Genomic DNA, 113,232 nt, shown 5'->3' with positions numbered 1-113,232 from the left:
GCTGGCACCCGAAGCCTGGCTGAGCCTGCTGCCCGCCGTGCTTGCGATCTCGCTGGTGGGTTTTGTGGATAGCTTCTCGATTGCCCAATCCCTGGCGCTCAAGCGCCGCGAGCAAGTCGACCCCGACCGCGAGCTGCTTGCACTGGGTGCGGCCAATGTGGCGGCCGGTGTGAGCGGGGGCTTTCCGGTATCGGCCAGTTTTGGCCGTTCGGCCGCCAACGAGCTGGCCGGCGCGCGTACCCAGCTGGCGGGTGTGCTGGCGGCCATTTGGGTGATCTTCCTGCTGCTTGCATTTACCCGGCTGTTTGCCAGCGTTCCGCTGGCGATACTGGCTGCAACCATTGTCACTGCTGTCAGCCAGATGATCGACTTAAGTCTGCTGCGTCTGGCGTGGCGCTACGACCGGCGTGACGCGGCAGTCTATCTGGCCACATTGGTAGCTGTGTTGGTGCTGGGCGTGGTGGATGCAATTCTGGTTGGTGTGGGCCTCTCGCTTGCGCTGTTCATCTGGCGCACCAGCCAGCCCCACCTTGCCGTGTTGGGCCGCGTGCCGGGTACCGAGCATTACCGCAACGTACAGCGTTACGCAGTGGAAACCACGCCCGCCGTGCTGGTGCTGCGCATTGATGAGAGCCTCTACTTCGCCAATTGCCGCTTTGTGCAGACGCGCATCATCGCGCTCTTGCGAGAGCAACCGCAGACGCAATCGCTGCTGCTGGTCTTGTCGGCGGTGAACGCGATTGATGTATCGGCCCTGCAAAGCCTGCGGCAGCTCAATACCGCGCTGCAGGAGCAAGGCGTGCGCCTGCATCTGGCAGAGGTGAAAGGCCCGGTGATGGACCAGGTTCGCCAGAGTGGCTTCATCAACGAGTTGTCCGGCTGTATCCATTTATCGACCCATGCGGCCATGCAGCATCTGCTGGTCGGTAATGCCGAGGACTACGTGATCTAGCCCACAACGCTGCCGAACGCGGCAAGGGCTTGATGCAGAACAAGAAATGTTTGACCCGCTGTGGTCATGATGCACCTGATGCCGCAATCCGTCCGGCGCAGCCGGATGCCGATTCCCTGCAGTGCCCTGGAACAGGAGAGACGCAAGGTGGATGCAACAGGTCTGGACAAACACGCGGCCAATCACGCGCCGCTCACCCCGCTCGATTTCATTGCCCGCGTCGCAGCGGTTTACCCCCGGCGCGAGGCCATTGTGCATGGCGCGCTCCGGCAGGATTGGGCCACCACTTATGCGCGCTGCCGGCAACTGGCCTCGGCGCTGATCAAAGCGGGCATCGCCAAGGGCGATACGGTGGCGGCCATGCTGCCCAATATCCCCGCCATGGTGGAAGCGCATTTCGGTGTGCCGATGGCGGGTGCGGTGCTCAATACGCTTAATACCCGGCTCGATGCCGAAGCGCTGGCTTTCATGCTCGATCATGGCGAGGCCAAGGTGATACTGGTCGACCGCGAATTCGCCCCCGTCATCCGCATGGCGCTGGTGCGCTGCAATGCCAAGCCACTGGTGATCGACGTGGATGACCCCGAATTCACCGGTGCCGGTAACCGCATCGGCAGCACCGATTACGAATCCTTCCTCGCCACCGGCGATGCCGCATTCAACTGGCAGCCGCCGGCTGACGAGTGGGATGCGATCTGCCTCAACTACACCTCGGGCACCACTGGCAACCCCAAGGGTGTGGTCTATTCGCACCGTGGCGCGCAGCTGGCGGCAGTGAGCAATATCCTCGAATGGGACATGCCCAAGCACCCCGTCTACCTGTGGACGCTGCCGTTGTTCCACTGCAATGGCTGGACGTTCCCGTGGACCATCGCCGCGCGGGCGGGCGTGAATGTGTGCCTGCGCAAGGTCGATGCCGCGCTGATCTTCAAGCTGATCCGCGACGAGCAAGTCACCCATTACTGCGGTGCACCCATCGTCCACAACCTGCTGATCAATGCGCCCAAGGAACTACGTGCCGGCATCAACCACCCGGTCAAGGCCATGGTGGCGGGTGCGGCACCACCCGCAGCGATGATCGAGGGCATGAGCGAGCTGGGTTTCGATATCACCCATGTCTACGGCCTGACCGAGGTCTACGGCCCCGCCGCTGTCTGCGCCAAACAAGCAGCCTGGTCGGACCTGCCGCTGGGCGAGCAGGCACGGCTGAACGCACGCCAGGGCGTGCGCTACCACCTGGAACAGGGTATGACGGTGATGGACCCGGCCACCATGCAGCCCGTACCGGCCGATGGCGAAACCATGGGCGAGATCATGTTCCGCGGCAACATCACCATGCGCGGTTACCTCAAGAACCCCAAGGCCACTGCCGAATCCTTTGCCGGCGGCTGGTTCCACTCGGGTGACCTGGCCGTGCTGGACCCCGATGGCTACGTGAAGATCAAGGATCGCAGCAAAGACATCATCATCTCCGGCGGGGAAAACATCTCCAGCATCGAGGTGGAAGACGCGCTCTACCGCCATCCCGCCGTGCTGGTGGCCGCTGTGGTGGCCAAGCCCGACGAAAAGTGGGGCGAAACCCCCTGCGCATTCATCGAGCTGCGAGCGGGTGCTACGGCCACGGCCGAAGAAATCATTGCGCATTGCAAGGCGCAACTGGCCGGCTTCAAGGTGCCGCGCCATGTGGTGTTTGGCGAACTGCCCAAAACCTCCACCGGCAAGATCCAGAAGTTCGAACTGCGCAAGCGCGTGGATGAAGCGTGAGCGTGTTGCTACCCGCTGTTAACCCAAGGAGCACCATCATGAAAGTGAATGTCGGTAATGTGGATCGCGCACTGCGTGTCGGGGCCGGCTTGGTATTGATTGGCCTGGCTGCCAGCGGCGCGGTCGGCCCTTGGGGCTATCTGGGCGTGGTGCCCTTGCTGACAGGCTCTTTCCGTTTCTGCCCGGCGTATCCCTTGCTGGGTATCAATACCTGCGGCATGAAGAAGGACTGAGCAGCCTATCCAGCTGATGCTGCCCCGAGATATTTGGCTATTGCTGCCATGAAAACAATCAATTTCAACTATTGATTGAGAATGCTTAGCATCCATCCAAGCATTCAACGGAGCTCAGCATCATGGCCAAGACCATCACCTTCGCAGTTGTGCATTTCGGCGTCGCCTTCAGCGTGGGTTACGCGCTGACCGGCAGTGTGGCCATCAGCAGTGCGATGGCCATGGTGGAGCCGGCGGTCAACACGGTGGCCTACTACTTTCACGAGAAGGCTTGGATGCGCTGGGGTAAGCGGGCGGCAACGGAGCGCCCCGCGCATCATCATTACGGGCATGCCGGATAAGTGCCCCGAGATGTTCCTCGGTCTTGCAATGCGCCTGCTGTTCGGTTCACAAGCGAGTGATGCTATCATTGATAGCATAAAGTCGTATGGAGGATCTGAACATGGCGACACTACTGGTTCGGGGCGTGGACGACGCCTTGGTTAGGGCGCTCAAGGAACGCGCTACCGTCCACGGGCGCAGCGCCGAGGCAGAACATCGGGCAATCTTGACGGAGCTGCTTCAGCGGCCAAAGCGGCGTAGTTTTGCCGAAGTATTGGCGAGTATGCCGAACGCCGGCTTGGACGAAGACTTTGTACGCGTAGAAGACGCTGGTGAGACCGCGCGTGTATTTGATTGACACCAATATCATCAGCGAGGCACGCAAGGGCGCCTCGGCCAACGCAGGTATACAAGCATTCTTTCGCAAGGCCGTTGAAGACGGTGAGAGCGTGTATCTCTCTGCAATCACGCTTGGCGAGTTGCGTCGGGGTGTGGAGCTTGTCCGCCACCGTGGCGATGATGAACAGGCCAATCGCCTGGATGCCTGGCTAACTGTCGTGGCGGACGAATACCGCGACAACATCTTGCCGGTCGATCATGAAGTCGCTCAAGTATGGGGACGGCTTTGCGTCCCGCACCACGAAAATGCGCTGGACAAGTTGATTGCCGCTACTGCACTGATCCACGATCTGACGTTAGTCACCCGTAATGTTGATGACTTCAAGGGAACAGGCGCGAGATTGCTCAATCCCTTCCGTTGACTGTCAGCTTCTTTGTTGGGAAAAGGCTGAGTCAGATTTATATCTGACACATGTAAATATTTGTTTTGTCAGTGCAAAATTCAAGACTTGACCCCAATTTTACTCACGATAGGAAAACTAGTTTTTAGATAAAATCTTTTTAATCCTGTAGGCGGAAATAACTCCAGATACGGTAATTAGTATGGTCATTAATAGAATTTTTCCCCTCCATGGCATCCGAGATGGAGGGCCCTCTGCTTGCATTTTACTCATTCTTGTAAAGTGGTTTGCATAATTGGAATTTAAACTTATGTCTTCTCCACTCCCGCCCTTGAATGGTCCAATCTTATACTGAGTAACGCCCCAGTAAGAATGAACCCAAACTCTTGCTTGAGAACCCGTGGCCTCCACATCAACTACATTGAAGTATTCAGTCAACCCGGAAACCTCGAAATTAATTTCCCTTGTCGAATCTTTACTGAGAATAAAATACCTTCTCCCGTGCCCGTGCGCTGAGTTGGTTTTTACTACTTTTAATATGCCCTCGACAAGTTGACAATCTCCAAGCCCTGGGATGTCCGTATACTTCACAATAATAAAAGCTCTCAAGCTCCAAGCCGATAGCGCAATTAACAGTACATTGAAAATAACAATCACAGCCACACTCGAGGCTCGGTGCTTCATTGTTTACGCTCCCGCTGTTTATTTTCTCAGTTTGTGACGCAGTGGGGCCTAAAGGATAAATTTGGGGGCAGGCCTTGAACCTTGCATCTTCGTCCACCGATCGATAAAGATTCACCCTAAGCTCAAGCCGAATAAATCGCTCCCAATACCCTAGGTCCGGCCGCACCGGTCACCCCCGGTAAGTTACCCGATTGCCTCAGCAGACACTGACGCGCCAGCCAGGCAAACGCCAACGCTTCCACCCAGTCCGCCTCCACCCCCAACACCGCCGTCGTAGCGACGCTACGTGGTGCCAGCTCGGCCGCCAGTGCCCGCATCAAAGCCCCATTGCGCGCACCGCCGCCGCACACATAGGCCGCTTCGGCGGCAGGGGCATGCTGACGGATTTGGTCGGCGATGGTGCGTGCGGTAAACGCCAGCAGCGTGGCCTGTATATCGGCGGCGGCTACTTCGCCGCTACGGGCCAGGCATCGCTCCAACCAATCGGCATGGAACAGATCGCGGCCCGTGCTCTTGGGTGGCGGCACGGCCAGCCACGGTTCGGCCAGCAGGGTGTCCAGCAGGGCTGGGATGACCTTGCCACTGGCGGCCCAGCGACCATCGGCGTCGTAATGCAGGCCTTGGTGCCGGTGTATCCAGCCATCCATCAACACATTGCCGGGGCCGGTATCCCAGCCGCGTACGGGACCACCGGGTGGCAGATCGGTGATGTTGCCGATGCCGCCGATATTGATGATGACGCGGTGTTGCGCGCTGCCGAAGATGCCCTGATGAAATGCGGGCACCAGCGGTGCGCCTTGGCCGCCGGCGGCGATATCTCTGCTACGGAAATCGGCCACGACCGCAATACCGCACAGCTCGGCCAGCCGCGCTGCGTTGCCGATTTGCAGCGTGTAGCCGCGCTCGGGACGATGGCGAATGGTCTGGCCGTGCATGCCCACGGCGGCGACTTGGTCGGGCGATACACCGGCTTGTGCCAGTACCGTGCGGACGGCTTCGGCATAGATGGTTGCCAGCGCATTGGCAGCGCGGGCGGTGCGGTCGAGTTCGTTATCGGTCGGGGCTTGCAGGGCCAGGAGTTCGGCGCGCAAATCGGCAGGGAAGGGCAGCAGGCAAGTTGCCAGCAAGTCCGGTTGCGGGCCGGCAAAATCGACGAGGGCGGCGTCTACGCCATCCAGGCTGGTGCCGGACATCAGGCCGATATAGAGATGGGAGGCGGGCATGGCAGTGACGATCGGTTTGCGGGATAAGCGACTCTAGCGCAGCTGGCAGGGCGATGGACAATGCCTTTTCGCCAACCGTCATGCCATGGCGGTGACGGGCAGCGGACAGGCAGATTGCGATAGAATCGGGCGCTTCGATTGTTCACGCACCGCCAGTGAGTCTCCCCATGTACCAGAACCCCTTGCTCCAGGACCTGCAAGCCCGAGGCCTGATCGCCCAGACGACCGACGCCGCCGCGCTCGACGAGATGCTGTCGAAGGAGCAAGTAACGCTGTATTGCGGCTTCGACCCCACGGCCGACAGCCTGCATATCGGCAGCCTGGTGCCGATTCTGGTGCTCAAGCGCTTCCAGCAAGCGGGCCACAAGCCCATTGCCTTGGTAGGTGGTGCCACCGGCATGATTGGCGACCCGAGCTTCAAGGCCAATGAGCGCAAGCTCAATACGCCCGATGTGATTGAAAGCTGGGTGGGCAAGATCCGCAAACAGGTCGAGCCCTTCCTGAGCTTTGAGGGCACCAATGGCGCGGTCATGGCCAATAACTACGACTGGTTCGGCGGCATGGGCGCGCTCGAATTCCTGCGCGACATCGGCAAGCACTTCTCGGTGAATGCCATGATCAAGAAGGAATCGGTGCAGCAGCGCATCAACCGCGACGATCAGGGCATTTCGTACACCGAGTTTTCCTACAGCCTGCTGCAAGGCTACGACTTCACCGAACTGAACAAACGCCACGCCTGCCGCTTGCAGATTGGCGGTTCCGACCAGTGGGGCAATATCACCGCCGGTACGGACCTGACGCGCCGGCTGAACCAGCAACAGGTGTTCGGCCTGACCATGCCGCTGGTGACCAAGGCCGACGGCACCAAGTTCGGCAAGACCGAATCCGGCACGATCTGGCTGGATGCCAAGAAGACATCGCCGTACGCCTTCTACCAGTTCTGGCTCAACACGGCCGATGCCGATGTGTACAAATTCCTGCGCTATTTCAGCTTTTTGAGTGTGGCCGAGATTGATCGCATTGAAGCTGAGGACAAAGTCCGCGAAGGCCGGCCCGATGCGCAACGTGTGCTCGCCGAGCAAGTGACGGCGCTGGTGCACGGCGAAGCCGCCGTCGAAGCCGCCAAGCGTATTTCGCAAAGCCTGTTCAGCGACAGCCTCGACAGCCTGACCGAAGATGATTTTGAACAACTGGCACTCGACGGCGTACCCGGCGTGGTGCTGGCGCGCGATGTCAGTGGTTTGATTGACGCGCTGGTGGCTGCCAATCTGGCCAAGTCCAAGAGCGAGGCGCGCACGTTCATCCAGAGCGGTGCGGTCAGCATCAATGGCAAGAAGGTGGACGCGCTGGACCATGCTTTCAGCGATGCCGAGCGCCTGTTTGGCCGCTACACGCTGCTCAAGCGTGGCAAGAAGCTGTATGGCTTGATCAGCTGGGCTTGATCCGGCAGCAACAAAAAAAGGTGAGCTGTGGCTCACCTTTTTTTGTTGCTTGGCACTGCCTCAGGGCTTGGGTGATACCGGCGCGCCGGCGGGCCAGCTGCTATCGCCAATGCGCTCCAGATTCATCTCGAAAAACTGTACCGGATCACGGCCCGGCATGATGCGCTCGCCGACTTCGCGCCACTGTTTGCCCTTGATTGTGGCGGTGTAGCGTATCGTCATCGGCCCGGCCGGGATTTCCCAGCTGAAGCCGGTATCCGAGGGCTTGATGGTGAAGTCCCCAGTCTGCCCTTGGGCGTGGGAGCGCATGCTGTAGGTTTGCGTGGCGGGGTTGTAGCTGATCACGGCAAACGCATTGAACGCTGTCGTGCCCTCTGCCGTGTAGCCACGCCCCTCCACCAGCCGGATCGTTCCGTCCAGCAGGGTACCGACACGTTCGGTCTGCGTCAGCGTGTGCTTCTCGCCATTGGGCAGCAACGTCCAGGCGGTGCCACGCCACTCGCCGTCCATGACGGCGAGGCGGCTTTGTGCTTCGCGCTGTGCCGGCAGGGTCTTGGCGGGGTCGGGTCGGCCATTGGCCAGTGCAGTAGTGCCGATCAGGGAGAGACTGATCAGGCAGGCGGCGATGCGCAGCATGGGAGGGTCCTCTTGGGGATATCGATGAGGTTTCAGACTAGCTCACCCGTTTGCGCGCATCTCAGCAATGCGACGGACAGACCGCGCAGGGCGTGAATCGATCTGGCGAGGGTGCCAATGGCACGCTTGCTTGCCCAAAGCCGTCGTCTTACACCAAGATGACGCTCGTCGGCGCAACCGCGTCAGCCCTATGGTTCCGGAGAGGCATGCCAATGGCGATGTTCAATCGTGCCGTGTTGATCTTGCTGATCACGCTGACGGCCGTGTTGGCCCTGCCGACACAGGCGTCTACTGTGCCGCCCGATACCGTACGCCTGCACTTCCACCGGGATGATCCCGATTACAACGGCTGGGGTCTGCACCTGTGGGGTGATGCGCTGAATCTGCCGCGCCAGTCGACCTGGTCTGAGCCCTATCCGCCTTCTGGCTCGGATAGTTTCGGGGTGTACTTTGATATCCCCCTGCAGCCCGGCGCGCGCTCCTTCGGCTTTGTGCTGCACCGGGGTGAGCAGAAAAATGCGCCGTTCGATCAGTATTGGTATCAGGAGCGGCACGGCAACCAGATCTGGTTGCTGGAAGGTAATGCCACGCTGTTTACGGCCAGGCCGCAGGTGCGCGAGCAAGTGGTCCGCTCCATGGAGCAGGGCGTACTGGATCGCGTCCCGGTCTGGGTCTGGTCGCTGCTGGGTGCACTGGCCGCCGTGTTGGTCATCGGCCACCGCATGCAGCGCCGTGCAGAGCAGGCCGAGGCGCGTTTGCAGGAGCAGGCGGCCCTGCTGGCACAGGCGCGGGGCGAGTTGGCCAACCAGATCGAGGTATTCCATACCAACGAGCAGCGACTGCGCCAGCTGAGCGGCCGCGATGAACTCACCGGTTTGCCGACGCGCGCCAGCCTGCAACAGGCGCTGGCCAATATGCAATCGCGTGCCCGGCGGCACGAAGGCAAGGTGGCGCTGATTTTCATTGATCTTGATAACTTCAAGACCATCAATGACACGGAAGGCCACGCGGCAGGCGATGCCGTGCTCAAGGCGGTGGCGAGCCGGTTTACCCAGATCATGCGCGAGAGCGATGTGGTGGCGCGCATGGGTGGCGATGAGTTCGTGATTGTGGCCGAAGAGGTGGTGGATGAGCGCGATGTAGCGGCAGTCGCGCGCAAGCTCATCAAGGCAGCGTGTACCCCGGTCGAACACGAAGGCCGTCTGCATCAGGTGGGCGCCAGTGTGGGGATCGCCATTTATCCGACCGACAGTGCCGATGGCGCCACGCTGCTCAAACAGGCGGACACGGCCATGTACGCGGCCAAAGGCAGTGGCAAGGGTCAGTTCCGCTTCTTCAGTGAGGCCGCCAACCTGTTCTGTGCCAAGGAAACCGATCTGGATGAGCGCATGGCCGGGGCATTGGCGCGTCAGGAAATGGCGCTGGAATTGCTGCCCATCATGGCGCCCGGCGCGGCGCACCCGCATGCCTTCGAGGCCTTTCTGCGCTGGCGTCAGGCGGATGGTAGCCATTTGCCCGCCCGTGAGTTTATCGAGATCGCCGAGATCAATGGTCGCATCGTGGAGCTGGGGCACTGGTTGATCCACCATGCCTGCGCTCTGGCCGGGCAATGGTACCGGGAAGCGGGGGATGCGGCGCCGCGCATCGCGATCAATTTATCCCTGAGCCAGTTGCACGATAAGGATCTGCTGGCCGTGATCCATCGAGCTTTGCTCAAGCATGCGGTTGCTGCTGAACGGCTGGTACTGGAAATCACCAGCGCCGCACTCCATGCCGAAGGCCAGGCTCAGATCAATCTGCGCAGCCTGCAGGCCATCGGCGTGGGCCTGGCCCTGGACAAAGCTGATCCGGCTGCGCTGGCTTTGGCGGATATTGCCGATGCTCAGTGGTGCTGGCTGAAGCTCGACACCCGCCCCTTGCTGGGCCATGACGCCGAGCGTCATGCGCGGTTATGGCAGACCGCCCTGGCTGCGGCGCAGCGGCGGGAGATGGCGGTGGTGGCTACGCTGGTGGAGTCGGTCAGTCTCAAGGAGGCCGCGCTGGTGCAAGGCTGCTCCTTGCTTGAGGGCTACGCTATTGCCAAGGGCCAGTTGCTTGAGCCCGATCAGACGGATTCCCTGGTCTGATCGGCTGTCTGGCGGTGCGATCAGGGCGGCGTGGTGAGGTAGAGGAGGCTGCTGATTAGGCCGATGTTCATTACCACACAGAGACCGAACACCCAGAGAAACGGCTGTTTACGCGTTTTGTGGCGAAACAATGCCTGGGCCAGCAAAGCACCGGGCCAGCCACCGGCCAGACTTATTCCCTGTAACCACCGTTCCGGCACGCGTGCGCCACCGGCTTGGGCGGCGGCTTTGTCGATGCCATAAAGCAGCAGGCTGGCTGCGCTGCTCACGGCGGCGAGCATGGCGAGCCAATTGGGTAGCGTACCGCTTTGCCACAGCATGAAGCCAGCCATCACTGCGGCGAAGCTGAGGATAAGCCGCACGCCGCTCATTCGTTTTGGGCGTCCAGTTGGGCAATCCAAGCGGCAGCGTCCGCGAGCTGCTGATCGCTGAATACGGCAATGCCCGCCGCGCGCAATTGCGCCGTCGTGACGCCGGGTTCGTCAACACGGGTACCGCTAAAGTGTCCGTCATAGCTATGGGCCACCCCGCACGAGGGGCTGTTTTCCTTGAGGATGGCCACCTGCACCCCACGCTGCTGTGCCAGAGCCAATGCCGCCTGGGCTCCGCGCACGAAAGCGGGGCTCACATCATCGCCCAGCCGTGTGATGACATGTGCCTTGCCCGCCAATACGGCATGCCCGCCCGCACCGCCGGTAATTTCGGCGGCGGGTCTAGGGACGGGCAAGCCACCCGCCAGCTCAGGACAGATCGGTATCAGGCGACCGGCTGTCGCCCATTGCGCCAGCAGGCTTGTATCGCAAGCTGCCGCACGCCCGTCATAGCGGACGGGTTGGCCGATCAGGCAGGCGCTGATGAGGATGGGGCTGGCTGGAGTCATACCGCTTCTGTTCGATGCACCGTGGAGGCCCGGTCTGGCAAGGGGATCACGTACTGGCGATGGCTGGGTCAGCCGCCCGGCACGGGCTGGACCTGTACCAGTCGGGCGAGCTTGGCTGCATAGCGTATCCGGTCTGCGCCGGTTTCGGCATTTGCCTGGGCTTTGCTCATATGGCTGCGGGCCAGGCTCAAACGGCCCAGATGGTAGTACGCCAGGGCCAGCCCGAGATGGGTTTCATGGTAATCCGGGTCGCGCTGCAACTCACGCTGAAAGTGGCTGATGGCCTCGGTGTACTGCTGGTTGGCCAAGGCGGTCTGGCCTTGCATCAGTGATTTGAACGGGGTGTCTTTGTCCAGCCGTGCCAGACGAGCCTCGATGCTTGCTGCCTCTGCCGTCTTGCCTTGCTTGTTCAGCACCAGCAGCAGGTTGGACAGCACCGTAGGGTCATCTGCGTGTCGCTGTAGCAAGCTGGCGTAAAGGCGCTCTGCCGCATCCATCAATCCGTGGCGGTTATAGATCACGCCCAGGGTGTTGTAGCTCGCTTCAAAGCCGGGGTCCTGACGGATGGCCTCGCGGGCATGCCAGTACGCCTCGTTGGTCCGGCCTGCCACCATCAGCTCGGCGGCCCGGTTGTTGTAGAACATGGCGAGTATCCGCGATTCCGGGATGTCGTCCCGATTCCGCTCGCCGCGCAAGTCCTGAGGGGTGAAATCCACGGTGAGCGCCGGATCCAGTGCGAAGCGCGATGTCCGCACGAGATCGGTGTATCCGATGGTGACGTTGACGTGGCCAATCCTGAACAAGGTGTTCTGGGTGCGGCTCCAGGTGCCTCTTGCGATATGGACCTCATGGTATATCACCGGTAGTCCCACCTGCTTGGCCAGCGCCGCGGTCATGACGGCGAGCGAGAGACAATTGCCGGCACCTTCTGCGAAGGTCTCGGCTGCACCGCGTGTCTGCGCGGCGTCGTAGTTGATACGCAGGTTGCCCTGGCGATAGAGCGCATCCATGAGTGCGCGTGCCGGCCCCTTTTTTTGCGCGCCCACACGCAGCTCGGTATCGACAAACCGCTGCATGGCCGCACTTGGCTCGAACAAGGACGCTGCCGAGGGCACGGCTGCCGGGGTGAAGTGGGCATCCTGAAACAGGATTTCCCTGGGAATGTCGGGTGGTCGGTGGGAGGCACAGGCGCTTAACAGCAAAAGCAGGGCCAGACTCATCAGGGCCCGCAGCGGTAGGCGATTCAGATGGATGAGGGAAAAGACCGGCGCCTGCATGGTGGGTGCTCCCCGGTTGGCGGCTCGCTAGGGGCGGAATAGATAGCCAGCTGCCAGCTTGGGTAGACTGTCAGCGATCATCCCGATAAGGCTTGCACGACCTGTATCCATGCCATTGCAGACCCTACAGCTGCTTTGAGCCTGATTGCCTGGCGGCGTTCCCGAGCACATCGACGAGTGTCGGACATCTGCAGCAAGACCGGCGGGGAAGGGCATGTCAGGCAGTACGCAAGTACCTGCCTGATTGATAGCCCGTGTTGCCGCCCGCCGCAATCAGGCCGGGGACTTCCCGACGGCTGGCTTGAGTTCGCTGAGAATCACCGCCACCACTACCAGCGCCCCACCCAGCCCGGCGCGGATGGTGAGCGATTCGCTGAGCAGCACCCAGCCGAACAGCGCCGCAAACACGGGTTCCATGGCGTAGATCACGGCGGCTTTATCGGCCGATACGCTGCGTTGTGCCCAGGCTTGCAACATCAGCATGCCGGCGGTGGCGATCAGGCCCAGGTACACAATGATCCACCACTGCGGCATCAACCGTTCGGGCAGCGTACCCAGCGCGGTGCCGCCATCAAACGCGGCCTTGCCGAGCACCCACAGCACACCGAATACCGCCATGAAGATGATCTGCGTGGCTGCGAGCTGCCGCGCCTCGTGCTTGCCCGCACGTTGCGAGAGCACGATCGTGTACAGCGCATAAGCCAGCGCGCAGATCACGGTGGCACCATCGCCCAGCCAGTTGCCGCCACCTTCCCAGGACATCAGCCCGATACCTGCACAGGCCAAGGCCGCTGCCCCCAGCATCACCGCCGAAATCCGCCCGCCGAACAAGAGGCCCAGGAAGGGCACCATCAGCACATTCAGGCTGGTGAGAAAAGCGCTGCGGTTTGACGAAATATGTTCCAGACCAAAGGCTTGTGCCACATAGGAAGTCAGCGCCAGCGCGCCCAGCAGCGCACCATCACGCCAGGTTTCGCGGCGCGCCTTGAGCACGAAGGGCAGCATGACCATGGCGGCCACCACAAAGCGCGCAGCCGACATCTCCACGCCACTGAGCGTGGCAGAGGCCGATTTAAGCAGCGGGAAAGTCGTCCCCCAGACCAGGGTGACGAACAGCAGGACAGCGACAGCGTAGTTCACGAGCGGGCCACCAGAAGTAAAACGGGCAAGGCTGCGCATTCTACGCTGCCTTGCCCGCCAACAAGCTGGCGACGGATCAATACCCGGCCGCTTGCCCGTCCTTGCGCGATTCGCTGGCGGCGGCCCATGCGCCGTTAGGCAAACGCATGATGGCCTGGTAACCACCGTAACCACCCAGGTCGTAGCTGATCTTGTGCCGCTTTTGCAGCAACTGCTGGATGCTGCGATAGGGGAAGCCGGTTTCCAGACTCACCGTGCCGCCATCGCTCACGGTACCGCCCGTGGGTTGCTGCGGGCTGTCCCAGTAAATGCGTGGCGCATCGCCTGCCTCCTGCAGGTTCATGCCGAAGTCGATCAGGTTCATCACGATCTGCGTGTGGCCCTGTGGCTGCATATCTCCCCCCATCAGGCCAAAGCTGACCCAAGGCTGGCCGTCTTTGCTGATGAAGGCGGGAATGATGGTCTGGAACGGGCGTTTGCCGGGCGCGTACACGTTGGCATGGCCTTCATCGAGCGCAAACAGCTGGCCGCGATCTTGCAGGATGAAGCCGAGGTCCTCGGGCGCCATGCCGCTGCCCATACCGCGGAAATTGCTCTGGATCAGCGAGACCATATTGCCCTCGGCATCGGCCGTGGTCAGGTAGATGGTGTCGCTTTGCTTGAGGATCACATCGCCGGCGTTCACGGTTTGCATGGCGCGCGCGTCGTCGATCAGCTTGCGACGGTCGGCGGCATACTCGTCGCTGAGCAGCTGCTTGAGCGGCGTCTTGAAGAAGTCCTGATCGGCGTAGTAACGCGCGCGGTCGGCAAAGGCCAGTTTGGTGGCTTCGACAAAGCGGTGGATATGCGTCGTGCTGCCAAAGTCGCCGGGCTTGAAGTCGTAGCCCTCCAGGATATTGAGTGCCTGCAGGGCGGCAATACCCTGCGTATTGGGCGGCAGCTCCCACACATCGTAGCCACGGTAGTTCACCGAGACCGGCTCCACCCATTCGCTCTTGTGCGCGGCCAGATCGGCCTCGCTCAGGTAACCGCCATTGCGCTTCATGTAAGCCGCGATCTTGCGGGCAATCTCACCTTTGTAGAAGGCATCGCGGCCGCCTTTGGCGAGGGCCTCGTAGGTGTTGGCCAGATTCGGGTTGGTCCACATCTGCCCCTTTGCCGGACCTACGCCATCGCGTGTGAACTGCTCGCGGATGCCGGGATACTTGATCAGCGTCTGCACATTGCGGCGCCAGTAATAGCTGATCACATCGCTGACCGGAAAGCCCTCGCGCGCATAGCGGATGGTGGGGGCGAGTATCTGGTCCATCGGCAGCTTGCCAAAGCGCTGATGCAGCGAGAACCAGCCATCCACCGTGCCGGGTACGCTGACCGGCAGCGGGCCGAACGGCGGAATCGCCGTCAGCTTCTGCTTGGCCAACTCCACCTTGAGCTGCTTGAGACTCAGGCTCTGCGGCGAGCGGCCGCTGCCGTTCAGGCCGTAGAGCTTCTGGGTCTTGGCGTCCCACACAATCGCATAAAGGTCGCCGCCAATCCCGCAACCCACCGGTTCCATCAGCCCCAGCGCCGCGTTGGCCGCAATCGCGGCATCAATCGCATTGCCGCCCTGTTTCATCACATCCAGCGCAATCTGGGTGGCCAGCGGCTGGCTGGTGGCAGCGACCGCATGCGGGGCGATGACTTCAGAGCGGGTAGCAAAGGGCAGGTCGGTGATGCGGTCGGCGGCTTGGGTCGCGCCGGTGGCGAGCAGGCTCAGTGCGATCAGGGTAGGGCGCAGCATGGCGGTTCTCCGGTTGGGATCAGCTGGAGTGTAGCCAGTGGCCGTGCGTCTGCGGGTTATATACAGGATGTAGAAGCGAGGAAGCCCGGCACACAGGGTATGTGCCGGGCTTCGAGTAATGTATTTGCTACCAGCTTGCCAAGCTGCGTCAGCCAACTAGGGTGCATTAAGCCCCGCCTATTGCACCCTGCAGTACTCTGACTACGTGGAGACTCTTACCAAGGCACATCCGTCGCGTTGCCAGCCAGGGTTGCTGCCAATGGTGCCGGTGCAGGCGCGCTGACTTCACCCAACTCTCCCCCCAACGATTCAATCACCGCCGCCAGCAGACCGCGGCCCTCGGCCACCATCAGCGTGAGGCTGGCGTCGAACATGGCGCCGGCGTCTTCTGTGTCGGCTTCCTTTAGCTGATCTTGCAGCAGATCAAGGAAGTTGATGCGCTTGAGCTGCAGCTTGTCGGTCAGCATCAAAGAGATGCGGTCGTCCCAGCTCAGTGCCAGTTGGGTGACGAGCTTGCCGTTTTCCAGATGCAGCTTCACTTCTTCGGCATTCAGATCATGGCGGCGGCAAGTGACTTGTGCGCCGCCTTCACCCGGTGCCTTGAGCACGCAGTCGGCATCGAGCGTGAAGTTGGCGGGGGGGCTGTGTTCAAGCCAGGTGCTCATGGCCGTGACCGGGTCGAGCTGGGTTTGCGGCAGCTTGGTGGGCAGGGTGCCCAGCGTTTCGCGCAGGAACTGCACTAGCAGCTCTGCTTTGGCGGGCGTGGCGCTATCGACCCAGATCCAGCGCTCTACCGGGTCAATCAGCGCGCGCACCACGCGCGAGCGGCTGAAAGCGCGGGGTAGCAGTTCTTCGGCGATGCGTTCGCGGATTTCCTTGGCTTCCTTCTTGCCGATCTTGCGCAGTTCCTTGTCTTCGATTTCGGCAATGCGCTCTTCAGCGGCTTCCTTGACCACGCTCGATGGCAGCAGCTTTTCTTCGGTTTTGAGCGCGATCAGGTAGGCGCCCTGGCTCGGGTAAACCAGCAGATCGGGCGCATGGCTGGCGGGGGGAATCCAGCCAGCGGCGAGGCGATCACTCTTGCCGGCCGGTACGAAGGCACGCTTGGCGAGTTCGGCGTCGAGCTTGTCCAAGGGGAGGGCGGCGGTATCGGTAATGCGGAAAGCGAGCAGATTCTTGAACCACATGGTCGGGCACTCGGTGAGGCGGTAGAGGGCGGCGATTGTAGTCCATCAGGCTGCTGCCTTGCGGGCGCTATCCGCAAATTTTGCCTGAACGACAAACGGGTTAATTTTGATAACCGTTCTCATTTATGTGAGAATCGGGATTGTTCTGTTCCTCATCATTCCGGAGTCCCGTCGATGAAGTTCCGCCCTTTGCTGATTGCTGCTGCCTTTGCCGCTGCCATGCCTGCCATGGCTGAGGAAGTGACCGTGTATTCCGCCCGGATCGAACAGCTGATCAAGCCGCTGTTTGATGCCTACACCAAGGAAACCGGCGTGCAGGTCAAGTTCGTGACCGACAAGGAAGGTCCGCTGATGGAACGCCTGAAGGCCGAAGGCGCCAACACGCCGGCCGATGTGTTGTTGACAGTGGATGCGGGCAACCTGTGGCAGGCCGAGAATCTGGGTCTGCTCAAGGCGGTGAAGTCGCCTGCGCTGGAAGCCAATGTGCCGGCGCATCTGCGTGACCCAGAAGGCAACTGGTACGGGCTGTCGATCCGGGCGCGTACCATGTTCTACAACACGGCCAAGCTCAAGCCGGCCCAGCTGTCTACCTACGAAGATCTGGCCGATCCGAAGTGGAAGGGCAAGCTGTGCCTACGCACCAGCAAGAAGGTCTACAACCAGTCGCTGGTCGCCACCATGATTGCCCGTATGGGCGAACCCAAGACTGAGCAAATCGTGCGTGGCTGGGTGGCCAATCTGGCAACGGACCCCTTCGCCGATGACACCATGCTGCTGAAGGCCATTGCGGCAGGGCAGTGTGAAGTGGGGCTGGCCAATACCTATTACTTCGGCCGCCTGATCGAGAAAGAGCCAACGCTGCCGCTGGCCGTGTTCTGGCCCAACCAGAAAACCAATGGTGTGCATGTGAACATCTCGGGCGCCGGGGTGACCCGCCATGCCAAGAATGAGAAGGGCGCCATCAAGCTGCTGGAGTGGTTGTCGAGCGAGAAGGCGCAGAACCTCTACGCGGACAAGAATCTGGAATACCCGGTTAATCCCAAGGTCAAGCCGGACGCTACGGTGGCCGCCTGGGGCAGCTTCAAGCACGACTACGTGAACGTGGCCAAGGCGGGCGAATTGCAAGCGGCGGCAGTGAAACTGATGGATCGCGCGGGTTATCGTTGAGCCGGATCGAGTGTAGGTACCTGGGCGCACGAGTTGGCCCTGGCATTGCAGCGGGTAGCGATGTTTGCCCGGCTTGATAACGCAGACGCGTACAAGAACGATTCTTGATCCATCTCAGTTAGAATCAGGGCCGGTGGCCGCATCATTGCGGTTGCCGGCCTTTTGCATTCCATGACCATCGCCATCTCTACCCAGCCCCTAGCTCCCCGCCTGTTCCAGTTGCGACGTTGGCTCGACGAGCGCCTGCTCGCCTGTGTGATTGGGGCCATTACGCTGGTGCCCTTGGCGGTGGTGCTGGCCAGCTTGCTGCATCCGCAAGGCGAGGTATGGGCGCATCTGGCGGAGTTTGTGCTGCCACAGATACTGCTGAATACCGCTTGGTTGGTGGCGGGCGTCGCCGCGGGCACGCTGGCCCTGGGGGTTTCGCTGGCTTGGCTGACGGCGGTGTATGACTTCCCCGGTCGGCGCTATTTTGCCTGGCTGTTGGCGCTGCCGCTGGCCATGCCGGCCTATGTGCTGGCCTTTGTGCAGATCGGCCTTTATGACTTCACTGGTCCGCTGCAGGGTTGGTTGCGCGAGGTGTTGGGCAGCTCAAACTGGGTGCCACCCATCCGCTCGCGCGGTGGCGTGATCCTGACCCTGACGCTGGCCCTGTATCCCTACGTGTATCTGCTGGCCCGCAATGCCTTTCTGACCCAGGGCCGCAAAGCGCTGGAGGCAGCTGCGTCGCTGGGCTTGAGCCGGCGCCAGGGCTTCTGGCGCGTAGCGCTGCCGATGGCCCGCCCCTGGATCGCGGGCGGACTGGGTCTGGCTCTGATGGAATGCCTGGCCGATTTCGGCACCGTGGCCATGTTCAACTACGACACCTTTACTACCGCCATCTACAAAGCCTGGTTCGGGCTGTTCAACCTGACCGCCGCATCACAGCTGGCGTCCCTGCTGTTGCTAGCGGTGCTGGTGCTGGCCCTGGTGGAGCAGCATATCCGCGGTGACAAGCGCTATGCGACCACCCGTAGTGATCGGGCCAAACCGCAGCCACTGACGGGTGTGCGCGCCATACTGGCTGTGTTGGCCTGTCTGGCCGTACTGGCTGTTGCATTTGCGGTGCCGCTGGGGCAGTTGCTGTGGTGGGCGAGTTCGGTCGCGGCCGAGCAACTGGATGCGCGTTACTTCGGATTTGTCGGGCGCTCCTTGTTGCTCTCGGCAGGTTCCTCGCTGGTCGTGGTGCTGGGGGCCTTGGCACTGGCTTATTCCGTGCGGCGCTGGGCGGGCTGGCCGGGCAGGGTCGTGGCGCGACTGGCGACGCTGGGTTATGCCATACCGGGCACCGTGCTGGCGGTGGGGGTATTCATTCCCACGGTCTGGTTCGACCAACAGCTGCTGGGTCTGCTCAAGTCGGTTGGCTGGACTGGCAGCAACACCGCCCTCCTGCAAGGTACCCTGTTTGCCATGGTGCTGGCCTATATGGCGCGCTTCATGGCGGTGGCATTCGAGCCCGTGCAGGCGGCCATGCAACGCATTACGCGTAGTCAGGAGGAAGCCGCGGCATCAATGGGTTTGGGGCGCCGTGCCGTGCTCGCACGGATTCATTTGCCCCTGCTGCGCGGCGGGCTGTTTACGGCCGCGCTCATGGTGTTTGTGGATGTGATGAAGGAAATGCCCATTACCCTGATGACCCGCCCGTTCGGCTGGGACACGCTGGCCGTGCGGGTGTTCGAGATGACCAGCGAAGGCCAGTGGGACATGGCAGCCCTGCCTGCCGTTGCCATTGTGCTGGCCGGATTGGTGCCGGTGGTGTTGCTGGCGCGTGAAACAGAAAGGACATCGTGAGCGACTTCCTGCTCAGACTCGATTCGGTGGGCGTGAGCTATGGCGGACGCCAGGGGCGCGACCACGCCGTGCTCAAAGGCTTGTCACTGGCGCTGGCCGAGGGTGAGATTGGCTGCCTGCTGGGCCCGTCTGGCTGTGGCAAGACTACGGCTTTGCGCGCCATTGCAGGTTTTGAACCGATCCGCGAGGGGGCAATCCACCTCAATGGCGATACGATTGCCACGCCCGCACACCAGTGGCCACCGCAGCAACGCGGTATCGGCATGGTGTTCCAGGACTACGCGCTGTTTCCCCATCTGAGCGTGGCGGGCAATGTGGCGTTCGGCCTGCATGGCTGGGATAAGCCGCGCCGCGCCGCCCGGGTTGCCGAACTGCTGGAGATTGTGGGATTGGCCGGCCATGCCGATGACTATGTCCATGCCCTCTCGGGTGGGCAGCAGCAGCGCGTCGCCTTGGCTCGGGCCCTGGCCCCGTCGCCCCGGCTGTTGCTGCTGGACGAGCCGTTCTCGAACCTTGATGTGGAACTGCGTGAGCGCTTATCGCAGGAAGTGCGCGACATCCTGAAGGCTCAGGGAATGACCGCACTGCTGGTTACCCACGATCAGCACGAAGCCTTCGCACTGGCGGACCGTATCGGCGTACTCAAGGATGGCCAGCTCCGCCAATGGGATACTGCCTATGCGCTGTATCACCAGCCGACGGATCGTTTTGTGGCCGATTTCATTGGCGAAGGTGCCTTCCTGCCCGGCACGGTGGTGGCGCCCGGTGAAATCGAGTTCGAACTCGGCAAGCGCGCCTGCCTGACTACCGCCGGCTGTGGCGTGGGCGATGCCATCAATGTCCTGCTCAGGCCGGACGACATCATCCATGATGATGCGTCGCCACTGCATGCCACCGTGGTCAAGAAAGCCTTCCGTGGCGCCCAGTTTCTCTACACGCTGGCACTGCCATCGGGCAATACCTTGCTGAGCCTGGTACCCAGTCACCACGACCATGCCATCGGTGAGGGTATTGGTATCCGCGTCGAAATCGATCACGTGATCGCTTTTCCCTGATACGCAGCATACCGTCACAAGTAAAAACGCCGCCGTGGCAGTACGGCGGCGTTTTCATTTGCGAGCAATGGTGAGCAGATTAGCTGCCGCTCTCCATCTGCGACTGCAGGTAGTTCTGGTAGCCGATGCGCTCAATCAAGCCCAACTGGGTCTCGATCCAGTCGATGTGTTCCTCTTCGCTTTCAAGGATGTGCTCGAATAGTTCGCGGCTGACAAAATCGTGCACCTTCTCGCAATGCACGATGGCTTCCTTGAGCGGCGGCAGGGCTTCGTGTTCGAGCTTCAGGTCGCACTCCAGTGCCTCCTTTACATCCTCACCGATGTAGATCTTGCCAAGCTCCTGCAGATTGGGCAGCCCTTCGAGGAACAGGATGCGCTCGATCAGCATGTCGGCATGCTTCATTTCGTCGATGGATTCGTGATACTCGTGCTCGTTGAGCGCCTTGAAGCCCCAGTTCTTGAACATGCGGGCATGCAGGAAATACTGGTTGATTGCCGTCAGCTCGTTCTTGAGCGCCGCGTTCAGATATGCGATGACCTTTTTGTCGCCCTTCATGATCACTCCTTGCCGGATGGACCCGCGGACCCTGGCCCGCAACCCGTTCAGGTTAGGCTTGGGCAATCTCGCTGGCAAGTTGTCGGACGGGAATGCAGATCAAGCTGCGACGAGCGTAAAGCTAGGGAAGCGATTGCTTGCCTGCTCATGCTGGGTGGCCTGCAGTATTGCCTTGGCATCCGGTGCGCACTTGCCGCAACAGCCCGCCACGCCCAGTTCAAGACGGAGTTCGCGCATGCTGCCGCAGCCGCTTTGCACGGCTTGGCGGATTTGCTTGTCGGTAACGGCGTTGCAGATGCAGATGTACATGCTTAGTAATCTAATGAGAATCTTTATCGAATAATAAGGATTCTCATTAATAAGTGCAAGCGACTGATTTATTGGCGTATCAGTACGGAGAGGACAAAACAAAACGCCCGCTTGGCGCGGGCGTTGGTGGGAGCGATGCAGAGCCTCAGCCGGCACGCAATATGGCGTTGGGGCTGGTTTCCAGCCAACGCTTGATCCGGTTGGCATCGCCGATCCGGGTCAACTTGCCTGCGGAGTCCAGCAACACGATCACCACAGGCGTGTCGTTGATGGTGGCGTGCATGACCAAGCACTTGCCGGCTTCGGAGATGTAGCCGGTCTTGGAAATGCCGATCTGCCAGTTCTCGCTTTTCACCAAGGGGTTGGTATTGCGGAACTCGTAAGGACGGCCATTCACATTCGAATAGAAGCTGTAGGCTTCGCTGGTGGAGAGCGAGCGGATCTCGGGGTAATGATGCGCCGATTGCACTAGGCGGATCAGGTCTTCGGCGGTCGAGACATTGGCGCTATTGAGCCCGGTCGGGTCCACAAAGTGCGAACGCTGCATGCCCAGCGAGATGGCGGTGCGGTTCATGCGGGCAATAAACGCATCCAGCCCGCCTGGTGCGGTACGGGCCAGCGCGTGCGCGGCACGGTTTTCCGACGCCATCAGTGCCAGATGCAACATTTCGCCGCGTGTGAGCGTGGTGCCCACCATCAGGCGTGAGCTGGAATTCTTGAGGGTATCGACGTCGTCTTCGGTGATCGTGATCGGTTCATGCAGCGGCAGGTGCATATCGAGCACGACGATCGAGGTCATCAGCTTGGTGATGGATGCGATAGGCGCAACAACCTGGCTGTTCTTCTCGAAAATACGCTCACCCGACACGGCATTGACCACCAGTGCCGAGCTCGAGTAAAGCGCAAGGCCATTGATGGGATTAGCCAATTGCGGCTGATAAGCCATGACGCGCTTGTAGCCGGCCTTTTGCCGCTTGTACGAGAGCTTCACGCGTTTGACGGGCTTGCGTACCTGCTTGCGGGACTTGCTGGAAACCTTGACAACACGTGCTTTGCCCGACTTTACGCTGGTCCGTTTTTGTGACGAAGCGGAAGCCGCCTCCGCATCAAGCGGAAGCAGGGACAGCGAAAGGCTGACCACGCAGGCAAGCAGTGTAGAGAGGCGGAAACTCATGCAACGTCTCCGTTGTACGATGAAGCGATAAGCCGATGATACATAAGCATTTACTTAAAATCCATGAAAATCATGAGTTAAGCCATGACATCTCATCACGAATCTAAAGACACATGGCAAACCATGCAAGCGTTTATGTCAGGCAAGGCGTCGGATGTTAGCAAACCCGCCCGGCAGACCCGGTTTTTTTCTTTCTAGAGCAAAGACTTGGAAAGGCTTGTGCGCTCGACTCGGGGGAGCCTACAATGTGGCGATTGCTGCATCGCAACAAAGCGTCGACACCCTTAGCCTCATAACAACGGATCGACTAGGAGACACAGTTGAGCCAACCCAGTGCAGAACCGCAAGCCGGCACCGAAACCGCTTCGTTTCAAACCTTCATGCAATCGATGACTGACGCGCAGCGCAGTTTGTTCCAGAGTTTTGTGGGCGGTCTGGGCAATGCCCCGGCGCAATCGCCTGCCGATACCTATGCCCGCTTTATGCAGGGGCTCGCGGGCAATGCCCAGAATCTCATGGGTCTCCAGCGCGATCTGTATCAGCAGCAGCTGGGGTTGTGGACCGGCTTGCTCGGTGCGGCCGAGAAGCCCGCTTTCGAGCCACCCAAGGGCGATCGCCGCTTCATCGCACCAGAATGGAGCGAGTACCCGTTCTACGACTATCTGCGCCAGAGCTATACGCTGTCGGCCAAGTGGCTGAACGAGGTAGTGGATGGCGTGCCCATGGATGAGGCCACGCGCGAGAAAGTGGGCTTCTACACCAAGCAGTTTATCGACGCGATGTCGCCCGCCAACTTCGCGATGACGAATCCCGAGGTCATCAAGCTGGCACTGGAAACCCGCGGCGAGAGTCTGGCCGAGGGCATGAAGAAGCTTTCGGAAGACTTGGCCAAGGGCCATATCTCCATGACCGACGAGTCCAAGTTCGCCGTGGGCGAAAACCTGGCCGTCACGCCCGGCACGGTGGTGTTCGAAAGCCCGCTGTTCCAGCTGATCCAGTACACCCCCACCACGGCTCAGGTCTACGAGCGCCCGATCCTGTTCGTGCCGCCTTCGGTGAACAAGTACTACCTGATGGATCTGCAGCCCGATAACTCGATGGTGCGCCACTTCGTCGCCCAAGGTTACACGGTGTTCATGGTGTCCTGGCGCAGCATCACGCCTGAACTGGGCAAGACCACCTGGGATGATTACGTCGAGCATGGCGTGATCAAGGCGGCCGAAGTGGTGCGCGAGATCAGCAAGCAGGACAAGATCAATGTGCTGGGCTTCTGCATCGGCGGCGTGATCCTGGCGACCTCGCTGGCAGTGATGAAGGCGCGCAAGCTCGATTGGTTCGAGAGCGTTACCTTCATGACCTCGCTGATCGACCATACCGAGCCCGGCGATATCAAACAGTTTGTCGACCGTGGCGTGGTGGAAAGCCGCGAGGCCAAGATTGCCGAAGGCGGTGTGATCTCGGGCAAGGAGTTGGCCCGTGCCTTCGCCATGCTGCGCGCCAATGACCTGATCTGGAATTACGTGGTCAACAACTACCTCAAGGGCAAGACGCCGCCGCCGTTCGACCTGCTGTACTGGAACAACGATTCGGCCAACCTGCCTTTGCCCATGCACACGTTCTTCCTGCGCAATATGTATCTGGAGAACAACCTAGCCAAGCAGGGTGCGATGAAGGTCTGCGACGTGCCGGTGGATGTGTCCACCTACGATTGGCCGATCTACATCTTTGCCGCGCGCGAGGACCATATCGTGCCGTGGACTTCGGCTTACCGCGGCACCCAGCTGCTGGGCAGCAAGAACCTGCGTTTTGTACTCGGTGCCTCGGGTCATATCGCCGGCTCGATCAATCCGGTGACCAGCAACAAGCGCAATTACTGGGTCAGCGACGCGCTGCCCGCCGATGCTGACAGCTGGCTGGCGGGCGCCGAAAGCCGACCTGGCAGCTGGTGGCAGGATTGGGACAACTGGCTGGCGCCCAAGTCGGGCAAGCTGATTGCCGCGCCCAAGAAGCCCGGCAACACCAAATACAAGGCGATCGAACCCGCGCCTGGCCGTTATGTAAAAGCCAAGGCAGACTGAGCCGCAGGTTCGCTGCCAACCACTATGCGTCCCCGTCGCCAAGGCGGGGGCACTCCCCCCAAGCGAAGCAGGAGATTGAGCATGTCTGAAGTCGTCATCGTTGCAGCCCAGCGCACCGCCATCGGTTCCTTCGGCGGCAGTCTGGCCAAGGTGTCCGCCCCGGATCTGGGTGCGACCGTCATCAAGGCGCTGCTGGAAAAAACCGGCGTGGCCCCCGATCAGATCAGCGAAGTAATTCTGGGTAACGTGCTGCAGGCCGGTCTGGGCCAGAATCCGGCACGTCAGGCGCTGATCAAGGCCGGTATTCCGGTGCATGTGCCGGCACTGACCATCAATCAGGTCTGCGGTTCGGGCCTCAAGGCCACGCATCTGGCCGTGCAATCGATCCTGTCGGGCGATAACGATATCGTCATCGCCGGCGGCCAGGAAAACATGAACCTGGCTCCGCACTTGCTGCTGAATAGCCGCGACGGTATCCGCATGGGCAATGGCACGCTGGTCGACAGCATGGTGGCCGATGGCCTGACTGATGTTTACAACCAGTACCACATGGGCGTGACCGCCGAGAATATCGCCGCCAAGTACGGTATCAGCCGTCAGGAACAGGACGAGCTGGCACTGGCCTCGCAGAACAAGGCCGAAGCTGCCCAAAAGGCCGGCAAATTTGCTGACGAAATCGTTCCGGTGCTGATTCCCCAGCGCAAGGGTGATCCGCTGGCCTTTGCCACTGACGAATACATCAAGCTCGGCACCACGATGGATGCGCTGGCCAAGCTGCGCCCGGCCTTCAATAAGGAAGGCTCGGTCACTGCGGGTAACGCATCGGGCATCAACGATGGCGCTGCCGCCGTGATGCTGATGAGCGCCGACAAGGCCAAGGCACTGGGTCTGAAGCCGCTGGCCCGCATTGCCGGTTACGCCTCGGCTGGCGTCGAGCCCAGCATCATGGGCATGGGCCCGGTACCCGCCACCCAGCGTGCACTTGCCCGCGCCGGCTGGACGCTGGATCAAGTCGACCTGATCGAAGCCAACGAGGCGTTTGCTGCCCAGGCACTGGGCGTGGCCCGCGAGCTGAAGTGGGACTGGAACAAGGTCAACGTCAACGGCGGCGCGATTGCGCTGGGCCATCCGATCGGTGCCTCGGGCTGCCGCGTGCTGGTCACGCTGCTGCACGAACTGGCTCGCCGGGATGCCAAGCGCGGTCTGGCTACGCTGTGCATCGGCGGTGGCATGGGCGTGGCGCTGTGTGTTGAGCGCGTCTGATCTCGTCATCCATGCAGCAAGAGAAGGCCGGGCACCACGCCCGGTCTTTTTCATGCCGGGCAGGCGTATAATGGCGGCTAGCCGTCACTGCTGGAGTATCACCATGCCGCTGCTGTTCAAAGACACGACTTACGTTTCCGAAACGACCCAGTTCATTCGCGACCTGCTCGACAAGAACCCCGAGATTGCCCAAGGCCAGATCGAAGGCCGTGCGCTGTTGTGGGACAAGCAGGTGGACCGTGATTTCCAGAAGCAGGCTGAGGCCGTCAAGGTCAAAACCAAGCCTTACGCTTACCAACCGGATTAAGTTGTCCGGTGGTATCCACAACAAAAAAGCGACCAGAGGGTCGCTTTTTTGTTGTGCTTGGCGACTCAGGCTGAGCGCGAATCCGCAGTCGGATTGCCTAGGGTGGCACTGGTAAATGCAGCAGGATGATGGCGGCCATACCAGTCGCTGACTTCGTCATGGCCCAGCGCCATGAAATGCTTGAAGCCCGGCACCAGTGCCAGCGAGGTCGCAATCGCGGCACCAATCAGTCCGAAACTCATGTAGACCATGGATACCGCATAGTGCGTCAGTGCCAGCCCTGCCAAGGCAGGGCCGATGCTGCCGGCAATCTGGCCGCTCATGATGGCCACGGCCGACATGCGGCCACGGAATGCCTGCGGGCGTGCCAGCATGCGGTGAGTCATGCCCGATAGGATAAGTACCGAGTTGGCAAGACCGCAGAGGAAGAATGCCGGCAGCAAGAGCCAGGCTTCCTGCGCCAACCCGGCTAGGGCGAGAGCCAGTCCCTGGCTAACGCCGGCGCCGACACGCAGATGGAAGCGGCTGAAGTGGCTGGCAAGCCGGTCCGTTGCGCCAAAGGCGCCCAGCAGCATGCCTGCCGACAAGGCGGCCTCGCAACTGGCGAGCCAAGTGCCGGACAAGCCCATGGCATGCACCTTGATCGGCACCAGCATGCCGATGGCAGGCCCCAGAAAGATCCATGAGGCAAAGTTGGTCAGGGTCCAATATCGCTCCAGCGGGATCTGCCAGCTCGCTCGCAAGCCGGCCCACAGGTCGATTCGCCAGCGCAGCAGGCTGTACCCGTGCTGCGCTTCAACGGCCAAGGCCGGAATCCGCATGGCCTGCTGTGCGGCTACCAGCAGCAATACGCCATGCAGTGCAAGCGTCCACGGAATGCTGGTGATGGCCAGCGAGATGCCAGCCAGCGCCGGTCCGAGCAGCCTGCCCAGTGACTGCGCTGACTTCTGCAAACCCATTGCCGTTGAGAGATGCTCTGCCGCGACCAGTTCGGTGCTGATGCTGTTGATGGCGGGCGTGATGATGGCCAGCGCGATCATCTGCATCACCCCGGCGAGCATGATCAGCATGAGCTGGTAGTGCCCATAGGCGGATAGCAGCGTGGTCAGCACGGCTGCCAGGCTCATTACCAGCAGTCCGGCCATGATCAACCGGTTCTTGGGATAGCGGTCGCCCAGTGGTGACAACAGCGGCATGGCAATGCATGCCGAAAGCCCGGTCACAATGGCGTATTGCGCCAAGTCTGCCGCGCCGCCTTGCTGCACGATCCACCAGGGCAGGGCAACCTGGCCCACCATCAGGGCCAGCACCGTCAAGGTATCGCTCAGCAGCAGCTTGCTAAAGGGTCGGCCAACCTGTTGCAGCCGTTCTGCGAGGGCGAGCATGGGTGCTTTCTGGTGCTGAATCCAAACAAAAGCCGCTCCGGTATCAGCGGAGCGGCTCAAGGCAAGCCGGGCGGCCATCTGTGCCCGCATCGTAGGGTGCAATCAGTGCCGCGTGGCAACTTGGTCAGACGGATTCCCGTTAACTGGTGCAATGCGCTGCGCTGATTGCACCCCGCGGGCTAGCGGCTTAGCCCAACTTGCGCAGGCCGCCCATGTAAGGCACCAGTGCTTCGGGTACGGTGACCGTACCATCAGCGTTCTGGTAGTTCTCCAGTACCGCCACCAGCGTGCGGCCCACAGCCAGACCGGAACCGTTGAGCGTGTGCACCAGCTCGTTCTTGCCGGCTTCGTTCTTGACACGTGTCTGCATGCGTCGGGCCTGGAAAGCTTCGCAGTTGGAGACCGAGCTGATCTCGCGGTAGGTGTTCTGCGCAGGCAGCCATACTTCAAGGTCATAAGTCTTGGCGGCGGTGAAGCCCATATCGCCCGTGCACAGCGTGACTACGCGGTAGGGCAGACCGAGCTTCTGCAGCACGTTTTCGGCGTGCTGACGCATTTCTTCGAGCGCCTCGAAGCTCTTTTCAGGCGCCACAATCTGCACCATTTCGACCTTGTCGAACTGATGCTGACGGATCATGCCGCGTGTGTCGCGGCCGTAGCTGCCGGCTTCTGAGCGGAAGCAGGGCGAGTGGGCGGTCAGTTTGATCGGCAGCTCATCGGCTTTGAGGAGCGTGTCGCGCACCGTGTTGGTCAGCGAGATTTCCGAAGTGGAAATCAGATACTGGGTCTGGCCGTCTTCACCACCCCGCTCGACGCGGAACATGTCCTCGGCAAACTTGGGTAGCTGGCCGGTGCCGAACAGTACCTCGGGGTTCACGATGTATGGCGTGTAGCACTCGGTGTAGCCGTGCTCACCGGTTTGCGTATCGATCATGAACTGGGCGAGGGCGCGGTGCAGGCGGGCAATCTGGCCCTTGAGCACGGTGAAGCGTGCGCCCGAGAGCTTGGCGCCGGTTTCGAAATCCAGGCCCAGCGGGCCGCCGATATCGACGTGGTCCTTGACCTCAAAGTCGAAGCTGCGCGGCGTGCCCCAGCGATGCAGTTCCACATTGCCGCTCTCATCCTTGCCTTGCGGTACCGATTCATGCGGCAGGTTGGGGATGAACAGCAGCAAGTCGTTGATCTTGTCTTGCAGCGCGGCCAGATTAGCTTCTGCAGCTTTCAGTTCATCACCCAGATGCGACACGCTGGCCATGATGGGGGCAACGTCTTCACCCTTGGCCTTGGCCTGGCCAATGGCCTTGGACTTGGCATTGCGTTCGGCTTGGAGATCTTGCGTGCGGGTTTGCAGCGATTTGCGCTCGTGTTCGAGTGCGGCAAAAGCGGCGGTGTCGAGTTGGAAGCCGCGCGCAGCGAGACGGGCAGCGACGCCGTCGAGATCATTGCGCAGCAGGTTGATATCTAGCATGACAAGCCTTGTGGGGAGATAGATCGATTCAGGTCCGATTTTATCCGCGCCGGGCGCGCTAGCCCAGTACGACTTGCGTTATGGGCGCGGGCGACAAACGGCAGTGGAATAAAACGAACGGTCGTGCTAAAAATGCAGCCATCGATCACAACCCTTGTCATTCAGCGACATCATGGCCCGATCCAAAGGCGATCTCACCCGCGACTCCATCCTCGTTGCCGGCATTGCACTGGCCCGCGAGCTGGGGCTGGGTGCGGTGTCGATCGGTGAGCTGGCGGATCGCGCCGGCATGTCCAAGAGCGGGCTGTTTGCCCACTTTGGTGCCAAGGAAACGCTGCAGCTGGCGATTCTGGATGCCACGCTGGCACAGTTCAACAATGAGGTGGCCCGCAAGGCCTTCCAGGCACCGCGCGGACTGGCGCGCTTGCGCGCACTGTTCCGCGGCTGGATCGACTGGGGTCTGGCACAGCAGCAAGAGGGCGGATGTCCGGTGTTGTCCGCCGCGGCCGAGTTTGATGATCGACCCGGCCCGATCCGCGACTTTCTGGCCGATACCCAGCGCCAGTGGCTCGCCTCGCTGGCCAAGTCGGTGCAGTTGGCGATGGAGGCGGGCGAATTGCCGGCCGACACCGATACCGACCAAGCTGCTTTCGAGATTTTTGGCCTGATCCTGTCGGGCCATCACAATTATCGCCTGCTCAATGATCTGCAGTTTGGTGAGCGGGCTGTCGTCGGGCTGGAACGCCTGATCGCCAATCCGCCCCGGCTGGGGCACGCCCTCCCTTGATCTGACTTCGCCAGGAGCATCACTATGCAAGCCACTCTATCGTTCAAAAATAGCACGAACGTTCGTTTAATTGCCCTGCAAGGCCTGCGTCATCTGGCCCTGCCTTTACTGGGGCGCGTCGCTCCCAGCCTGCTGCTCGATTGGCTGGAGCGCCGTTTCCTGACGCCAGAACGGCACGACTGGCCGGAGGCCGAGCGCGCGTGGTTGGCCAGTGCGCAGCGGGGCAGCCTGTATACGGTGGGTTTGCCGGTCGCCGACTGGAACTTCCAGCATGTTCAGACCTATCGCTGGGGCGATGATGGCTTGCCCAAGGTCGTGCTGCTACATGGCTGGGGTGGCCGTGCGACCCAGCTGGGGCCGTTCATCCAGCCTTTGCTGGAGGCGGGCTATCAAGTGCATGCGCTGGATTTGCCAGGCCACGGCCATAGTGCGGGCCGCCGCTCTTCGGTGCTGCATGCGCTCAATGCGTTTGAACGCCTGATCCGGGAGATTGGCCCGGTGCATGGTGTAGTCGCGCATTCGATGGGTGGTGGGGTGCTGATCAAGGCACTATCGCAAGGTGTGCCGGTGCAGCGCGCGGTGCTCGTCGCGCCCAATGGCGATCTTGGTCTTTATTCACGCATCGTGGCCCGCATGCTGGGTCTGAGCGAAAAGGTCAGGCTGGCGCTGCAGCAGCGCCTGGAGTGGCGCATTGGCGTGCGCTGGGACGAGATCAATTCGCTGAATCTGGCGCCGAGCCTGCGTACGCCGGCGCTGGTGATGCATGATCATCAGGACCGAGAAATTCCCCACGCCATGGGCGAGAGCATTGCCGCCGCCTGGCCAGGCGCGCGATTGATCAGCACGGCGGGTCTGGGCCATAAGCGCATCCTCAAGGACGACCATGTGGTGGCGCAGACGGTGGCGTTTCTGCGCGGCTGACACCGAGCCCATACGCCATCACGTTTTTCGGCTGGCCTCGTCGCGTTCGCGAAGATGGGCCAGCTTCTCGGCAATCTTGGCCTCCAGCCCGCGCGGCACCGGCTGGTACCAGTGCGGGTCGGCCATGCCATCGGGCAGATAGCGCTCGCCAGCCGCGTAGCCATCGGCTTCGTCATGGGCGTAGCGGTAGTTGGCGCCGTAACCCAAATCCTTCATCAGCTTGGTGGGGGCATTGCGCAGATGTTCGGGCACAGGGCGCGATTGATCCTGCTTCACAAAGGCAGCCGCCTGTTTGTAGGCCATGTAGCCCGCGTTGCTCTTGGGGGCAACGGCCAGATAGATCACCGCCTGGGCCAGCGCCAGCTCGCCCTCGGGTGAGCCGAGGCGCTCGTAGGTGCCGGCTGCGTCATTGCAGATCTGCATGGCGCGCGGGTCGGCCAGACCGATGTCTTCCCAGGCCATGCGCACGATGCGCCGGGCAAGGTAGCGTGGGTCGGCACCGCCATCTAGCATGCGGCACAGCCAGTACAGCGCACCGTCCGGGTTGGAGCCGCGTACCGATTTGTGCAGGGCTGAAATCTGGTCGTAGAACGCATCGCCGCCTTTGTCGAAGCGGCGGCTGTTGAGCGTGAGTGCGTTCTGGACGAAATCGGCATCAATGGTCACGGTCTTGGCAGCCTGTGCTGCCGAGCGTGCCTGTTCGAGCAGGTTCAGGAAGCGCCGTGCATCGCCATCGGCATAGCCGATCAGCGTATCAAGCGCGGTATCGGCAAACTGCAGATCGGCCAGACTGACTTCGCGTGCGCGCTCGAACAACTGGCGCAGTTCGGCTTCAGTCAATGATTTGAGGACATAGACCTGGGCCCGTGAGAGCAGCGCGGCATTGACTTCGAACGAGGGGTTCTCGGTGGTGGCGCCGATGAAGGTGACGAGGCCAGATTCCACATAGGGCAGCAGTGCATCCTGCTGTGCTTTGTTGAAGCGATGGATTTCATCGACGAACAACAGCGTGCGTTTGCCCATCGCCATGTTCTGCTCGGCCTGTTCCATGGCCGCGCGGATGTCCTTGACGCCCGAAAACACGGCCGACAGCGCAATGAAGGCCCAGCCGAATGCATCGGCCGCGAGCCGCGCCAGCGTGGTCTTGCCCACGCCGGGAGGCCCCCACAGGATCATCGAGTGCGGTTGCCCTGATTCGAACGCAAGCCGCAGCGGCTTGCCGGGGCCAAGCAGGTGCGATTGACCGACCACTTCTGCCAGCGTCTTGGGGCGCAGGGCTTCGGCGAGCGGGGGCGTGGGGTCGGTGGAAAACAGGTCTGACATGGTGGATTGTCAGTCGGCGGAGACTACATCTGCCCCCTTGGGCGGCACAAACCGGAAGCGGTCATCACCCAATTTCGGGCTGCGATTCACATTGCTGAAGCGAATCGCGGTGGTCTGACCAAAGCTGTCCGCTAGCTCCATGGCCATGGGTTGGTTGTCCTTGAGGCCGATGCGGACCTTGTCGAAGCCGCTATCGCGGTTGCGGGGCGCGGCGTCGATCCACTCCAGGCCGTCGCGGCTGCCGGCTTCGCTGAGTTTGTAGCGCTTGTCGAGTTCGTTGCTGCCTGCCAGCAGCGCGGCGGGGCTATCGCCCAAAGCCTGGTCCAGCCGCTTGCGGGTAACCTGATTCAGATCAGGGTCGTAGACCCAGAGTTGGGTGCCGTCACCCACGACGCGCTGCTCATAGGGTTTGATATAGCGCCAGTCGAAACGACCGGGGCGCAGGATGGCCATCGTGCCGCTAGCCTGTTCCTGCTTGCCGTTCTTTTGCATCACGGTTTGCTGGAAATCGGCTGTGAAGGCACGGGTCTGGGCCAGAAAGGTCTTGAGCTGATCAAGGCCGCCAGCTGTTACGGAAAAGCTGGCCAACAGGCAGAGCAGGGCACGCATGGATACCGCCAAAGCAGGGTGGAAACTGGCCGCAAGTCTAGCATGGGCACCTGTCCACCCCCTGAACCGGGGCGGGCAGCAGACAAGAAAAAGCCCCGCACGGGGCGGGGCTCTCAAGCGAGGGTAAAACGTTTACTGCTGTTCGACCGTTGCGTAGATTTCCACTTCCACGCGGCGATCCGGTGCGTAGCACTCGACCAGCTTCTTGCGGTTCTTCATCACCTTCTTGCAATCGGCATCGGTGGTCACCGGGGCAGTTTCGCCCTTGCCTTCTGCGGTGATCATGCTGTCAGGCAGGCCCTTTTCGACCAGATAAGCGCGAGCCGAGGCAGCGCGCTCTTCCGACAGCTTCTGGTTGTAGGCATCCTTACCGATGCGATCGGTGTGGCCCACTACATTGATACGGGTCTTGCTGGTGTCGTACTTGCGCTCCAGCAGCACGGCAGCCACCGAACCCAGTGCCTGCTTGCCTTCATCCTTGAGGGTGGACTTGTTCAGATCGAACAGGGCGGCGGCGTTGAGGGTCAGGGTTTCCATCTTGACCTGCTTGGTCACCGGGGCAGCCTTGGGGGCTTCGGCGGGGGCGGCAGGTGCAGCCGGTGCTGCGGCCGGGGCGGCCTTGGGCACCAAGGCGGCATCGCATTCCTCGATGGCCTTTTCCTTGGTCCACGACGAGGTGCGCCAGCATTCGCCGAAGTTGTTGCGCACAACAGGGTTGCGGGTGTCAGTGGCGTAGCCGTCCTTGCCGGCAACGGCGGTTACCGCCACTGCACCAAGCGCGAGGGCAACGAGAGTGCGCTTCATCTTTTGCATAGTTATTCTCCATGGGTTTGGGAAAGATATTTAGCGACGGCTAATGACCAACCGACGTCAACGTTGAGTTTACTTGACGCTACAAACGCGTCGCAATCAGGAGAATATGACAATCCAGCTAAGTTTGGCGGCGAATTGGAGTGCGGGTATCCCGCATGGTAAAATTTTCCCTTACATCCTAGTCCAGACGCCGCCCACATGACCGATTTGCAACAATTCGCCAAAGAAACCATCCCGGTCAGCCTCGAAGAAGAAATGCGCCGCTCGTATCTTGATTACGCCATGAGCGTGATCGTGGGCCGCGCACTGCCCGATGTCAGGGATGGTCTCAAGCCGGTACACCGCCGTGTGCTGTTCGCCATGCACGAGGCCAACAACGTCTGGAACCGCTCGTATGTGAAATGTGCCCGTATCGTCGGTGACGTGATGGGTAAATACCACCCGCACGGCGACAGCGCGATTTACGACACGCTGGTGCGGATGGCACAGGACTTTTCCTTGCGCTACACGCTGGTCGATGGCCAGGGCAACTTCGGCTCGATTGACGGCGATAACGCGGCTGCCATGCGTTACACCGAGTGCCGGATGGAGCGCATCTCGGTCGAGCTGCTGGCCGATATCGACAAGGAAACCGTCGATTTCGTCCCCAACTACGATGGCAAGGAACTCGAACCCTCGGTTCTGCCGACCCGCCTGCCCAATCTGCTGATCAACGGTTCCACCGGTATCGCGGTGGGCATGGCCACCAATATTCCGCCGCACAACCTCAATGAGGTCATCGACGCCGCCCTGGCGCTGCTGCACAACAGCGAGATGACGATCGATGAGCTGATCGATCTGATCCCGGCACCGGACTTCCCTACTGCCGGCATCATTTACGGCATTGCCGGCGTGCGCGAGGGCTACCGCACCGGCCGTGGCCGCGTGGTGATGCGTGCGCGTACCCATGTGGAAGACGTGAGCAAGGACAAGCAGGCCATCATCGTTGATGAGCTGCCTTATCAGGTGAACAAGAAGACGTTGATCGAAAAGATCGCCGATCTGGTCCGCAACAAGCTGATCGATGGCATTTCCGATCTGCGCGACGAGTCCGACAAGTCGGGCATGCGTATCTATATCGAACTCAAGCGCGGCGAAATGCCCGAGGTCGTGCTGAACCAGCTGTTCAAGCAGACCGAGCTGCAATCGAGCTTCGGCATGAACATGGTGGCGCTGGTCGACGGCCAGCCGCGCCTGTTGAACCTCAAGCAGATTCTTGAATGCTTCCTGCGCCATCGCCGCGAAGTGGTGACGCGCCGCACCGTGTTCGAACTTCGCAAGGCACGCGAGCGTGGCCATATCCTCGAAGGCTTGGCCGTTGCGCTTTCCAACGTCGATGAAGTCATCGCCCTGATCAAGGCTGCGGCCACGCCGCCCGAAGCCAAGACCGCGCTGATGTCGCGCGACTGGCGCTCTTCACTGGTGGAAGAGCTGCTGGTGCGAGTCTCGTCCGATCAGGCCAAGCCCGATGGTCTGGGCAAGGAATTCGGTCTGACCAAGCAGGGTTACCGTCTCTCTGACGCGCAGGCCCAGGCGATTCTGGATATGCGCCTGCAACGTCTGACCGGCCTGGAACAGGACAAGCTCGAAGCCGAATACCGCGAAGTCATGGACAAGATCGTCGACCTGCTCGACATCCTCGCCAAGCCCGAGCGCATCACCGAGATCATCACTACCGAGATGACTGAGCTGAAGGCCCAGTTCGGCGATGCCCGCAAGTCGGAAATCGTGCCTTTCGGTGAAGACATCAGCCTTGAAGACCTGATCACTCCGCAGGACATGGTGGTCACGCTGTCGCACAGCGGTTACATGAAGGCCCAGCCGCTCGATGAATACCGTGCGCAGAAGCGCGGCGGCCGCGGCAAGCAGGCGACAGCGACCAAGGAAGACGATTTCATCGACAACCTGTTTGTCGCCAATACGCATGACTACGTGCTGTGTTTCAGCTCGCTGGGCCGTGTTTACTGGATGAAAGTGTATGAAGTCCCGCAGGGCGGGCGTGCCAGCCGTGGCAAGCCCATCGTCAACCTGCTGCCGCTACAGGATGGCGAAAAGATCAACGCGATCCTCTCGGTCAAGGAATTCACCGAAGACCACTACGTGTTCATGGCCACCCAGCGCGGTACGGTCAAGAAGACCTCGCTGTCGGCGTTCTCCAACCCGCGCAAGCTTGGCATCATTGCCATCGCGTTGGACGAGGGCGATCAGCTGGTCGGCGTGGCCATTACCTCGGGCCAGCATCAGATCATGCTGTTCTCCGACGCCGGTAAGGCCGTGCGCTTTGACGAAGCCGATGTACGCCCGCTGGGCCGCGATACGCGCGGTGTGCGCGGCATGACCTTGGCAGACGATCAGAAGCTGATCTCCCTGGTGGTGGCCGATTCCGAGGACTGGCAGGTACTCACCGCCAGCGATGGCGGCTACGGCAAGCGCACCGCGATCAGCGAGTTCCGTCATACCAGCCGCGGCACGCAGGGCGTGATCGCGATGGACCTGACCGAAAAGACCGGCTTCAAGCTGGTGGCCGCCACATTGGTGCAAACCACCGACGGCCTGATGCTGATCACCACGGGCGGTGTGCTGATCCGCACCTCGGTTGCCGAAGTGCGCGAAACCGGTCGCAGTGCGCAAGGCGTACGACTGATCAATCTGGATGCCGGCGAAGCATTGTCGGGCATCGAAAAAGTCGCGGATTCGGATGAAGACAGCGACGATGAAGAAAACCCCGTAGAGGGCGAAAGTGGAGAGGCAGCCGGCGAGTCTTCCGAGGCTTGATCGTTGACTACGGCGCGTGGCGATCACGCGCCGTCAGGAGCTACCTGAAACATGCAAAATCTACCGCTGCCGGTACTCAATCCGGCACTGTTCGAGGATGTGGCCAACTGGTTCTGCCAGATCCCGCACTCGGCCACCATCGGTCTCGAATTCGTCAATGGCGAACGCGGCCGTGCCACCATGCGACTGCCGTACAACACCGCGCTGGTCGGTAATGCCCGAACCGGCGTGCTGCACGGTGGTGTGATCACCTCATTGATCGATACGACCAGCGCGCTATCGGTTTTTTCGATGCTGGCTGAACGTGAGGCGATTGCCACGCTGGACCTGCGTATCGATTACCTGCGTGGCGCCACGCCGGGTGAGCCCGTTTACTGCACGGCCGAGTGTTACCGCCTGGGTCGGCAGATCGGTTTTACCCGCGCCACCGCGTACCAGGAAGGCAACGACCAGCCCATCGCCCACGGCGTGGCCACCTTCATGCGCGATTCCAGTGCCGCCCAGCTTGGCAGCAAGAAAGCGGAGGGCTGAACCATGGTGCAACTGGAATTCCTGCAGGCCGCCAAGGAAAGCGGCGATTACGCTTCGCTGATCGAGCAGATTCCCTACGCCAAGCTGCTGGGTGTAGCGCTTCGAGAGGTGGACGGGCAACTACTGTTTGAACTGCCATTCAGCCAACACAATATCGGCAATACCCATTTGCCCGCCCTGCACGGTGGCGTGATAGGCGGTTTTCTGGAGAACGCTGCGCTGCTGCACCTGATCTGCACCCGCGAATCGTCCGAAGTGCCGCGCACGATTGATTTCTCGCTCGATTTCCTGCGCTCTGGCAAGGCGCAATCGCTGTTTGCCCGCTGCGATATCACCAAGCAGGGCAAGCGCGTCGCCAATGTCCGTATGACGGCCTGGCAGGAGGATGAATCCAAGCCAGTGGCCGTGGCCCGCGCGCATTTCCTGCTGTCGTAATACCCCTGTTGGACAGACGGGCGGCGATGGCCGTTACACGGTTGCTGCCCGCTAAACTGATGGTTGTTGTGGCTGTCTGAGCATCGTCCCCCAAGTTCTGGAGCAAGCATGTCCCCCGTCTTCAATTTCAGTGCCGGTCCCGCCGTTCTGCCCCGTGAAGTCCTGCTCGAAGTGCAGCAGGAACTGCTCGACTGGCATGGCAGCGGCATGTCGGTGATGGAGATGAGTCACCGCGGCAAGGAGTTCATGCAGATTGCCGCAGAGGCCGAGGAAGACCTGCGCTCGGTGCTGGGCATTCCCAAGCACTACAAGGTGCTGTTCCTGCAAGGCGGGGCCACCACCCAGTTTGCGATGGTGCCGATGAATCTGGTGCGTGGCCGTACGAGCATCGATTTTGTCGACACTGGCCACTGGTCCAAGCTGGCCGTGAAGGAAGCGCGCAAGTACTGTGCGAACACACGCTTGGTCACCAGCAGCGAAGCCTCGGGCTACCGCGACATTCCGGCGTTCGAGAGCTGGGAACGCGACCCTAATGCCGCCTACCTGCACTACACCTCGAACGAGACCCTGGGTGGCGTCGAGTTCCCCTACATCCCCGACAGCGGCGATGTGCCGCTGGTCTGCGACATGTCGTCCAACTTCCTGTCGCGCCCGGTCGATATCAGCAAGTTCGGCCTGATCTACGGCGGTGCGCAGAAGAATATCGGCCCGGCCGGCCTGACCCTGGTGATCGTCCGCGAGGACCTGTTGGGTCAGACCGTCCCCGGCACGCCGACGATGATGGACTACAAGATCCAGGCCGATGGCGATTCGATGTACAACACCCCGCCGACCTTTGCCATTTATGTGGCCGGCCTCGTGTTCAAGTGGATTCAGCGTCAGGGCGGGCTCAAGGCGATCGAGCAGCGCAATATCGAGAAGGCCGCCTTGCTGTACGAAACGGTTGATACCTCGGGCGGTTTCTATATCAGCCCCGTTGAAAAAGCCTTCCGCTCACGCATGAACGTGCCGTTCCGTCTGGCCGATCCTGCGCTGGATGAGGCATTCATCAAGGAAGCGGCCGCACGCAATCTGCTGCAGATCAAGGGCCACCGCTCCACCGGCGGCATGCGTGCCAGCATTTACAACGCCATGCCCCTGGAAGGCGTGAAGGCGCTGACCGGCTTCATGCAGGAATTTGCCCGCAGCCACGGCTGATTGCCGCTCCAGCGCCCGCACGATGCCGCCCTTGGGCGGCATTTTTCATGGGCGAAACCGGGGGTAAACAGGCAAACACCGTTAGGCAAGGGTGGTTGCCGTGTTCTAACGTGAGGCTACGCTACACCCGGCCCCGATAAAGGATGCACCATGAACCGACTCATTCCCTTGCTTGCACTCGGCCTGCTGACCGCCTGCGCCACGGTACCCACCCAGACACCTCGCCCTGAAACCGCTTGGGCGTTGACTGCGAGCGGCAAGCTCTTGCGCATGAATGCCGGCGTGCCGGGCAAGATCGAGCAATCGTTGACCATAAGCGGCCTCGCTAACGGCGAGCAGTTGCTGGGTATCGACTTCCGCTCCACGAACGAGAAGCTTTACGGGCTGGCCAGCAGCGGACGGCTCTACACCGTGGATTTGGGTAGCGGTCAAGCCACGACCGTGACGGCGGGCAATGCAACCCTGCCGGCAGCGGGTGAGTGGGGCGTGGACTTCAATCCGGTGGTAGACCGCCTGCGTGTCGTCAATCATCAGGGGGTAAACTTGCGCCTGCACCCGGATACGGGAGCACAAGTTGATGGCGATCCTGCCGCCGAGGGCGTGCAGCAGGATGCACGGTTGGCCTATGCCGATAGCGATACTGCCGCTGGCAAGGTGCCGTCGATTGCCGGTGCCGCATACACCTACAGCAAGGTCAGCAAGACGGGCACCACCAACTTTGCCATCGATACTGCCGCTGCTGCGCTGGTGACGCAGGGAACACGCGAGGGCGTGCAGCCCGCTGTCGGCCCCAATACCGGCAAGCTGTTTACCGTGGGCAAGCTCGGTATGCAACCCGAGGGGCCGCTGGGTTTCGACATCAGCTGGAAGGACAACGCCGCGTTTGCTAGCTTCCGGACGGCGGGGCAGGCCGCGGCTGGCTTGTATCTGATCGATCTCAATACCGGCGCGGCAACGCTGCTGGGCAATATCGGCAGCCAGGAGACCGTGATCGGCCTGGCCATTGCACCGAGCTGGTAAGCGTAAGCCCGGCCCGGCGTATCCTGCCGGGCCGGATACCGCTTTGTCTCCGGCACCGTGACGGTGCTTTCGCGGCGACTGTCACTTGGTTTCCCCTCGCCAGCGATGCACAGTAGGGCACCCTCAGCGGAGCCCGCCCATGTTTACCCCCGCCACCCGCCATATCCTGCTGTGTGCCGGCATCATCGTCTCGCTGTCGATGGGCATACGCCACGGTTTCGGCTTCTTCCTGCCGCCGATGACCGCCGAATTCGGCTGGAGCCGCGAGGTGTTTGCCTTTGCGCTGGGCTTGCAGAATCTGGTCTGGGGGGCGGCACAGCCGTTTACCGGTGCGCTGGCGGATCGCTACGGAGCCATGCGTGTACTTGTGGTGGGCGCGGTCCTGTATGCGCTGGGTCTGGCGCTGATGACCGTGTCGAGCACCGGTCTGCTGTTCTCGGGCTCGGCCGGCGTGCTGCTGGGTCTGGCTTTGTCGGGCAGCACCTACAGCATCGTGTTTGGTGTGATTGGCCGGGCCGTGCCGGAAAATCAGCGCTCGCAGGCCATGGGCATTGCCTCGGCGGCGGGCAGCTTTGGCCAGTTCCTGATGGTGCCCATCGAGCAGCAGCTGATCGGCGGTGTGGGTTGGAGCCAGGCCTTGCTGATACTCGCGGTGATGTCGCTGCTGATCATCCCGGCTGCGCGCGGCCTGCGCGAACCCGATGTGGGCAATGCCGGCAAATCCGGCCAAAGCGTGTTCGCCGCGGCGCGCGAGGCCTTTGCCTACCCGAGTTTCCAGATGCTGATGGCAGGTTACTTTGTGTGTGGCTTCCAGGTCGTGTTCATTGGCGTGCACCTGCCGGCTTACCTGAGCGACAAGGGACTGCCGGCCAGCACGGCCGCCATCGCTTTGGCCTTGATCGGCCTCTTCAATGTATTTGGCACCTATACGGCCGGCCAGCTGGGTGCTCGGCTGACCAAGAAGTACCTGCTCGCGGGAATCTATCTCTCTCGTGCGCTGGCGATTACCCTCTTCATTGCCTTGCCGCTGTCGTCGATCAGCGTGTGGGTATTTGCCGCGGCCATCGGTTTTCTGTGGCTATCGACCGTGCCGCTGACCAATGGGGTGATCGCCACCATCTTTGGTGTGCGCCATCTGGGCATGTTGTCGGGCTTTGTTTTCTTCTCGCACCAGATCGGCAGCTTCCTCGGCGTCTGGCTGGGTGGCTGGCTTTACGACCACACGGGCAGCTATGACATCGTCTGGTATATCTCGATCGTACTGGGCATCGCTGCGGCCTTGGTGAACTGGCCGATACGCGAATCCGCGATTGCCCGCGCAGCCCCTGTGGCGGCCTGATGAAGCGCTATCTGCCCTGGCTGCTGACAGCCGTCGTGCTGGCTACCGTCTTCACGGCTTACCTGAGCCCCGATGCACAGGTGCTGGTGGCCAACGTGTGGGCTCTGTGCGGCTTCTGATCGGTGCTTAGCGTGGGCAGGCATAAAGCCGCCAGCCCCAGCCGTGCTATGCTCGACGCTCCCTTTCGGGGGACCTCCCAGACCACTTCTGACGCCAGGCCAGCATGTCCGACGAGCTGCTCAAATCCCATCGCGACGCTATCGACGCGCTTGATACGAAAATCCTCCAACTACTGAACGAACGCGCCGGCCACGCGCGCTCGATCGGCGAGCTCAAAGGCGGCGGTCTCGTTTATCGCCCCGAGCGTGAGGCGCAGGTGCTGGCCCGCATCAAGGCGGAGAATCCCGGCCCCTTGCCAGATGAGTCCGTTGCGAAGCTGTTCCGCGAAATCATGTCGGCCTGCCTGAGCATCGAGCGGCCCCTGACCATTGCCTATCTGGGGCCCGAGGGCACCTTCAGCCAATCTGCCGCCATCAAGCATTTTGGCCATGCGGCGGTGACCCAAGCCTGTGCCAGCATCGACGAGGCTTTCCGCACGGTAGAAGCGCGTGCCGCCGATTATGTGGTGGCACCCGTCGAGAACTCCACCGAGGGCGCAGTGGGACGCACGCTGGACCTGATGGTCAACACCCCGCTCAAGGTGTGTGGCGAAGTCGTCCTGCGCATCCATCATCATCTGCTGCGCAAAGAGGCCAGTTTCGACGGCATCCGCCGCGTCTATTCGCATGCGCAGAGCTTGGCGCAGTGCCACGAGTGGCTGAACAAGAATCTGCCTGCCGAGGTCGAGCGCGTATCGGTATCCAGCAATGCCGAGGCCGCGCGCCTGGCGAGCTTGGACCCAAGCTGCGCGGCGATTGCCGGCGATGCAGCGGCCGAGCGCTTCGGCATGATCAAGCTCGCGGCCAATATTGAAGACGAACCGAACAACACCACGCGCTTTCTGGTGCTCGGTTACCACGACACCACGGCCTCGGGCCGAGACAAGACGAGCCTCGTCATGTCGGCGCAGAACCGCGCCGGTGCCGTGCACCAGCTGCTGAGCCCACTGGCCGAACATGGTGTCTCGATGACCAAGTTCGAATCGCGTCCCTCGCGGACCGGGCTGTGGGAATACGTGTTCTTTGTGGATATCGAAGGCCACGCGAGCGAGCAGCGCATCCTGACCATGCTCGATGCCCTGCGGGATCGGGCGGCCTTTGTGAAAGTGCTGGGTTCCTACCCGACGGCCGTCCTCTGATGAACAGCGCGGCCGAGCTGCTGACCGAGTTCTGGCAGCGCATGCAAAGCAACGATTTTGCCCACGCGGCGGCGTTGCTTGCCGACGATTACGTGCTCGAATGGCCGCAATCGGGCGAGCGCATCCGCGGTGCAAGGAATTTTGCGCGCATGAACAGCGAGTATCCGGCGCACGGCCGCTGGCAGTTCACCCTCAATCAGCTGGTCTGCGCAGGGGATGAGGTGGTGACCGATGTCTCGGTGACCGATGGCGTCCAGCAGGGCAGGGCCATTACCTTCAGTACCGTGCGCAAGGGGAAAATCTGTTTCCAGCGCGAGTTCTGGCCCGAGCCCTTTGCCGCGCCGGAAAATCGCCAGCATCTGGTGGAGCGTTTCTGATGCAATCGGTGTGTGTGTTCTGTGGCTCGTCCTATGGCAAGCGCGATGTTTACCGTGAGACCGCCCAGGCGCTGGGCCATGAGCTGGCACGCCAGCAACTGACGCTGGTATGGGGCGGCGGCCATGTGGGCTTGATGGGTACGATTGCCGATGCCGTACTTGATGCTGGCGGCGAGACGGTGGGTGTGATTCCCTCATTCATGGTCGAGAAAGAGCTGGCGCATCCGGATAGCACGGAGCTGATCGAAGTCGACAGCATGCATACACGCAAGGCGCTGATGGCCGAACGTGCTGATGGCTTCATCGCCATGCCCGGTGGATTTGGCACAGCCGACGAACTGTTCGAAATCCTCACCTGGGCCCAGCTGCATATCCACAAGAAGCCGGTGGGTCTGCTCAATGTGGCGGGGTTCTTCGACCCGCTGCTGGCCTGGATACGCCATGCCGAGGCCGAGGGCTTTATCCGCCCAGGCCATCTGGATCTGCTGATCGTCGCCGACACGCCTGATACTTTGCTGGATGCCATGCGCCAGCACCGTGAGCCTGAGGGCGACTGGGCTGACAAGGTCAACCGCGCCAAACCCTGATTGGTGGCGCTGCTGCAAGGAAACCGCATGTCCGAGTGGACGTCTCCCGAAATCGTTGTGCAGCGTCAACTTGATGCCTACAACGCCCGCAATGTCGAAGCCTGGCTAGCCACCTACGCGCCCGATGCAAAACAGTACGAACATCCGGACAAGTTGTTGGCGAATGGCCATGCCGAAATGCGCGCACGCATTCAGACCCGCTTCGCCGAGCCAGACCTGCATGCCAAGCTGATCAAGCGCAGCGTGATGGGCAATGTAGTGATCGATCACGAAGACGTTACCCGCAATCTGCCGGAGGGCATAGGCAGGGTGGAGCTGGTGTGCATCTATGTGGTCGAGCGCGGACTGATTCAGAGCGCCTCCTTCTTGTTTGGTCCGCCATTCATCATGCAGGCCAGGGTGAGCTGAGCGTGGCAGACCGCGATAGTCCCACTGGCGCGCACGCGACGATACTGCGCGACCAGATCGCTGCAACCCCATGGTTGATGGCTGCCCTGCGTGCTGCACGGACACTGGATTTACCCCATTGGTGCATCGCTGCCGGCGCGGTACGCAATCTTGTGTGGGAGCGCGCTCATGATCGGGATACCACGCAATACAGTGGCGCCGATATTGACCTGCTGTACTTTGATGACCGTGAGGACGAGGCCGTGCTGGAGATGGAAGTCTCCGCCAAGCTGCAGGAACTCGCGCCTGATTACACCTGGGAACCCGTGAATCAGGCTCAGGTGCATCTGTGGTATGCCGATGTGTTTGGTGAGTCGATAGCCCCTTGCGCGAGTCTGGCCGATGGTATGGCGCGTTGGCCGGAAACCGCCACCGCGGTGGGTGTCTGGCTGGATGCGGACGATGCGCTGCAGCTCATCGCCCCGTTGGGGCTGGATGATCTTTACAGCCTGACCCTGCGGCACAACCGACATGGTGTCAGCCGCCGGCAGTTTGAAGCTCGTTTGACCAATAAAGCCTTTATGCAACGCTGGCCACGGCTGACCGTGGCGGCAGACTGAAAACGTACCTAGAGATCACCACCATGTCGCTGACCCATCTCGCTCCTGAATACATCCGCGCGATTGCACCCTATGTGCCCGGCAAACCCACCTCGGAACTGGCACGTGAACTGGGTCTGGACGAGGCCAGCATCGTCAAGCTCGCTTCCAATGAGAACCCGCTGGGAATCAGCCCCAAAGCCAAGGCCGCGATGTTGGCTGCGATGGATGATTTGTCCCGCTACCCGGATGGCAATGGTTTTGAACTCAAAGCCGCCATCGCCCGTCGTTTTGGTGTGGCCCCCAACCAGCTGGTGCTCGGTAATGGTTCCAACGACATTCTGGAGCTGGCTGCCCGTACTTTCCTGACGCCGGCGGATACCGTGGTGTATTCGCAATACTCGTTTGCCGTGTACCCGCTGGCCACACAGGCCGTCGGTGCGAGGGGGATCGAGGTGCGCGCGGTGGAGTATGGCCATGATCTGGATGCCATGCTGGCGGCGATCCAGCCCGATACCAAGCTGGTGTTCATTGCCAACCCCAACAACCCCACCGGCACGCTATGCCGCCCCGGCGATGTGGTCGAGTTCCTCGAAAAATGTCCGCCGCAGGTGCTGGTTGTGCTGGATGAGGCGTATACCGAATTCCTGCCCAAGGAAAAGCGTCTGGATTCGATTGCGCTGTTGCAGCGCTTCCCCAATCTGATCATCAGCCGCACTTTGTCCAAGGCATACGGGCTGGCTGGCGCGCGCATCGGCTTTGCCATGGCTTCACCCGAGGTGGCCGATCTGATGAATCGTGTGCGCCAACCGTTCAATGTGAACAGCCTAGCGCAGGCGGCGGCGGTGGCGGCGCTGGATGATCTGGATTTCCTGCGCGAAACCGTGCGTATCAATGCTGAGGGCATGGCACAGATCACGGCGGCATTCGTACGCCTGGGTGTGCCCTTCATTCCCAGCTATGGCAACTTCATCACCTTCCATGTGGGTGATGGCCCGGCACTGAATCGCTACATGCTCGAACAAGGTGTCATCATCCGGCCGCTGGCGAGCTATGGTATGAGAGACAGCCTGCGCGTTTCGATCGGGCTGCCGGAAGAAAACGCACGATTCATCGCGGTACTCGAAGCAGCGCTCGACGGCTGACCAAGTTCTGTCAAGCCGGGCAGGGCGCGGAGGGAAACCATGATCTACGCGCTCTGTTTTGATACCAACACCGTCTATTGCTTCCGCAGCGAACGCGAAGCCAGTGCTTATTGCCGGGAGCATGCGGGCGACTGGCAGCTCTGCGATGAACGCGGTCAGGCCATCTATCCGCCCGGTTTCAGCCCGCGCATGCAAGTGGGGCTACTGGCGGCACATGTGTTCTTGGCCGATATGCACGAGTCCGGCAACAGCCAACCCAGCTACGCACCGGATAGCCTGTTGCCTGCGGGTAACGCGTAGGCGCTTGTCAGCCCTTGTCGCCCAGTGTTTGCGTCGCCAGGACCAAGTCCTGCCAAGCCTTGGCTTTGTCGGGCAGATTGCGCAGCAGATACGCCGGGTGATAACTGACCACCACCGGAATGCCGCGGTAATCGTGCAGTTTGCCGCGCAGGCTGGAGATGGTGGCTTCGCGCCCCAGGATGGTCTGCACGGCAAAGCGGCCAACGGCGAAGATGAGTTTGGGCTGGATTAATTCGATCTGGCGGTGCAGGAAGGGCGCGCAAAGTGCCAGCTCGTCCGGTTCAGGATTCCGGTTCTGCGGTGGGCGGCATTTGAGCGTATTGAGGATGTAGACATTTTCGCTGCGGCTGCGATCGATGCTGGTCAGCATGCTATCCAGCAACTTGCCTGCCTGGCCCACGAAGGGCTCGCCTTGGCGGTCTTCTTCCGCTCCTGGTGCTTCGCCAACCACCAGCCAGTCGGCTTGCGGATTGCCAACACCGAACACAGTCTTGCTGCGGGATTTGCACAGCCCGCAGGCGGTGCAGCCACTTACCTCGGTTTGCAGCGTCGCCCAGTCCAACTGCGCAATCCGGGTTGCCCGAGCGCGGTGGTCTAATGCTTTGGCGGTGTCCTCTTCTACTGCAGCATCGGGCTTGCCGGGCGGCGCAATGACGGCCGCGGCGGAAGAGAGGCTACGCGGGGCAATCGTCGGCGCGGGGTCAGGACGGGACGCGATGATCTCGGTGATGGCGGCGGGGGGGGCTGACGCGCCAGCGGTCGCCGCTTCGTCAGCTTGTGCCAGTAGCTCGCGGCGTACCCATAGGGGCAGTAGATCCAGCTCTTCGAGTATCTGCGGGGTATGCTCGGTACTCATCGTCCACCTTCGTCCAGCGTCAAGGCCATCAGGATCGCATCTTCGCGGCCTTCGTGGGCACGGTAGTAGCCTTTGCGCTGACCGGTCTGCACAAAGCCAAGGCGCCGGTAAAGCGCCTGCGCGGCCTGATTGCTTTTGCGCACCTCCAGCAACAGTATGGCAGCGCCGTTCTCGGCGCCGTAGTCCATGCACAGTTCGACCAGCTTCCGTGCAATGCCGCGACGTTGCCACTGGGGATGGACGCCGATCGTGAGTAGCGACAGCTCATCCAGGACCAGATCGACCACCGCATAAGCGATCACCATGCCCTGTTCGGTTCCGACCCAGGCCTTATGCCCGGCAGTCAGCGAGCTGGCGAACTGCATCGCGGTCCAGGGAAAGGCTTGCAAGGTGGTCTCGATTTCCGCCACGGCAGGCAGATCAGCCGCTTGCAAGGGGCGGTATTCAATCAGCGGATTCATTGTTTTCCAGTAATCTGCAATATTCACATCTTCTGGCCTGAATTTACCCGCTCGGCATAAAGCGAGGCGAGCATAATCGGCTGGTCTTCCTACGTTCCTGTGCAACACACCATGCCCAATCCTCAGTCCAGCATCGGTATCGTGATCAATCTGGATTACCTGTGCCTGCCTTATGACCTCTGCCGCAAGCTGTGGACAATGGTCGAAGGGGCTATGTTGAGTGCCGGCTTTGTGCTCGATGGGCGTGTCTTTGTTTCGGGCACGAACCCGGATGTCGTCCAGCGCGCGCGCGATGTAATGAAGCGCCTTGAGCCGGCGTTCGAGGCGTTGGGGGTGAGCCAGTTCGAAGCGATCAGGGACTTCTACTCCTTTGATCTGTCCACTCGGGTGGACCTCAACATTGTGGATTCGATCTCCTCGGTCGAAGTCTACGAACTCCCGGTCTGATTCCCTGGCGCTACGTGGGCAGGTCTAGGCTTTCATGCCCTGTGCCACGCGCTCGCTGGTCTTGAGGGCTACCTTGTCCCGGATATACACCAGCTCCAGTTGATCCGCAGGCTTGGCTAGGCCGGCTAGAAACTGCGGCTCCGCCAGCGCGAGCACCCCGCGGGCATGCGGCAGTTGCGCTGCATCCACACCGGAAAGTGCCGCTTCATAGCGCTGTGTCAGCCTCTCCGCATGGACCACAAAGCCGCTGCCGACACCGAGCCAGCGGCCATCAGGCAGATCAGGTAGATCAGGTAGATCATCGGGCCGGCAGACGCGGGTGGTGACGCGTTCATCCCATCCCTCGGCATTACGGCAGAATGCCGCCAGATATAACTCGCCCATCCTGGCATCCAGTGCCACCAGCACCGCATCTTCATGCCGGTCTGCGGCCATGGCGGCGAGGGTGTTGACACCCAGCGCCGGGATATCGAGCCCGAAAGCGAGGCCTTGTGCGATGCCGCAGCCTATCCGCAAGCCGGTAAACGAACCGGGGCCGACCGATAGTGCAATGCCATCCAGTGCCTTCAGGCTGGCACCGGCATCGGCGAGCAGGGCCATGATTTCAGGCAGGGCCAGCTCGGCATGGCGCTGCTGTGCCTGCCATTCACGGGTGATGAGCTCCCCCTTGTAGCGCAAGGCAAGCGAGAGGGAGTCGGTCGCGGTATCGAGAGCTAGCAGGTTCATGGTGGGCATCGCGAGTGAAGACCCGATTCTAGCATGCGCCCCATGGGCCACCCGGCGCTCACCCATACACGGGCACGGCGCGCGAGCATGGGGGACGGCAATCAGCGACAATACGGCCCGTGTCTAACCTGCCCAAGCCTGAACGCCGAGCCCGATGAATGTTCTGATTGCCTGTGCCGGCAGTGCCGGCGATGTTCACCCGTTCATGGCAATAGGCCAGGCACTGCGACAGCGTGGCCATCATGTCACCCTGTTTGCATCGCCCTATTTTCAGGACCGCATCCTGAGGGCTGGCTTACGCTTTGTACCCATTGGCGACTTGGCCGATTATGAAGCGATTGTCGGTAACCCAGACCTTTGGCACCCACGTCGCGGTTTTCCCCTGATCTGGGCGGCCATGCAGCAACAGCTCGAAGCCTGTTACCACGCCCTCACTGCACATCTGGGGCCTGACACCATCCTGATAGGCAGCACCCTGGCCTGGCCCGCGAGACTGGTACAGGAGACTCATCGCGTGCCGCTGGCGACGATCCATCTCTCCCCGGCCAACTTTCTCTCGGCGATGGCGCCGCCCGCATTGCCCGGACTGGCCTGGCTGGCGAGCATGCCAGCCTGGTTCCGCCGCGTCGCCATGGCGGCCGTGAGCCGGCTGGTACTCGACCGGATGATCAAGCCGGATTTCAATGCACTGCGCGCGCGCCTGGGCTTGCCGCCAGCAAGCAATGTGATGGGAAGCTGGATGCATTCGCCCGACTGCGTCATTGGCGCTTTCCCCGACTGGTTTGCGCCGGTGCAGGCCGACTGGCCGGCGAATACCTCCTGTACCCATTTCACCATGTTGGCGGCCCCGCCCGGTGCGGTACTGGACCCCTTGCTGGCAAGATTCATCCAGGCGGGCCCCGCACCCATTGCCTTCACTCCGGGTTCCGCCATGGCCCACGGCCGTGCATTCTTTGAACGGGCCATCGAGGCTAGCCATGCACTGGGGCGGCGAGCCATCCTGATCACGCCCTGGCGTGAGCAGCTGCCTGATCCTTTGCCCAAACATGTACGACATGTCAGCTACGTGCCGTTTGATCTGCTCATGCCCAAGGTGGCAGCCTTTGTCCACCACGGCGGGATCGGGACTCTGGCCCAATGTCTTGCGGCGGGTGTGCCACAGCTGCTTGTCCCGTTTGCTCATGATCAGTTTGACAATGCGCGACGAATCAGCCGGCTGGGTGCAGGCCTGACCGTATCGACCAGAGACAGTAAGGCAATCTGGGCCGAGCGGCTGATGACCTTGCTGGAGAGCCGGGAGATACAGCACGCGTGTGCCGATCTGGCTGCGCGCATGCCGCGAGAGCCTGTCAGCGAGGTCTTGCTGGCCAGACTAGAGGCGATGGCCTCGCCGCAGGCGCGCTAAGGAGTGTTTGCGCTTGTCCATACGACTTAGGGATGAGAGGAATATCGTACGTTAGTACCGTGGACTGCTTGGTGGTCGGCATGGGCGGCTCGTACAATAGCGCCTATGTAATACGAGACCGGCAGGGTGCTGATCGGGCGTCTAGACTATCTGGATGAACCCGTCCCGGCCGGCAAATAACGATAAGCTGACGCCGCACGGGAGAGAAGGAAAGCCATGGATCGCAACGACATATTGAGCGCTACGCGAACCGAGTTCCTGCGCGGCTATACGGAGGCCTTGCGGGCAGTATTTCCAGTCAGCACCCAGCGCCTTTACGAGAAGGCGGACAAGTCGACCTCTTCCAGGGATCAGCGCCGCTATCTTGAGGCGCGCGCCGCGCTGGGTCACCACGGCAATACGATACAAAGCCAGGCAGTGCAGAGCATGGAGCAGCTGCTCAATCGGGCTTTCCGCACCGCTTTCAGTAATTTCCGGCCCACGTTCAGTGCGCCGATCTCCCAGTCGTCTCTCTCGCTCGTCGACGCCAATGTGGTTGAGGGCGAGTTGCATATCGGGCAGGTAACCCAGCGCTACCGCAATGCGGCTGAGGAATCGCTGCGTGATCTCAATATCCGCGTGGCTTTGCTGTTTGATCAGGAAAACATTCAGGAGCGAGAGAACCCGTTCCGTCCTTACCTGATTTCGCGTGCCTTCTTTACTGCGGTGGAGCAGCTGAGTCTGGATGAGGAAACATCGACCACGCTGATTGATCAGGTTTGTGAGGATCTGGTCGAACCCGTCAAGCGTCTCTACGCTGATCTCAACGATATTCTGGCGGACTACGGGATTGCCGTGGAGCTCAAGACCCGGGTGAGCCACACGCCGGCCCCGCGCAGGCAGTCCGCCCCAGCCGGCCCCTTGGATGAAACGGCATCGGGTGATCAGGACATGTCCGGCCCGGTGGATAGCTATCCTCAGGGTAGCGTGGCGGGCAGCCCTTATGGACAGGCACAGGGTGCCATGGCCGCGCAATCCGGTGGTGGACAAGCCGCCGGCCCCTCGCAGGCGGGCTTCGGTGGTCAGGTAGACAGGCTGATGCAGATGGTGCGTCGTCCGGGCTATGCCTTTGGCCATGCCGATGCCGCTACGGATCAGGGCAGTGGATCAGGTGGTGCGGCATCGATGGAAGCGAATGTCGGCGCCCAGGCGACCTCGTCACCTGGCCCGGCGGGTGGTTTTACACAGATGGCGCGTTCGGGCTGGCTCGCGGGTACGGAGCGCGTCGGCAATGCACTGCGCGGTTTCTTCCGCAGTGGCAGGGCGCCGGAGATCGCCGGTAGTCCCCTGGAGGGCAGTACCCAGGCCCGTCAGGTGCTCACTGCCTCGATCAGCGGCATGCAGCGTCATGCCACGCCCAGCGTGGATGAGATGTACGGGGAGGATGGTGAGGTCCGTAATCTCATCATGGAGAATCACGCCAGCCTGACCGAGATGGCCAAGGGCGTGAACGAACAGATGATCATCGACGTGGTGGCCATGCTGTTCGAGTTCATCCTGCGTGATGATCAGGTGCCGGCCGAAGTACGTGCCCAATTGGGCCGCCTGCAGTTCTTGGTGCTCAAGATCGCGCTGATGGACCCGGCGATGTTCACCCAGCATCACCATCCGGCTCGCGTGCTCGTCAACCGTATCGGTTCGATCTCGGTAGGTCTGGAAAAGGCCGGCGCCAATACCGAGGCGATGGCGACCGAAATCCGTCAGATCATCGAGCGCCTGCTGGCCGAAGAGCACGAGAATGTCGGTCTGTTCTCGAAGATGCTCGACGAGTTCGATACCTTTATCGCGCGTCAGCTGCGCGCCGCGGACGAGCAGGTTGAAAAGGCGGTGCAAGCGGTGGAAGCCGCTGAAAGCCGTACTCTTCAGTTTGCACGCACCACGGCGGCGATTGCCGACACCCTCACCGGCCTCACCCTGGACCCGTATCTGCATGATTTCCTGATCAATGGCTGGGCACACGCTATTGCCCATGCCGAGCAGAACGATCCGGCCAAGGCGGGCCGCTTCTGGATGCTGATCCCGGATCTGATCTGGAGCATTGCGCCCAAAATGAGCAAGCCCGAGCGTGATCGCTTGCTTGGCCAGATTCCTACCCTGCTCAAGACGCTCAAAGAAGGTATCGAACTGATCGGCTGGACCCAGCCGCAACAGCAGGCTTTGCAATCGTGGTTGATCGATGCCCATACCCATGCCCTGCGCACCAGCCAGGTGGCAGCGGTGGTGCCCTCGATCGAGCAGATGCGCGAGCGCTTTGGTGCGCAGTCTCCCGTAGACCCGAATGCCATGGCACGTGTCTCGCGTGGCGAGGTCAATCGGGATGTGCTGGATCAGACCATACGCGAGCTGGAAGTGGAGCTGAACCTGCTGGATCAGGTGCTGGATCAGACCGGCGAGATGGCCGCCGAGACTGGCGGGGCGCTGGCAAGTGTGATGGCAGGCGCAGACGGCGCGGAGCTGGATCCTGATGCCGAAGCCATGGCGCGACTCAAGAGCGGGGTGGCCATCGAGATCAATCTTGCCGGCAAACCCAATCAGGCTCGCCTCAACTGGATCAACCCCTCGGAAACCAATCTGGTGCTGACCATCGAAGGCGACAGCAAGCCGGCCATGGTGACAGTGCGTACCTTCCTGCGCCTGATGCGTACCGGCCGCGCCCGTTTTGTGGAGGCCGCGCCGCTGTTCGAGCGTGCCGTGCAGTCGCTGCTGACTTCGGCGGACCAGGTTGATCGTGGCGAAGTCCCGCTGGCCGCAGCGGCTTGAGGTTTGTCTGGTCATTCAGTTTTTCAGAACAATCAAACCAGTTCATTTCGCTATCCCTGCCATGATGGTCGCGCAACAATGGCGACCATCAAGCTGATCATCTGATCAGAATCACTGAAAGGGATGGCGTCATATGGAAACCACATCAGCCAAAACGGTGCAAGCGACGACCCCAATGGCGAATGCCAAGGCGGGGCAGACCCGTGAGGTCGAGCGTATTGCCAACGGTATGCCGACTTCGGATGGCGCGGGCGTCAAGCTGCTGCGCGTACTCACCCCCGATCTGCAGCAGCGCCTCGATCCCTTCCTGATGCTCGACTACTTCGAGAGCGATAACCCGGATGATTATCTGGCCGGCTTCCCCGATCACCCGCATCGCGGCTTCGAGACCGTGACGTACATGCTCGCTGGCCGCATGCGCCATCGTGATAACGCGGGCAATGAGGGGCTGCTTGGTCCCGGTGGCGTGCAATGGATGACGGCGGCTCGCGGTATCGTTCATTCGGAATTGCCCGAGCAGGAAAACGGCTTGATGCAAGGATTCCAGCTCTGGGTCAATCTGCCCGGCCGCAGCAAAATGGGCGAACCCGGTTATCGCGATATCCCGGCCAGCGAGATTCCTGAAGTAACCATGCCGAATGCACAGGTGCGGGTAATCGCGGGGCATTTTGCCGGCGTCGATGGTGCGGTACAGAAGGGCGACACGGAGCCCGTATATCTGGATGTCACGCTTCAGCCCGGATCTACCTTTGAGCACGTGTTGCCATCCAACTACAACGCCTTTGCCTATGTATATGAGGGTGTGGCGGCGCTGGGTGCGCGTGGACAAGTCGTCAAGCCGAGGCAGATGGCCATCTTTGACAACCGCGATGGCCACGATCTGATCCGTGTGGCAGCGAGCGATATGTTGACCCGTTTTCTACTGATCGCGGGCAAGCCGCTACGTGAGCCGATCGCGCAATGGGGACCCTTTGTCATGAATACCCGTGAAGAAGTCATCCAGGCAGTGGAAGATTTCCGCGCCGGCAAATTTTGAGAGGAGTGACGCATGTCCATCCTGCATTTGCTCAAGCCGCATGAGAAAGACATAGGCGGCTTCTCAGTTAAGCGCCTGTTACCGTCATTGCCTGTGCAGGCAGTCGGCCCATTTATCTTCTTCGATCATATGGGGCCGGCGGTCTTTGCGCCGGGGCAGGGCATGGATGTGCGCCCGCACCCGCATATCGGCCTCGCCACGGTGACGTATCTCTATGAAGGTGAAATCTTCCATCGCGACAGTCTGGGCAACGAACAGGTCATCCGACCGGGTGATGTGAACTGGATGACAGCAGGTCATGGCGTGACTCACTCCGAGCGCACGCCGGACGATGTGCGTGCCAGCGGCCAGCGTATCCACGGGATTCAGACCTGGTTTGCGTTACCGATGAAGGATGAGCAGGCAGAACCGGGCTTCTGGCACCATCCCGCAGCCAGCTTACCGCTGATCATCACGCCGGGCGTGCAGCTGCGCGTGATTCTGGGCCGTGCCTATGGGCAGCTCTCTCCCGTGCACACTTACGGCGATACCTTGTATGTTGCGGGTGAACTGGAGGCGGGTGCACAGTTCGAGATCCCGGCTGATCATGCGGAGCGTGGCGTCTATCTGGCCAGTGGCGCCATCGAAATTGATGGTGTCGCTCTGCTGCCTGGACAGCTGGCGGTTCTGCAACCCGGTGTCACCGTGACGGTCAGCGCGCAGCAGGAAACACGCTTGCTGGTGCTGGGCGGTGAGCCGCTGGATGGTCCGCGCTTCATCTGGTGGAACTTTGTCGCCAGCCGGCGCGAGCTGATCGAGGCCGCCAAGCAGCGCTGGAGTGAGGGTGGGTTCCCCGCCGTGCCTGGCGAGACCGAATTCATACCGCTGCCTGCACGCTAAGCGGGTAAAGCGCAAAACAAGAAAGGGCACCGGTTGGTGCCCTTTCTTGTTTGCAGCCGGTTACCCGGCCACGTGCGGTTTATTCAGACTTGGTTTCCACCATTACCAGCGGCTCTTGCGAGGCCGGCGTGGCAGCCAAGTCCGGCTTGACCTCGCTGCGACGACGACGTGTCGGCAGCTCGACCGGTGCCACATCAACCGGCTCGAAAGCCTTGGTGCTGACTTGTACCAGACCGACGGCTTCCGGGCTGGCAATTTCCGGTAGCTTGGGTGCAGGTGCAGCGACAGGCGCCACCTCCGCGACGACCTTCGGCAGGGGCTCGGCAACCGTCTCGGCTTCTGCCATGGCCACAGGGCTTACCTCAGGCGTCGGCACGGCCGGTGCCGGTGCGACTTCCGCCTGAACCACCGGGGCAGCTTCTGCGGCTACAGGTGCAGAAGCGACGGCCTCCACAGGGGCCTCGCTGACCTGGGCAGCAACTTCTGCGGCTTCTGCGACTGCAGACGCGACCGGGCTGACTTCTTCGGCAGCGGGGAGGGTCACTTCGGGCACAACTTCAGCGCGCTCGGCGGGCGCTGCTACTGGCACGGATACCGGCGCAGGTGCGACGGCCTCCACGTTACCCGTCTCGACGCTGGCGGCTTCCGTCCCCAGATCAAGGCCTTCACCCTGTTGTGTGGCTTGCGTACCTTCGGCATTGCGCTCACCACGACCGCCACGACGACCGCGACGGCGACGACCGCGACCTTCGCTGGTCTCGGCGGCTTCAGGCGCCTGGCCATCGGCCGGCAGCAGATTCTGTTGCACTGGCAGTTCACCTGCCTCGGCTGCTGCAGCGGCGGCTGCCTGACGTGCCTCGGCTTGCGCCTTGCGTGATTCATTCTGCTGGCGTGGCTCGCGTGGTTCCCGCGGCTCGCGCTCGGCACGCGGTTCACGTTCTGCCCGGCCCTCACGCGGCTCACGCTCGGCGCGGGCTTCGCCGGCCTCACGCGGTGCACGTGGCTCACGGGGCTGACGCGGCTCACGGGCTTCGCGCGGCTCGCTCTGGCGCGATTCATTCTGCGCCTGACGATCCCCACGGCCTTCGCCGCCACGTTCGTTATTGCGACCTTCGCCGCGTTCGCGACGACCTTCGCGCTTTTCGCGTGGCTGTTCGTCTTCCTCGATACGTGGTTTGCCACCACCGCGGCCTTCGTTGCGACGGCCTTCATTGCGCTGTTCGTTGTTGCGCTCGCCGTTACGATCGCGACGGCCACCTTCACCGCGACGATTGCCACCGCGCTCGCGACCAGTCTTGTTGGCTGGAACGGGGCGCTTGTCGGCTTCTGCTTCTTCGCCCTTGAACCAGCTGACGATGCGAGCCAGCAGGCCCGGCTTGGCTTCGACGACGGGTGCCTTTTCCTGTGCGATCGGGGCGGGCTGCGACGGGGTGATACCCTTGACAGCCGCTTCCTGACGCGGCTTGGCATCGGCTTCGGGCTTGCCCTTGCCGTGGTGGTGCTCTTCCTCTGGCGGGGCTTCAACCATCTTGTACGAGGGCAGCACTTCGTCGATCTGGTTCAGATCGTCGTGGCGCAGGCGGATGATGCTGTAGTTGGGTGTTTCGAGGTGCATGTTCGGAATCAGCACCACGTTGACCTTGAGGCGCGATTCGATCGAGAAGATGTCGGCACGCTTCTCGTTGAGCAAGAAGGTAGCTACATCGACCGGCACCTGTGCGTGTACGGCGCCCGTGTTTTCCTTCATCGCCTCTTCCTGGATGATGCGCAGGATGTGCAGGGCCGACGATTCGGTACCGCGGATGAAGCCGGTGCCATGGCAGCGAGGGCAAGGCTGGTGAGCGGTTTCGCCCAGGCTCGGTTGCAGGCGCTGGCGCGACAGTTCCATCAGGCCGAAGCGCGAGATCTTGCCGGTCTGGACGCGGGCACGATCATGGTGCAGGGCTTCGCGCAGACGGTTTTCCACCTCGCGCTGGTTGCCGGCCTTTTCCATGTCGATGAAGTCGATGACGATGAGGCCGCCCAGGTCGCGCAGGCGCAGCTGGCGGGCGATTTCGTCGGCGGCTTCGAGGTTGGTGCGCAGCGCGGTCTCTTCGATATCGCCGCCCTTGGTCGAGCGCGCCGAGTTCACGTCCACCGACACCAAGGCTTCGGTGTGGTCGATCACGATGGCGCCGCCTGATGGCAGGGCCACTTCACGCGAGTAGGCTGTTTCGATCTGGTGTTCGATCTGGAAGCGCGAGAACAGCGGGACATCGTCCTTGTAGAGCTTCACGCGGTTCACGAAACCGGGCATCACATGGCTCATGAACTGCTTGGCCTGATCGCAGACGAACTCGGTATCGATGAGGATTTCGCCGATATCGGGCTGGTAGTAATCGCGGATGGCGCGGATTACAAGGCTGCCTTCCTGATAGATCAGGAACGGGCCGCTTTGCGAACCGGCGGCGTTTTCAATGGCGCGCCACAGTTGCAGCAGGTAGTTCAAGTCCCATTGCAGCTCTTCGGCGGTGCGGCCGATGCCGGCGGTGCGGGCAATGATGGACATGCCGCTCGGCACGTCGAGTTGGTCCATGGTAGCGCGCAGTTCCTGACGCTCCTCACCCTCAATACGGCGCGATACGCCACCGCCACGCGGGTTGTTGGGCATCAGGACCAGATAACGGCCTGCCAGCGAGATGAAGGTGGTGAGGGCGGCGCCCTTGTTGCCGCGTTCGTCCTTTTCAACCTGGACGATCAGCTCCATGCCTTCCTTGAGCGCATCCTGGATGCGCGAACGGCCATCGGCGCCGTCCTTGAAGTAGGCGCGGGCAACTTCCTTGAAAGGGAGGAAACCGTGGCGGTCGGTACCGTAATCGACAAAGCAGGCTTCGAGCGAGGGCTCGATGCGGGTGATGGTGGCTTTGTAGATATTGCTCTTGCGTTGTTCTTTGCCGACGGTCTCGATGTCGAGGTCGATCAGTTTCTGACCGTCAACAATGGCGACGCGCAGCTCTTCGGCTTGCGTCGCATTGAACAGCATGCGTTTCATGTTTCGTTCTCCCGCCGCCGGACAGGCACGGGCGAACACACCGACGGGGGTAAGCCGTCAGGGAAGACTCAGGCGGTAAGGCGTTGCGGTGTGATAGGCAAGGCGGTGAATCCTGGGTTGCTTCAGGTCGTCGCGGCCGAAAGTCGTCGCCGCGCACGGGTGTGTTCTTGGTATTAGCGGCTGATGTCTGCAAGAAACATCAGCCTGCGGTGTCCGGTCGTGCGTTTTGTCACAGTGTCGTCGTTGCTTGCCGGTGAACGACGTTAACCGCACCGACTGGTCGGCGATGCCGAGGCTCTCCCGGGTGCGGCGCATGAAGCGCTTGCGTCTGCCTTGCGCGCTGGGTGACCACGTTGATGGACACGGCAAGAGAGAAAAAGACGCGGGGAAAGAGCGGGCAAGGCCGCGCGAGTCGGTCGCGCGTGAGATAATCCGTCGCTTTACAGAACCGCTGGTGCTTTTGACCCCGCGGTATTAACGGACGATCCTTCAAGCCAGACGGGCCAAACAATACCGGTCTGCCTAGGTTTCAGGACGTCGTGAGTATATGCCAGATGGACACCCCTAGCAAAGTCTCATACCTGACCGTCACGGCCGAAGAAGCAGGCCAGCGGCTCGACAACTATCTGGTCAAGCATCTCAAGGGCGCGCCCAAGACGCTGGTCTACCGGATCATCCGCTCCGGAGAGGTCCGCGTGAACAAGGGCAGGGCCGATGCCACCTACCGGATTGCCGATGGTGACGTCATCCGTGTGCCGCCGATCCGCCTTTCGGAAAACGCCGGCAAGACGGACCCGGCCGCCGCGCGAGGCCCTGCACTCCCTGTTCTATACGAAGACGACGCGCTTCTGGTGGTCAACAAACCTGCAGGCCTGGCCGTACATGGCGGGAGCGGTGTCAGTTTTGGTGTGATCGAGCAGCTGCGGGCGCAGCGTCCCCAAGCCAAGTTTCTGGAGTTGGTACACCGGCTTGATCGGGAGACCTCGGGCGTATTGATGATTGCCAAAAAGCGCAGCGCACTGGTCGCGCTGCACGAGCTGCTGCGCAACGATCGCGGTATGGACAAACGCTATCTGGCGCTGGTGAAGGGCGAGTTCCCCGATGGCCGCCGCCACGTGCGTTTCAAGCTGAACAAATACGTGACCGAAGACGGCGAGCGACGGGTATCGGTAACGCCCGACGGTATGGAGTCGCACACCATCTTCAATCGCCGCGCCCGTTATCGTGGTGCCACCTTGCTGGAGTGCGAACTCAAGACGGGGCGGACACATCAGATCCGCGTGCACTGCGCCCAATCGGGCTTTCCGATTCTGGGCGACGAAAAGTACGGGGACTTCCCCCATAACAAGCAACTCGCGCGGGAAGGGCTCAAGCGCATGTTCCTGCACGCATGGCGCCTTAGTCTGAATCATCCATTGACAGCTGAGCCACTGGTATTTGAAGCCGAGGTGCCAGCCGAGTTGCAGACTTATCTCAACAAGCTGGAGTCGCTGGCATGACGCGCCGCTTTGATCTGCTGATATTCGACTGGGATGGCACGCTCGCCGACTCTACGGCGCTGATTACCAGCTCGATCCAGCTGGCCTTTGCCGATGCGGGCCTGCCGGTGCCCAGCCGCCGAGATGCCAGTTTTGTGATCGGCTATGGCCTGAGTGATGCCATGCAGCATCTTGCGCCGCAGGCTAGCACCACCCAAATCGCCCGGATTGTAGAGGCTTACAAGCATCACTATCTGGCGCGAGACGGTGAAATCGCCTTGTTCGAGGGCGTGCAGGATGCGCTCGCACATTATCGGCAGGCTGGCTACCAGCTCGCCGTCGCCACGGGCAAGTCACGCCGTGGACTGGATCGTGTGCTGGATCAGACCGGCTTGGGCGTCTGTTTCGATGCTACCCGCTGTGCCGACGAGTGCCACTCCAAGCCTCATCCCCAGATGATCGAAGAATTACTTGAGGTGCTGGAGGTCGATACCAGCCGGGCCGTCATGGTGGGTGATACCACGCATGATCTGCAGATGGCCGTGAATGCCAACACCGCCTCACTGGCCGTGAGCTACGGCGCCCACCCCAGAGAGGATCTAGCAGCGATGGCCCCTCTGGGCCTCTTTGACAGCTTTACCGAGCTGGACAGCTGGTTGCGCAAGCATGGCTGATACACCCTCGCGCAAGTGGCGCATCTGCGCCTCGGCGGATTTGCCAGAAGGTGGTCTGGGGAAGCGATTCGATGCCGAATGGCGCGGTGTCCCCGCGCCGGCGTTTGTGGTGCGCTGGGGAGGCGAGGTCCATGCCTATCTGAACCAGTGCGCCCATATTCCGATCGAACTCGATTTCAACGAAGGTGATTTCTTCGACCTAAGCCGCAGCTATTTGATCTGTGCAACACACGGCGCTTACTATAGGCCGGATACAGGCTTGTGCCTGGGCGGACCTTGCAAGGGTGCGAGGCTGACCAAGCTGGTTGCGGTGGAGGAAGCGGGCGAGGTGTATTTCCTGCCTGATGCCCCGCTATCAAAATGATAAGAGAGCAAAGTAATGAGTGAACAGAACGAACCGCAGTGGGAACGCCAGACGCTTGAGAAGGTGTTGATGACGGCCCTGAAGGAGCAGCGCAAAGGTCGCAACTGGAGCATTTTTTTCCGCTTTGCCGGTCTCACCTGGCTGTTTCTGGTGCTGGCCATCATTGTGACCTGGCGTAGCCATGATGGTGCCGAGACAGCAAAGACCCTGGGCCCGCATACCGCGCTCATTGATCTGGATGGCGTGATCGCCGCCGGCAGTCCGGCCAATGCCGATACCATCAATGAAGGGCTGCGGAATGCCTTCAAGGACAAGAACACCAAGGGCGTGATCCTGCGGATCAACAGTCCTGGCGGCAGTCCGGTGCAAGCCGGCCAGATCAACGACGAGATCAAGCGCCAGCGCAAGTTGCATCCGGATATCCCGCTCTACGTGGTGGTCGAGGATATCTGTGCCTCTGGTGGTTACTATGTCGCGGTGGCGGCCGACAAGATTTTCGTTGATAAGGCCAGCCTGATTGGCTCTATCGGTGTTTTGATGGATGGCTTCGGCTTTACCGGTACCATGGAAAAGCTGGGTATCGAGCGTCGCCTGCTGACCGCGGGTGATAACAAGGGCTTTCTGGACCCGTTCTCGCCCCAATCGCCCGAGCAGGTTGAGTTCGCCAAGCAGATGCTGGGCGAAGTGCATCAGCAATTCATCGATGTGGTCCGCAAGGGGCGTGGCAAGCGTCTCAAGGAGTCGCCGGACATGTTCTCTGGCCTGATCTGGAGCGGTGAGCGGGGTGTGCAGCTGGGACTGGCAGATGGCTTCGGCAGTGCAGATGTCGTGGCGCGCGATGTCATCAAGGCGGAGGATATTGTCGACTTCACGCCGCGTGAAGACTGGGCGCAACGGTTCGCCCGCAGTATTGGTGCTGAAGCAGGCGCCAAGCTGGCGAGCAGCTTGCAGCTGAGTCTAAAGTAAGGATTGTGAACCACAGGCCCGGTTCGTCCGGGCCTGTTTCCTTTGGGGCGGGGAGGCATCGATGGCGCGCAAGAAACGGCCGGAAGAACATGAAAACCACGAACGCTGGCTGGTGTCCTATGCGGATTTCATCACCCTGCTGTTTGCTTTTTTTGTGGTGATGTATGCCATTTCCCAGGTCAACGAGGGCAAGTACAAAGTGCTCTCCAACTCCCTGACGGTGGCATTCAACCCCGAAAGCAGCACGGATTCCTTGATCAAGACCCAGGTTGGCGGCGCCAATCAGACCTTGATCGCCTTGCCCTACAAAGATCGCCGCGAGGCTGCCCAGGCTCAGCAGATCATCAAGGAGCGGGCGCAGCGGGCGCAGGCCATGAAGGAGATGGCGACCGACCTGCGTGAGGGACTTGCCCCCTTGATTGATGAAGGCCAGGTGCGGGTTAGCGAGAGCAGCCGCGGCATCACGATCGAGGTGAATGCCAGTCTGCTGTTTCCTGTGGGCTCTGCAACCCTGGATGCGAAGTCGTCTGAATCGCTGGTTGCCATCGCCCGAAAGCTGGCACCAAGCCAGAACCTGATCCAGATCGAAGGCCACACGGACAACGTGCCGATTGCCTCACCACAGTTTCCATCCAACTGGGAATTGTCGGCGGCCCGTGCCGGTACGGTGGTGCGCCTGTTCGAAGCCAGTGGCGTTGGTGCCAAGCGGCTTGTGGCAATTGGCTACAGTGACAATCGTGGCATGGAGTCCAATGAGACGCCAGAGGGCCGGGCCAGGAACCGTCGGGTGACCATCCAGATTCTGGCGGATGACAAAGATGCGGTCGCCACCTTGCCTGCACCACAGACCTGATCTGATCGATAGCCAATCAGCCTTTGTTCGGACTGTTTAAGGTCAGCGTGACTCGACAAACTTCAAGCCGATGATGCCAGCCACGATCAGGCCCAGGCACAACAGGCGCGGGGCGCTGGCACTTTCGCCAAATAGCCAGATACTCAGCACTACGGTGCCCACGGCGCCAATGCCGGTCCAGACTGCATAGGCAGTGCCCAGTGGCAGCGTTCGCATCGCAAGACCCAGCAGCGCAATGCTGCCGGCCATGGCAACTACCGTGGCCACACTGGGCCACAGGCGGGTAAAGCCGGCAGAGTACTTGAGCCCGATGGCCCAGCCGATCTCCAATAGTCCCGCCAGCAGCAATATCCACCACGCCATGATGCTTTCTCCTGGGCTGAGCTTGTTTTGCCGACGATAGGGGTGGTGCCTAAACCTTGCCCAGTGAACCGCTTGGCCGTGAAAGGCGGGGCTGGCCGTAGGCATCGTACGAGAGATTGGCTTGCTGGCTGGCCTGTAGCAGGACCATGAGCTGCTGGTTCTGTTGTTGCCGGGTCGCGATCAGTTGCCCGTTTGTATTGTTGAGCGCGCTGGCCTGACGGGCCGCCTGAATGATATTGACCCAGATGCTGGCAATGGGCGCCAACAACTCTGGGGGCAACAGGCGTATCGCGGTCATGAGGTGGGGTGGGTCGTCCGACAAAGTGACACCATTGGCAACGAAGAGCCGCTTGCGATCCTTGGCCAGTGCTTCCAGCGTCTGTGCGAGCGCCGCTTTCTGCTTGGTGAGTGGATCAAGCTCCATCAGGGTATTGGCAATCAGCGATGCCTGCTCCTGCTCAAGCAGGGTGACGAACTGGCGGATGTATTCCAGCTCGGATTCCAGGGCTGTCTGCAGTGCAGTCGCGGTCATGGTGGGGCTTTCTGGCAGGGCGGGTCGTATCGACGGTGGAGCAAATGCAAAACGCCGGCGGCCGGGTTAGCGGCGGGCCGGCGTTGCAGTGAAGTATGCCGCGTTGTGCGACAACCGTCAGTGCTTGTCGGAAAGCAGTTCCTTGACGCTCGCGATCAAGCGGTCGGCAATGGCTTCGGCCTGAACACTGAATCGCCCTTCGCTGATGGCTTTGCGGATCTCGGCTACCTTGGCTTCATCCACGGCGGGTTGGGTCGAGAGGGCGGCCTCCAGAGTGGCGAGGCGGGCGCTGAACGACTTGATATCAACGCTGTCGGACTGCACCTCGGTGCTGGCCGCACTATCCCGGCCCTCACCTTTCGCAGCGCGCGCGTCGCCTCGCGCATTGACTGCGCCTAGCGGCTTGCCTGTGTTGTCGATTTTCATGGTTTTGCTCCTTGACCCATCGAGGGGTCAGGTCCTGTCTATGGTTTGCGCGATATATCGACAGGCTTAAGCGGAACTTTAGCGCGGATTGCAAAAAAATATCGGGACCATTCGTCTGTCCGCAAGGTGCTTGGCGCTCACCATGGATTTCGGCTAGATTCGCTGCAACTTGAACCGTCAGGAGTTCCTCATGCAGCTGGTCACCCCCCGTTTTGGCACGCTTGAGATTGATGAGGCCTCCATCATCACTTTCCCTTCCGGCTTGCCCGGGTTCGAGCACTGCAAGCGTTTCAAGCTGCTGCATCAGGAAAGTCCTGATCCGGTCGTGATGTGGCTGCAATCGGTTGATGATACGGCGGTAGTACTCAATGTGCTCGATGCAAGCATGCTGGGATTGCCCTACAAGCTTGATCTCGACGATGCGGAGAGCGCACTGATCAACTGGCAGGAAGGTTGCGAGATCCTGCTGCTGTTGACCTTGAGTCGGGATACTGGCGAAAGCGGAATTCGCGCCAACATGCAGTCGCCTATCGTTCTCAATGCCTCAGCAAAACTGGCATTCCAGAAGACAGGCGTGCAGCCGGAGTTGGTCTTCAATCCCCGTAATTGAGGGGTTTTCTGCCGGACGGCTGCTTGAACGGGTGGTTTGTCAATCTTGCGGGCTTTGCAGGTTTCGCCATAATGGCGCGACTTCGCCGGATACCCGGCGCCACTGGAGCGCGTGATTCACGCGGCCTGCCGTCAGCATGAAAACTACTTTTCTTGATTTTGAACAACCGATTGCCGAACTCGAAGGCAAGATCGAAGAACTGCGTTTCGTCCAGGATGATTCTGCGGTCGATATCTCGGTTGAAATTGATCACCTGCGCAAGAAGAGCCAGGAACTGACCAAGACTATCTACGCCAAGCTCACCCCATGGCAGATATCTCAGGTTGCTCGCCACCCGCAGCGGCCCTACACGCTCGATTATGTTCGCGAGCTGTTCACCGACTTTGAAGAGCTGCATGGTGATCGTGCCTATGCGGATGATGCCGCCATTGTGGGTGGCATGGCGCGCCTCAATGGCCAGCCCGTCATGGTCATTGGCCATCAGAAGGGCCGTGACACCAAGGAAAAGATCTATCGTAATTTCGGGATGCCCCGCCCTGAGGGGTATCGCAAGGCGCTCCGTCTGATGCGCTTGGCCGAAAAATTCGGTATGCCCATCTTTACGTTTGTGGATACACCGGGTGCGTATCCCGGTATCGGCGCCGAAGAGCGAGGGCAATCCGAGGCCATTGGCCGCAATCTGTTCGAGATGGCCAAACTCAAGGTGCCGGTCATCGTTACCGTGATTGGCGAGGGAGGCTCGGGTGGCGCGCTGGCGATCGCGGTTGGCGATGTCGTGCAGATGCTGCAGTACTCCACCTACTCGGTGATCTCGCCTGAGGGCTGTGCGTCCATCCTGTGGAAGAGTGCAGAAAAGGCACCCGAGGCCGCCGAGACGCTGGGCATCACGGCCAGCCGGCTCAAAACGTTGGGGCTGATCGACAAGGTGATCAATGAACCTGTCGGTGGTGCTCACCGTGACCCTGAATCGCTGATGGCTTCCATGCGCAAGGCACTGACCGAGGCGCTCAAGACATTGCAGGAGAGGCCGCCGGAGCAGTTGCTGCAAACCCGCTTTGATCGATTGATGAGCTATGGCCGCTTCAAGGAAGTGGCCGTCGACTGATCCTGCGCAGGGTCTCTATGATCGGCTCAAGGCGCGGGTCGAGGCACAGGGCCTGCGTGATACCCGTGTAGTCATTGGCTACTCGGGTGGTCTGGATTCGACGGTCCTGTTGCATCTGTTCAGCCGCTTGCGGGCGGAGATCCCTTTTGATCTGCGGGCTTTCCATGTCCATCACGGCCTGAGCCCTCATGCAGATGACTGGCTGCGTCATTGTGCATCGATCAGTGCGCAATGGCAGATACCGTTCATTCATCAGCATGTGACGCTTGATGCGGCTGCCGCAGAAAGCCTGGAGGCGCGCGCGCGCGCGCGCCGTTACGCAGCCTATGCGAGTCTGGATTGTCGCTGGCTGGTGCTTGGCCACCACATGGACGATCAGGCAGAAACCCTGCTGTATCGTTTGGCTCGCGGTGCGGGCGTGCACGGGGCGGCGGCCATTCCGCCGCGTCGCAACTTGGGGCCTGAGACTGCCGTCTGGCGGCCGCTGCTGCAGGAGTCGCGCCATACCCTGCTGAGCTATGCAAGTCACCATCAGTTGGTCTGGGTGGATGACGACAGCAACGCAAGCCTGACATTCGACCGCAACTGGATACGGCACGGCGTGCTGGCGCCGCTGAGCAAGCGCTTCCCTCATGCGGCGGCCTCCATGGCAAGGGCTGCAGGGCATTTTGCGGATGCGGCAGATTTGCTGGATGAGCTCGCCGCACTGGATGCTGGCGAGGCTGCGGGTGGCACACCGGCGCTACGGTTGCCGCTGGCGAGAATGGTGGCTTTATCGCTACCGCGTCGACATAATTTGTTGCGGTGGTTTCTGGCACGCCAAGGCGTGCGTCCGGATGCCGCGCAGATTGTCGCGTTAAGTCAGTTACTGCTGGCTGCGCCCGATGATGCCCAGCCTTGCCTGCGCTTGGCCGATCGATGTGTGCGGCGTTTTCGCGATCAGGTCTGGGTGTCGGGTTTGCCGGCGGCACCCGTGGCGACCTTGGTCGTGCCGGGTGTCGATGTCGAATTGCCGGCTTGGCGTGGCCGTTTGCATTGGCGGCGGGGCGAGATTGACCGGTCGGATGGTCGGGTGGACGCAACCGCAATCTGGATGGCAAAGCCGCGGCAGGGGGGCGAGCGCCTCCGGATGCGCCCGGGCGGTCCGTCTCGCCTGATCAAGCATCTTTACCAAGAGGCAGATGTCCCGCCTTGGCTGCGTGATGCCTGGCCCCTGATCTGGCGGGGAGAGCAACTTGTTGCAGCGGCAGGTTTCCCAACTTCCGACCCTGATGCGCTGTCGGGTTGGTTACCTATCTGGTTGCCCGATGACTGGCCGGACTGTCCCTTGGGTGGCGACCACTCCGAGGGGTAGTGATCGAACCGACAATACTGGCTTACTTGGGGGTCGGGGTTTGCAGGATGGGTGTTACCCCTAGCTCACGCAGGCGGCGCATGATCATCTCGGCCTCAGCCTTGTCCCGGAATGGCCCAACCTGAACGCGCGTTTCAATGCGCGCCGGTATGCCTGCAGCACCTAGGCGCGCGATCAGCTTCTCGGCATTCTCTCCGCTTTGAAAAACCCCGGCCTGTACCGTGTAGCCGCGGCTACCTACGGGTAGCACGCCTGCCGCCAGTGCGGCGATAGTCTGTTCGGGTGTGGGTGGCTTGGTTTGCACGGCGCGAGGTGGCGGCGCGAGTACCAGGGCGGGTTGTGCCGCTGGAGCCGGCGGCGCAGCCGATTTGCTGGCGGCGGCATGAGTTTGGGGCGTTGGGGTGCGGCTGGATACCGGCGGAGCGGCCGGCTCGGGCGTGGCGCGAGATGCCTCTGTGGCTTGGCGGGGCGGGGCGGGGCGCGGGGTTGCGGGTGCTGGCGTGGCGCCAGGTTGCTGTGGCGCAGTGATCACCGGTTTTTGCTCTGCAGGGCTGGATGCTGCGGGCGCCTGCGCCTGTGCTGGCGCGGTCGCCGGTCCGGGCCCGCTGGCGACGGGCTTGTTGACTGTGCTGCTGGCCTCGGGGTCGGGCTCTGCCACGGCCTCGATGGGCTTCTCGTTCGTGGTTGGCGGCGTTTCTGTCACGGGTGGATCTGCGGGCTCGGTGATCGTCGTGGCCGGTGCCGGTGGCGTGGTGGGCGCTGCTTCAGTTCTTGCGGGGCTTTCTGCCTGAAGAGGATTGATGCTTGGACCTTCGACGTCCAGTTTCGGGTCGCCTTCGAGCCGGTTAAGCAGGCTGATGGCGATAGCCACGCCGACGATCAGGCAGATTGCGATAACCAGCCGCTGGATGAGGCGCTGGCGGATTTCGTTCTGCTCGTCAGTCTCGGCAGCCGAAGGTGGGCTGGCCGGACGATTCGGACTCGGGCGGATGGCGCTCAATGCTTGATCGCCGCTGTGCGGCGCTCCTGTGAAGTTGGGACTGCGTGCAGCTGGTATGGCTTTTGCACGGGTGGCGACCAAAGCTGTTAGAATATTCGGTCATTTTTGTGCCGACAAGCCGCATTCGGGCTCAGCCCCGGCTTGTTGCCGAACTTTCGGTTTTGCTTTTCTGTCTAGTTGAAATTTGCGGAGTCCTCCATGGCTATCGAACGTACCCTTTCCATTATCAAGCCTGACGCAGTTGCCAAGAATGTTGTCGGCCAAATCTACAGCCGTTTTGAAGGTGCTGGTCTGAAGATTGTTGCTGCCAAGATGAAGCACCTGTCGCGCGCTGAGGCCGAAGGCTTCTACGCCGTTCACAAAGAGCGTCCTTTCTTCAAGGATCTGGTTGATTTCATGGTCTCCGGCCCGGTGGTTATCCAGGTTCTGCAAGGCGAAGGCGCTGTGCTGAAGAATCGTGACCTGATGGGCGCAACGGATCCCAAGAAGGCCGAGAAGGGCACGATCCGTGCTGACTTCGCCGACAGCATCGATGCCAACGCCGTCCACGGTTCGGACAGTGCCGAGAACGCCGCGATCGAGATCGCCTACTTCTTCCCGGCTTCCGAAGTTTACGCCCGCTAAGTCGAGTCCAAGGCATGTCCGTCAACCTGCTCGATTACGATGCTGAACGCTTCGCTGCCTTCCTTGCGGAACGCGGCGAGAAGCCATTTCGTGCCAAGCAGCTGATGCGCTGGATCCACCACTTCGGTGTGGCGGATTTCAGCGCAATGACGGACATTGCCAAGGCAACTCGCGAAAAACTTGCCGCCGAAGCTGTCATCGCCCCACCTGCCCTGATGATGGAGCAGGCCAGCGAAGACGGTACGCGCAAGTGGTTGCTGGATGTGGGTACCGGCAACGGTGTGGAGACGGTTTTCATCCCGGAGGATGATCGGGGCACCTTGTGTGTTTCGAGTCAGGTGGGATGCGCACTGGATTGCACGTTTTGCTCTACGGGCCGGCAGGGCTTCAATCGCAACCTGAGTACCGCCGAGATCATCGGCCAGCTCTGGTGGGCGAACCGCGCCTTGGGGCGTGATCCCAAGGGTGATCGCATCGTCTCCAATGTGGTCATGATGGGCATGGGTGAGCCCCTTGCCAATTTTGACAATGTGGTTGCTGCCATGCGGCTGATGCTGGACGACAACGCCTATGGCCTGTCGCGCCGCCGCGTCACGCTGTCGACCTCGGGCATGGTGCCGCAGATGGATAGGTTGCGCGAAGCCTGCCCGGTGGCGCTGGCTGTGAGCCTGCATGCACCGAATGATGCGTTGCGCGATGAAATCGTGCCCATCAACAAGAAGTACCCGCTCAAGGAGCTGATGGCGGCATGCCTGCGCTATTTGGAGAAAGCGCCGCGTGATTTCGTCACCTTCGAATATGTGATGCTGGATGGTGTCAACGATACCTTCGAGCATGCCAAACAGCTGGTCGCCTTGGTCAAGGATGTGCCCTGCAAATTCAATCTCATCCCGTTCAATCCTTTCCCCAATTCCGGGTACCATCGCTCGCGACCTGAGGCGATCCGGCGTTTCCGTGATCACCTGATCCAGGCGGGTTACATCGTGACCGTGCGCCGGACCCGTGGCGATGATATCGATGCCGCCTGCGGCCAGCTTGCCGGCCAGGTGCACGACAAGACCAAGCGCACCCTGCGTTTGGCGGCAGAAGGCAAGACCACCAAAACCATCCAGATAGTCAGGGAGTAGGACATGAAGCAGTGCCTTGTTGCTGTGCTGTTGTTCATCACTTCGCTGGGGGTCATGGCGTCGGACGAAGACGACCGACGCACGGAAGTGGCGCGTATCCGGACCGAACTCGCTGCCAATTACTATATGCGTGGCTTGCACGCCGTGGCGCTGGATGAGCTGAAGACAGCTTTGTCTGCAAAGTCCGATTATGCGCAGGCGCACAATGTGCAAGGGCTGGTCTACGCCGATCTGCGCGAGTTTGAATCGGCCGAGCGTAGCTTCAAGCGTGCACTCGATATCAACGAGAAAGACCCGGATATCAATCACAACTTTGGCTGGTTCCTGTGTAACAAGGTCAACCGCCCTGCTGACGCACTGCGCTATTTCGCAGCCGCACTGCGGAACCCCTTGTACAGCTCGCCATTGAAAAGCCAGCAACAGGCGGGTTTGTGCGCTACCAAGGCCGGCGATCTGAAGGCGGCCGAGAACTATCTGCGTCTTGCTGATCGCGCGCAGGCAGACAATCCCCAAACTTTGATGGGGCTGGCGGAGCTGGCCTACCTTCGGGGTGAGTACGACAATGCGCGCGTCTTGCTATCACGGCAGGCACGCATAGGCACACCGCAGGCAGATGCCTTGTGGCTCAACGTCAAGACCGAACGCAAGCTGGGTAATCTTGAGGCTGCCGAAGGCTTTGGCAAGGAATTGTCCCGCCGTTTTCCCAACAGTGAAGAGACTCGCCGGCTTACGGCGGGTCAATATGACTGAATCGATGCGCCAGACCTCACAACGACTGCAGACCTCCCGGCATGACGCCTGACATGAGCCAAGACACCGCAGATATTCCGATTCTGCCTGCCGATGATGAAGTGCCGGCACCCAGCACGCCCGGTGCGATTCTTGCCACCCAGCGGGAGCAGGCCGGTTTGACCGTGGCCGACGTGGCGCACAAGCTCAAGCTTTCCAAGCGCCAGATCGAGGCGTTGGAGGCTGATGACTTCACCGTGCTGCCGGGCAATACGTTTGTCCGCGGTTTTGTCCGCAATTATGCGCGGCTGCTGTCTCTGGACCCGCAGCCTCTGCTGCATTTCCTCGACAGCCATCTGCCCAAGGAAACGTCGCAAGCCGTTCTGCCAAGACTGCGCGATGAGGCTTTGCCGGTGCTGCGTCCGGCAGGGCAGGGCAATCGCCCCGGCTTTTTTGCCGCCATGTTCCTTGGGATCGGCGCGGCTCTGCTCCTTGGTGGTGGGGTGTTCTGGTTTCTTACCCAGTATGGTGGCTTCAATGCCGAGCTGATGATGGCGCAGCCTGAACCAGCCAACGCCATCGTTGAAACAGCTGCGCCCGTACCGGCGACGCCTGCCGAACCGGAACTGATTGTGCCGGCCGTTGAACCGACGTCGCCAACAGTCGATCAGGTTATTGCGGCGGAGACAACCGACGCTGTGCCTGATCCGACCGTGCTAACCGCAACGTCCGCCAAGCCCGATATCCCGGTTGCCACACCATCGGTAGGTAAGCCGGCAGTATCTGCCGTGTCGGGTGCGCCGGCCCCGATGCCAACGGCTACACCTGTGCCCAAGCCTTCTGTCGAACCGACCCCGGCTACTCCTTCTGCCGCGACGCCCACCGCCGTCTCCCCGCAGGGTGAGGTGCGGGTTGTTGCCAAGCAGGATAGCTGGGTGCAGATCGTTGACAGCACGGGTAAACGTCTCGTCAATGAACTGCTGCCTGCCGGTGCGACACGAGCCGTCAGTGGCGCGGCTCCGTACCAGGTGCGTATTGGCAATGGCCGCCATACCTCGCTCTACTACAAGGGCAAGCCGACTGATCTGACGCCCCACATCAAGGTTGATGTGGCCAATCTTGAATTGAACTGAGTTTCACCCATGAGCATGCTCCCTCGGCGCCTCGCGCGCAGTGTGCGTATCGGCCATGTCACCGTCGGTGGTGATGCGCCGGTTGTTGTGCAATCCATGACCAATACCGATACCGTGGATGCTGCCGGTACTGCACAACAAGTCTTCGAACTCTGGCAGGCCGGTTCCGAGCTGGTTCGTATCACGGTCAATTCGCCCGAAGCCGCCGCTGCGGTGGGCGAAATCCGCCGTCGCCTTGATGACATGGGCTGCAATGTGCCCTTGGTCGGCGATTTCCACTTCAATGGCCACAAGCTGCTGCAGGCTTATCCTGATTGTGCCCGTGCGCTTGCCAAGTACCGGATCAATCCGGGCAATGTGGGCAAGGGCACCAAGCGTGACGAGCAGTTCGCCGCAATGATCCAGGCGGCGATCGATTACGACAAACCGGTGCGCATCGGCGTCAACTGGGGCAGTCTCGATCAGGCCAAGATGGCGCGGATGATGGACGAGAACCATCTGCGCGATGTGCCGCTGAGCGCCGATGCGCTGATGCGCGAGGCGCTGATCCAGTCCGCGCTCGAAAGCGCGCAGCAGGCGGAAGAGCTGGGCTTGCCCGGTGATCGCATCATCATCTCCTGCAAGGTCAGCAATGTGCAGGATCTGATCCGCGTTTATCGCGATCTGGGTAGTCGCTGCGCGTACCCGCTCCATTTGGGTCTGACGGAAGCCGGCATGGGCTCAAAAGGCATTGTCGCCTCGACCGCCGCGCTTGGCGTACTGCTGCAGGAAGGTATCGGCGACACCATTCGTGTATCCCTGACACCCGAGCCGGGCGAGCCCCGCACCAAGGAAGTCGTGGTGGCGCAGGAAATTCTCCAGACCATGGGTATTCGCTCGTTCACGCCACTCGTGACGGCGTGCCCTGGCTGTGGCCGAACCACGTCGACCTATTTTCAGGAACTCGCGCAGAAGATCCAGCGCTACCTGCGCGAGCAGATGCCGGTTTGGCGCAGCCAGTATCCGGGTGTCGAAGATCTCAACGTGGCCGTGATGGGTTGCGTGGTTAATGGTCCTGGCGAATCCAAGCTTGCCAACATTGGCATCAGCTTGCCCGGTACCGGCGAGGTGCCGGTGGCGCCCGTATTCGTCGACGGTGAAAAAACCGTGACGCTCAAGGGCGACAATATCGCTGAAGCGTTCCAGGATATCGTCGAGACCTATGTACAGACCCACTATGCAGAAGGCGGTCGCCTGCGTCGCGCCGGCAACCCCAGCAAGATCATTCCGGTGAAGGCCTTGTAATCCAGATGGCGGACAAGTTTCAGAGCATCAAGGGTTTTTACGACATCCTGCCCGGTCAAACGGCGTTGTGGCAGCGTCTTGAAGACACGGCCCGCAAAGTGTTGAGCCAGTATGGCTATCGCAATATCCGTCTGCCCATCGTCGAGCCGACGGGGCTGTTCGTGCGCGGTGTCGGTGAGCACACCGATATCGTTGAAAAGGAAATGTACGCCTGGGAAGACAAGCTCAATGGCGACAAGCTGACCCTTAGGCCAGAGGGCACCGCGGGCTGCGTCCGGGCAGTGATCGAACACAGCCTGACCTACAACGGGCCGCAGCGGCTTTGGTACATGGGGCCGATGTTCCGTCATGAGAATGTGCAAAAGGGCCGTCAGCGCCAGTTCCATCAAGTTGGCGCCGAAGCATTTGGCTATGACGGCCCGGACGTTGATGCCGAACAGATGATCATGCTGGCTCGCCTGTGGCGCGAACTGGGCATTGCCGATGTTGAACTGCAGATCAATACGATAGGTGATGCCGACGAGCGTGCCGCCTATCGGCAGCAGCTGATCAGCTACTTCGAGCAGCACACAGACCTGCTGGACGAAGATGCCAAGCGTCGCCTCCACACCAATCCGCTGCGCCTGCTCGATAGCAAGAATCCCCGCATGCAGGCCGTGATCGAGGCGGCACCCAAGCTGTTCGACACGCTGGGTGATGAGAGCCGGCAGCATTACGACAAGCTGTGCGCGCTTCTTGATGATGCGGGTGTTGCGTATCGACTCAACACTCGCCTGGTGCGAGGTCTCGACTACTACAACCGTACCGTGTTCGAGTGGGTCACGACCCGGCTGGGTGCTCAGGGTACGATTGCCGGCGGTGGCCGCTACGATACCCTGGTAGAAACCTTGGGGGGCAAACCCACGCCAGCGTGCGGCTTTGGCATGGGCATGGAGCGCGTGTTCCTGTTGATGCAAGAGTATGAAGTCACGGCCAGCGACGCCCCCCAGATTTATTTCGTCAACGCTGGCGATGGAACGGAACGCCTAGCCGCCAAGCTGGCCGAAACCCTGCGCGATAACGGTTTGACCGTGAATGTGCATGCCGGTGGTGGCAGCTTCAAATCACAGATGAAGAAGGCCGACGGTTCAGGCGCTCGCTACGCCTTGATTCTGGGCGAGAACGAACTGGCCGCAGGCCATGTTGTCGTCAAGGATCTGCGCGAAGGCGGTGAGCAGCGCGTCGTAACTTACAGCGATCTGCCCGACTTTCTGGGACGCTGATCCATGGCTGCCAAGCTCAAGCTTTCGCGCAAGCTGTTTGTACTCGATATCTTCGGCGCCGTGCTGGCCGGTCTGGGTATGCTGAGCCTGATGGGTGAGGGGGCGCAGGTGCATCCTGTTCTGGCTGATCCCGTCATCGGCGGTGTCTTTGTGGTGATCGGCGTGGGACTGATGGCTTGGTTCATGCTGGATGTATTGAAACGCATTCGTGCTGCTCGTATGGCACGGGGCAATGATTGAATCTCTAACGGAAACATACGCAGATGGCTGCTTTTGATTTGCAGGAACAGGAACAGATCGCCGAACTGAAGGCTTGGTGGGCGAAGTGGGGCAAGTTGCTGGTTACCGCATTGGTGGCAGCACTACTTGGGTACTTCGGCAATATGGGCTGGAAGCATTGGCAAAAGTCGACTGGCGAATCGGCCGCGCTGGCCTTGAATGAGGTCGAAAAAGCCTTTGAAAGCAAGGATCTGGCCAAAACACGTGCGGCCGCCGATGCGATGGTCAGCACCGTTCCTGATCATGCACTCACCTCGCGCGCCATGCTGCTGGTTGCGAAACTGGCCTTCGATAGCGAAAAGCTTGATGACGCAAAGTCTGCGCTTGAGTGGGTAGTAAGCCATGGCAAGGAAAGCGCGATCGTCGATATCGCTCGATTGCGTCTGGCTGCCGTATTGATGGACCAGAAGCAATACGATGCCGCGCTCAAGACGCTGGATCAACCCAAGAGCGACAGCTTTGCACCACAATTTGCCGAATCGCGTGGCGATGCCCTGGCGCTCAAAGGCGATGCCGCTGCTGCCAAGCAAGCCTACCAGGCAGCACTGACTGCATTGGAGGCGGATTCGCCAGCCAAGAACGTGGTTGAAACCAAGTTGTCGGCACTGGGGGTCTGATGAAGCCTTTCGCCAAGCACACGCTCGCACTGGGTTTGATGTCGATACTGGCAGCCTGTGCCGGCACCGATAACACGCCCGAACCCAAACCCTTGGCCGAACTCAAGAACGGCATCGATATCCAGTCAAGCTGGCGTGTCAATGTTGCAGGCAGCAGCCTGTACCGTTTTGCACCCGATGTGACGGGCGAGGCCGTGTATGTGGGCAGTCCTGATGGCATCACGGGCTTTGCCAGTGCCGACGGCCGCAAGCTGACTGAAGTGCGCAGTGACAAGCCACTTGCCGGTGGCGTTGGTGCGAGTGCGGGCCTGATTGTCGCGGGTACGATCAAGGGCGAAGTGTTCGCCTGGGAGACGGATGGCAGCTTGCGCTGGGGTTCCCGCGTGTCGAGCGAGGTCGTCTCGCCTCCGGTGGTATCCGAGGGAACCGTGGTTGTCCGCTCGGTAGACGGCAAGGTTTGGGGCATGGATGCCAAAGATGGCAAGGTACGCTGGCAGTTCCAGCGTAGCCAGCCATCCCTGATCCTGCGCAACTACGCGCCGGTAGCGGTTGTGGACGGTGCTGTGTACGTTGGTCTGGCCTCGGGCAGACTGGCTTCGTTGTCGCTCAATGATGGCCGTGTGCTGTGGGAATCCCAAGTTGCCCAGCCCAAGGGTGCTAGCGAACTGGAGCGCATCAGCGATGTGACCTCCGCGCCAGTGGCGGATCGGGCTGCCGTGTGTGCGGTGGCTTTCCAGGGGCGTGTCGCTTGTTTTGCACCCAACAACGGGACCCTGCTTTGGGCTCGGGACGTCTCCAGCTACGCTGGGCTGACCATGGATGCGGATCGCGTCTATGTCGCCGATGAGGCCGGTAATGTTCAGGCCTTCGATCGCACGGGCGGCCGCAATGTGTGGCGGCAGGAGGCCCTGCAGGGCCGACGCCTGAGCGCGCCGGCCGTATTTGATGGTCGGGTGGTTGTCGGTGATTTCGAAGGCTATGTTCATTTCATGTCGCCCGCTGATGGAAACATCATCGCGCGCATGGCTACGGACAAGAGTCGTGTGCTGGTGGCGCCCAAGGTGATCGCCGGCAAGCTGATGGTACAGACCGAGAGCGGCAATCTGCACGCGCTGACGGTAAACTGAGTAAACAATGAAACCCACTATTGCCCTGGTCGGACGTCCCAACGTCGGCAAATCCACGTTGTTCAACCGCCTGACCAAGACCCGCGATGCGCTGGTTGCGGATCAGCCGGGGCTGACACGCGACCGTCACTATGGCCACGGCAAGGTGGGCAGCAAGCCTTATCTTTGTGTGGATACTGGCGGCTTCGAGCCAGTGGCGGACGATGGCATCCTGCACGAGATGGCGCGGCAGACGCTGCAAGCCATCGACGAAGCCGACGCCGTGATCTTTCTCGTCGATGCGCGTGCGGGCCTGACACCACAGGACAAGCTGATTGCCAATCGCTTGCGACAGCTGGATTGCCCGGTACGGGTGGCGGTGAACAAGGCGGAGGGCTTGGCGCCAGCCGTGGTTGCCGCCGAGTTCTATGAACTGGCTCTGGGCGTGCCCTACACGATCTCGGCCAGTCATGGCGAAGGCGTTCGCACGGTAATCGAGGACGTGCTTTCTGGCTTTGCCGTTGAGCCCGAGGACGAGAACCAGGATCACCCGAAGTTCGCCATTATTGGCCGGCCCAATGTAGGTAAATCCACGCTGGTGAATGCGATTCTGGGTGAGGAGCGTGTGATCGCGTTCGATCAGCCTGGCACGACACGTGACGCTATCCATATCGATTTCGAGCGTAATAACCGCAACTACACGATTATCGACACGGCTGGTGTGCGCAAACGCGCCAAGGTCAACGAAGCCATCGAGAAGTTTTCGGTCGTGAAGACCATGCAGGCCATCGAAGACGCCAATGTCGTCGTGCTGGTCCTTGATGCGCGCCAGGACATTGCCGATCAGGATGCGCACATTGCCGGCTTTGCGCTTGAGGCCGGCCGCGCCATGGTGATTGCCGTGAACAAGTGGGAAGGCCTCGACGAATACAGCCGTGACATGATCAAGCGCGATATTCACCGCAAGCTGGGTTTCCTCTCGTTTGCGCGCCTGCACTTCATTTCGGCCTTGCAGGGGCAAGGTGTGGGTGAGTTGTTTGCCAGTATTGATGCTGCTTACAAGGCCGCTATGGTGAAGCTGCCTACGCCACGGCTGACCCGCGCCATGCAACTGGCCACCGAGAAGCAGCAGCCACCCCGTGCGGGTCTGGTGCGACCCAAGATCAAGTACGCACATCAAGGGGGCATGAATCCTCCCGTGGTCGTGGTGCACGGTACGGCACTCGAACATATTCCGGCCAGTTATTGGCGCTACCTGGAACATTCCCTGCTCAAGATGTTCAAATTGCAGGGAACCCCGCTCCAAGTACAGTACAAAAAGGGTGATAACCCTTACGATGCCAAGCCTGAACCCAAGCGTTTGCCGCGCATTGCCATGCGCGACAAGCCCGCAAAGACGAAGAAGTCCTGAGCCTGTTCAGAACAATTCCTTTTTGTGCTGTGCACTAAAAGCTGCTAAAAGTGGTGACTGGACTCGGAGAGTTATACCGGGGCGGGATTTGCGGCGGAAAACGCCGGACTTTTAATTTCAAGAATACGACTGTGGAGAATTACCAATGAGCGCAAAAGGGCAAATGCTACAAGACCCGTTTCTCAACATACTGCGCAAGGAACACGTTCCCGTGTCGATTTATCTGGTCAATGGCATCAAGCTGCAAGGCCAGATCGAATCGTTTGACCAGTATGTTGTGCTGCTGCGCAATACCGTGACCCAGATGGTCTACAAGCACGCCATTTCCACGGTGGTGCCTGCTCGTCCGGTCAGCATTCCCTATGACAAGCCTGAAGGCGCTCCCGCTGCCGAAGCCTGATTCAGGCCAGGTTCCAGATCGGGGCGCATTGGCGCCCCGTTTTGCTGTTGGGCACCGCTTGCAGCGGCAAGCCCGGAGGTAATACCGCGTGTTTGAACGCCATCAGGGCGGCGATAAAGCCGTTCTTGTCTGTCTCGATTTTGGTGAGCCGGACTATCTCGAAAATATCGAAGAATTCAAATTGCTCGCTGAGGGTAATGGCTACCAGTGCGTGGCTGTTATCCAGGGCAAGCGTCAGCGGCCCGATCCCAAGCTGTTTGCCGGTAGTGGCAAGGTGGAAGAAATCGCCGCAGCCGTACTCGCAGGTGAGGCTCAGACCGTACTTTTCAATCACGCTTTGTCGGGGGCGCAGGAGCGCAACCTGGAGCGCGCGCTGAGCTGTCGGGTGTCTGATCGCGTCAGGCTCATACTGGACATCTTCGGTCGCCGTGCCCGTTCCAATGAGGGCAAGCTCCAGGTCGAGCTGGCTCAGCTGCAATATATGTCGACCCGCCTTGTTCGCGGCTGGACTCACCTTGAGCGCCAGCGCGGCGGTATCGGTGCGCGTGGCGGTCCCGGTGAAACCCAGCTGGAGATGGACAAGCGCATGATCACTGAGCGGGTCAAGCGGCTGAAAGACAAGCTGGGTGACCTGCAGCGCCAGCGTGATACCCAGCGCAAGGCCCGCGAGCGGGGCAAGCAATTCTCGGTATCGCTGGTCGGTTACACCAACGCCGGCAAGTCCACCCTGTTCAACGCGTTGACGCATGCCAATGCCTATGCGGCCGACCAGCTGTTCGCCACGCTGGACACCACGAGTCGCAAACTGTTTCTGGATGTCGACCATTCGATCGTCCTGTCCGATACGGTCGGTTTCATTCGCGACCTGCCCCATGGTCTGGTGGCTGCGTTTCGGGCGACGCTGGAAGAAACCATTCGTGCTGATCTGCTGCTGCACGTGGTCGATAATGCCAGCGATACACGGGAGGCACAGATTGCCGCGGTCAATGATGTGCTGACCGAGATTGACGCCAGTGATATCCCGCAGATACTGGTTCTGAACAAGATCGACCTCAAGGATGGCGAGCCAGGAGTCGAGCGGGATGAGTATGGTAGGATTCGCGCCGTCCGCATCAGTGCAAAAAATGGCCTCGGGCTGGATATTTTGCGTCAGGCACTGGTCGAAGCTGTCGATCAGAAACGCCAGCCACTTGAATCTGCGCGTTCCAGCGCAACCTATGACCCGTTAAACACGGATTGATCATACCTATGTCCCAAGACCCCAATTGGGGCCGCCGCGGTAATGACGGCCCGCCAGATCTGGATGAAATCCTTCGCCAGTTCGGCAACAAGCTCAAACAATTCTTCGGCGGCAAACCCAGCCGTCCTCCACAGGAGCCGCAACCCCTGTCTGCGCCTGACGGGAAGGCGGTATTGGGTGGCTTTGGCATTGCTGTTGCCGTGCTGGCCGTGATCTGGGTGGGTAGTGGTTTTTACGTGGTGGATGCCCGCGAGGCGGGCGTGATTACCCGTTTTGGCCGATACCTCGAAACCACCGAACCGGGTCTGCACTGGCGCATGCCTTGGCCACTGGAGCGTGTCGAGATCATCAAGATGTCGGAAGTGCGCTCGGTGGAAGTCGGCTTCCAGGGCAGCACCAAGAACCGCTTGCCGATTGAATCGCTGATGCTGACCCAGGATCAGAACATCATCGACATGCAGCTGGAGGTCCAGTACGACGTCAAGAACGCCAAGGACTTCCTGTTCAACAATGCGTCCACCGATGCCGACGCCAAGGATATCGTCAAGCAGGCCACCGAAACTTCGATCCGAGAGATTGTGGGTCGTAACAAAGTGGATTTCGTGCTCAATGAGGGCCGTGGTCAGGTTGCAGCCGATGCAACCCGGCTGATCCAGACCCTGCTCGACAACTATGGCTCCGGCGTGCGCATCAGCCGCGTCAACATCAACGATGTGCAGCCGCCCGAAGAGGTGCAGGCTGCCTTTGCCGATGCGGTCAAGGCTGGCCAGGACAAGGTCAAGTCGACCAACGAAGGCCAATCCTACGCGAACGACGTGATTCCCAAGGCACGTGGTACCGCCGCGAGATTGCTGCTGGAAGCCGAGGGCTACAAGCAGCGCGTGATTGCGGAAGCAGAAGGTAACGCCTCGCGCTTCAAACAGATCTCGGCAGAATACGCAAAAGCCCCCCAAGTCACCCGTGATCGCATGTATCTGGACACCATGCAGCAGATCTTCAGCAATACCAGCAAGGTGCTGGTGGATCAGAAATCCGGCAGCGGCAATCTGCTCTACCTGCCGCTGGACAAGCTCATGCAGCAAGTGACGCCAGGTGCCCAAGCGTCACCGCCAACTGGTGATGCGCCGGCCAGTGTGATGGAGTTGCCTGCCGCTCGCGCTGCGCGTGGTGATGTCTTCAATCGCGGCGAACGGGAGGGTCGTTAACATGAACCGCATCATTCCTTCGCTGATCTTGCTGCTAGTCGGCCTGCTGATTTTCAGCATGAGCGTGTTTTCGGTTGACCAGCGTCAGGCCGCGATGATTTTCCAGCTTGGTGAAGTCATCCGCGTGATCGACAAGCCGGGCCTGAACTTCAAGATTCCCCTGCTGCAATCGGTACGTTATTTCGACCGCCGCATCCTGACCATGGATGCCGAAACACCCGAGCGTTTCAACACGATCGAGAAAAAGAACGTACTGGTCGACAGCTACGTGAAGTGGCAGGTCATCGACGTGCAGCAGTATTACAAGAGCGTGGGTGGCGATAGCCGTACTGCCGCCGCACGTCTGCGCAAGACGGTCAACGACGTGCTGCGTGGCGAGTTCGGCAAGCGCACGGTGCAGGATGTGATCTCGGGCAAGCGTGACGAAGTCATGGCTGACGTGGCGCAGGTAGCCGACGCCGATGCACGCAAGATCGGTGTGCGTATCATCGATGTGCGCCTCAAGCGCGTGGATTTCCCCGATGAAATCAGCACGGCTGTGTTCGAGCGCATGATCTCCGAGCGCAAGACGGTGGCCAGCCAGTTGCGGTCCGAAGGTTCGGCCGATGCTGAAAAGATCAAGGCCGATGCTGACCGTCAGCGCGAAATCATCATCGCCGATGCCTATAACAAGGCGCAGCAGCTGATGGGTGAGGGTGACGGTAAAGCCGCCAGCATCTACGCGGCCAGCTATGGCCAGAACCCCGAGTTCTACGCTTTCTACAAGAGCCTCGAAGCCTATCGGAAGACCTTCAAGTCCAAGTCCGATGTGATGGTGATCGAACCGAACTCGGCCTTCTTCAAGTACATGAAAGACCCAAGGGCGAAGTGAGCAGCTTGTGGGATAATGTTGCCCTTGCCGTGGCCCTCGTGCTGATAGCCGAGGGCCTCTTGCCGTTCTTGTCTCCCCGTCGCTGGCGGCAGTTTGCCGCCCAACTGAGTGCGATGCGGGATGGCCAGATCCGCTTTGTCGGCCTGCTGCTTGTGGTGGCAGGTCTTACGCTGTTGGCGATCGTCTGAATGCATAACTGGATACTTCCCGAGAACATCGCCGATGTTCTTCCGCCCGAGGCGCGTCGGCTCGAAACCCTGCGCCGTGCCTCGCTCGATCTGCTGGGTCGCTACGGCTATGAGCTGGTGCAGCCACCGCTGATCGAATACGTGGATTCCCTGCTGGTGCGCGAAGATGCCGCGCTGGATCTCAAGACCTTCAAGCTGACCGACCAGATGAGCGGCCGTCAGCTTGGCCTGCGTGCCGATATCACGCCGCAGGTGGCACGTATCGATGCGCATCTGCTCAATCGCCAGGGCGTGACCCGCCTGTGCTATGCCGGCGCAGTCGTGCATACGCAGCCTGACGGTATCATGGCCGCGCGCGAACCGCTGCAGCTGGGTGGCGAGATTTACGGCTATGCCGGCGTGACGGCCGATGTGGAAGTGGTGGAATTGATGGGGGAGTGCCTGCGTCTTGCAGGTGTTGGCCATGTGCACCTGGATGTGGGGCATATCGGTTTGTTTTTGGCGCTGGCGGATGAGGCGGGTCTGGTTGGTGAGCAGCGGGAAGCGATTTTCCATGCAATCCAGCAAAAGGATGTGCCCACGGTCAGCAGCCTGACGGCCAGCTTGCCGGAGTCGCTGCGGGCCGGTCTTGTGGCGCTGCCGGGCTTGTATGGTGACAAGAGCGTACTGGATGCGGCAGAACGCGTTCTGCCCGCGCTGCCGCGCATCGTGGCGGCCCTGCGCGCCTTGCGGGAGCTGTCTGCCGCACTGGCCGCCCGTGGCATTGAGCCGAATTACGATCTGGCCGAACTGCGTTCCGGCTATTACCACACCGGTCTGGTGTTCGCGGCCTACGCCGAAGGCTGGCCCAATGCCGTGGCCCGTGGTGGCCGTTATGATCATGTGGGTGAACACTTCGGCCGCTCGCGCCCGGCAACGGGCTTCAGTCTTGATCTGAAGGAGCTGGCCTGGCGCCTGCCGGAAACACCGGCACGTCGCGCGATTCTTGCGCCCGATCTGGCGGATCCAGCACTGACCGATACTATCCGTGCCTTGCGTGCGGCCGGCGAAACCGTGGTGGTGCGTCTGGGAGACATCGTGGATCTTGAGGAACTGCATGCCGATCGTCAGCTACTCGCCTGCGACGGGCAGTGGCAGGTCGTACCTGTTGCCGTCTGACCAAAAGGCGGCGTGAGCGCTGCCATGGGGACGAGCAGGGTCTATTCTGGGTTTTATCTCGTCATGCAAGTGGCGACCAAGCAATCTGAAATGAAGGAAGTTCCATGAGCCGTAATGTGGTGGTGATTGGCACCCAGTGGGGTGACGAAGGCAAGGGCAAGATCGTTGACTGGCTGATGGACCATGCCGAAGGCGTGGTGCGTTTCCAGGGGGGCCACAATGCGGGCCATACCCTGGTGATCGGCGGCAAGAAGACCGTCTTGCGCCTGATCCCGTCGGGCATCATGCATCCGGGCAAGGCCTGCTTCATCGGCAATGGCGTGGTGATCTCGCCCGAGGCGTTGCTCAAGGAAATCGACGAGCTAAAGTCCGCCGGTGTGGATGTGGAAAGCCGTCTGACCATTTCCGAGGCCTGCCCGCTGATCCTGCCGTATCACGTTGCGCTGGATCAGGCTCGCGAGGCGGCCAAGGGTGACAAGAAGATCGGCACCACGGGTCGCGGTATCGGCCCGGCTTATGAGGACAAAGTGGCGCGCCGCGCCATCCGTATCCAGGACCTGTTCTTCCCGGATCGTCTGGCGGCCAAGCTCGGTGAAAACCTGGCTTACTACAACTTCCTGCTCAAGGAATACTTCAAGACCGAGCCGGTTGATTTCCAGAAGACGCTGGAAGATACGCTCAAGTACGCCGAGCGCATCAAACCCATGGTGGGCGATGTGTCGCGCACCCTGCACGACATGAACAAGGACGGCAAGCCGCTCTTGTTCGAGGGTGCACAGGGCACGCTACTTGATATCGACCACGGCACTTACCCCTATGTGACCTCCAGCAACTGCTCGGCCGGTGCCGCTGCACCGGGTGCCGGTGTGGCACCGCAGATGCTCCAGTACGTGCTGGGCATCGTGAAGGCCTATACCACGCGCGTGGGCTCTGGCCCGTTCCCGACCGAGCTGTTCGACGATGTCGGTGCCGGTCTGGCCAAGCGTGGCAATGAATTCGGTTCGGTCACCGGCCGTCCGCGTCGCTGCGGCTGGTTCGATGCGGCTGCGCTCAAGCGTTCGATCCAGATCAATGGCGTGACAGGGCTGTGCGTCACCAAGATGGACGTGATGGATGGTATCGATGTGATCAAGCTGTGTACCGGCTACCGCATCGATGGCAAAGAAGTGGATATCCTGCCGGTGGGCGCCGATGAGCTGTCGGGCTGCTCGCCGATCTATGAGGAACTGCCGGGCTGGTCGGAGTCCACCTTTGGCGTCAAACGCTATGAGGATCTGCCGCTGAACGCGCGCAACTACCTCAAGCGCATTACCGAGGTGACTGGCGCACCCATCGACATCATCTCTACCGGACCGGATCGCGAAGAAACTATCGTGATGCGTCACCCCTTCGATCATTGAGTCAACCCTGAAAACGCCCGGACTACCGGGCGTTTTGCATGCAAGTAACTGAAATGACTGTACTTTCCGTAAACGTCAACAAGATTGCCGTGCTGCGTAATTCCCGCGGTGGGCTATTGCCCAGCCCGCTGGCCGCGGCCAAGGTGTGTCTGGCCGCCGGGGCAGGGGGCATCACCGTGCACCCGCGCCCGGATCGTCGCCACATCACGCCGGAAGATGTGTATGAGATCGCAGCCTGGCTCAAAGGCCAGCAAGCGGAGTTCAATATCGAGGGCAACCCGTTTGCGCCGCCGCGAGAGGGCTATCCGGGCCTGCTGGCCCTGTGTGAGGCTACACGGCCAGCCCAAGCCACACTGGTGCCTGATAGCGACGGCCAGATCACCTCGGACCATGGCTTCAACCTGCGTCAGGATGGCGAGCGCCTGCGACCCTTGCTGCGCGAACTCAAGGCCATGGGGTGCCGGGTGAGTCTGTTCATGGATGCCGATTCGCCCGATATCGAGCTGGCTGCCGAGCTCGGCGCGGACCGGATCGAGCTGTACACCGGCCCGTATGCCGAAGCCTGGGATGCGGGTGACGCGTCCGCAAGCCTCACGCTGTGCGCACAGGCTGCCCTGCGGGCTCGTGAAGCGGGCATGCAGGTCAACGCAGGGCACGACCTCAGTCAGGCCAATCTGGGCGCGTTTCTGCGTGCTGTGGCTGGTGTAGAGGAAGTTTCCATCGGCCATGCCTTGATCGGCGAAGCGGTCTACGATGGATTGGCAGCAACGGTTGCGGCGTATGTCCGCGTGATAGATGGTGTCCGCCAGCCTTGATTGAGGCCGAACAAAACAAAAGACCGGCGCAAGCCGGTCCTGAAAGCAACAAGGCCGACGCTTTCGCATCGGCCTTGTCTTGGTATTGGTGCCCAGGAGAAGACTCGAACTTCCACGGTATTGCTACCGCTAGGACCTGAACCTAGTGCGTCTACCAATTCCGCCACCTGGGCTCTACAACTTGCTGCGTGTTGCAGCAGCGCGTCGAAGAGATGCGCATTATAGAGAGCAAAAGCGCTGTGTCAACCACGAACAAACAAAAAAATCGCATTCCCAAAGCTGCGCTGCAACTGCGTAAGGCAGATCCCTTTTACGAACAGGAACTTGCGCGCTATCCGCAACCCATGCCGAGTCGCGGCTATCTGCTGCAGATCCTGACTGAACGGGGGGCGCCGATGCTGCCTGAAGAGCTGGTGGCGCTCTTTGCCGTGCAGCCGGAGGAGTCGGAATTCTTCAACCGCCGTCTGGCCGCGATGGCGCGCGAGGGCGAGATCGTCATCAACCGTAAAGGTGCCATCTGCATTCCCGACAAGCTCGATCTGATCCGTGGCCGGGTGCATGGCCATGCGGACGGCTATGGCTTTCTGGTGCCTGAGGATGGCAGTGCCGACCTGTTCTTGGGGCCGCGCGAGATGCACAAGGTGCTGCACAAGGATCGCGTGCTCGTGCGCGAGGTGGGTGTAGACCGGCGCGGTCGCCGTGAAGGCAAGATTGTCGAAGTGCTGGAGCACATGACCAGCCGGCTGGTGGGGCGCTTACAGGTTGAGCGCGGTGTGCGTTTCGTGCGCGCGGAGGACAAGCGCATCACCCAGGAAATCCTGGTCAGTCCGGAGGGCAGCCTGGATGCTGAAGCGGGCCAGGTCGTGATGCTGGAGCTGGTGACCCAGCCGAGCAAGTATGGCCAGCCTATCGGTCGCATCATCGAGGTACTCGGCAACTATGCCGACCCCGGCATGGAGATCGAGATTGCCCTGCGCAAGCACGATCTGCCTCATGTGTTCTCGGACGAAGCTGAGGCGCAGGCCGCAGCCACCTCACCCAAGGTACGCAAGAAGGACTGGAAGACGCCCGAAGGCTTGGAGCGGGTCGATTTGCGCGACCTGCCGCTGGTGACCATTGATGGCGAAACAGCACGTGATTTCGACGACGCCGTGTTTGCTGAACCCGATGGCAAGGGCTGGCGTCTGGTTGTGGCGATTGCCGATGTCAGCCACTACGTGCGCCCGGGCGATGCGCTGGACCAGACTGCTTTCGAGCGTGGTAATTCGGTTTACTTCCCGCGCCGCGTTATCCCCATGCTGCCCGAGGCGCTCTCCAACGGTATCTGCTCGCTGAACCCCGATGTGGAACGCTGCTGCATGGTGTGCGACATCCGTCTGGGTGCCAAGGGCAAGGTTAAGAAATACAAGTTCTACCCGGCCGTGATGCGTTCGCATGCGCGGTTCACCTACAACGAGGTGTGGGACATCCTCCAGCAGCCCAAAGGGCAGGCTGCCAAGGCGCGCAAGAAGCTCGTGCCTGGCCTGCAACACCTGTATACCCTGTTCCAGTTGCTGGCCGGTCAGCGCAAGCAACGCGGTGCCATCGATTTTGAAACCACCGAAACCCGGATGGTGTTTGACGATGCCGGCAAGATTGCCCGTATCGAACCGGTAACGCGTAACGATGCACACCGGCTGATCGAGGAATGCATGCTGGCTGCCAATGTGTGTGCGGCGGATTATCTGGGCGAGCATCAGCACACCTCGCTGTACCGGATTCATGAGGGGCCGACCGAGCGCAAGCTGGAAAACCTGCGCCGCTTCCTCAATCTGCATGGCCTCTCGCTCGGGGGTGGCGATGAACCCACCACCAAGGACTACGCCGAGTTGATGGACACCATCAAGCAGCGCCCCGATGTGGAGCTGCTTCAGACCATGATGCTGCGTTCGATGCAGCAGGCCGTTTATAGCCCCGAGCGCAGCGGCCACTTCGGGTTGGCTTATGACGCCTATACCCACTTCACTTCACCGATCCGCCGTTACCCGGATTTGCTGGTGCACCGCTGCATCAAGGCGGTACTCAAGGGCAAGACCTACAAGCCGGGCAAGTGGGAGGAAATCGGTGCGCAATGCTCGATGACCGAACGCCGTGCCGACGAGGCCACGCGCGATGTCGAGAACTGGCTCAAGTGTTACTACATGCGCGACCGTATCGGCGAGGTGTTCGAGGGCGTGGTATCGGCCGTGACCAACTTCGGTCTGTTCGTCACCCTCAAGGCACTGCATGTGGAAGGGTTGGTGCATATCTCCGAACTGGGTGCGGACTATTTCCAGTATGACGACGCCAGCCACAGCCTGCGGGGCGAACGCACCGGCAAAACCTATGGACTGACTGACAAGCTGACCATCCAGGTGGCGCGTGTGGATCTGGAGACCAGCAAGATTGACTTTGTGCTGGCTAATCGCGACACCAGCGATGGAGTCGGCAAACCGGAAAATCGGCGAGCTGATCAGGGTGGTGGCAGGCGTCGCGATCGCAAGGCCGCTGCAAGTGCTGCGACGACCTCTCCAGTCGAGACGACGGCTACGCCGTTGGCGGATCAGGCCGAGCCCCCCGCGCCGAGTGCGACACCCAAGCGTGCGCGCCGGCCGCGCAAGCCTGCCAAACCGCCGATGGCGGCTGACCGTGCGGCCAATCCGCAGCCGCCTGCCAGCACGCCGGCACCACCCCGTCAGCCTCGGCGTAAGCCCAAGGCTTGAGCATGACGCCACTCGCTTGGTCCAACCTCGCCGCCTATGCTTGGCTACCTGCGCCGACATGGGTGTATCAACCGGACCGGCACTGCATTCGCTGGGCCAATGAGGCAGCGCTGGCGCTATGGCTGGCGGACGATCTGGAAGAGCTGTGCAGCCGTGATCTTTCCGCACTCTCTCCTGCAGTTGCAATGCGTCTGGATGATCTGGTGCGGCGCATTGAGCGCGACGGCGTAACCCGAGCCGACTGGACTCTCTACCCACGCGGGCAGCCGGTGCAGGTGGGCCTGACGGCCGTGGCCATCACCTTGCCCGAAGGCGGCTTAGGCCTGTGTTTCCAGGCAGTGCCGCATGCCCAGCAAACCATTGATGCGGCAACCTTGCGTGGCGTGGAAGCGGTACTGCATTTTTCCCTCGCGGTCGTGATGTTCGATCTGGAGGGGCGCGTCCTGATGCGCAACCCTGCTGCAGCCCGCGTGTTCCCCCAGCTCGCCCGCGAGGAGATTGCCGACTTCGCCAGTCTCTTTGATAGCCCCGAGGTAGCCGCCCAGGTTTGGCAACGCGCCCGGGATCAAGGGCTGGATCAGGCTGAGCGCCAGTTTTCCGGCGCTCAGGGCCGGCGCTGGCATGCCTATACCCTGCACCGTGTGATTGATCCTGTGAGCGGCGAGATGGCGATGCTGTTCGCGGCACAGGATGTCACCGAGCGTGTTCTCTCCGAGCAGAAATTCCGTGTCCTGTTCGAGCAGTCGGCCACGGCCATGCTGTTGTTCGATCCAGCCACCATGCGCGTGGTCGATTGCAACCGTGCATCCGCCCAGGCGTTAAGGCTGGCGAGCCGGCGTCAGTTGATCGAGTCACCGCCCGAGCGCTTCTACCCCCGCTTGCAGCCGGATGGTCGGGAATCGCTTCCGCAAGCGGACGAGGCGGTGGCACGCGCGCTGAAGACGGGCTGGCATCGCTTTGAATGGTTACTGATACGGGCCGACCAAAGCGAGCTGCTGGTTGAGGTCACCCTGTCGCCGGTGCAGCTGGATGACCGTCAGCTGCTGCTTGCAATGTGGTACGACCTCTCCCTGCGTCGCCTGATTGAGCGTCAGTTGCTTGAGGCCAAGCAGGTTGCCGAAATGGCAAGTCGCACCAAGAGTCAGTTTCTGGCCAATATGAGCCACGAGATCCGTACGCCGCTCAATGCCATTATTGGCGCTACCGGGCTGCTGCTGGATAGCGAGCGGGACGAGGCGCGCTTGCGCTGGCTCAATATGATCAAGTTCTCCTCGCAGGGCTTGATCGAACTCGTTGGTGACATCCTGGATTTTTCTCGCGTCGAGGCCGGCAAACTGTCGGTGGAGTCGCGGCCGTTCGATCTGCGTGCGCTGGTCGCGAGAACCAGTGAACTGTTGCGCTTTAGCGCAGAGCAAAAGCAGCTGACCTTGCAGTTGGGGATGGATGCCAGTTTGCCCCGTTGGGTGTATGGGGATGAAAGCCGTTTGCGTCAGGTGCTGATCAACCTGCTTGGTAATGCGATCAAATTTACCGAGCAGGGCAGGGTGAGCCTGCATCTCGGTGTGCTGTCCTCCCTGCCGGATCGGGTGGAGGTTGAAGTAGTGGTCAGCGATACGGGTATCGGTATCGAGGCCGAGCAGATCCAGCATATCTTCGAACCATTTGCACAGGCCGATGACAGTGTGAGTCGTCGCTATGGCGGCAGTGGTCTGGGCTTGACCATTTCGCAGCGGCTGATTGAGGCCATGGGCGGACAGCTTGGCGTGCAAAGTACCCCCGGAGTTGGTAGCGAGTTCCGCTTTTCACTGCCCCTGCTGCTGGCCGAGTCGCAGGACGAGGTGGCCGATGCGCAGGCTACGCCGGATCGGGCCTTGCGCATCCTTCTGGCGGAAGACAATGCGCTGAATCAGGAGCTGGCCTGCGCCCTGCTCACCCGGGATGGCCATGAGGTGGTAGTGGCAAACCATGGTGGCGAGGCGGTGGATCTCTACAGCCTTGGCGAGTTTGACTTGATCCTCATGGATATCCAGATGCCGGGCATGGACGGCCTGACCGCTACCCGGATCATCCGCGCGCTGGAGGGTGAGCGCAGGGTACCCATCGTGGCCATGACGGCGAATGCCCAGCCCGAGGATCGTGAGGCCAGCTTGGGGGCCGGGATGGATGATTTCCTGACCAAGCCGATATCCGATGCCAAATTGCGGGATTTGCTGACCCGGCTGGCCGCCAGCCCGGTCCAGACTTCACAGTCGGTTGACGAGGCGACGGCATCGTCGCCGCTATTTGATGTGGATGGCGCGCTGGACGTCTGCGGTGGCAATGCGCGTTTGCTGGACCAGTTGCTCGGTTTGTTCTGCGAAGAATGGCCAGCCAGACAAGCCGCGCTGCGGCGAGCACTGCAGGCGGGCGATGCTGCGCAGCTACAGGAGCTGGCACATACCCTCAAAGGCAGCTTTGGCGCTTTGGCGGGCAGTCCCGGCCAACAGGCGGCCTGGCGGCTGGAACAGGCCGCACGTGCCGGCCAGGTGGATGCGGCAGCCTGTGAGGCGCTGTGTGCATTGGGCGAGCAGTTTGTCGCGCTGGTTCGTCAGCGCCTTGATCGTTCAGCCCACGCCGCGTAGCAGGCCGTCGAGCTTGTTCCGGTACTCGTTGCTGATCTCGGTGAGCTTGAGACCGGTGCGGAATTCACCCATGGAGCCGACCAGCGAGGAATAGATCGGTTTGCCCTCGACTTCCACGTACGACACGCTGATATGCATCGCATCCGGAATCTGCAGGATGACCCGGTAGGTAATGTGCGGGAACAACTGTTCCTTGCAGAACAGGGATATCCCTTTCTGGGCGACTTCGGTGGCGGCGCTCTGGATGATCTTGTCGGGCTGATTGAGCGGAATGACGGCAGCTTTCCAGCGAACGAGGCGTCGGCCCGAGGTGCGTTGGTCAAACATGCGCTGCCCTTGTCGTTGTGATGAATGCTTGCCTTGATTCTATGCGATGCCCACCGGGCTTCATAGCGCCCGCTGGGGCCATGCTATCCTGACCCTGCTTAAATCAGGAGAGTCTCATGTATTTCGTCGATCGTTCCATTGCGGTGATCAAGCCCAAGCAACCTTTTCTGGACTGGCTCAATAAACTGCCCGAAAACGAGGTCACCCTGACACTCAACGATATACGCAGCGACTGCACGGTCCTGATGATCCCCGAAGTCAACGAGCAGGAAGACGGGATTGCCTATATCGACGAGATGGCGGATCGCGTATTCGAAATGGAGTTGTCCTCGTGGACGCAGGACACCAAGCTGTGGCCCAAAAGCCGCAATCTCAAGGCATTCTGGGAGTGGTTCGATGTCGAGATTCACACGGTGCTGATGGACAGTGTGGATCAGGATATCCATAACAGCCCGACCGCGGATCACGGCCTGCACTGAAGCGGGTTCATTCGGGATTCAGCCAGGCGGGCCCAGACTGGGCCCGTTTTCACGACAAGGATGATGTTCATGCGAGTTGCCCTTCCTTACGCGGCCCTGCTCATGCTGGCAGGCCTTGGCCAAGCGGCCGAGCAGCCCCATTACAACGTGGTCAACCTGCAGGCTGAAGTGCGTCGTGCCGTGCCCAATGATCTGGCCCAGGCATCCCTGTATGTGGAGTTCAGTGACCCCAGTGCCGCGGTACTGGCGGACAAGCTCAACCGGGCGGCAGCCGATGCCCTGCGCATTGCCAAGGCCTATGGGGCCGTCAAGGTGAGTATGGGCGGGAATCACGTGTACCCGCTCTATAACAGCAAGAACAAGGCCGAAGGCTGGCGAGGCAGGGCGGAGGTCCGAGTCGAGTCCAAAGATTTCAAGGTCCTTGCCGAGTTGATCGGCAAACTGCAGACCCAGATGCAACTGGGCGGCATGAGTTTCTCGGTCGCGGCTGACACCCGGGAGAAAATGGAAACGGCGCTGATGGGCGAGGCCATCAATGCCTTCCGAGCCAGAGCCGATGCGGCGCAACGCAGTCTCGGCGGCAAGGGTTACAAACTCGTCAATATCAGCATCAATACCAGCGGTAGCTACCCACAGCCAGTACAACGTGCACCGATGCTGATGGCAAAGAGCATGGTCGCGGAGATGGCGCCGCCACCGATGGAAGGTGGTGAAAGCGAGGTTGTCGTGGGTGTGGCCGGGAGCGTGCAGATTGACTGAGCGGGGCGCAAGCTGAGGCGTGTCCGATGCCGAGACTCAGGCAAGTCCCCGCATTGCACCTTGCGTTTAGTCCGTCCCGGATCGAACGCAGGTTGATGATCGCACTGCATGGTGTAGTGGCGCTGGTATTGCTTGCCATGCCCATGGCGTTGCCAGCCCGGCTTGCCGGGCTGGCTTTGCTGTTGATCAGTGCCGGTTTGCAGCTTAGGCGTGCGCCAACGCAAGGGGCGCTGGTATTGCAGCCAGATGGTAGCTGGCACCTCACCTTGCCGACCGGGAGCAGTGAGGTCGTGCTGACCGGCCGGCGCCTGGTTACCCCTTGGCTTGTCGTGATGAGGCTTGCGCGGGGGGCCCAGGCCCCCGTGACACTGGTGCTTTGGCCAGACAGTGCGCCAGCCGATGTCCTTCGACACCTGCGTGCGTGGCTGCGTTGGGGCCGTACGGCCGATCAGCGATCCTGACGGCCGGCCAGGATGGTGTCCTGCGTGCTGGCGTGTTGCGTAGGGTAGTCACGGCTGAAATGCAGCCCCCGGCTCTCCTTGCGACCCTGGGCCGAGCGTACGATCAGATCGGCAGTATCAACCAGATTCCGCAGTTCGATCAGATCGTTACTGACGCGGAAGTTGGCGTAGAACTCATCGATTTCGCTACGCAGCAGGTTGATGCGATGCGCGGCGCGTTCGAGGCGCTTGTCGGTGCGCACGATGCCCACGTAGTCCCACATGAAGCGCCGCAACTCATCCCAGTTATGGGAAATCACCACTTCTTCATCGGCGTCCGTCACCCGGCTTTCATCCCAAGCGGGTGGTTGGGGCTGGACGGGTACGGCGGACGCCTTGATGGCCAGTGCGGCTTCGCGGCCGAGCACCATGGCTTCGAGCAGGGAATTGCTGGCCAGCCGGTTGGCACCATGCAGGCCGGTACAGGCCGTTTCGCCAATCGCATAAAGTCCGGGAATGTCGGTACGCCCGTTCAGATCCGTGATCAGGCCGCCGCAGGTATAGTGCGCCGCCGGCACCACCGGAATCGGTTGCCGCGTGATGTCGATGCCCAGCTCAAGGCAGCGCTGATGCACGGTGGGAAAGTGCTCGCGGATGAACTCGGCGGGCTGGTGGCTGATGTCGAGATACACGCAATCCACGCCGTGACGCTTCATTTCAAAGTCGATGGCGCGTGCCACGATATCGCGCGGGGCCAGTTCGCCGCGCTCGTCGTGCTGGGGCATGAAGCGTGTGCCGTCGGGCAGCTTGAGCAGACCGCCCTCGCCACGCACGGCTTCGGTAATCAGAAAGCTCTTGGCGTGAGGGTGGTAGAGACTGGTCGGGTGAAATTGCACGAATTCCATGTTGGCCACCCGGCACCCGGCACGCCAGCCCATGGCGATACCATCGCCCGTCGCGGTATCCGGGTTGGTGGTGTAGAGGTAGACCTTGCCTGCTCCCCCGGTGGCGAGCACCGTGTGGCTGGCGGTAAAGGTTTCGACACGATCACGATGCTTGTCGAGCACGTAGGCGCCCAGGCAGCCGGTATCACCAAGCCCCAGTTTGTGTCCCACAATCAGGTCGACCGCAATATGCTCTTCGAAGATGGCGATATTGGGATGCGCCCGTACTCTGGCCGCAAGTGTGTCAATGACGGCTGCGCCTGTGGCATCTGCCGCGTGAATGATGCGCCGATGCGAATGACCGCCTTCGCGAGTCAGGTGAAATCCTGTCTCGTGCTCGGCATCGGGCGTGAAGGGGACGCCGAGTTCAATGAGCCAATCGATGGCGCTTCGCGCACGCTCAAGGATGAAACGGGTCGCCGCTTCGTCACACAGGCCGGCGCCGGCAACCAGCGTATCGCTGACGTGATCGGCCACGCTGTCGGTCTGGTCGAGCACGGCGGCAATGCCACCTTGAGCCCATTGGCTGGCGCCGTCGGTCAGGCTGCGCTTGGTGATTATGGCCACACGGTGGGTGTCGGCCAGTTGCAGGGCCAGCGTCATGCCGGCGAGGCCGCTGCCGAGGATCAGGACATCATGTCGGTGCATCGGGGTCATCATGCAGGGGAGAGTGCCGCCACTATACCAAAGCAGGGCAGGGGGCCTGTCTCCGGTAAAAACTCGTGGAACTTATCGGCGCAAAGGCGGGTCAGTGTCGTGTACCCCACAGGGAGGGGCAAGGGAAAGGCGCCGTATCAATGGAAACCATTACGCTACACCCCAACAGCCTGCTGGATGCCTGGCAGCGCGACGACAAGCAGGATAACCGCAAGCAGCCGCTTGAAAAGCCGGCCGCCAGCACGCATGTTCCCAAGATTGACGCAGCGCCTGCCAAGGCCATGACTGCCGATCAGGGAAAAACAGCGAGCATGCCGACTGAGCGGGACATTGATCACGAATTGGTTCTCCGCGTTCAGCGCGGCGACAAGAAGGCGTTCGAGCTGCTGGTGGTGAAATACCACCGCAAGATCGGCCGGCTGCTCAGCCGCATGATCCGCGATCAGGCCGAGATAGAAGATGTAACTCAAGAGGCCTTCATCAAGGCCTATCGCGCACTGCCGGCCTTCCGGGGCGAGAGCGCTTTCTACACCTGGCTTTACCGGATCGCCATCAATACGGCCAAGAACTATCTGGCCACACTGGGTCGCCGCCCTGTGCTCTCTACCGAGTACGAGGATGAAGATGGTGAAACGCTGGATACGGCAGCCCAGTTGCCCGACATGAACACCCCAGAGACCGAGTTGATGAACCGCCAGATCGTGACCACGGTCAACAAGGCGGTGGAGGCATTGCCCGAAGAATTGCGCACCGCGATTACCTTGCGCGAGATGGAAGGCTTGTCGTACGAGGACATCGCCGAGGTCATGAATTGCCCCATCGGCACAGTGCGTTCGCGTATATTCCGAGCACGGGAAGCCATCGCTGCGCAGCTGCGGCCGATGATCGAATCTGCCGGCAAGGATCGTCGCTGGTGAGCCGAGTGGAACCGAACAGAGTGAAGATCATGCAGGATAAAGTCTCGGCCATGATGGACGGCGAGTGGGATGACCACGAGCTGGATGCGGTGCTGCAGTCCATGAAGCAGGATCCGGATTGTGCGGACAGCTGGCAGACCTACCACCTGATTGGTGATGCCATGAACGCGTGCCCGGGTTTGCCCGACGATTTCATGGACCGTTTCTCTGCGCGTCTTGCCGATGAGCCTGCCATTCTTGCCCCCAATGCGATGCGTCGACCACATCGCGCCATGCCCGGCAAACGCTGGGTGGCCGTGTCCATGGCAGCCTCGGTGGCGCTGGTCAGTGCCACTGCCTGGTATGTGGGTGGCGCCCGGGGTGTGGCTGTTTCGCCCACCCAGATGGTGGCTGCTCCCATGAAAGCGCCACGCGTGCAGGGCGAGGCGGTCAATCCTTATCTGGTTGCGCATCAGGCCATGCTTGGCAACCCCGGCTATGTGCATCGCCCCGTTATCCTCAGTGGTGCTGAGGCCGAACGTGTGAACGGTCAGCGCTGATTGCCCCTTTCTCACTCTCCTGATTTGCGACGTTTCATGCCTGCCGCCCTCCTGCGTTCTGCGCTGTTGTTCCTGATGCTTGGCCTGCCTGCGCAGGCGTCGGAACAGATGACCACGGCAGAATCTGCCGCGCTGCTCAGAAAGATGGGCGCGGCTGCTCGGGTACTCAATTACAGCGGGGTTTACCTGTTCCAGCGGCAGGACAGCATGGAAACCTTCAGACTCGCCCATGTCTTCGATGCAGCCGGCGAGCAGGAGCGGCGTGAGTCGCTCGATGGTCTACCCCGTGAGTTCGTCCGCAATAACGACCAGATAACGTGCTACATGCCCAATATGAAGCCGTTCCAGCTGGATCGGCGGGCTGCCAACAAGTTTTTCCCCGGCATCATTCCTGATCAGATCGTGGACGTGCTCAGCAACTACACATTCCGCAAGCTCAATGTCGAGCGGGTGGCGGGATACGAATGTCAGGTCGTTGCGCTCGATCCCCGTGACAAGCTGCGCAATCCGCATCGGTTATGCGTCGAACCCAACTCCGGCCTGATGCTCAAAAGTGCGATGTATAACCCTGATCGCACTGTGCAGCTTGAGCAGTTCACCTTTACCCAGCTGCAGATTGGCGGGCATATCGACAAGCAGGCACTCAAGCCGGTATTGGCGAACAAGGCTCTGCCAGTGACGCCGGTGCCACGCCAGGTTGCGCCATCGCCGCCGCAACTTGGTGGTGACTATGTCGAGTTCAATTCGACCAATGTGCCCCCAGGCTTCCGTCTGGTCAAAGAAACTCACACCCAGCTCCAGGGACGCGCGGCACCAGTGCTCCACTATCTCTACAGCGACGGTATGGCCACGGTTTCGGTTTTCATTGAACCCGCATCCAATGCCCAGGTCGATGTGCCTTTGGCACAGGGCAATGTCAGCTTCTATACGCGTCAGGTTGCTGGCTGGCGGATTACCGCCGTGGGTGAAGTGCCGCTACGCACCGTGCAGCTGTTCGCTCAGTCGTACGTACCACGCTGAACGGGTACCTGTTTCCGGTTGACGCTCCGCGCTTGAAATCAGCCTGGCCGATACCTATTTACGTTGCGCAGCCTGACGTGCTGCGTTGATTTCCGTTCCTGCAACAATAGAAGGATTGCTCGCATGAAAATCAGCCTACTGGCCGCTTTGATGTTCGCCTGCGGTCTGACAGCCTGTACCGAGGCCGCCAATGCAGAGGTGGCAGCCGGCCCTGCCACCAAGCCCGCAGCGCCTGCCACGCCCTCTGTGGAACGTGCTCCGCTGGTAACGGGTCTGCCGGACTTCAGTGCCTTGGTCGATCAGGAGGGTAAGGCGGTTGTCAATATCAGTACCAGCCAGATCATCCGCAGTGCCCGCAATCAGTTCGGTAATGGCGAGGAAGATCCGTTCGAGTTCTTCCGCCGTTTTGGATTCCCGGTCCCGCGCGGGGTGGTGCCCAACCAGCCGCGCGAGGAGCGTGCGCAATCGCTGGGCTCGGGGTTCATCATTGCCCGCGATGGCTATCTGTTGACCAACGCCCATGTTGTTGCCGAGGCGGATGAAATTACGGTGCGGCTGAATGACAAGCGGGAGTTCAAGGCCAAGGTGATTGGCTCGGATGCTCGCACTGATGTTGCACTGCTCAAGATTGAGGCCAAGGATCTGCCTGTCGTCCGGGTGGGCTCCAGCGAAAAGTTGCGTGTGGGTGAGTGGGTAGTGGCTATCGGCTCCCCGTTCGGCCTCGACAGCACAGTGACGGCGGGTATCGTCAGTGCCAAGGGCCGCAATTTGCCCGCTGAGAACTATGTGCCTTTCATTCAGACCGATGCCGCAGTGAACCCAGGTAACTCGGGTGGTCCGCTGTTCAATGTGCGCGGTGAGGTGGTGGGCATCAACTCGCAGATTTTCAGCCGCTCTGGTGGCTATATGGGCTTGTCGTTTGCCATTCCGATTGATGCTGCCATGCAGATTGCCGACCAGCTCAAGCAGAACGGCAAGGTAACCCGTGGCCGGATTGGTGTCGGCATCCAGCCTCTCAGCGATGATCTGGCTCGTGACTTCGGCCTCAAGGACAACAAGGGCGCGCTGATTAGCAATGTGGACCCAGAGGGCCCGGCGGCCAAGGCTGGCTTCAAGGCTGGCGATGTAATCCTGAAGTTCAACGGCACAACCATTGAGGAGTCGACCGACCTGCCGCGCGTGGTGGGCGACACCGCCCCTGGCAAAACGGTGCCGGTGGATATCTGGCGAGATAAGTCGTCGAAGCGCCTCAATGTGACGGTTGCCGAGATGGATCAGCCTGCCGATGGCCGTGCCCAGCAACGCGAACGCAAGCGTGAGAGCAAGGACAATGAGGCCATGAACAAGTCCGGCCTCACCGTGCGCGAAGCGCCACCTGCCATGTTGCGGCAGTTCGGCATCAAGTTCGGTCTGCAGGTCATGGCTGCGCAGGGGCCTGCGGCGACAGCCGGCATACAGCAGGGTGATGTGATTGTTGGCGTAGGTGGTGAAGATCTCAAATCGTTTGCCCAGCTGGATGAAACCTTTGCCAAGGCCAAACCGGGCAGCTCGGTCCCTCTGCGTATCCGCCGTGGTGAGGCTTCCTTGTTTGTGAGTCTGAAGCTGCCGGAGAAGGGTGACAAATCCAATGACTGAACCAGTCTTGCTGACGCTTTATGGTCGCGAGTACTGCAGTCTGTGCCAGCAGATGCGTGAAGAACTGCGTCTGCTGGCACCGGATCTGGGGCTGGATGTCGTCTGGTTCGATATTGATGACGATGATGCCGCCGAGGCCAAATACAACGAAATGGTCCCGGTGTTGGCCGGTTTGCATGATGAGGTGATCTGCTTCTATCACCTTGATCGGCGCAAGCTGGATGCCTATCTGGCCCGAATCCGGTAAAATCGCTGCAAATTCAAGGTGGGCACGCAATAACGTGCCCACTTTTCTGCTTATCACCGGATGCTAGGCGCAAAGCCGCAGAGAGTTTGCAGTGCTCCTTTGCGGTCTTTGCGCCTTTGCGTTGAAAGTTCTGGCTGTTCCTTATGAATCACATCCGCAATTTCTCCATCATCGCCCACATCGACCACGGCAAATCGACGCTGGCCGACCGCTTCATCCAGTTTTGCGGCGGGCTGGAGCTGCGCGAAATGAGCGAACAGGTGCTCGACTCGATGGATATCGAGAAAGAGCGCGGCATCACCATCAAGGCGCAGACGGCCGCTTTGCAGTACAAAGCTCGTGACGGCCAGATCTACAACCTGAACCTCATCGACACCCCCGGCCACGTCGATTTCAGCTACGAAGTCAGCCGCTCCCTGGCCGCGTGCGAAGGTGCACTGCTGGTGGTGGATGCCTCGCAAGGGGTAGAGGCGCAGACCGTGGCCAACTGCTACACCGCCATCGAGCAGGGCGTGGAAGTCGTTGCCGTGCTCAACAAGATCGACCTGCCCGCTGCCGAACCCGAGCGCGTCATCGACGAAATTCATGACATCGTCGGTATCGACGCCGTGGATGCCGTGCGTGCTTCGGCCAAGAACGGTATCGGCATCGAGGATATCCTCGAAACCGTGGTCAGCAAGATTCCGGCCCCGCAGGGCAATCCTGACGGCCCCCTCAAGGCGCTGATCATCGACTCGTGGTTCGACAACTACGTGGGCGTGGTCATGCTGGTGCGTGTGGTGGATGGCCAGATTTCGCCCAAGGACAAACTGCTGTTCATGTCGACGAAGGCACAGCATCTGTGCGAACAGGTCGGCGTGTTCACCCCCAAGTCTATACAGCGCGACACGCTCAAGGCCGGCGAAGTCGGTTTCGTGATTGCCGGTATCAAGGATATTGCCTCGGCCAAGGTAGGCGATACGATTACCCATGTGAAGCCTGCGGCCGAGCAACCACTGCCCGGTTTCAAGGAAGTGAAGTCGCAGGTGTTTGCCGGCCTGTACCCGGTCGAGTCGCATGACTATGACTCGTTGCGCGACAGCCTGGAAAAGCTCAAGCTCAACGATGCCTCGCTGCACTTCGAGCCCGAAGTCTCGCAGGCCCTGGGCTTTGGCTTCCGCTGCGGTTTCCTGGGGCTCCTGCACCTGGAAATCGTTCAGGAACGCCTGGAGCGCGAATTCGATATGGACCTTATCACCACGGCGCCCACCGTGGTGTACCAGGTGCTGCTCAAGGACGGTGAGCTGATCGAAATCGAAAACCCCTCGCGCTTGCCGGAACTCTCCAAGATTGAAGAAATTCGCGAGCCCATCATCACGGCCACCATCCTGATGCCACAAGACTATGTGGGCCCGGTGATGACACTGTGCAATGTGAAGCGCGGTGTGCAGAAGAACATGCAGTACATGGGCCGCCAGGTCATGCTGACCTATGAGCTGCCCATGGCCGAAGTGGTGATGGACTTCTTCGACAAGCTCAAGTCGGTGAGCCGTGGCTATGCCTCGCTCGATTACGATTTCAAGGAATTCCGCGCCGATGATCTGGTCAAGCTCGATGTGCTCGTCAATGGCGAGCGTGTTGATGCGCTGAGCCTGATGGTGCACCGTGGCAACAGCGTGTATCGCGGCCGTGAACTGGTCAGCAAGATGCGTGAACTGATTCCGCGGCAGATGTTCGACATTGCCATCCAGGCGGCCATCGGCGCACACATCATTGCGCGCGAAACCGTCAAGGCCATGCGCAAGGACGTGCTCGCCAAGTGTTATGGCGGCGACATTACCCGCAAGAAGAAGCTGCTCGAAAAGCAGAAGGCGGGCAAGAAGCGCATGAAGCAGGTCGGTAATGTCGAGATCCCGCAGGAGGCTTTCCTCGCCATCTTGCAGGTCAGCGACAAGTAGGTCGTGCCACAAAACCGGGTATTCGTGCCTGCCACGGCTTACCCGGTCGCCTCTCGCCAGTCTGGCTCGCGAGAGACTGATACAGTGAAATTCCTGGTCAACGCTTCCCCTATCTAAAGGCCCTCATGAACTGGACCCTGCTCGCTTTTGTCGCGCTGTTTGCCGGCCCTGTGCTGATCTGGCGTTCCCGGCGCCGCAACGAACCCGTGTATGACGCTGAACGCATGAGCGAGACCGCGCTTTGGGGTTACTTCCTGATCCTGGTGGGTGCCTGGGGTGTGTTGTCGATGTTTGCCAACCCCAGCGATCTCTTCTTCGTGATCATGATGGTGGCTGCCGTGCTGGCATTGTTTGCCAAGCTGCGGGGCTACAAGGCCAAAGGCAACGACAAGCCGATGCCCGATTGGGCGGCGTTCGGTTACTCCAACGCGCTGATTCTGGCGTTGATCGGTGTGGGCAAAACCTTCGTGGTGGAACCGATGCAGATTCCGTCTAGCTCCATGCGGCCGGGCCTGATCGTGGGTGACTTCATCCTGATCAACAAGTCCGCTTACGGCGTGCGCATCCCGTTCCTGAACATACCGGTCATTCCCGTGGGCAAGCCTGAGCGCGGTGATGTGGTGGTATTCCGTTTCCCTGAAAACACCAAGATCAACTACATCAAGCGTGTGGTGGGCATACCCGGTGACAAAGTCGAGTATCGCAACAAGGTATTGACCATCAACGGCGAGCGTATCGACAGCGTGCCGCTGGGCGAATATCGCTATGCCGATCAGCCCGATCAGCCTTTGCAGACAGTTCGCATGCAGGAACGGATGGGTACACGCAGCTACGAAACCCTGAACCTGCCTGGCGCGCCGACACTGTTGCCGCTTGGTGTGCATGATTTCCCGCAGCGCGCCAACAATTGCCAGCATGATGAAACCGGCTTCAGTTGCACAGTGCCGCAAGGCCAGTACATGATGTTGGGAGATAATCGCGACAACAGCAACGATGGCCGATACTGGGGTTTTGTACCCGATGACCACCTTGCCGGCAGGGCTTTCCTGATCTGGATGAACCTGGGTGATCTGAGCCGTATCGGCACCCGCATCCGCTGACGGTTGCAAAGCCCGCCAGCCTGCCTAGAATGGCGCGAGATGATGTTTACCGCCATTCGGCACTGACAAAGAACAAAGGAGCAGCAATGCGTAAGCAACGTGGTGTAAGCATGATCAACATGCTGACCTGGGCCATCATTCTGGGCGGTGCGCTGGTATTGGGTTTGAAGATGGTGCCTGCGTACACCGAGTACTTTGGCGTGAAGAAGGCCATTGCCGATATCGCCAAACAAATGGCGGGTGCGCCACCTGCCGAGATCCGTGCCGCATTCGACAAGCGTGCGACGATTGACTACATCACGACCGTTCAGGGTACGGATCTCGACATCATTCAGGATCAAAGCGGTACTACCATCTCGACCAGCTACGAGAAAATCATTCCGCTTGTCGCCAATGTCAGCCTCAAGTTCGACTTCACAACCGAAGCCAAGCACGGCGGCGAGGGCCAGTGAGCGGCGACACTGCCAGGCTGGAAGCCGCGCTGGGTCATCGTTTCCGTGATCCCCAGCTGCTGCGTCAAGCACTCACCCATCGCAGTTTTGGTTTGCCGCACAACGAACGTTTGGAATTTCTGGGCGACAGCATCCTCAACGCTGCGGTTGCCCGCCTTCTGTTCGATACCTTCCCGGCCCTCAGCGAAGGCGAGCTTTCCCGCTTGCGCGCCAGCCTTGTCAAAAAGGAAACCCTTGCCGAGCTGGCGCAGGATCTGAACCTGAGTGTTCATCTGCGTCTGGGCGAGGGAGAGGTGCGCAGTGGCGGACACCAGCGCCCGTCCATTCTGGCCGACACGCTGGAAGCGTTATTTGCCGCGATCTGCCTCGATTCGGACTACGCTGAAGCCAGCAGGGCCGTGGCCAGACTGGTCGGGCCGCGCATCGCCGCGATCAACCCGCTCACCCACGGCAAGGACAGCAAGACACGCCTGCAGGAGTGGCTGCAAGCACGCCGGCATGGTTTGCCCCAATATTCGATCGTGAACCAGCAGGGTGAGGCCCACGATCAGCATTTTGTTGTTGAATGCCGCATCAGCGAGCTCAATCTCACGACGCGTGGAGATGGAGCCAGTCGCCGTGCGGCCGAACAGGCTGCCGCCACCTTGGCGCTGGACAGTTTGCCCGAGGGCAGGAGTAGCAAATAGCCATGACCGATACCACTTCCCGCGCCGGCTTCATCGCCATTGTCGGCCGCCCCAATGTGGGCAAATCCACGCTGCTCAACCGGCTGATCGGTCAGAAAATCAGCATTGTCTCGCGCAAGGCCCAGACAACGCGTCACCGTATCACCGGCATCCGCACCGACCCGGATGCCCAGTATGTGTTTGTCGATACGCCGGGTTTCCAGACCAAGCACCGCAACGCCCTGAACGACGCAATGAACCGTGGTGTCACCACCACGTTATCTGATGTGGACGTGGTGCTGTTCGTGATCGAGGCCAGCAAGTTCGATGCGCGGGATGTCGAGGTCATGAAGCTGCTGCCCAAGACCCGGCCGGTGGTGCTGGTGCTCAACAAGGCGGATCTGCTCACCGACAAGAATCAGCTGCTGCCCTTTATCCAGCGTATGGCAGAGCAGTTCCCGTTTCATGCCATTGTCCCGATCTCTGCCAAGAAGATCATGAAGATCGAGGTCTTGCTTGACGCGATACGGCCGCTGTTGCCCGAAGGCGATCGCATGTACGACGAAGATCAGGTCACAGATCGTAGCGAGCGCTTCCTGGCCGCGGAGCTGGTGCGTGAAAAGATCTTTCGTCTGGTGGGCGACGAGTTGCCGTACTCCACCACGGTCGAGATCGAGAAGTTCGAGCAGGAAGGCAATTTGCGCCGGATTTTCGCTTCGATTCTGGTGGACCGGGATGCGCACAAGGCCATCGTGATCGGTGACAAGGGTGCCAAGCTCAAGGAAATCTCCACGCAGGCACGCACCGATATGGAAAAGATGTTCGACTGCCGCGTGTACCTCGAAGTCTTCGTCAAGGTCAAAAGCGGTTGGGCCGACGATAGCCGTCTGGTGCGTCAGTACGGCTACGAATAAGGCAGCGGGCAGACGTGGCGGAAACCTTTGCCCGCAGCAAGCAGCGCGTCGAGGCCACGCCCGGCTGGCAGCTGCATGGTTATCCGTATAAAGAAACCAGCCTGATCGTCGACATCTTTACCCGTGATCACGGCCGGGTCGCACTAGTGGCAAGGGGTGCACGCCGACCCACGTCGGCGCTGCGGGGCAACCTGATGGCGTTCCAGCCTCTGCGGGTTTCCTGGTTTGGCAGCGGTGAGCTCAAGACCCTCCACGCGGCGGAATGGCAGGGTGGTGTGCCACAGCTGTCCGGACTGGCACTGATCTGCGGTTTCTATCTCAATGAATTGCTGATCAAGCTGCTCGCTCGCGAAGATCCTGCCCCCGGCCTGTTCGATGCCTATAGCCATGCAGTAGGCGCACTCTCGATGGCTCCGGCAGATGTCGAACCCATCTTGCGTCGTTTTGAGCTCGCCCTGATTAACGAGCTGGGATATGGCTTCGCGCTGGATCAGGATGCACAGGGGCGCCCTGTGCAGCCCCTGGCCGATTACCGCTACCTGTCCGGCAAGGGCATTCTGCCAGTGGCAGAGACCCGCGCAGCACAAGGGGTCACGTTCCAAGGCGCCACCCTGATGGCGCTGGCTAGCGGCGGGGCCCTTGAGCCTCAGGCCGCCTTGCAGGCCAAGCAGCTGATGCGCGGCATACTGGGCGAGTTGCTTGCCGATGCACCGCTGCACACCCGAAAAATCCTCCGCGATCTGCATAAACTGTGATTTACGGCATCGGCACCGATCTGATTGATATTGACCGCATGGCCGCAGCGTATGCCCGCCATGGTGATCGTCTGGTTGCCCGTCTGCTGGCCCCTGCCGAGCGCGAGCAACTGGACTCGGCCAAGGACAAACCACGCTATCTGGCCAAACGCTGGGCCGCCAAGGAAGCCTTCGGCAAGGCGCTGGGTACCGCAATACGCCCCCCCGTCACGCTGGCCGGCCTGTGTATCGAACACGATGTGGCTGGCAAACCCGGTATTAAGGTCGATACTGCCATTGCGCACTACATGAATGAACGCGGTATCACCGGTGTGCATCTGTCGCTGAGCGACGAGCGTGGCGCGGTTGTTGCGTTTGTCGTGCTGGAAACCGGCTGACAGGCCCGGTATAACAAAGTCATGCAGCCTGTGTTGTAACCCAAGGTGTGTTGCGGGGCCGCGTTGAACGTGGTCTGGCCCACCCAGAAGAGGAACCCCATCATGATCGCCATCGAGCACCGTGAACACGGCGTCCTTGCCACTGTCGCAGGCCAGTTTACCTTGGCAGACTATCGCGAGTTTGAAGAGAGCGTGCTTTACGAGCTACGTTTCCACGGCCGGCCCAACCTGCTGATTGATCTTGGCAATATGCGGGGCTATACGCTGGATGTGGTGTGGGAAGAAATCCGCTTCAGTCGTGAACATGCCAATGATTTTGGCCAGATTGCGGTGGTCAGCACCGATGAATGGACGACCTGGGCGACCTGGATCGCCCGTCTCTTCGTCAATGCCGATGTCCGCCTGTTTGCCGATAGCGCCACGGCGGAAGCCTGGCTGATCGAAAACCAGATGGTAGCCAACTGATGCGCAAGCTATTCGAATCGCTTTCCGGCATGGTCAAGCGCGAAGTTGACCCGCTGGCCGATGCCAAATCCGCTGCCCAGTGGATGCGAGAAGTGCGGCAGGAGGATATCGCCGGCCAGCTCGCCGCGGTACGCGAGATGGCCGCACAGATCGCCGAACGTGCACCGCCACGGCTGGCCACCCTGCAAGCCCTGATGGTGATCGACGAGAAGGTCCAGGCTACCTACGAACAGGTGCGCCAGCAGTACATCCAGAATCCCCGTGCCGGCAAGGCCATCGAGGAAAAGCTCTGGAACGAGATTGTCGGGTTTGCCCGCGTCATGCTGGCCGCCTATCACCCCTTTGTCCGTCTGGAAGATCCCCGTCCCGACGAGGCCGCCGGCTTTGAGCAGGCAACGGCCCTCATGCTAGCGCGCGCCCTCCACTATGTGGGCATCCAGGTCAAATGGCACTACTTCCGGTTCCAGATTCCACCCGCAGTACTCTGGGCATCTGCCAATCAGCTATATCGGCTGGCCGAGCTGGGTGGTTTTGACAGCCAACCCTTCGAGCTTTACGAAGAACGCGATACCCAGCCGACGTCGTGTGCCGACGAGTTCATCCGCATCCAGATGCTGGCCACACTCAGCAATGGCAACTTCAGTCTGCGTCAGTACGACTGGGCCGATAGCTGGCTGGCCTCTTGGTCGCGCCTTGTGCAGGTGGAGCGAAAGTACCGCGAAGGTGTGCACCAGTTCTGCGTCAATCTGGCCGAGCCCACCGGCCCCGCCAAGATCCACGAGGCCGTGGAAGGCGACATGCTGCGCTTCTGGGGTGTGAGCGAAGTCCTGGTGGAGATGAACCGTATCATGGGCCTGCTGGAAGCTGGAGATACACCGGCCCATGTGGGCCTGGGTGAAGATGCTCGCATGCCGGCCTGCCTGGACTTCCTGCGTCAGCTCGAAATCCTCTGGTCCCGCGAGCGCAATCAGCAGTCGTCCCGTAGCGAGCGGGTCAAGGTCGACAAACTCATCCAGGTGACCTCGGGCCTCTCGACCATTTTTTCGGCCGTGCGATTCGACGACGAACGCGCCATGGCCCGCGCCACGGCCCGTGGTGCGCCCGATAACGACGAAGTCATGGACATGAAGCTCTATGGCTACGTCACCGAGCGCACCAAGCGCAAGCTCGCCGCCGCCATGGCACGTAGCGATGCCTATGTGAACAAGGCCAAGAGCACGGATTTCCAGGAATGGGTAATCGAGAACGAATCCGAGGGTGGTTTTGGTGCAATCCTGCCGGTAGATGGGCACGACTGGGTCCGCTTGGGCGTGCTGCTCGCGGTACGCAATAGCGACCACGACCCCTGGATGATCAGCGTCATCCGCCGTCTTAACCGCATCAACCCCGAGCAGTTCTACGTGGGCATCCAACTGCTGACGCCCACTCCCGTCGCGGCCAGCATGAAATCGCTGGAGGAAGAAAAGCAGCCACAAATGTCGCTCGATGGCGGCATCGACACCGTGGGCCTGATCCCGCGCAAAGCGGGTCTGTACATTCCTTACATGAATGAATCCGGCAAACAAGCGAACTCGCTGCTGATGCACTCGGCCGACTATTCACCGGGCAAGCTTTACCACGTGGTAGCGCGCGACAAAGCCTTTGTGATCCGCATCAGCGATATTCTGGAAAAGGGGCCGGATTGGACCTGGACCTTGATTGATTTGCTGCGGCGCGATGCTTGAACTGGGCCTTTCCAGATAAAAAGCCGACCACAAGGTCGGCTTTTTATCTTTTTGTAGCCCGAGAATCAAACCCCCATACGCGCCTTCAACCAGACCCCAATCGCCTCGATCTCTTCCATGCACACCGAATGCGGCATGCGGTAGCTGCGCCACTCTACGGGGTGACCGCTGGTGCCGACCTGCTTGGCGGCGGCTTCACCCAAGGCATACGGCACGATAGGGTCTTGCACGCCGTGGGCGGCAAAGATGGGTGTGTTGGCGTTGGCAGTGTGCTTCTCGCTGTCGATCAGGGCTTGCGAAGGGATGTAGGTCGATAGCGCAATCAGGCCGGCCAGTTTTTCCGGGTGGGTCAGACCTACGCTGTAGACCATGGCACCGCCTTGCGAGAAGCCGGCGAGGACGATGCGCTCGGTCGGTATGCCGCGCTCGTTCTCGCGCGCGATCAGGGCGCGAATAGCGTCGCGGTTGCTGCGGATGCCGGCTTCGTCGACGCGGCGGCTGAGACTGCCGATTTCGAGGATGTCGTACCAGGCGCGCATCATGTAGCCGTTATTGCAGGTCACCGGGATCACCGGCGCGTGCGGGAAAACGAAGCGCACGCCGGGCGCATTCTGCAGGCCCAGTTCAGGAACGATGGAGGCGAAATCGTTGCCGTCGGCACCCAGGCCGTGCATCCAGATCACGGCCCACTCGGGCTGGGGGCGGGTTTCGACTTCAATGGTTTCCAGCAGGGTATTCATCGGTTCAGGTCTTTGACGGCGAGGTGGCGGAAGCAGGTTAGCGGGTGGTCGTTGACCATGCCGATTGCCTGCATGTAGGCGTAGATGATGGTGGAGCCCACGAATTTGAAGCCCAGCTCGCCCAGATCTTTGGAGATTTTGTCCGACAACGGCGTTTTGGCCGGCGTATCGCGCGAGCTGGCCAGATTGTTCTGGATGGGCTGGCCGTCCACATAGGCCCACAGCAGGGTATCGAGACTGCGGCCGCTATCTCGCAGGCGCAGCCAGGCTTGGGCATTGCTGATGGTGGCGGCGACCTTGAGGCGGTTGCGGACGATGCCGGCATCGGCCAGCAGGGCGGCGACTTTGGTGTCGTCGTAGCGGGCAATGCGTTCCGGTTGCCATTGGTCGAACACGGCGCGGTAGTGATCGCGCTTGTTGAGGATGGTTTCCCACGACAAACCGGCCTGCGCGCCTTCGAGATTGAGCATCTCGAACAGCGTGGTTTCATCGTGGCAGGGCACCCCCCATTCCTCGTCGTGGTAGGCGAGGTAACGCGGGTTCTTGGGGTTGGCCCAGTGGCAGCGGCACAGGATGTCGGGATCGGAATGCATGGCGATGCCTGGGCGGGTGGTTTGAGCCCGGAGCTTAACCGGGTTTGCGCTTGGGTTCACCACCCAGGGCAAGGGGGCAGGTCGGTACAAGCCCGACCTGCCTAGGGAACGCGTAGGGTGCAATAAGCGCAGCGCATTGCATCACCGTGTCGATGCGTTGCAGTGAGGTGCAATGCGGCCTTGGGGCCTAATGCACCCTACCGGTTACAGCTTGGTCTTTGGGCGCAACGGCGGAATCGCCTCGGGCACCATCGGTTTGATCGGTTCCTTGGCCAGCTTGTCCTGCAGGTAGCGGATCGCGGCGTCGAGCTGCTTGTCTTCGCCCTTGAAGGTGGCCAGCGGCGGGTTGACCACCTCGATATCGGGCGCGACGCCCACGCCTTCGATCAGCCATTGGCCATCGATGCCGAATTGCGGGAATTCGGCGACGCGGGCAATGCCTTCATCAACGAGCACATTGCTGTCCGATAGCCATACCCCCGCACCACTGGTGCGTGTGCCGATGACCGGGCCGAGCTTGAGCGCCTTGATGCCGGCGGCAAAGGTTTCGCCGTCGGAATAGGTCATCTCGTCGGTCAGCACCACCAGGTGGCCGCGGAAGGTCTGCTGCATATTGCCGTAGGGGTAGCCCTTGGCGGGTGGGCCCCAGAAGGCCCAGACGCGGCGCAGCAGCTTTTCGATGATCCAGCTATCGATGTTGCCGCCGTTGTTGCGGCGTACGTCGATGATCAGGCCGTCTCGCTCGTACTGGGCATAGAACTCGCGCACGAAGCTGGCCATGTCGCTGCCGCCCATGGCGCGCAGATGCAGATAACCGAGCTGGCCCTTGCCGGCGCGTTCCACCTTGTCTTTGCGTACTTGCTCCCAGTCGTTGTAACGCAGCATCATCTGCTGGCGGGCGTTGACGGGGGTAACCACCACCTTGCGGGGCGCGGCATCGCCACGCTTGATCTCCAGCAGCACTTGCTGGCCCGCCTGATTGCGCAGCAGATCGGTGAAATCGCGCACCTCGTCGGCACCGCGACCGTTGATCGAGAGGATCACATCTCCTTCGCGCACATCCAAGCCCGGCGCTTGCAGGGGGCCGCGCTCGCTGGGCAGCTCGGCCTCGGTGCGATAGATGCGGCTGATCAGCCAGCCGGTCTTGATGCGTTCCACATCTGCACCCAGGCCAGCGGGGGCGGCGACTTCGGTGCCACGGCGGTTGTCACCGGGGATGACCTGCGAGTGCAGTGCGCCCAGTTCGGCAATCATCTGCGCCAGTACATCGTCGAGTTCGGCGCGATCAGTCACTCGCTCGGCCAGCGGGGCGTAGTGCTTGCGCACGGCTTGCCAGTCCACACCGCGCATCTTGCGATCAAACAGCGAATCGCGATGCATGCGCCAGGCGTCTACAAACATCTGCTGCCATTCGGCACGGGGCTCCAGATAGAGGTTCCAGTCGCCCAGCCGCACCGTGCTCTTGGCCAGATCGGTCGGGGCCTTTGCGCCGGCTTCCACAATATAGAGGCTGGTGCCTTCTTCCTTGCCCTTGCGGTAAAAGAGCTTTTTGCCGTCTTGCGAGAGCTGGTAACCCGTGACATCGCTGGCAAAGGTTTCGATCTTGGGACCCGTGTTCTCGATGGCCAGGGTTTTCAGATCGGCTTTGTCACGGTCGCCATCAAGCACGTAGAGACGCTTGGCATCGACGCTGAGGTTGCGGTAATCGCCGCCAGCCAGCGGTACTTCGAACAGGCGCTCACTGAGGCCATTCCAGGCAATCGCGGGCAGCTTGGGCTTGGCGTCCTTCTTGTCGTCGGGCTTTTTGTCCTTGTCGTCGGCTTTGGCTTCGGGCTTCTTGGCTTCGCCCTCGTCCTTTTTCTCATCATTCTTGCCGGCTTCCAGTTCATCCTTGGGTTGGAACGGGAAGCGGTTACCGGCCTGCAGGGCCAGCGCGTAGATCTTGGTGCGGCGCTCGAAGCTCGCGCCGGTATTGCGGTCACCCCAGGGGCCGCCCTTGGTGGCATCGAACTGGCGATCCGACAGGAAATACAGCCACTTGCCATCCGGGCTGAAGGCCGGGTCGCCGGAGGCATATTTGTCCGATGTGAGCCAGCTGACGCGCTTGTTATCCAGGCTATACAGGCCCAGTTGCGGCATCAGCCGCTTGCTGGTCTGGCGCACGATGGCAATGGCGCGGCTATCGGCCGACCATTCGACAGCGTTGTAGTCCTCGTTGCCGACATCGCTGCCGTCGTCGATCACCTCGTTCTTGCCCGATGCCAGATCCAGCAGCCACAGGCGGCCGTGCTTGTCGGTGTGGGCCAGCTGCTTGCCATCGGGTGAGAGATACAGACTCAGGCGCTGGGTGCTGCCATCGCTGGTCAGCGCCTTGCCACCGGCACTGCCATCGGCCGGGAAGCGCCAGATTTCCTGCTCGCCCGTGGCGTCGCAAATGGCGTACACCGATTTGCCATCGCGGCTCAGCACGGCTTGCTTGATGCGGCTGCCGGCCGGTTGGGCGATTTCAACGCGGCGCTGCGGGCCGGTGCCGGCAATGGCCACCTTGCCGCGCGCGACCAGCACGAGGCGCTCACCATCGTGCGATAGCCGGGTGCTGCCCAGATACTTGAGCGGCTTGTCGATCCAGCGTGCGCGCTGCTGATCGAAATCGGAGACGAGGTCGATATTGACGGGGCGATCCTGATTGCTGGTCAAGTCCAGCACGCGCAGGTCTGCACCCAGTTGGTAGACCACGCGGTTCTGCCCGTAGCTCGCGCCACGTACATCGAAATCCTGGTGGCGGGTGAGCTGGCGCGCATCGCTGCCATCGAGCGCGAACGACCACAGGTTGTCGCGGCCATCGGCATCGCTCACGGCCAGCAGGCGGTTGTTCCACAGCATGGGGCGCTTGAGGTTGGCATCCTGCGGGCCGATGCGCTGGGCCTCGGCCGGGCCATCGAGCTTGTAGCGCCACAGCTGCGCCATGGCACCGCCACGGTAGTAGCGGGCGTTATCGGTGTTGAGCGCCGCGCCAAAGCGCACAAAGTAGAGATACTCCCCTTTGCTATCCACTACGCCATCATTGGCATCGGCCAGCGGGAAGGTGCGGCGTGCGAGCGAACCGGGTTTGACGGCGCTGATCACGCGCATCGACGGTGGGCCGCTGCGCCAAGGCGCGCTGTAGAGCACTTCGCCCTGTGCCGTCCAGCCCAGCACAGCCACCCGGCCATGTTCAAACGTGAGGCGTTGCGGCTGGCCACCGCCGACAGGCATCACATAGGCCTCGGCCGGGCCTTCGTAGTTGGCGATAAAGGCGATCCATTTGCCATCGGGCGAGACGGCGGCGCGGCTTTCTTCGGCGGCATGCGTGGTCAGCCGCTGGGCTGGCCCGCCGGCAAGCGGTGCAGACCACAAATCGCCTTCGGCAGTGAACACGATCTTGTCCTGCGCCAGCGCAGGGAAGCGGAGGTAGGCAGCTTGCGTCACGACAGGCCAGGCGGCCAGCAGGCTGGCAATGCCGAGGGCGAGGCGGGTGCGGTTCATCGTTGTGTTTCCTTGGTGGGTCGGCCAACGGGCAAAGCCGGGATGCTAGCGGCGCGGGTCGGCTGAGGGGAATACAAGGTGCGACGGGCTGTCGTCTGCACGGATGAATGGTGTATCCCTGTTGCACGGTTGACGCAAACGTCAGCGGAACGGCACCGCTCGGCCGGCATGACTCAAGGGGGAGCCAGAAGCGAAGCCTGCCTGCGGACAATGACGGCCAGCACGGTTTTGGGTTAGCGTTGCGGCCGAGCTGAGCCGTATGAGGTACACGTGTGGCGCGGCGCGGACCTTTCAACCACCACGCAAGCCCGATTTGCCCCGCCATGCACACTCTCTATCCCGCCGGCCCGGAACAGGTGCCGCAGCAACTGACCCGTCCTAGCGCGGCCTTCAAGCGCCAGGCCTGGATTGCCGTACTCAGCCTGGGCGTGTTCGTGGCCTTGTATCTGGCGCTGACGGCCTGGTTTGGCTGGACTGCCTACTGGCATCTGGGTGAATTGTTTGCCGGCAGCGAGGATACGATCCTGCATCTGATCGTGGGCGTGTGTGCTGCCTTTCTGGCGGTGTTCATGGTCAAGGCGGTGTTCTTTGTGCGCCGTGGCGGCAATGTGGATGACTTTGAACTGACACCCGCACAGCAGCCTGATCTGTTCGCCTTCATCTACCGCTTGGCTGACGAGGCGGGCGCGCCGCGACCCAAGCGCGTGTTTGTCTCGGCGCGTGTCAACGCGGCGGTGTTCTACGATATTTCGGTGCTGAACCTGCTGTTTCCCTCACGCAAGAATCTGGAAATCGGCTTGGCACTCGTCAATGTGCTCACGCTGAGCGAACTCAAGGCGGTGCTGGCGCACGAGTTCGGCCATTTCGCGCAGCGTTCGATGGCGATTGGCAGCTGGGTCTATATCGCCCAGCAGATCGCCAGCCACCTGATCCATCGCCGTGATGCGCTCGACAAGCTGCTCAAGACCCTGTCAGGAACTGACTTCCGCCTCGCTTGGGTGGGCTGGTTGTTGACCTTGATCGTGTGGTCGATTCGCTCTCTGCTCGATACGGCGTTCCGTGGCGTGGTGCTCGCGCAGCGCGCTTTGTCGCGGCAGATGGAATTTCAGGCTGATCTGGTGGCCGTTTCGCTGACCGGCAGCGATGAGCTTGTCCATGCGCTGCACAAGCTGCAATCCGCCGATGAAGCCTGGTCCCGCGCTTTGAGTCTGGGCCGGACCGAGCTGGCCGAGGGTCGTGTGGTGCATGATCTGTTTGCGGTACAGCGTCGCATCATCCAGCGCGTTGGGCAGATTCGTAACGATCCGCACTATGGCCGCGTGCCACGCCCCAAGGGTGATCCGGCACGCCATCGGCTTTTTGCGCGCAGCCTGGCCAGCCCACCACAGATGTGGTCTACTCACCCAGCCAATGAAGACCGCGAAGAAAATGCCAAGCGCTTGTACCTGCGCGGTACCCATGATCCGCGTAGTGCCTGGCTGTTGTTCCGCGATGCCGATCAACTCAGGCAAGGTCTTCAGACCCGCCTGATCGGCAAAACCGAAGCCCAGCCTTCATCGGCCGAACAGACCGAAGCGGCGCTGGCCGAGCGTTATGGCTTGCTGCAGTACCACGGCCGCTATCGAGGCGCCCACCTGGGGCGGCCCATGACGCGTGCTGCCCGCAAGGCGACCGAGCTGTATCACCACGCCTCGATTACCGATCTGCAGGCCGCGCTGGCGGCTTTGTACCCCGAGGCACTCGCCGATGACCTGAACCGCCTGCGCGAGCTGCAGCACGAGCATGGCACGCTCGAGGCGGTGCGCGATGGCTATTTCAAAGCGCGTGGCGGGCAAATCATGCATCGCGGCAAAGTCATCAGCCATGGCGAGTTGCCCGATGCCATCCGCGCAGTCAGCGACGAGATTGAATCTCTACACGAGCGCTTGCTGGCACATGACCGTGAATGCCGTAGCGTGCACATTCATGCGGCTACGCTTATCGGCAATGGCTGGCCGCAGTATCTCAAGGGCTTGATCAAGCTGCTCCATTACGCTGAACACACGCTGGCTGATCTGGAGGATGCCCAAGGCTTGCTGGGCAATACGGTGGCGGTCGTGACGGCCGACGGCAAGGTCAGCAAAAAGGAGCTGGTGCGGCTACTCGGCGTGGCCAACGAGCTGCATGGCGTGCTCAAGCGCGTATACGACCAACAGGGCATGGTTGTGCCGTGTGCAGGGGTGCTGGCACGACTCAAGGTCGAGAGCTGGCCGGCCATGCTCGAAGAACTCAAACTGCCCCCGGCCGACGACGACAACATCAACGACTGGATGGGTGTGATCGACGGTTGGGTCAACGCCACCACCGGTGCACTGGCGGGCTTGCAGCAATGCACGCTGGAGCAGTTGCTGCACACCGAGCAGCAGATCGTGCTGGGCAAGGTGGATGGCGCGGCGCCCGAGCCAGCCCAGGTGCCCGGCGATTACCCCACCTTGCTGCCGGGCGAGGAACGTGAGCGGCAGCGCAAACTCGGGCTGTGGGATCGCTTCCAGATTGCCGAGGGCTGGATGCCGGCCACGGCGCGACTGGCTGTATCGGTATTGATCGTGGGCAGCGTGCTGGGTTTCAGCGGCATGGCCGGCTCGAAGTCTGATCTCAGCATTTACAACGGTCTGGGACGTGCCGTGCAGGTGCAGCTGGGTGAGCAGCGCATCGATATCGACCCCTTCGGTACTGAAACCATTGAAGCCAGTTCAAGCGAGCTGGCCAAGGTACGCACCACGACCCGCGACGGCGAACTGATCGAGCAATTCGAGCCCGAACTCGATGGTCACCAGCGCCACTATGTCTACAACGTGGCCTCGGCCAGCCCGCTGGTGGAGTGGACGGCCACCTACGGTAACGCCGCAGAGCGCGAACCGCGCCTCTTGGGCACGCAGCGCTGGCTGCATGCCAAGGCCGACATTTACTTTGGTAATGCGCCGGAATCGATAAGCACCAAGAGCGGC

The 113,232-nt window shown here is 60.9% G+C and carries 110 protein-coding genes and 1 tRNA gene (2 of these 111 only partly in view); 80 read left to right on the top strand and 31 right to left on the bottom strand.

The window, feature by feature from the left end:
* From O9X62_RS13660 to O9X62_RS13635, 6 genes are all read left to right on the top strand, one after another.
* On the top strand, positions 1 to 952 hold the 3' portion of the coding sequence (locus O9X62_RS13660; RefSeq protein WP_269533459.1) for a SulP family inorganic anion transporter. It extends 746 nt beyond the left edge of the window; the window shows 952 of its 1,698 coding nt (coding positions 747-1,698); the start codon falls outside the window, past its left edge; its stop codon occupies positions 950 to 952.
* Positions 953 to 1,030: 78 nt separating this feature from the next.
* Positions 1,031 to 2,716, top strand: coding sequence for an acyl-CoA synthetase (locus O9X62_RS13655; protein ID WP_308446481.1), 1,686 nt, complete (start codon positions 1,031 to 1,033; stop codon positions 2,714 to 2,716).
* A gap of 38 nt (positions 2,717 to 2,754) precedes the next feature.
* On the top strand, positions 2,755 to 2,949 hold the full coding sequence (locus O9X62_RS13650; RefSeq protein ID WP_269533458.1) for a DUF2892 domain-containing protein: 195 nt from the start codon (positions 2,755 to 2,757) through the stop codon (positions 2,947 to 2,949).
* A gap of 122 nt (positions 2,950 to 3,071) precedes the next feature.
* Positions 3,072 to 3,290, top strand: coding sequence for a DUF2061 domain-containing protein (locus tag O9X62_RS13645; protein ID WP_269533457.1), 219 nt, complete (start codon positions 3,072 to 3,074; stop codon positions 3,288 to 3,290).
* A gap of 101 nt (positions 3,291 to 3,391) precedes the next feature.
* Positions 3,392 to 3,628, top strand: coding sequence for a DNA-binding protein (locus O9X62_RS13640; RefSeq protein ID WP_269533456.1), 237 nt, complete (start codon positions 3,392 to 3,394; stop codon positions 3,626 to 3,628).
* Positions 3,615 to 4,031, top strand: a complete 417-nt coding sequence (locus tag O9X62_RS13635; RefSeq protein ID WP_269533455.1) for a type II toxin-antitoxin system VapC family toxin — start codon at positions 3,615 to 3,617, stop codon at positions 4,029 to 4,031. Before O9X62_RS13640 ends, O9X62_RS13635 begins: the two co-directional genes overlap by 14 nt.
* A gap of 117 nt (positions 4,032 to 4,148) precedes the next feature.
* Here O9X62_RS13635 and O9X62_RS13630 read toward each other — a convergent pair whose 3' ends face one another.
* Both O9X62_RS13630 and O9X62_RS13625 read right to left on the bottom strand, forming a co-directional pair.
* On the bottom strand, positions 4,149 to 4,694 hold the full coding sequence (locus tag O9X62_RS13630; RefSeq protein WP_269533454.1) for a hypothetical protein: 546 nt from the start codon (positions 4,692 to 4,694) through the stop codon (positions 4,149 to 4,151).
* Positions 4,695 to 4,816: 122 nt separating this feature from the next.
* Positions 4,817 to 5,917 (bottom strand): anhydro-N-acetylmuramic acid kinase, encoded by a 1,101-nt coding sequence (locus tag O9X62_RS13625; RefSeq protein ID WP_269533453.1) that lies wholly within the window; start codon positions 5,915 to 5,917, stop codon positions 4,817 to 4,819.
* Positions 5,918 to 6,084: 167 nt separating this feature from the next.
* Between O9X62_RS13625 and tyrS the strand changes: the two genes are divergently transcribed.
* Positions 6,085 to 7,359, top strand: a complete 1,275-nt coding sequence (gene tyrS, locus O9X62_RS13620; protein ID WP_269533452.1) for a tyrosine--tRNA ligase — start codon at positions 6,085 to 6,087, stop codon at positions 7,357 to 7,359.
* Between the two features lie 60 nt (positions 7,360 to 7,419).
* On the opposite strand, the gene O9X62_RS13615 is transcribed toward tyrS, so the two are convergent.
* On the bottom strand, positions 7,420 to 7,995 hold the full coding sequence (locus O9X62_RS13615; RefSeq protein ID WP_269533451.1) for a DUF1579 domain-containing protein: 576 nt from the start codon (positions 7,993 to 7,995) through the stop codon (positions 7,420 to 7,422).
* 212 nt (positions 7,996 to 8,207) lie between these two features.
* Between O9X62_RS13615 and O9X62_RS13610 the strand changes: the two genes are divergently transcribed.
* Positions 8,208 to 10,121 (top strand): diguanylate cyclase domain-containing protein, encoded by a 1,914-nt coding sequence (locus O9X62_RS13610; RefSeq protein WP_269533450.1) that lies wholly within the window; start codon positions 8,208 to 8,210, stop codon positions 10,119 to 10,121.
* 20 nt (positions 10,122 to 10,141) lie between these two features.
* Here the strand turns inward: O9X62_RS13610 and O9X62_RS13605 are convergent, their stop codons facing one another.
* The 6 genes from O9X62_RS13605 to O9X62_RS13580 all read right to left on the bottom strand — a co-directional run bounded on the left by O9X62_RS13605 (position 10,142) and on the right by O9X62_RS13580 (position 16,385).
* Complete coding sequence (locus O9X62_RS13605; RefSeq protein ID WP_269533449.1) at positions 10,142 to 10,483, bottom strand: DUF1294 domain-containing protein; 342 nt, start codon at positions 10,481 to 10,483, stop codon at positions 10,142 to 10,144.
* Positions 10,484 to 10,488: 5 nt separating this feature from the next.
* The gene (locus O9X62_RS13600; protein WP_269533448.1) at positions 10,489 to 11,001 is read right to left on the bottom strand and encodes a DUF523 domain-containing protein; all 513 of its coding nucleotides are present in this window, start codon (positions 10,999 to 11,001) and stop codon (positions 10,489 to 10,491) included.
* 68 nt (positions 11,002 to 11,069) lie between these two features.
* Positions 11,070 to 12,278, bottom strand: a complete 1,209-nt coding sequence (locus O9X62_RS13595) for a tetratricopeptide repeat protein (RefSeq protein WP_269533447.1) — start codon at positions 12,276 to 12,278, stop codon at positions 11,070 to 11,072.
* A gap of 273 nt (positions 12,279 to 12,551) precedes the next feature.
* Positions 12,552 to 13,418 carry a DMT family transporter gene (locus tag O9X62_RS13590; protein WP_269533446.1) on the bottom strand — a complete coding sequence of 289 codons (867 nt, stop codon included), beginning with the start codon at positions 13,416 to 13,418 and terminating at the stop codon, positions 12,552 to 12,554.
* 76 nt (positions 13,419 to 13,494) lie between these two features.
* Positions 13,495 to 15,198 (bottom strand): gamma-glutamyltransferase, encoded by a 1,704-nt coding sequence (ggt, locus tag O9X62_RS13585; protein WP_269533445.1) that lies wholly within the window; start codon positions 15,196 to 15,198, stop codon positions 13,495 to 13,497.
* 215 nt (positions 15,199 to 15,413) lie between these two features.
* On the bottom strand, positions 15,414 to 16,385 hold the full coding sequence (locus tag O9X62_RS13580; protein ID WP_269533444.1) for a recombination-associated protein RdgC: 972 nt from the start codon (positions 16,383 to 16,385) through the stop codon (positions 15,414 to 15,416).
* 174 nt (positions 16,386 to 16,559) lie between these two features.
* Here O9X62_RS13580 and O9X62_RS13575 point away from each other — a divergent pair, with 174 nt between their 5' ends.
* The 3 genes from O9X62_RS13575 to O9X62_RS13565 all read left to right on the top strand — a co-directional run bounded on the left by O9X62_RS13575 (position 16,560) and on the right by O9X62_RS13565 (position 20,437).
* Positions 16,560 to 17,552 carry a Fe(3+) ABC transporter substrate-binding protein gene (locus O9X62_RS13575; protein ID WP_269533443.1) on the top strand — a complete coding sequence of 331 codons (993 nt, stop codon included), beginning with the start codon at positions 16,560 to 16,562 and terminating at the stop codon, positions 17,550 to 17,552.
* 171 nt (positions 17,553 to 17,723) lie between these two features.
* Entirely contained in the window at positions 17,724 to 19,382 is a 1,659-nt protein-coding gene (locus O9X62_RS13570; RefSeq protein ID WP_269533442.1) for an iron ABC transporter permease, read from the top strand.
* Positions 19,379 to 20,437, top strand: coding sequence for an ABC transporter ATP-binding protein (locus tag O9X62_RS13565; RefSeq protein WP_308446480.1), 1,059 nt, complete (start codon positions 19,379 to 19,381; stop codon positions 20,435 to 20,437). Before O9X62_RS13570 ends, O9X62_RS13565 begins: the two co-directional genes overlap by 4 nt.
* A 79-nt stretch (positions 20,438 to 20,516) precedes the next feature.
* Here the strand turns inward: O9X62_RS13565 and bfr are convergent, their stop codons facing one another.
* From bfr to O9X62_RS13550, 3 genes are all read right to left on the bottom strand, one after another.
* The gene (gene bfr, locus O9X62_RS13560) at positions 20,517 to 20,993 is read right to left on the bottom strand and encodes a bacterioferritin (RefSeq protein WP_269533441.1); all 477 of its coding nucleotides are present in this window, start codon (positions 20,991 to 20,993) and stop codon (positions 20,517 to 20,519) included.
* Positions 20,994 to 21,092: 99 nt separating this feature from the next.
* Entirely contained in the window at positions 21,093 to 21,302 is a 210-nt protein-coding gene (locus O9X62_RS13555; protein ID WP_269533440.1) for a bacterioferritin-associated ferredoxin, read from the bottom strand.
* A gap of 145 nt (positions 21,303 to 21,447) precedes the next feature.
* On the bottom strand, positions 21,448 to 22,476 hold the full coding sequence (locus O9X62_RS13550; protein ID WP_269533439.1) for a serine hydrolase: 1,029 nt from the start codon (positions 22,474 to 22,476) through the stop codon (positions 21,448 to 21,450).
* A 320-nt stretch (positions 22,477 to 22,796) separates the two neighbouring features.
* Here O9X62_RS13550 and O9X62_RS13545 point away from each other — a divergent pair, with 320 nt between their 5' ends.
* From O9X62_RS13545 to O9X62_RS13535, 3 genes are all read left to right on the top strand, one after another.
* Positions 22,797 to 24,554, top strand: coding sequence for an alpha/beta hydrolase (locus tag O9X62_RS13545; protein WP_269533438.1), 1,758 nt, complete (start codon positions 22,797 to 22,799; stop codon positions 24,552 to 24,554).
* Between the two features lie 81 nt (positions 24,555 to 24,635).
* Positions 24,636 to 25,817 (top strand): acetyl-CoA C-acetyltransferase, encoded by a 1,182-nt coding sequence (locus O9X62_RS13540; RefSeq protein ID WP_269533437.1) that lies wholly within the window; start codon positions 24,636 to 24,638, stop codon positions 25,815 to 25,817.
* Between the two features lie 103 nt (positions 25,818 to 25,920).
* Positions 25,921 to 26,124: a DUF3460 family protein gene (locus O9X62_RS13535; protein ID WP_308446479.1), complete on the top strand. Its 204-nt coding sequence runs from the start codon at positions 25,921 to 25,923 to the stop codon at positions 26,122 to 26,124.
* Between the two features lie 65 nt (positions 26,125 to 26,189).
* Here O9X62_RS13535 and O9X62_RS13530 read toward each other — a convergent pair whose 3' ends face one another.
* Positions 26,190 to 27,509: an MFS transporter gene (locus O9X62_RS13530; protein ID WP_269533436.1), complete on the bottom strand. Its 1,320-nt coding sequence runs from the start codon at positions 27,507 to 27,509 to the stop codon at positions 26,190 to 26,192.
* A 187-nt stretch (positions 27,510 to 27,696) separates the two neighbouring features.
* Complete coding sequence (gene serS, locus O9X62_RS13525) at positions 27,697 to 28,977, bottom strand: serine--tRNA ligase (RefSeq protein ID WP_269533435.1); 1,281 nt, start codon at positions 28,975 to 28,977, stop codon at positions 27,697 to 27,699.
* Positions 28,978 to 29,149: 172 nt separating this feature from the next.
* On the opposite strand from serS, the gene O9X62_RS13520 reads away from it, so the two are divergent.
* Positions 29,150 to 29,764, top strand: a complete 615-nt coding sequence (locus tag O9X62_RS13520; RefSeq protein ID WP_269533434.1) for a TetR/AcrR family transcriptional regulator — start codon at positions 29,150 to 29,152, stop codon at positions 29,762 to 29,764.
* A 24-nt stretch (positions 29,765 to 29,788) separates the two neighbouring features.
* Entirely contained in the window at positions 29,789 to 30,685 is an 897-nt protein-coding gene (locus tag O9X62_RS13515; RefSeq protein ID WP_269533433.1) for an alpha/beta fold hydrolase, read from the top strand.
* Between the two features lie 18 nt (positions 30,686 to 30,703).
* On the opposite strand, the gene O9X62_RS13510 is transcribed toward O9X62_RS13515, so the two are convergent.
* The 3 genes from O9X62_RS13510 to O9X62_RS13500 form a co-directional block, all read right to left on the bottom strand.
* Entirely contained in the window at positions 30,704 to 32,008 is a 1,305-nt protein-coding gene (locus tag O9X62_RS13510) for a replication-associated recombination protein A (protein WP_269533432.1), read from the bottom strand.
* Positions 32,009 to 32,017: 9 nt separating this feature from the next.
* Complete coding sequence (gene lolA, locus O9X62_RS13505; protein ID WP_269533431.1) at positions 32,018 to 32,617, bottom strand: outer membrane lipoprotein chaperone LolA; 600 nt, start codon at positions 32,615 to 32,617, stop codon at positions 32,018 to 32,020.
* 132 nt (positions 32,618 to 32,749) lie between these two features.
* Positions 32,750 to 33,430, bottom strand: coding sequence for an OmpA family protein (locus tag O9X62_RS13500; protein ID WP_269533430.1), 681 nt, complete (start codon positions 33,428 to 33,430; stop codon positions 32,750 to 32,752).
* Between the two features lie 198 nt (positions 33,431 to 33,628).
* On the opposite strand from O9X62_RS13500, the gene gyrA reads away from it, so the two are divergent.
* The 13 genes from gyrA (at position 33,629) to O9X62_RS13435 (ending at position 45,458) form a co-directional block, all read left to right on the top strand.
* Positions 33,629 to 36,244 carry a DNA gyrase subunit A gene (gene gyrA, locus O9X62_RS13495; RefSeq protein WP_308446478.1) on the top strand — a complete coding sequence of 872 codons (2,616 nt, stop codon included), beginning with the start codon at positions 33,629 to 33,631 and terminating at the stop codon, positions 36,242 to 36,244.
* Between the two features lie 51 nt (positions 36,245 to 36,295).
* Positions 36,296 to 36,775 carry a PaaI family thioesterase gene (locus O9X62_RS13490; protein ID WP_269533429.1) on the top strand — a complete coding sequence of 160 codons (480 nt, stop codon included), beginning with the start codon at positions 36,296 to 36,298 and terminating at the stop codon, positions 36,773 to 36,775.
* A gap of 3 nt (positions 36,776 to 36,778) precedes the next feature.
* On the top strand, positions 36,779 to 37,210 hold the full coding sequence (locus O9X62_RS13485; protein WP_269533428.1) for a PaaI family thioesterase: 432 nt from the start codon (positions 36,779 to 36,781) through the stop codon (positions 37,208 to 37,210).
* A 108-nt stretch (positions 37,211 to 37,318) separates the two neighbouring features.
* Complete coding sequence (gene serC, locus O9X62_RS13480; RefSeq protein ID WP_269533427.1) at positions 37,319 to 38,407, top strand: 3-phosphoserine/phosphohydroxythreonine transaminase; 1,089 nt, start codon at positions 37,319 to 37,321, stop codon at positions 38,405 to 38,407.
* A 150-nt stretch (positions 38,408 to 38,557) separates the two neighbouring features.
* Positions 38,558 to 39,427 carry a DUF4394 domain-containing protein gene (locus O9X62_RS13475; RefSeq protein WP_269533426.1) on the top strand — a complete coding sequence of 290 codons (870 nt, stop codon included), beginning with the start codon at positions 38,558 to 38,560 and terminating at the stop codon, positions 39,425 to 39,427.
* A 139-nt stretch (positions 39,428 to 39,566) separates the two neighbouring features.
* A complete protein-coding gene (locus tag O9X62_RS13470) occupies positions 39,567 to 40,766 on the top strand; it encodes an MFS transporter (RefSeq protein ID WP_269533425.1) in 1,200 nt (399 codons plus the stop codon).
* 223 nt (positions 40,767 to 40,989) lie between these two features.
* Positions 40,990 to 42,063 (top strand): prephenate dehydratase, encoded by a 1,074-nt coding sequence (gene pheA, locus O9X62_RS13465; protein ID WP_269533424.1) that lies wholly within the window; start codon positions 40,990 to 40,992, stop codon positions 42,061 to 42,063.
* Positions 42,063 to 42,440 (top strand): nuclear transport factor 2 family protein, encoded by a 378-nt coding sequence (locus tag O9X62_RS13460; RefSeq protein WP_269533423.1) that lies wholly within the window; start codon positions 42,063 to 42,065, stop codon positions 42,438 to 42,440. The genes pheA and O9X62_RS13460 overlap by 1 nt, the downstream gene beginning before the upstream one ends.
* Positions 42,440 to 43,027 (top strand): TIGR00730 family Rossman fold protein, encoded by a 588-nt coding sequence (locus O9X62_RS13455; protein WP_269533422.1) that lies wholly within the window; start codon positions 42,440 to 42,442, stop codon positions 43,025 to 43,027. The genes O9X62_RS13460 and O9X62_RS13455 overlap by 1 nt, the downstream gene beginning before the upstream one ends.
* A gap of 27 nt (positions 43,028 to 43,054) precedes the next feature.
* The gene (locus O9X62_RS13450; RefSeq protein WP_269533421.1) at positions 43,055 to 43,435 is read left to right on the top strand and encodes a nuclear transport factor 2 family protein; all 381 of its coding nucleotides are present in this window, start codon (positions 43,055 to 43,057) and stop codon (positions 43,433 to 43,435) included.
* Positions 43,436 to 43,437: 2 nt separating this feature from the next.
* Complete coding sequence (locus tag O9X62_RS13445; RefSeq protein WP_269533420.1) at positions 43,438 to 44,034, top strand: nucleotidyltransferase family protein; 597 nt, start codon at positions 43,438 to 43,440, stop codon at positions 44,032 to 44,034.
* 23 nt (positions 44,035 to 44,057) lie between these two features.
* On the top strand, positions 44,058 to 45,158 hold the full coding sequence (gene hisC / locus O9X62_RS13440) for a histidinol-phosphate transaminase (RefSeq protein WP_269533419.1): 1,101 nt from the start codon (positions 44,058 to 44,060) through the stop codon (positions 45,156 to 45,158).
* A 39-nt stretch (positions 45,159 to 45,197) separates the two neighbouring features.
* Complete coding sequence (locus tag O9X62_RS13435) at positions 45,198 to 45,458, top strand: hypothetical protein (protein ID WP_269533418.1); 261 nt, start codon at positions 45,198 to 45,200, stop codon at positions 45,456 to 45,458.
* Between the two features lie 7 nt (positions 45,459 to 45,465).
* Here O9X62_RS13435 and O9X62_RS13430 read toward each other — a convergent pair whose 3' ends face one another.
* The gene (locus tag O9X62_RS13430) at positions 45,466 to 46,314 is read right to left on the bottom strand and encodes a uracil-DNA glycosylase family protein (protein WP_269533417.1); all 849 of its coding nucleotides are present in this window, start codon (positions 46,312 to 46,314) and stop codon (positions 45,466 to 45,468) included.
* Complete coding sequence (gene rimI, locus O9X62_RS13425; RefSeq protein ID WP_269533416.1) at positions 46,311 to 46,775, bottom strand: ribosomal protein S18-alanine N-acetyltransferase; 465 nt, start codon at positions 46,773 to 46,775, stop codon at positions 46,311 to 46,313. The genes O9X62_RS13430 and rimI overlap by 4 nt, the downstream gene beginning before the upstream one ends.
* 111 nt (positions 46,776 to 46,886) lie before the next feature.
* Between rimI and O9X62_RS13420 the strand changes: the two genes are divergently transcribed.
* Complete coding sequence (locus O9X62_RS13420; protein ID WP_269533415.1) at positions 46,887 to 47,222, top strand: hypothetical protein; 336 nt, start codon at positions 46,887 to 46,889, stop codon at positions 47,220 to 47,222.
* 24 nt (positions 47,223 to 47,246) lie between these two features.
* Here O9X62_RS13420 and tsaB read toward each other — a convergent pair whose 3' ends face one another.
* On the bottom strand, positions 47,247 to 47,948 hold the full coding sequence (gene tsaB, locus O9X62_RS13415; RefSeq protein ID WP_269533414.1) for a tRNA (adenosine(37)-N6)-threonylcarbamoyltransferase complex dimerization subunit type 1 TsaB: 702 nt from the start codon (positions 47,946 to 47,948) through the stop codon (positions 47,247 to 47,249).
* A gap of 154 nt (positions 47,949 to 48,102) precedes the next feature.
* Here tsaB and O9X62_RS13410 point away from each other — a divergent pair, with 154 nt between their 5' ends.
* From O9X62_RS13410 to O9X62_RS13395, 4 genes are all read left to right on the top strand, one after another.
* Entirely contained in the window at positions 48,103 to 49,353 is a 1,251-nt protein-coding gene (locus tag O9X62_RS13410) for a glycosyltransferase (protein ID WP_269533413.1), read from the top strand.
* 216 nt (positions 49,354 to 49,569) lie between these two features.
* A complete protein-coding gene (locus O9X62_RS13405) occupies positions 49,570 to 52,152 on the top strand; it encodes a DUF1631 family protein (RefSeq protein ID WP_269533412.1) in 2,583 nt (860 codons plus the stop codon).
* Between the two features lie 133 nt (positions 52,153 to 52,285).
* Positions 52,286 to 53,188 (top strand): pirin family protein, encoded by a 903-nt coding sequence (locus tag O9X62_RS13400; protein ID WP_308446477.1) that lies wholly within the window; start codon positions 52,286 to 52,288, stop codon positions 53,186 to 53,188.
* Positions 53,189 to 53,200: 12 nt separating this feature from the next.
* A complete protein-coding gene (locus O9X62_RS13395) occupies positions 53,201 to 54,067 on the top strand; it encodes a pirin family protein (RefSeq protein WP_269533411.1) in 867 nt (288 codons plus the stop codon).
* 79 nt (positions 54,068 to 54,146) lie between these two features.
* Here O9X62_RS13395 and O9X62_RS13390 read toward each other — a convergent pair whose 3' ends face one another.
* Entirely contained in the window at positions 54,147 to 57,098 is a 2,952-nt protein-coding gene (locus O9X62_RS13390) for an Rne/Rng family ribonuclease (protein ID WP_269533410.1), read from the bottom strand.
* 554 nt (positions 57,099 to 57,652) lie between these two features.
* Here O9X62_RS13390 and O9X62_RS13385 point away from each other — a divergent pair.
* The 5 genes from O9X62_RS13385 to motD all read left to right on the top strand — a co-directional run bounded on the left by O9X62_RS13385 (position 57,653) and on the right by motD (position 61,433).
* The gene (locus O9X62_RS13385; RefSeq protein ID WP_269533409.1) at positions 57,653 to 58,597 is read left to right on the top strand and encodes an RluA family pseudouridine synthase; all 945 of its coding nucleotides are present in this window, start codon (positions 57,653 to 57,655) and stop codon (positions 58,595 to 58,597) included.
* Entirely contained in the window at positions 58,594 to 59,250 is a 657-nt protein-coding gene (locus tag O9X62_RS13380; RefSeq protein WP_269533408.1) for an HAD-IIIA family hydrolase, read from the top strand. The genes O9X62_RS13385 and O9X62_RS13380 overlap by 4 nt, the downstream gene beginning before the upstream one ends.
* Complete coding sequence (locus O9X62_RS13375) at positions 59,243 to 59,614, top strand: Rieske 2Fe-2S domain-containing protein (protein WP_269533407.1); 372 nt, start codon at positions 59,243 to 59,245, stop codon at positions 59,612 to 59,614. The genes O9X62_RS13380 and O9X62_RS13375 overlap by 8 nt, the downstream gene beginning before the upstream one ends.
* Before the next feature lie 15 nt (positions 59,615 to 59,629).
* Positions 59,630 to 60,580: a S49 family peptidase gene (locus tag O9X62_RS13370; RefSeq protein WP_269533406.1), complete on the top strand. Its 951-nt coding sequence runs from the start codon at positions 59,630 to 59,632 to the stop codon at positions 60,578 to 60,580.
* A gap of 61 nt (positions 60,581 to 60,641) precedes the next feature.
* The gene (gene motD / locus O9X62_RS13365) at positions 60,642 to 61,433 is read left to right on the top strand and encodes a flagellar motor protein MotD (protein ID WP_269533405.1); all 792 of its coding nucleotides are present in this window, start codon (positions 60,642 to 60,644) and stop codon (positions 61,431 to 61,433) included.
* A gap of 42 nt (positions 61,434 to 61,475) precedes the next feature.
* On the opposite strand, the gene sugE is transcribed toward motD, so the two are convergent.
* The 3 genes from sugE to flgM all read right to left on the bottom strand — a co-directional run bounded on the left by sugE (position 61,476) and on the right by flgM (position 62,754).
* Positions 61,476 to 61,796 (bottom strand): quaternary ammonium compound efflux SMR transporter SugE, encoded by a 321-nt coding sequence (sugE, locus tag O9X62_RS13360; protein WP_269533404.1) that lies wholly within the window; start codon positions 61,794 to 61,796, stop codon positions 61,476 to 61,478.
* A gap of 49 nt (positions 61,797 to 61,845) precedes the next feature.
* Entirely contained in the window at positions 61,846 to 62,328 is a 483-nt protein-coding gene (locus tag O9X62_RS13355; RefSeq protein ID WP_269533402.1) for a flagella synthesis protein FlgN, read from the bottom strand.
* 117 nt (positions 62,329 to 62,445) lie between these two features.
* On the bottom strand, positions 62,446 to 62,754 hold the full coding sequence (gene flgM / locus O9X62_RS13350) for a flagellar biosynthesis anti-sigma factor FlgM (protein ID WP_269533400.1): 309 nt from the start codon (positions 62,752 to 62,754) through the stop codon (positions 62,446 to 62,448).
* 190 nt (positions 62,755 to 62,944) lie between these two features.
* Here flgM and fliW point away from each other — a divergent pair, with 190 nt between their 5' ends.
* The 3 genes from fliW to tilS all read left to right on the top strand — a co-directional run bounded on the left by fliW (position 62,945) and on the right by tilS (position 65,823).
* Positions 62,945 to 63,364: a flagellar assembly protein FliW gene (gene fliW, locus O9X62_RS13345; RefSeq protein WP_269533399.1), complete on the top strand. Its 420-nt coding sequence runs from the start codon at positions 62,945 to 62,947 to the stop codon at positions 63,362 to 63,364.
* Between the two features lie 136 nt (positions 63,365 to 63,500).
* Complete coding sequence (locus O9X62_RS13340) at positions 63,501 to 64,469, top strand: acetyl-CoA carboxylase carboxyltransferase subunit alpha (RefSeq protein WP_269533398.1); 969 nt, start codon at positions 63,501 to 63,503, stop codon at positions 64,467 to 64,469.
* Positions 64,438 to 65,823: a tRNA lysidine(34) synthetase TilS gene (gene tilS / locus O9X62_RS13335; protein WP_269533397.1), complete on the top strand. Its 1,386-nt coding sequence runs from the start codon at positions 64,438 to 64,440 to the stop codon at positions 65,821 to 65,823. The genes O9X62_RS13340 and tilS overlap by 32 nt, the downstream gene beginning before the upstream one ends.
* Positions 65,824 to 65,845: 22 nt before the next feature.
* Here tilS and O9X62_RS13330 read toward each other — a convergent pair whose 3' ends face one another.
* Positions 65,846 to 66,823, bottom strand: coding sequence for an SPOR domain-containing protein (locus O9X62_RS13330; RefSeq protein ID WP_269533396.1), 978 nt, complete (start codon positions 66,821 to 66,823; stop codon positions 65,846 to 65,848).
* 198 nt (positions 66,824 to 67,021) lie between these two features.
* Here O9X62_RS13330 and ndk point away from each other — a divergent pair, with 198 nt between their 5' ends.
* From ndk to O9X62_RS13240, 18 genes are all read left to right on the top strand, one after another.
* Positions 67,022 to 67,447, top strand: coding sequence for a nucleoside-diphosphate kinase (ndk, locus tag O9X62_RS13325; RefSeq protein WP_269533395.1), 426 nt, complete (start codon positions 67,022 to 67,024; stop codon positions 67,445 to 67,447).
* 14 nt (positions 67,448 to 67,461) lie between these two features.
* Positions 67,462 to 68,574, top strand: a complete 1,113-nt coding sequence (gene rlmN / locus O9X62_RS13320) for a 23S rRNA (adenine(2503)-C(2))-methyltransferase RlmN (protein WP_269533394.1) — start codon at positions 67,462 to 67,464, stop codon at positions 68,572 to 68,574.
* A 3-nt stretch (positions 68,575 to 68,577) separates the two neighbouring features.
* Positions 68,578 to 69,324, top strand: a complete 747-nt coding sequence (pilW, locus tag O9X62_RS13315; protein WP_269533393.1) for a type IV pilus biogenesis/stability protein PilW — start codon at positions 68,578 to 68,580, stop codon at positions 69,322 to 69,324.
* 53 nt (positions 69,325 to 69,377) lie between these two features.
* Complete coding sequence (locus tag O9X62_RS13310) at positions 69,378 to 70,436, top strand: RodZ family helix-turn-helix domain-containing protein (protein ID WP_269533392.1); 1,059 nt, start codon at positions 69,378 to 69,380, stop codon at positions 70,434 to 70,436.
* A 9-nt stretch (positions 70,437 to 70,445) separates the two neighbouring features.
* On the top strand, positions 70,446 to 71,720 hold the full coding sequence (gene ispG, locus O9X62_RS13305; RefSeq protein ID WP_269533391.1) for a flavodoxin-dependent (E)-4-hydroxy-3-methylbut-2-enyl-diphosphate synthase: 1,275 nt from the start codon (positions 70,446 to 70,448) through the stop codon (positions 71,718 to 71,720).
* 5 nt (positions 71,721 to 71,725) lie between these two features.
* Complete coding sequence (hisS, locus tag O9X62_RS13300) at positions 71,726 to 72,982, top strand: histidine--tRNA ligase (protein ID WP_269533390.1); 1,257 nt, start codon at positions 71,726 to 71,728, stop codon at positions 72,980 to 72,982.
* Positions 72,983 to 72,985: 3 nt separating this feature from the next.
* Positions 72,986 to 73,222, top strand: a complete 237-nt coding sequence (locus tag O9X62_RS13295) for a hypothetical protein (protein ID WP_269533389.1) — start codon at positions 72,986 to 72,988, stop codon at positions 73,220 to 73,222.
* Between the two features lie 23 nt (positions 73,223 to 73,245).
* Positions 73,246 to 73,878: a tetratricopeptide repeat protein gene (locus O9X62_RS13290; RefSeq protein ID WP_269533388.1), complete on the top strand. Its 633-nt coding sequence runs from the start codon at positions 73,246 to 73,248 to the stop codon at positions 73,876 to 73,878.
* Positions 73,878 to 75,005 carry an outer membrane protein assembly factor BamB gene (gene bamB / locus O9X62_RS13285; protein ID WP_269533386.1) on the top strand — a complete coding sequence of 376 codons (1,128 nt, stop codon included), beginning with the start codon at positions 73,878 to 73,880 and terminating at the stop codon, positions 75,003 to 75,005. The genes O9X62_RS13290 and bamB overlap by 1 nt, the downstream gene beginning before the upstream one ends.
* Positions 75,006 to 75,012: 7 nt before the next feature.
* Positions 75,013 to 76,395: a ribosome biogenesis GTPase Der gene (gene der / locus O9X62_RS13280; protein ID WP_308446476.1), complete on the top strand. Its 1,383-nt coding sequence runs from the start codon at positions 75,013 to 75,015 to the stop codon at positions 76,393 to 76,395.
* Between the two features lie 145 nt (positions 76,396 to 76,540).
* Positions 76,541 to 76,795 carry an RNA chaperone Hfq gene (gene hfq, locus O9X62_RS13275; protein ID WP_269533385.1) on the top strand — a complete coding sequence of 85 codons (255 nt, stop codon included), beginning with the start codon at positions 76,541 to 76,543 and terminating at the stop codon, positions 76,793 to 76,795.
* Positions 76,796 to 76,883: 88 nt separating this feature from the next.
* Positions 76,884 to 78,035, top strand: a complete 1,152-nt coding sequence (hflX, locus tag O9X62_RS13270) for a GTPase HflX (RefSeq protein ID WP_269533384.1) — start codon at positions 76,884 to 76,886, stop codon at positions 78,033 to 78,035.
* A gap of 8 nt (positions 78,036 to 78,043) precedes the next feature.
* On the top strand, positions 78,044 to 79,240 hold the full coding sequence (gene hflK / locus O9X62_RS13265) for an FtsH protease activity modulator HflK (protein WP_269533383.1): 1,197 nt from the start codon (positions 78,044 to 78,046) through the stop codon (positions 79,238 to 79,240).
* Between the two features lies 1 nt (position 79,241).
* Complete coding sequence (gene hflC / locus O9X62_RS13260; RefSeq protein ID WP_269533382.1) at positions 79,242 to 80,111, top strand: protease modulator HflC; 870 nt, start codon at positions 79,242 to 79,244, stop codon at positions 80,109 to 80,111.
* Positions 80,112 to 80,116: 5 nt separating this feature from the next.
* Complete coding sequence (locus O9X62_RS13255; protein WP_269533380.1) at positions 80,117 to 80,299, top strand: DUF2065 domain-containing protein; 183 nt, start codon at positions 80,117 to 80,119, stop codon at positions 80,297 to 80,299.
* Positions 80,300 to 81,457 carry an ATP phosphoribosyltransferase regulatory subunit gene (locus O9X62_RS13250; RefSeq protein ID WP_269533379.1) on the top strand — a complete coding sequence of 386 codons (1,158 nt, stop codon included), beginning with the start codon at positions 80,300 to 80,302 and terminating at the stop codon, positions 81,455 to 81,457. It abuts the gene before it with no gap.
* 104 nt (positions 81,458 to 81,561) lie between these two features.
* Positions 81,562 to 82,857 carry an adenylosuccinate synthase gene (locus O9X62_RS13245; protein WP_269533378.1) on the top strand — a complete coding sequence of 432 codons (1,296 nt, stop codon included), beginning with the start codon at positions 81,562 to 81,564 and terminating at the stop codon, positions 82,855 to 82,857.
* A gap of 53 nt (positions 82,858 to 82,910) precedes the next feature.
* Positions 82,911 to 83,672: a pyridoxine 5'-phosphate synthase gene (locus O9X62_RS13240; RefSeq protein WP_308446475.1), complete on the top strand. Its 762-nt coding sequence runs from the start codon at positions 82,911 to 82,913 to the stop codon at positions 83,670 to 83,672.
* An 86-nt stretch (positions 83,673 to 83,758) separates the two neighbouring features.
* Here the strand turns inward: O9X62_RS13240 and O9X62_RS13235 are convergent.
* Positions 83,759 to 83,845: transfer RNA gene (locus O9X62_RS13235), tRNA-Leu, on the bottom strand.
* A gap of 66 nt (positions 83,846 to 83,911) precedes the next feature.
* Here O9X62_RS13235 and rnr point away from each other — a divergent pair.
* Positions 83,912 to 86,413 (top strand): ribonuclease R, encoded by a 2,502-nt coding sequence (gene rnr, locus O9X62_RS13230; RefSeq protein ID WP_308446474.1) that lies wholly within the window; start codon positions 83,912 to 83,914, stop codon positions 86,411 to 86,413.
* Between the two features lie 2 nt (positions 86,414 to 86,415).
* Entirely contained in the window at positions 86,416 to 89,034 is a 2,619-nt protein-coding gene (locus O9X62_RS13225) for a PAS domain-containing hybrid sensor histidine kinase/response regulator (RefSeq protein WP_269533376.1), read from the top strand.
* Here the strand turns inward: O9X62_RS13225 and O9X62_RS13220 are convergent.
* A complete protein-coding gene (locus O9X62_RS13220) occupies positions 89,017 to 89,361 on the bottom strand; it encodes a hypothetical protein (protein WP_269533375.1) in 345 nt (114 codons plus the stop codon). The two genes, O9X62_RS13225 and O9X62_RS13220, sit on opposite strands and share 18 nt — an antisense overlap.
* A 116-nt stretch (positions 89,362 to 89,477) precedes the next feature.
* Here O9X62_RS13220 and O9X62_RS13215 point away from each other — a divergent pair, with 116 nt between their 5' ends.
* The 3 genes from O9X62_RS13215 (at position 89,478) to O9X62_RS13205 (ending at position 91,060) form a co-directional block, all read left to right on the top strand.
* On the top strand, positions 89,478 to 89,840 hold the full coding sequence (locus tag O9X62_RS13215; RefSeq protein ID WP_269533374.1) for a hypothetical protein: 363 nt from the start codon (positions 89,478 to 89,480) through the stop codon (positions 89,838 to 89,840).
* Between the two features lie 69 nt (positions 89,841 to 89,909).
* Positions 89,910 to 90,599 (top strand): SIMPL domain-containing protein, encoded by a 690-nt coding sequence (locus O9X62_RS13210; RefSeq protein ID WP_269533373.1) that lies wholly within the window; start codon positions 89,910 to 89,912, stop codon positions 90,597 to 90,599.
* Between the two features lie 26 nt (positions 90,600 to 90,625).
* A complete protein-coding gene (locus O9X62_RS13205) occupies positions 90,626 to 91,060 on the top strand; it encodes a protein YgfX (protein WP_308446473.1) in 435 nt (144 codons plus the stop codon).
* Here the strand turns inward: O9X62_RS13205 and nadB are convergent.
* Positions 91,048 to 92,631 carry an L-aspartate oxidase gene (gene nadB, locus O9X62_RS13200; protein ID WP_269533371.1) on the bottom strand — a complete coding sequence of 528 codons (1,584 nt, stop codon included), beginning with the start codon at positions 92,629 to 92,631 and terminating at the stop codon, positions 91,048 to 91,050. The genes O9X62_RS13205 and nadB overlap by 13 nt on opposite strands.
* A gap of 320 nt (positions 92,632 to 92,951) precedes the next feature.
* Here nadB and rpoE point away from each other — a divergent pair, with 320 nt between their 5' ends.
* From rpoE to O9X62_RS13130, 14 genes are all read left to right on the top strand, one after another.
* Positions 92,952 to 93,557, top strand: coding sequence for an RNA polymerase sigma factor RpoE (gene rpoE, locus O9X62_RS13195; RefSeq protein ID WP_269533518.1), 606 nt, complete (start codon positions 92,952 to 92,954; stop codon positions 93,555 to 93,557).
* A 29-nt stretch (positions 93,558 to 93,586) separates the two neighbouring features.
* Positions 93,587 to 94,096, top strand: coding sequence for a sigma-E factor negative regulatory protein (locus tag O9X62_RS13190; protein ID WP_269533370.1), 510 nt, complete (start codon positions 93,587 to 93,589; stop codon positions 94,094 to 94,096).
* 36 nt (positions 94,097 to 94,132) lie between these two features.
* Positions 94,133 to 95,116, top strand: a complete 984-nt coding sequence (locus O9X62_RS13185; RefSeq protein WP_269533369.1) for a MucB/RseB C-terminal domain-containing protein — start codon at positions 94,133 to 94,135, stop codon at positions 95,114 to 95,116.
* A 123-nt stretch (positions 95,117 to 95,239) separates the two neighbouring features.
* A complete protein-coding gene (locus O9X62_RS13180) occupies positions 95,240 to 96,751 on the top strand; it encodes a DegQ family serine endoprotease (RefSeq protein WP_269533368.1) in 1,512 nt (503 codons plus the stop codon).
* Complete coding sequence (locus O9X62_RS13175; protein ID WP_269533367.1) at positions 96,744 to 96,998, top strand: glutaredoxin family protein; 255 nt, start codon at positions 96,744 to 96,746, stop codon at positions 96,996 to 96,998. Before O9X62_RS13180 ends, O9X62_RS13175 begins: the two co-directional genes overlap by 8 nt.
* Before the next feature lie 143 nt (positions 96,999 to 97,141).
* Positions 97,142 to 98,935, top strand: coding sequence for a translation elongation factor 4 (gene lepA / locus O9X62_RS13170; protein ID WP_269533366.1), 1,794 nt, complete (start codon positions 97,142 to 97,144; stop codon positions 98,933 to 98,935).
* Between the two features lie 125 nt (positions 98,936 to 99,060).
* Entirely contained in the window at positions 99,061 to 100,035 is a 975-nt protein-coding gene (lepB, locus tag O9X62_RS13165) for a signal peptidase I (protein WP_269533365.1), read from the top strand.
* An 86-nt stretch (positions 100,036 to 100,121) separates the two neighbouring features.
* Complete coding sequence (locus O9X62_RS13160) at positions 100,122 to 100,487, top strand: DUF4845 domain-containing protein (protein WP_269533364.1); 366 nt, start codon at positions 100,122 to 100,124, stop codon at positions 100,485 to 100,487.
* The gene (gene rnc / locus O9X62_RS13155; protein WP_269533363.1) at positions 100,484 to 101,173 is read left to right on the top strand and encodes a ribonuclease III; all 690 of its coding nucleotides are present in this window, start codon (positions 100,484 to 100,486) and stop codon (positions 101,171 to 101,173) included. The genes O9X62_RS13160 and rnc overlap by 4 nt, the downstream gene beginning before the upstream one ends.
* Positions 101,174 to 101,175: 2 nt before the next feature.
* Positions 101,176 to 102,066, top strand: a complete 891-nt coding sequence (era, locus tag O9X62_RS13150) for a GTPase Era (protein ID WP_269533361.1) — start codon at positions 101,176 to 101,178, stop codon at positions 102,064 to 102,066.
* A 14-nt stretch (positions 102,067 to 102,080) separates the two neighbouring features.
* The gene (gene recO, locus O9X62_RS13145) at positions 102,081 to 102,821 is read left to right on the top strand and encodes a DNA repair protein RecO (protein WP_269533359.1); all 741 of its coding nucleotides are present in this window, start codon (positions 102,081 to 102,083) and stop codon (positions 102,819 to 102,821) included.
* Entirely contained in the window at positions 102,818 to 103,198 is a 381-nt protein-coding gene (acpS, locus tag O9X62_RS13140) for a holo-ACP synthase (protein WP_269533357.1), read from the top strand. Before recO ends, acpS begins: the two co-directional genes overlap by 4 nt.
* 102 nt (positions 103,199 to 103,300) lie before the next feature.
* A complete protein-coding gene (locus O9X62_RS13135) occupies positions 103,301 to 103,663 on the top strand; it encodes an STAS/SEC14 domain-containing protein (RefSeq protein ID WP_269533356.1) in 363 nt (120 codons plus the stop codon).
* Entirely contained in the window at positions 103,663 to 105,387 is a 1,725-nt protein-coding gene (locus tag O9X62_RS13130; RefSeq protein WP_269533354.1) for a hypothetical protein, read from the top strand. The genes O9X62_RS13135 and O9X62_RS13130 overlap by 1 nt, the downstream gene beginning before the upstream one ends.
* Before the next feature lie 65 nt (positions 105,388 to 105,452).
* Here the strand turns inward: O9X62_RS13130 and O9X62_RS13125 are convergent, their stop codons facing one another.
* The 3 genes from O9X62_RS13125 to O9X62_RS13115 all read right to left on the bottom strand — a co-directional run bounded on the left by O9X62_RS13125 (position 105,453) and on the right by O9X62_RS13115 (position 110,245).
* A complete protein-coding gene (locus tag O9X62_RS13125; RefSeq protein ID WP_269533352.1) occupies positions 105,453 to 106,127 on the bottom strand; it encodes an alpha/beta hydrolase in 675 nt (224 codons plus the stop codon).
* On the bottom strand, positions 106,124 to 106,720 hold the full coding sequence (locus O9X62_RS13120) for a DNA-3-methyladenine glycosylase I (protein WP_269533351.1): 597 nt from the start codon (positions 106,718 to 106,720) through the stop codon (positions 106,124 to 106,126). The genes O9X62_RS13125 and O9X62_RS13120 overlap by 4 nt, the downstream gene beginning before the upstream one ends.
* A gap of 204 nt (positions 106,721 to 106,924) precedes the next feature.
* Positions 106,925 to 110,245, bottom strand: a complete 3,321-nt coding sequence (locus O9X62_RS13115; RefSeq protein ID WP_269533349.1) for a S41 family peptidase — start codon at positions 110,243 to 110,245, stop codon at positions 106,925 to 106,927.
* Positions 110,246 to 110,568: 323 nt separating this feature from the next.
* Here O9X62_RS13115 and O9X62_RS13110 point away from each other — a divergent pair, with 323 nt between their 5' ends.
* A protein-coding gene (locus O9X62_RS13110) for a M48 family metallopeptidase (RefSeq protein ID WP_269533348.1) crosses the window boundary here: on the top strand, positions 110,569 to 113,232 show its 5' portion. It continues 177 nt past the right edge of the window; only the first 2,664 of its 2,841 coding nucleotides appear in the window; the start codon lies at positions 110,569 to 110,571; its stop codon lies beyond the right edge, outside the window.

Source organism: Chitinimonas sp. BJYL2, from assembly GCF_027257935.1.
Classification (GTDB): Bacteria; Pseudomonadota; Gammaproteobacteria; order Burkholderiales; family Chitinimonadaceae; genus Chitinimonas.
This window is presented reverse-complemented; position numbering and strand designations above follow the sequence as displayed.

Bases quoted from the DNA above. Each gene is read 5' to 3' on its own strand.
- O9X62_RS13655 (WP_308446481.1), top strand. From the start codon at position 1,031: ATGCCGCAATCCGTCCGGCGCAGCCGGATGCCGATTCCCTGCAGTGCC.
- O9X62_RS13650 (WP_269533458.1), top strand. From the start codon at position 2,755: ATGAAAGTGAATGTCGGTAATGTGGATCGCGCACTGCGTGTCGGGGCC.
- O9X62_RS13645 (WP_269533457.1), top strand. From the start codon at position 3,072: ATGGCCAAGACCATCACCTTCGCAGTTGTGCATTTCGGCGTCGCCTTC.
- O9X62_RS13640 (WP_269533456.1), top strand. From the start codon at position 3,392: ATGGCGACACTACTGGTTCGGGGCGTGGACGACGCCTTGGTTAGGGCG.
- O9X62_RS13630 (WP_269533454.1), bottom strand. From the start codon at position 4,694: ATGAAGCACCGAGCCTCGAGTGTGGCTGTGATTGTTATTTTCAATGTA.
- O9X62_RS13625 (WP_269533453.1), bottom strand. From the start codon at position 5,917: ATGCCCGCCTCCCATCTCTATATCGGCCTGATGTCCGGCACCAGCCTG.
- tyrS (WP_269533452.1), top strand. From the start codon at position 6,085: ATGTACCAGAACCCCTTGCTCCAGGACCTGCAAGCCCGAGGCCTGATC.
- O9X62_RS13615 (WP_269533451.1), bottom strand. From the start codon at position 7,995: ATGCTGCGCATCGCCGCCTGCCTGATCAGTCTCTCCCTGATCGGCACT.
- O9X62_RS13610 (WP_269533450.1), top strand. From the start codon at position 8,208: ATGGCGATGTTCAATCGTGCCGTGTTGATCTTGCTGATCACGCTGACG.
- O9X62_RS13600 (WP_269533448.1), bottom strand. From the start codon at position 11,001: ATGACTCCAGCCAGCCCCATCCTCATCAGCGCCTGCCTGATCGGCCAA.
- O9X62_RS13595 (WP_269533447.1), bottom strand. From the start codon at position 12,278: ATGCAGGCGCCGGTCTTTTCCCTCATCCATCTGAATCGCCTACCGCTG.
- ggt (WP_269533445.1), bottom strand. From the start codon at position 15,198: ATGCTGCGCCCTACCCTGATCGCACTGAGCCTGCTCGCCACCGGCGCG.
- O9X62_RS13580 (WP_269533444.1), bottom strand. From the start codon at position 16,385: ATGTGGTTCAAGAATCTGCTCGCTTTCCGCATTACCGATACCGCCGCC.
- O9X62_RS13575 (WP_269533443.1), top strand. From the start codon at position 16,560: ATGAAGTTCCGCCCTTTGCTGATTGCTGCTGCCTTTGCCGCTGCCATG.
- O9X62_RS13570 (WP_269533442.1), top strand. From the start codon at position 17,724: ATGACCATCGCCATCTCTACCCAGCCCCTAGCTCCCCGCCTGTTCCAG.
- bfr (WP_269533441.1), bottom strand. From the start codon at position 20,993: ATGAAGGGCGACAAAAAGGTCATCGCATATCTGAACGCGGCGCTCAAG.
- O9X62_RS13555 (WP_269533440.1), bottom strand. From the start codon at position 21,302: ATGTACATCTGCATCTGCAACGCCGTTACCGACAAGCAAATCCGCCAA.
- O9X62_RS13550 (WP_269533439.1), bottom strand. From the start codon at position 22,476: ATGAGTTTCCGCCTCTCTACACTGCTTGCCTGCGTGGTCAGCCTTTCG.
- O9X62_RS13540 (WP_269533437.1), top strand. From the start codon at position 24,636: ATGTCTGAAGTCGTCATCGTTGCAGCCCAGCGCACCGCCATCGGTTCC.
- O9X62_RS13535 (WP_308446479.1), top strand. From the start codon at position 25,921: ATGCCGCTGCTGTTCAAAGACACGACTTACGTTTCCGAAACGACCCAG.
- O9X62_RS13530 (WP_269533436.1), bottom strand. From the start codon at position 27,509: ATGCTCGCCCTCGCAGAACGGCTGCAACAGGTTGGCCGACCCTTTAGC.
- serS (WP_269533435.1), bottom strand. From the start codon at position 28,977: ATGCTAGATATCAACCTGCTGCGCAATGATCTCGACGGCGTCGCTGCC.
- O9X62_RS13520 (WP_269533434.1), top strand. From the start codon at position 29,150: ATGGCCCGATCCAAAGGCGATCTCACCCGCGACTCCATCCTCGTTGCC.
- O9X62_RS13515 (WP_269533433.1), top strand. From the start codon at position 29,789: ATGCAAGCCACTCTATCGTTCAAAAATAGCACGAACGTTCGTTTAATT.
- O9X62_RS13510 (WP_269533432.1), bottom strand. From the start codon at position 32,008: ATGTCAGACCTGTTTTCCACCGACCCCACGCCCCCGCTCGCCGAAGCC.
- lolA (WP_269533431.1), bottom strand. From the start codon at position 32,617: ATGCGTGCCCTGCTCTGCCTGTTGGCCAGCTTTTCCGTAACAGCTGGC.
- O9X62_RS13500 (WP_269533430.1), bottom strand. From the start codon at position 33,430: ATGCAAAAGATGAAGCGCACTCTCGTTGCCCTCGCGCTTGGTGCAGTG.
- gyrA (WP_308446478.1), top strand. From the start codon at position 33,629: ATGACCGATTTGCAACAATTCGCCAAAGAAACCATCCCGGTCAGCCTC.
- O9X62_RS13490 (WP_269533429.1), top strand. From the start codon at position 36,296: ATGCAAAATCTACCGCTGCCGGTACTCAATCCGGCACTGTTCGAGGAT.
- O9X62_RS13485 (WP_269533428.1), top strand. From the start codon at position 36,779: ATGGTGCAACTGGAATTCCTGCAGGCCGCCAAGGAAAGCGGCGATTAC.
- serC (WP_269533427.1), top strand. From the start codon at position 37,319: ATGTCCCCCGTCTTCAATTTCAGTGCCGGTCCCGCCGTTCTGCCCCGT.
- O9X62_RS13475 (WP_269533426.1), top strand. From the start codon at position 38,558: ATGAACCGACTCATTCCCTTGCTTGCACTCGGCCTGCTGACCGCCTGC.
- O9X62_RS13470 (WP_269533425.1), top strand. From the start codon at position 39,567: ATGTTTACCCCCGCCACCCGCCATATCCTGCTGTGTGCCGGCATCATC.
- pheA (WP_269533424.1), top strand. From the start codon at position 40,990: ATGTCCGACGAGCTGCTCAAATCCCATCGCGACGCTATCGACGCGCTT.
- O9X62_RS13460 (WP_269533423.1), top strand. From the start codon at position 42,063: ATGAACAGCGCGGCCGAGCTGCTGACCGAGTTCTGGCAGCGCATGCAA.
- O9X62_RS13455 (WP_269533422.1), top strand. From the start codon at position 42,440: ATGCAATCGGTGTGTGTGTTCTGTGGCTCGTCCTATGGCAAGCGCGAT.
- O9X62_RS13450 (WP_269533421.1), top strand. From the start codon at position 43,055: ATGTCCGAGTGGACGTCTCCCGAAATCGTTGTGCAGCGTCAACTTGAT.
- hisC (WP_269533419.1), top strand. From the start codon at position 44,058: ATGTCGCTGACCCATCTCGCTCCTGAATACATCCGCGCGATTGCACCC.
- O9X62_RS13435 (WP_269533418.1), top strand. From the start codon at position 45,198: ATGATCTACGCGCTCTGTTTTGATACCAACACCGTCTATTGCTTCCGC.
- O9X62_RS13430 (WP_269533417.1), bottom strand. From the start codon at position 46,314: ATGAGTACCGAGCATACCCCGCAGATACTCGAAGAGCTGGATCTACTG.
- rimI (WP_269533416.1), bottom strand. From the start codon at position 46,775: ATGAATCCGCTGATTGAATACCGCCCCTTGCAAGCGGCTGATCTGCCT.
- O9X62_RS13420 (WP_269533415.1), top strand. From the start codon at position 46,887: ATGCCCAATCCTCAGTCCAGCATCGGTATCGTGATCAATCTGGATTAC.
- tsaB (WP_269533414.1), bottom strand. From the start codon at position 47,948: ATGAACCTGCTAGCTCTCGATACCGCGACCGACTCCCTCTCGCTTGCC.
- O9X62_RS13410 (WP_269533413.1), top strand. From the start codon at position 48,103: ATGAATGTTCTGATTGCCTGTGCCGGCAGTGCCGGCGATGTTCACCCG.
- O9X62_RS13405 (WP_269533412.1), top strand. From the start codon at position 49,570: ATGGATCGCAACGACATATTGAGCGCTACGCGAACCGAGTTCCTGCGC.
- O9X62_RS13400 (WP_308446477.1), top strand. From the start codon at position 52,286: ATGGAAACCACATCAGCCAAAACGGTGCAAGCGACGACCCCAATGGCG.
- O9X62_RS13395 (WP_269533411.1), top strand. From the start codon at position 53,201: ATGTCCATCCTGCATTTGCTCAAGCCGCATGAGAAAGACATAGGCGGC.
- O9X62_RS13390 (WP_269533410.1), bottom strand. From the start codon at position 57,098: ATGAAACGCATGCTGTTCAATGCGACGCAAGCCGAAGAGCTGCGCGTC.
- O9X62_RS13385 (WP_269533409.1), top strand. From the start codon at position 57,653: ATGGACACCCCTAGCAAAGTCTCATACCTGACCGTCACGGCCGAAGAA.
- O9X62_RS13380 (WP_269533408.1), top strand. From the start codon at position 58,594: ATGACGCGCCGCTTTGATCTGCTGATATTCGACTGGGATGGCACGCTC.
- O9X62_RS13375 (WP_269533407.1), top strand. From the start codon at position 59,243: ATGGCTGATACACCCTCGCGCAAGTGGCGCATCTGCGCCTCGGCGGAT.
- O9X62_RS13370 (WP_269533406.1), top strand. From the start codon at position 59,630: ATGAGTGAACAGAACGAACCGCAGTGGGAACGCCAGACGCTTGAGAAG.
- motD (WP_269533405.1), top strand. From the start codon at position 60,642: ATGGCGCGCAAGAAACGGCCGGAAGAACATGAAAACCACGAACGCTGG.
- sugE (WP_269533404.1), bottom strand. From the start codon at position 61,796: ATGGCGTGGTGGATATTGCTGCTGGCGGGACTATTGGAGATCGGCTGG.
- O9X62_RS13355 (WP_269533402.1), bottom strand. From the start codon at position 62,328: ATGACCGCGACTGCACTGCAGACAGCCCTGGAATCCGAGCTGGAATAC.
- flgM (WP_269533400.1), bottom strand. From the start codon at position 62,754: ATGAAAATCGACAACACAGGCAAGCCGCTAGGCGCAGTCAATGCGCGA.
- fliW (WP_269533399.1), top strand. From the start codon at position 62,945: ATGCAGCTGGTCACCCCCCGTTTTGGCACGCTTGAGATTGATGAGGCC.
- O9X62_RS13340 (WP_269533398.1), top strand. From the start codon at position 63,501: ATGAAAACTACTTTTCTTGATTTTGAACAACCGATTGCCGAACTCGAA.
- tilS (WP_269533397.1), top strand. From the start codon at position 64,438: ATGGCCGCTTCAAGGAAGTGGCCGTCGACTGATCCTGCGCAGGGTCTC.
- ndk (WP_269533395.1), top strand. From the start codon at position 67,022: ATGGCTATCGAACGTACCCTTTCCATTATCAAGCCTGACGCAGTTGCC.
- rlmN (WP_269533394.1), top strand. From the start codon at position 67,462: ATGTCCGTCAACCTGCTCGATTACGATGCTGAACGCTTCGCTGCCTTC.
- pilW (WP_269533393.1), top strand. From the start codon at position 68,578: ATGAAGCAGTGCCTTGTTGCTGTGCTGTTGTTCATCACTTCGCTGGGG.
- O9X62_RS13310 (WP_269533392.1), top strand. From the start codon at position 69,378: ATGAGCCAAGACACCGCAGATATTCCGATTCTGCCTGCCGATGATGAA.
- ispG (WP_269533391.1), top strand. From the start codon at position 70,446: ATGAGCATGCTCCCTCGGCGCCTCGCGCGCAGTGTGCGTATCGGCCAT.
- hisS (WP_269533390.1), top strand. From the start codon at position 71,726: ATGGCGGACAAGTTTCAGAGCATCAAGGGTTTTTACGACATCCTGCCC.
- O9X62_RS13295 (WP_269533389.1), top strand. From the start codon at position 72,986: ATGGCTGCCAAGCTCAAGCTTTCGCGCAAGCTGTTTGTACTCGATATC.
- O9X62_RS13290 (WP_269533388.1), top strand. From the start codon at position 73,246: ATGGCTGCTTTTGATTTGCAGGAACAGGAACAGATCGCCGAACTGAAG.
- bamB (WP_269533386.1), top strand. From the start codon at position 73,878: ATGAAGCCTTTCGCCAAGCACACGCTCGCACTGGGTTTGATGTCGATA.
- der (WP_308446476.1), top strand. From the start codon at position 75,013: ATGAAACCCACTATTGCCCTGGTCGGACGTCCCAACGTCGGCAAATCC.
- hfq (WP_269533385.1), top strand. From the start codon at position 76,541: ATGAGCGCAAAAGGGCAAATGCTACAAGACCCGTTTCTCAACATACTG.
- hflK (WP_269533383.1), top strand. From the start codon at position 78,044: ATGTCCCAAGACCCCAATTGGGGCCGCCGCGGTAATGACGGCCCGCCA.
- hflC (WP_269533382.1), top strand. From the start codon at position 79,242: ATGAACCGCATCATTCCTTCGCTGATCTTGCTGCTAGTCGGCCTGCTG.
- O9X62_RS13250 (WP_269533379.1), top strand. From the start codon at position 80,300: ATGCATAACTGGATACTTCCCGAGAACATCGCCGATGTTCTTCCGCCC.
- O9X62_RS13245 (WP_269533378.1), top strand. From the start codon at position 81,562: ATGAGCCGTAATGTGGTGGTGATTGGCACCCAGTGGGGTGACGAAGGC.
- O9X62_RS13240 (WP_308446475.1), top strand. From the start codon at position 82,911: ATGACTGTACTTTCCGTAAACGTCAACAAGATTGCCGTGCTGCGTAAT.
- O9X62_RS13225 (WP_269533376.1), top strand. From the start codon at position 86,416: ATGACGCCACTCGCTTGGTCCAACCTCGCCGCCTATGCTTGGCTACCT.
- O9X62_RS13220 (WP_269533375.1), bottom strand. From the start codon at position 89,361: ATGTTTGACCAACGCACCTCGGGCCGACGCCTCGTTCGCTGGAAAGCT.
- O9X62_RS13215 (WP_269533374.1), top strand. From the start codon at position 89,478: ATGTATTTCGTCGATCGTTCCATTGCGGTGATCAAGCCCAAGCAACCT.
- O9X62_RS13210 (WP_269533373.1), top strand. From the start codon at position 89,910: ATGCGAGTTGCCCTTCCTTACGCGGCCCTGCTCATGCTGGCAGGCCTT.
- O9X62_RS13205 (WP_308446473.1), top strand. From the start codon at position 90,626: ATGCCGAGACTCAGGCAAGTCCCCGCATTGCACCTTGCGTTTAGTCCG.
- nadB (WP_269533371.1), bottom strand. From the start codon at position 92,631: ATGCACCGACATGATGTCCTGATCCTCGGCAGCGGCCTCGCCGGCATG.
- rpoE (WP_269533518.1), top strand. From the start codon at position 92,952: ATGCCGACTGAGCGGGACATTGATCACGAATTGGTTCTCCGCGTTCAG.
- O9X62_RS13190 (WP_269533370.1), top strand. From the start codon at position 93,587: ATGCAGGATAAAGTCTCGGCCATGATGGACGGCGAGTGGGATGACCAC.
- O9X62_RS13185 (WP_269533369.1), top strand. From the start codon at position 94,133: ATGCCTGCCGCCCTCCTGCGTTCTGCGCTGTTGTTCCTGATGCTTGGC.
- O9X62_RS13180 (WP_269533368.1), top strand. From the start codon at position 95,240: ATGAAAATCAGCCTACTGGCCGCTTTGATGTTCGCCTGCGGTCTGACA.
- O9X62_RS13175 (WP_269533367.1), top strand. From the start codon at position 96,744: ATGACTGAACCAGTCTTGCTGACGCTTTATGGTCGCGAGTACTGCAGT.
- lepA (WP_269533366.1), top strand. From the start codon at position 97,142: ATGAATCACATCCGCAATTTCTCCATCATCGCCCACATCGACCACGGC.
- lepB (WP_269533365.1), top strand. From the start codon at position 99,061: ATGAACTGGACCCTGCTCGCTTTTGTCGCGCTGTTTGCCGGCCCTGTG.
- O9X62_RS13160 (WP_269533364.1), top strand. From the start codon at position 100,122: ATGCGTAAGCAACGTGGTGTAAGCATGATCAACATGCTGACCTGGGCC.
- era (WP_269533361.1), top strand. From the start codon at position 101,176: ATGACCGATACCACTTCCCGCGCCGGCTTCATCGCCATTGTCGGCCGC.
- O9X62_RS13135 (WP_269533356.1), top strand. From the start codon at position 103,301: ATGATCGCCATCGAGCACCGTGAACACGGCGTCCTTGCCACTGTCGCA.
- O9X62_RS13130 (WP_269533354.1), top strand. From the start codon at position 103,663: ATGCGCAAGCTATTCGAATCGCTTTCCGGCATGGTCAAGCGCGAAGTT.
- O9X62_RS13125 (WP_269533352.1), bottom strand. From the start codon at position 106,127: ATGAATACCCTGCTGGAAACCATTGAAGTCGAAACCCGCCCCCAGCCC.
- O9X62_RS13120 (WP_269533351.1), bottom strand. From the start codon at position 106,720: ATGCATTCCGATCCCGACATCCTGTGCCGCTGCCACTGGGCCAACCCC.
- O9X62_RS13115 (WP_269533349.1), bottom strand. From the start codon at position 110,245: ATGAACCGCACCCGCCTCGCCCTCGGCATTGCCAGCCTGCTGGCCGCC.